At 73.6% G+C, this 115,343-nt stretch carries 74 protein-coding genes (1 of these 74 only partly in view); 45 read left to right on the top strand and 29 right to left on the bottom strand.

Annotation, left to right across the window (positions count from 1 at the left end; all coding sequences use genetic code 11):
* Positions 1-53: the 5' portion of an MFS transporter gene (locus tag ACZ7D7_RS03650; protein ID WP_470822025.1), read on the bottom strand. It extends 1,204 nt beyond the left edge of the window; the window shows 53 of its 1,257 coding nt (coding positions 1-53); the start codon lies at positions 51-53; its stop codon lies beyond the left edge, outside the window.
* Between the two features lie 98 nt (positions 54-151).
* Between ACZ7D7_RS03650 and ACZ7D7_RS03645 the strand changes: the two genes are divergently transcribed.
* A complete protein-coding gene (locus ACZ7D7_RS03645; RefSeq protein ID WP_470822023.1) occupies positions 152-607 on the top strand; it encodes an SAM-dependent methyltransferase in 456 nt (151 codons plus the stop codon).
* Between the two features lie 26 nt (positions 608-633).
* On the opposite strand, the gene ACZ7D7_RS03640 is transcribed toward ACZ7D7_RS03645, so the two are convergent.
* The 4 genes from ACZ7D7_RS03640 to ACZ7D7_RS03625 form a co-directional block, all read right to left on the bottom strand.
* Positions 634-2,118 (bottom strand): FAD-dependent monooxygenase, encoded by a 1,485-nt coding sequence (locus ACZ7D7_RS03640; protein WP_470822022.1) that lies wholly within the window; start codon positions 2,116-2,118, stop codon positions 634-636.
* Positions 2,115-2,639, bottom strand: a complete 525-nt coding sequence (locus tag ACZ7D7_RS03635) for a truncated hemoglobin (protein WP_470822021.1) — start codon at positions 2,637-2,639, stop codon at positions 2,115-2,117. Before ACZ7D7_RS03635 ends, ACZ7D7_RS03640 begins: the two co-directional genes overlap by 4 nt.
* A gap of 17 nt (positions 2,640-2,656) precedes the next feature.
* Positions 2,657-3,748, bottom strand: coding sequence for a peptidogalycan biosysnthesis protein (locus tag ACZ7D7_RS03630; protein WP_470822019.1), 1,092 nt, complete (start codon positions 3,746-3,748; stop codon positions 2,657-2,659).
* A 98-nt stretch (positions 3,749-3,846) separates the two neighbouring features.
* Positions 3,847-4,005, bottom strand: coding sequence for a hypothetical protein (locus ACZ7D7_RS03625; RefSeq protein ID WP_470822018.1), 159 nt, complete (start codon positions 4,003-4,005; stop codon positions 3,847-3,849).
* A gap of 408 nt (positions 4,006-4,413) precedes the next feature.
* On the opposite strand from ACZ7D7_RS03625, the gene ACZ7D7_RS03620 reads away from it, so the two are divergent.
* Positions 4,414-5,154, top strand: coding sequence for a helix-turn-helix domain-containing protein (locus tag ACZ7D7_RS03620; RefSeq protein ID WP_470822016.1), 741 nt, complete (start codon positions 4,414-4,416; stop codon positions 5,152-5,154).
* A gap of 176 nt (positions 5,155-5,330) precedes the next feature.
* A complete protein-coding gene (locus ACZ7D7_RS03615; protein ID WP_470822015.1) occupies positions 5,331-6,869 on the top strand; it encodes a SagB family peptide dehydrogenase in 1,539 nt (512 codons plus the stop codon).
* Here the strand turns inward: ACZ7D7_RS03615 and ACZ7D7_RS03610 are convergent.
* The 10 genes from ACZ7D7_RS03610 to ACZ7D7_RS03565 all read right to left on the bottom strand — a co-directional run bounded on the left by ACZ7D7_RS03610 (position 6,853) and on the right by ACZ7D7_RS03565 (position 33,904).
* Entirely contained in the window at positions 6,853-7,722 is an 870-nt protein-coding gene (locus ACZ7D7_RS03610; RefSeq protein ID WP_470822013.1) for a class I SAM-dependent methyltransferase, read from the bottom strand. The two genes, ACZ7D7_RS03615 and ACZ7D7_RS03610, sit on opposite strands and share 17 nt — an antisense overlap.
* A gap of 89 nt (positions 7,723-7,811) precedes the next feature.
* Entirely contained in the window at positions 7,812-9,200 is a 1,389-nt protein-coding gene (locus tag ACZ7D7_RS03605; RefSeq protein WP_470822012.1) for an FAD-binding oxidoreductase, read from the bottom strand.
* Positions 9,201-9,256: 56 nt separating this feature from the next.
* On the bottom strand, positions 9,257-13,204 hold the full coding sequence (locus ACZ7D7_RS03600; RefSeq protein ID WP_470822010.1) for a non-ribosomal peptide synthetase: 3,948 nt from the start codon (positions 13,202-13,204) through the stop codon (positions 9,257-9,259).
* Entirely contained in the window at positions 13,201-13,986 is a 786-nt protein-coding gene (locus ACZ7D7_RS03595; RefSeq protein WP_470822008.1) for a thioesterase II family protein, read from the bottom strand. The genes ACZ7D7_RS03600 and ACZ7D7_RS03595 overlap by 4 nt, the downstream gene beginning before the upstream one ends.
* Entirely contained in the window at positions 13,974-15,497 is a 1,524-nt protein-coding gene (locus ACZ7D7_RS03590; protein WP_470822007.1) for a GMC family oxidoreductase, read from the bottom strand. Before ACZ7D7_RS03590 ends, ACZ7D7_RS03595 begins: the two co-directional genes overlap by 13 nt.
* A 4-nt stretch (positions 15,498-15,501) precedes the next feature.
* Positions 15,502-18,861, bottom strand: a complete 3,360-nt coding sequence (locus tag ACZ7D7_RS03585) for a non-ribosomal peptide synthetase (protein WP_470822006.1) — start codon at positions 18,859-18,861, stop codon at positions 15,502-15,504.
* Entirely contained in the window at positions 18,858-23,033 is a 4,176-nt protein-coding gene (locus ACZ7D7_RS03580; protein WP_470822005.1) for a non-ribosomal peptide synthetase, read from the bottom strand. The genes ACZ7D7_RS03585 and ACZ7D7_RS03580 overlap by 4 nt, the downstream gene beginning before the upstream one ends.
* A 56-nt stretch (positions 23,034-23,089) precedes the next feature.
* Positions 23,090-28,522 (bottom strand): SDR family NAD(P)-dependent oxidoreductase, encoded by a 5,433-nt coding sequence (locus tag ACZ7D7_RS03575; RefSeq protein WP_470822003.1) that lies wholly within the window; start codon positions 28,520-28,522, stop codon positions 23,090-23,092.
* Positions 28,519-31,869 (bottom strand): type I polyketide synthase, encoded by a 3,351-nt coding sequence (locus ACZ7D7_RS03570; RefSeq protein WP_470822002.1) that lies wholly within the window; start codon positions 31,867-31,869, stop codon positions 28,519-28,521. Before ACZ7D7_RS03570 ends, ACZ7D7_RS03575 begins: the two co-directional genes overlap by 4 nt.
* 109 nt (positions 31,870-31,978) lie before the next feature.
* Complete coding sequence (locus ACZ7D7_RS03565) at positions 31,979-33,904, bottom strand: AfsR/SARP family transcriptional regulator (protein WP_470822000.1); 1,926 nt, start codon at positions 33,902-33,904, stop codon at positions 31,979-31,981.
* Between the two features lie 441 nt (positions 33,905-34,345).
* Between ACZ7D7_RS03565 and ACZ7D7_RS03560 the strand changes: the two genes are divergently transcribed.
* A complete protein-coding gene (locus ACZ7D7_RS03560) occupies positions 34,346-35,008 on the top strand; it encodes a helix-turn-helix transcriptional regulator (protein WP_470821998.1) in 663 nt (220 codons plus the stop codon).
* 112 nt (positions 35,009-35,120) lie between these two features.
* Positions 35,121-36,461, top strand: coding sequence for an NAD(P)/FAD-dependent oxidoreductase (locus ACZ7D7_RS03555; protein WP_470821997.1), 1,341 nt, complete (start codon positions 35,121-35,123; stop codon positions 36,459-36,461).
* 165 nt (positions 36,462-36,626) lie between these two features.
* Here ACZ7D7_RS03555 and ACZ7D7_RS03550 read toward each other — a convergent pair whose 3' ends face one another.
* On the bottom strand, positions 36,627-38,177 hold the full coding sequence (locus ACZ7D7_RS03550) for an MFS transporter (protein ID WP_470821996.1): 1,551 nt from the start codon (positions 38,175-38,177) through the stop codon (positions 36,627-36,629).
* Positions 38,178-38,382: 205 nt separating this feature from the next.
* On the opposite strand from ACZ7D7_RS03550, the gene ACZ7D7_RS03545 reads away from it, so the two are divergent.
* The 10 genes from ACZ7D7_RS03545 to ACZ7D7_RS03500 all read left to right on the top strand — a co-directional run bounded on the left by ACZ7D7_RS03545 (position 38,383) and on the right by ACZ7D7_RS03500 (position 63,503).
* On the top strand, positions 38,383-38,784 hold the full coding sequence (locus tag ACZ7D7_RS03545) for a nuclear transport factor 2 family protein (protein ID WP_470821994.1): 402 nt from the start codon (positions 38,383-38,385) through the stop codon (positions 38,782-38,784).
* A 96-nt stretch (positions 38,785-38,880) separates the two neighbouring features.
* Positions 38,881-40,143, top strand: a complete 1,263-nt coding sequence (locus tag ACZ7D7_RS03540; protein ID WP_470821992.1) for an NAD(P)/FAD-dependent oxidoreductase — start codon at positions 38,881-38,883, stop codon at positions 40,141-40,143.
* The gene (locus ACZ7D7_RS03535) at positions 40,140-41,396 is read left to right on the top strand and encodes a cation:proton antiporter (protein WP_470821991.1); all 1,257 of its coding nucleotides are present in this window, start codon (positions 40,140-40,142) and stop codon (positions 41,394-41,396) included. The genes ACZ7D7_RS03540 and ACZ7D7_RS03535 overlap by 4 nt, the downstream gene beginning before the upstream one ends.
* An 84-nt stretch (positions 41,397-41,480) precedes the next feature.
* Positions 41,481-43,145 carry an NAD(P)/FAD-dependent oxidoreductase gene (locus ACZ7D7_RS03530; RefSeq protein WP_470821989.1) on the top strand — a complete coding sequence of 555 codons (1,665 nt, stop codon included), beginning with the start codon at positions 41,481-41,483 and terminating at the stop codon, positions 43,143-43,145.
* 2 nt (positions 43,146-43,147) lie between these two features.
* Positions 43,148-49,276, top strand: a complete 6,129-nt coding sequence (locus ACZ7D7_RS03525) for a type I polyketide synthase (protein ID WP_470821988.1) — start codon at positions 43,148-43,150, stop codon at positions 49,274-49,276.
* 127 nt (positions 49,277-49,403) lie between these two features.
* Positions 49,404-58,355 carry an SDR family NAD(P)-dependent oxidoreductase gene (locus ACZ7D7_RS03520; RefSeq protein WP_470821986.1) on the top strand — a complete coding sequence of 2,984 codons (8,952 nt, stop codon included), beginning with the start codon at positions 49,404-49,406 and terminating at the stop codon, positions 58,353-58,355.
* A gap of 12 nt (positions 58,356-58,367) precedes the next feature.
* Positions 58,368-60,737 (top strand): beta-ketoacyl synthase N-terminal-like domain-containing protein, encoded by a 2,370-nt coding sequence (locus ACZ7D7_RS03515; protein WP_470821984.1) that lies wholly within the window; start codon positions 58,368-58,370, stop codon positions 60,735-60,737.
* Positions 60,734-61,558, top strand: coding sequence for a thioesterase II family protein (locus ACZ7D7_RS03510; RefSeq protein ID WP_470821982.1), 825 nt, complete (start codon positions 60,734-60,736; stop codon positions 61,556-61,558). The genes ACZ7D7_RS03515 and ACZ7D7_RS03510 overlap by 4 nt, the downstream gene beginning before the upstream one ends.
* A 20-nt stretch (positions 61,559-61,578) precedes the next feature.
* Entirely contained in the window at positions 61,579-62,106 is a 528-nt protein-coding gene (locus ACZ7D7_RS03505; protein ID WP_470821980.1) for a flavin reductase family protein, read from the top strand.
* Positions 62,107-62,267: 161 nt separating this feature from the next.
* Entirely contained in the window at positions 62,268-63,503 is a 1,236-nt protein-coding gene (locus ACZ7D7_RS03500; protein WP_470821978.1) for an AMP-binding protein, read from the top strand.
* A 196-nt stretch (positions 63,504-63,699) separates the two neighbouring features.
* On the opposite strand, the gene ACZ7D7_RS03495 is transcribed toward ACZ7D7_RS03500, so the two are convergent.
* Both ACZ7D7_RS03495 and ACZ7D7_RS03490 read right to left on the bottom strand, forming a co-directional pair.
* Positions 63,700-65,157: an MFS transporter gene (locus ACZ7D7_RS03495; RefSeq protein ID WP_470821977.1), complete on the bottom strand. Its 1,458-nt coding sequence runs from the start codon at positions 65,155-65,157 to the stop codon at positions 63,700-63,702.
* Between the two features lie 106 nt (positions 65,158-65,263).
* Positions 65,264-66,466, bottom strand: coding sequence for an MFS transporter (locus tag ACZ7D7_RS03490; RefSeq protein ID WP_470821976.1), 1,203 nt, complete (start codon positions 66,464-66,466; stop codon positions 65,264-65,266).
* Positions 66,467-66,543: 77 nt separating this feature from the next.
* On the opposite strand from ACZ7D7_RS03490, the gene ACZ7D7_RS03485 reads away from it, so the two are divergent.
* Together ACZ7D7_RS03485 and ACZ7D7_RS03480 are read left to right on the top strand one after the other, a co-directional pair.
* Entirely contained in the window at positions 66,544-67,173 is a 630-nt protein-coding gene (locus ACZ7D7_RS03485; RefSeq protein WP_470821975.1) for a TetR/AcrR family transcriptional regulator, read from the top strand.
* A 57-nt stretch (positions 67,174-67,230) separates the two neighbouring features.
* Positions 67,231-69,474: an MMPL family transporter gene (locus ACZ7D7_RS03480; RefSeq protein WP_470821974.1), complete on the top strand. Its 2,244-nt coding sequence runs from the start codon at positions 67,231-67,233 to the stop codon at positions 69,472-69,474.
* A gap of 59 nt (positions 69,475-69,533) precedes the next feature.
* Here the strand turns inward: ACZ7D7_RS03480 and ACZ7D7_RS03475 are convergent, their stop codons facing one another.
* Positions 69,534-70,304: a transglutaminase-like domain-containing protein gene (locus tag ACZ7D7_RS03475; protein WP_470821972.1), complete on the bottom strand. Its 771-nt coding sequence runs from the start codon at positions 70,302-70,304 to the stop codon at positions 69,534-69,536.
* A gap of 84 nt (positions 70,305-70,388) precedes the next feature.
* The gene (locus tag ACZ7D7_RS03470) at positions 70,389-71,117 is read right to left on the bottom strand and encodes an NUDIX domain-containing protein (RefSeq protein WP_470821971.1); all 729 of its coding nucleotides are present in this window, start codon (positions 71,115-71,117) and stop codon (positions 70,389-70,391) included.
* A 142-nt stretch (positions 71,118-71,259) separates the two neighbouring features.
* Here ACZ7D7_RS03470 and ACZ7D7_RS03465 point away from each other — a divergent pair, with 142 nt between their 5' ends.
* From ACZ7D7_RS03465 to ACZ7D7_RS03430, 8 genes are all read left to right on the top strand, one after another.
* The gene (locus ACZ7D7_RS03465) at positions 71,260-73,713 is read left to right on the top strand and encodes a hypothetical protein (protein WP_470821969.1); all 2,454 of its coding nucleotides are present in this window, start codon (positions 71,260-71,262) and stop codon (positions 73,711-73,713) included.
* The gene (gene pigE / locus ACZ7D7_RS03460; protein ID WP_470821968.1) at positions 73,710-76,292 is read left to right on the top strand and encodes a prodigiosin MAP biosynthesis aminotransferase PigE; all 2,583 of its coding nucleotides are present in this window, start codon (positions 73,710-73,712) and stop codon (positions 76,290-76,292) included. The genes ACZ7D7_RS03465 and pigE overlap by 4 nt, the downstream gene beginning before the upstream one ends.
* Positions 76,289-76,567 carry an acyl carrier protein gene (locus ACZ7D7_RS03455; RefSeq protein ID WP_470821966.1) on the top strand — a complete coding sequence of 93 codons (279 nt, stop codon included), beginning with the start codon at positions 76,289-76,291 and terminating at the stop codon, positions 76,565-76,567. Before pigE ends, ACZ7D7_RS03455 begins: the two co-directional genes overlap by 4 nt.
* A complete protein-coding gene (gene fabF, locus ACZ7D7_RS03450) occupies positions 76,561-77,817 on the top strand; it encodes a beta-ketoacyl-ACP synthase II (RefSeq protein WP_470821964.1) in 1,257 nt (418 codons plus the stop codon). Before ACZ7D7_RS03455 ends, fabF begins: the two co-directional genes overlap by 7 nt.
* 100 nt (positions 77,818-77,917) lie before the next feature.
* Positions 77,918-79,789 carry a 2-oxoacid:acceptor oxidoreductase subunit alpha gene (locus ACZ7D7_RS03445; protein ID WP_470821963.1) on the top strand — a complete coding sequence of 624 codons (1,872 nt, stop codon included), beginning with the start codon at positions 77,918-77,920 and terminating at the stop codon, positions 79,787-79,789.
* Positions 79,782-80,840: a 2-oxoacid:ferredoxin oxidoreductase subunit beta gene (locus tag ACZ7D7_RS03440; protein WP_470821961.1), complete on the top strand. Its 1,059-nt coding sequence runs from the start codon at positions 79,782-79,784 to the stop codon at positions 80,838-80,840. Before ACZ7D7_RS03445 ends, ACZ7D7_RS03440 begins: the two co-directional genes overlap by 8 nt.
* 70 nt (positions 80,841-80,910) lie before the next feature.
* Complete coding sequence (locus ACZ7D7_RS03435; RefSeq protein ID WP_470821959.1) at positions 80,911-82,707, top strand: NAD(P)/FAD-dependent oxidoreductase; 1,797 nt, start codon at positions 80,911-80,913, stop codon at positions 82,705-82,707.
* A gap of 218 nt (positions 82,708-82,925) precedes the next feature.
* Positions 82,926-83,105 carry a hypothetical protein gene (locus tag ACZ7D7_RS03430; RefSeq protein ID WP_470821957.1) on the top strand — a complete coding sequence of 60 codons (180 nt, stop codon included), beginning with the start codon at positions 82,926-82,928 and terminating at the stop codon, positions 83,103-83,105.
* A gap of 25 nt (positions 83,106-83,130) precedes the next feature.
* On the opposite strand, the gene ACZ7D7_RS03425 is transcribed toward ACZ7D7_RS03430, so the two are convergent.
* On the bottom strand, positions 83,131-83,682 hold the full coding sequence (locus ACZ7D7_RS03425) for a hypothetical protein (protein ID WP_470821956.1): 552 nt from the start codon (positions 83,680-83,682) through the stop codon (positions 83,131-83,133).
* 145 nt (positions 83,683-83,827) lie between these two features.
* Between ACZ7D7_RS03425 and tsaB the strand changes: the two genes are divergently transcribed.
* The 4 genes from tsaB to ACZ7D7_RS03405 are packed head-to-tail and all read left to right on the top strand — an operon-like array spanning position 83,828 to position 86,367.
* The gene (tsaB, locus tag ACZ7D7_RS03420) at positions 83,828-84,481 is read left to right on the top strand and encodes a tRNA (adenosine(37)-N6)-threonylcarbamoyltransferase complex dimerization subunit type 1 TsaB (RefSeq protein ID WP_470821954.1); all 654 of its coding nucleotides are present in this window, start codon (positions 83,828-83,830) and stop codon (positions 84,479-84,481) included.
* Between the two features lie 53 nt (positions 84,482-84,534).
* Positions 84,535-85,041 carry a ribosomal protein S18-alanine N-acetyltransferase gene (rimI, locus tag ACZ7D7_RS03415; RefSeq protein ID WP_470822451.1) on the top strand — a complete coding sequence of 169 codons (507 nt, stop codon included), beginning with the start codon at positions 84,535-84,537 and terminating at the stop codon, positions 85,039-85,041.
* The gene (gene tsaD, locus ACZ7D7_RS03410; RefSeq protein WP_470821953.1) at positions 85,034-86,113 is read left to right on the top strand and encodes a tRNA (adenosine(37)-N6)-threonylcarbamoyltransferase complex transferase subunit TsaD; all 1,080 of its coding nucleotides are present in this window, start codon (positions 85,034-85,036) and stop codon (positions 86,111-86,113) included. The genes rimI and tsaD overlap by 8 nt, the downstream gene beginning before the upstream one ends.
* On the top strand, positions 86,110-86,367 hold the full coding sequence (locus ACZ7D7_RS03405) for a hypothetical protein (RefSeq protein ID WP_470821952.1): 258 nt from the start codon (positions 86,110-86,112) through the stop codon (positions 86,365-86,367). Before tsaD ends, ACZ7D7_RS03405 begins: the two co-directional genes overlap by 4 nt.
* Here the strand turns inward: ACZ7D7_RS03405 and ACZ7D7_RS03400 are convergent.
* Positions 86,252-86,845, bottom strand: coding sequence for a hypothetical protein (locus ACZ7D7_RS03400; protein WP_470821950.1), 594 nt, complete (start codon positions 86,843-86,845; stop codon positions 86,252-86,254). The two genes, ACZ7D7_RS03405 and ACZ7D7_RS03400, sit on opposite strands and share 116 nt — an antisense overlap.
* A gap of 213 nt (positions 86,846-87,058) precedes the next feature.
* On the opposite strand from ACZ7D7_RS03400, the gene ACZ7D7_RS03395 reads away from it, so the two are divergent.
* From ACZ7D7_RS03395 to ACZ7D7_RS03385, 3 genes are all read left to right on the top strand, one after another.
* Positions 87,059-88,108: a LacI family DNA-binding transcriptional regulator gene (locus tag ACZ7D7_RS03395; RefSeq protein ID WP_470821949.1), complete on the top strand. Its 1,050-nt coding sequence runs from the start codon at positions 87,059-87,061 to the stop codon at positions 88,106-88,108.
* A gap of 212 nt (positions 88,109-88,320) precedes the next feature.
* Positions 88,321-88,677, top strand: coding sequence for a YciI family protein (locus tag ACZ7D7_RS03390; protein WP_470821947.1), 357 nt, complete (start codon positions 88,321-88,323; stop codon positions 88,675-88,677).
* 50 nt (positions 88,678-88,727) lie between these two features.
* Complete coding sequence (locus ACZ7D7_RS03385) at positions 88,728-89,999, top strand: RNA polymerase sigma factor (protein WP_470821945.1); 1,272 nt, start codon at positions 88,728-88,730, stop codon at positions 89,997-89,999.
* On the opposite strand, the gene ACZ7D7_RS03380 is transcribed toward ACZ7D7_RS03385, so the two are convergent.
* The gene (locus ACZ7D7_RS03380; RefSeq protein WP_470821943.1) at positions 89,955-91,121 is read right to left on the bottom strand and encodes a THUMP-like domain-containing protein; all 1,167 of its coding nucleotides are present in this window, start codon (positions 91,119-91,121) and stop codon (positions 89,955-89,957) included. The two genes, ACZ7D7_RS03385 and ACZ7D7_RS03380, sit on opposite strands and share 45 nt — an antisense overlap.
* 91 nt (positions 91,122-91,212) lie before the next feature.
* On the opposite strand from ACZ7D7_RS03380, the gene ACZ7D7_RS03375 reads away from it, so the two are divergent.
* The 4 genes from ACZ7D7_RS03375 (at position 91,213) to groL (ending at position 95,194) form a co-directional block, all read left to right on the top strand.
* Positions 91,213-92,178, top strand: a complete 966-nt coding sequence (locus ACZ7D7_RS03375) for a polysaccharide deacetylase family protein (RefSeq protein WP_470821941.1) — start codon at positions 91,213-91,215, stop codon at positions 92,176-92,178.
* Positions 92,175-92,921 carry a polysaccharide deacetylase family protein gene (locus ACZ7D7_RS03370; protein WP_470821940.1) on the top strand — a complete coding sequence of 249 codons (747 nt, stop codon included), beginning with the start codon at positions 92,175-92,177 and terminating at the stop codon, positions 92,919-92,921. The genes ACZ7D7_RS03375 and ACZ7D7_RS03370 overlap by 4 nt, the downstream gene beginning before the upstream one ends.
* Before the next feature lie 220 nt (positions 92,922-93,141).
* The gene (groES, locus tag ACZ7D7_RS03365; RefSeq protein WP_019329594.1) at positions 93,142-93,450 is read left to right on the top strand and encodes a co-chaperone GroES; all 309 of its coding nucleotides are present in this window, start codon (positions 93,142-93,144) and stop codon (positions 93,448-93,450) included.
* 118 nt (positions 93,451-93,568) lie between these two features.
* A complete protein-coding gene (gene groL, locus ACZ7D7_RS03360) occupies positions 93,569-95,194 on the top strand; it encodes a chaperonin GroEL (protein ID WP_470821938.1) in 1,626 nt (541 codons plus the stop codon).
* An 84-nt stretch (positions 95,195-95,278) separates the two neighbouring features.
* Here the strand turns inward: groL and ACZ7D7_RS03355 are convergent, their stop codons facing one another.
* The 3 genes from ACZ7D7_RS03355 to ACZ7D7_RS03345 form a co-directional block, all read right to left on the bottom strand.
* Positions 95,279-95,971 (bottom strand): ester cyclase, encoded by a 693-nt coding sequence (locus ACZ7D7_RS03355; protein ID WP_470821936.1) that lies wholly within the window; start codon positions 95,969-95,971, stop codon positions 95,279-95,281.
* 128 nt (positions 95,972-96,099) lie between these two features.
* Entirely contained in the window at positions 96,100-96,873 is a 774-nt protein-coding gene (locus tag ACZ7D7_RS03350; RefSeq protein ID WP_470821935.1) for an SDR family NAD(P)-dependent oxidoreductase, read from the bottom strand.
* 112 nt (positions 96,874-96,985) lie between these two features.
* Complete coding sequence (locus ACZ7D7_RS03345) at positions 96,986-97,654, bottom strand: MOSC domain-containing protein (RefSeq protein WP_470821934.1); 669 nt, start codon at positions 97,652-97,654, stop codon at positions 96,986-96,988.
* Between the two features lie 92 nt (positions 97,655-97,746).
* Between ACZ7D7_RS03345 and ACZ7D7_RS03340 the strand changes: the two genes are divergently transcribed.
* Entirely contained in the window at positions 97,747-98,643 is an 897-nt protein-coding gene (locus ACZ7D7_RS03340; RefSeq protein ID WP_470821932.1) for a LysR family transcriptional regulator, read from the top strand.
* A 132-nt stretch (positions 98,644-98,775) separates the two neighbouring features.
* On the opposite strand, the gene ACZ7D7_RS03335 is transcribed toward ACZ7D7_RS03340, so the two are convergent.
* Positions 98,776-99,108, bottom strand: a complete 333-nt coding sequence (locus tag ACZ7D7_RS03335) for a WhiB family transcriptional regulator (RefSeq protein ID WP_470821931.1) — start codon at positions 99,106-99,108, stop codon at positions 98,776-98,778.
* Positions 99,109-99,488: 380 nt separating this feature from the next.
* On the opposite strand from ACZ7D7_RS03335, the gene ACZ7D7_RS03330 reads away from it, so the two are divergent.
* The 4 genes from ACZ7D7_RS03330 (at position 99,489) to ACZ7D7_RS03315 (ending at position 103,893) form a co-directional block, all read left to right on the top strand.
* Complete coding sequence (locus ACZ7D7_RS03330) at positions 99,489-100,100, top strand: response regulator transcription factor (RefSeq protein ID WP_003948568.1); 612 nt, start codon at positions 99,489-99,491, stop codon at positions 100,098-100,100.
* A gap of 266 nt (positions 100,101-100,366) precedes the next feature.
* Positions 100,367-100,954 carry a sigma-70 family RNA polymerase sigma factor gene (locus ACZ7D7_RS03325; RefSeq protein ID WP_279548862.1) on the top strand — a complete coding sequence of 196 codons (588 nt, stop codon included), beginning with the start codon at positions 100,367-100,369 and terminating at the stop codon, positions 100,952-100,954.
* A gap of 182 nt (positions 100,955-101,136) precedes the next feature.
* Entirely contained in the window at positions 101,137-102,642 is a 1,506-nt protein-coding gene (gene guaB / locus ACZ7D7_RS03320) for an IMP dehydrogenase (protein WP_470821930.1), read from the top strand.
* Positions 102,643-102,768: 126 nt separating this feature from the next.
* On the top strand, positions 102,769-103,893 hold the full coding sequence (locus ACZ7D7_RS03315) for a GuaB3 family IMP dehydrogenase-related protein (protein ID WP_470821929.1): 1,125 nt from the start codon (positions 102,769-102,771) through the stop codon (positions 103,891-103,893).
* Positions 103,894-104,284: 391 nt separating this feature from the next.
* Here the strand turns inward: ACZ7D7_RS03315 and ACZ7D7_RS03310 are convergent, their stop codons facing one another.
* On the bottom strand, positions 104,285-105,493 hold the full coding sequence (locus ACZ7D7_RS03310) for a nucleotide sugar dehydrogenase (RefSeq protein ID WP_470821928.1): 1,209 nt from the start codon (positions 105,491-105,493) through the stop codon (positions 104,285-104,287).
* A 273-nt stretch (positions 105,494-105,766) separates the two neighbouring features.
* On the opposite strand from ACZ7D7_RS03310, the gene ACZ7D7_RS03305 reads away from it, so the two are divergent.
* On the top strand, positions 105,767-107,473 hold the full coding sequence (locus tag ACZ7D7_RS03305; RefSeq protein WP_470821927.1) for a glycerol-3-phosphate dehydrogenase/oxidase: 1,707 nt from the start codon (positions 105,767-105,769) through the stop codon (positions 107,471-107,473).
* A 102-nt stretch (positions 107,474-107,575) separates the two neighbouring features.
* Here ACZ7D7_RS03305 and ACZ7D7_RS03300 read toward each other — a convergent pair whose 3' ends face one another.
* Positions 107,576-108,619 carry a serine hydrolase domain-containing protein gene (locus ACZ7D7_RS03300; protein WP_470822449.1) on the bottom strand — a complete coding sequence of 348 codons (1,044 nt, stop codon included), beginning with the start codon at positions 108,617-108,619 and terminating at the stop codon, positions 107,576-107,578.
* Positions 108,620-108,793: 174 nt separating this feature from the next.
* Between ACZ7D7_RS03300 and ACZ7D7_RS03295 the strand changes: the two genes are divergently transcribed.
* The 3 genes from ACZ7D7_RS03295 to ACZ7D7_RS03285 all read left to right on the top strand — a co-directional run bounded on the left by ACZ7D7_RS03295 (position 108,794) and on the right by ACZ7D7_RS03285 (position 115,283).
* The gene (locus ACZ7D7_RS03295) at positions 108,794-110,809 is read left to right on the top strand and encodes a serine/threonine-protein kinase (protein WP_470822447.1); all 2,016 of its coding nucleotides are present in this window, start codon (positions 108,794-108,796) and stop codon (positions 110,807-110,809) included.
* A 152-nt stretch (positions 110,810-110,961) separates the two neighbouring features.
* Entirely contained in the window at positions 110,962-113,439 is a 2,478-nt protein-coding gene (locus ACZ7D7_RS03290) for a protein kinase (RefSeq protein ID WP_470821926.1), read from the top strand.
* 176 nt (positions 113,440-113,615) lie between these two features.
* Positions 113,616-115,283 (top strand): serine/threonine-protein kinase, encoded by a 1,668-nt coding sequence (locus ACZ7D7_RS03285; protein WP_470821925.1) that lies wholly within the window; start codon positions 113,616-113,618, stop codon positions 115,281-115,283.
* Positions 115,284-115,343 lie beyond the last annotated feature (60 nt).

Here is a 115,343-nt window from a genome sequence, read left to right as displayed (position 1 = left end):
AGCAGCCGGCCGGGGCCGGGCTCCGGCAGCAGTTTCGACATCAACCGCGCCACGACGGAACCTCCTCGGTGCGTTGTGAAGTTGACGTCGCGCTGGACCGGCCGACACCCTTGGCCGGGCTCCGCCGCCCGGGACGTGGAAGGACTGCCGGATGAAGCCGATCAGCCCCATCGGAGTGGTGCGCGGTGAGCGCCGCGAGGCGGCGTCGTACGACGAGTGGGGAGAGGTGCTCTCCCGGATCGAGCTGGACCCCGACGTGCTCGCCGAGACGGCGACCCTGGGCCTCGACGCCTACTCGCACATCGAGGTGGTCTTCTCGTTCCACCGGGCGGTGCGGACCTGTGAGGGAGCCCAGCACCCCCGCGGCAATCCCGACTGGCCCCTGACCGGCATCCTCGCGCAGCGCGCCCCCAACCGGCCCAACCACCTCGGCGTGACCGTGTGCGAGCTGACGGCGGTCGACGGGCTGACCCTGACGGTGCGTGCCCTGGACGCCATCGACGGCACGCCGGTGCTCGACGTCAAGCCGTATCTGCCGGAGTTCGCTCCGCGGGGCGAGGTGCGCGTGCCGGACTGGTCCCGCGAGTTGATGAGCCGCTACTTCTGAGGCCCCGCGGGCCGCCGCCCGGCCCGTCACCACCGGGCCACCAGGTCTGTGCGGCCCGCGGCGATCAGGGTGTTGGCCTCGTCGCGGGTCATCTCCTCGGGGACCAGGAGCGCGACCGGCACGGAGACGGAGGCGCGCAGCCGGTTCGCGGGCTCGCTCCTGGTCACCCGGCCGTGCCCCGGGCGTGCGGGCACGGCCACGAAGTCCACACCGGCCGACAGCCGGCCGGGGAAACGCTCGACCACCAGGCCCACCGCGCCGGTGCCGTCCGGGCCGCGCAGGACACAGCGGTCGCCGCGGCGCTCCAGGCGCACCAGGCGATGCGTCAGCCGTACGGGTCCCACGGTCAGCGGCACGTCGACCGGTTCGGCGTCGGTGGGCCGGCCGGCGAGCGCCGCCACGGTGTCGGCGACGAACTCCGGGTCGCGCTCCTTGAGCCGGTGGAACGAGTTGGCCCGGCGGCGGCTGCGCAGCGCGAACACCGTCTGGTGTCCCCGCAGCCGGCCGTCGCGGCAGAGCTGCTCGAACCACGCGGTGCTCTCCCGCGCCTCCGCCTGCGCCTGCTCCACGACGGGCCGGCGCGCCGCCTCGTAGGCCGCGAACGCGGCCGGGAGACCGGGGTGTTCCGCGATCGCGCGGGCCAGGCACACCGCGTCGTCGATGGCCAGGGCGGTGCCCGAGCCGGTCGAGAAGTGGACCGTGTGCGCGGCGTCCCCGACGAGGACCGTACGGTCGTGGAACCAGCGCCGGTTGGCGACGGTGCGGAACGGCTGCCAGCTCGTCGTCCGGGCCGTCAGCGGAGCACCGGCCAGCTCGGTGTGGAACAGCCCCGCCAGTTTCCGTTCGATGTCGGCGAGCGGCGGGGCGTACAGGTCGTGGGCGTTGAGGGTGTCCGGGTCGGCCTCCACGATGAAGGTGCTCTCGGCCGGGCCGTGCGGATAGGCGTGCACGACGACGGTTCCGGGGCCCAAGTCGCGTATCAGGAAGCAGGGTTCGACCACGGCGGGGGTGCTCAGCCACAGGAACCGGGTGCGGCCGGCCGCCGTCGTCGTGCCGAAACGATGCCGCAGCGCGCGGCGTTGGGTGCTGCCCGCGCCGTTCGCCAGCACCACGACGTCGGCGTTCTCCGGCCGGCCCGTCATGGCCTTCCGGATCAGGCGCACGTTGGCGTGGGCGGCGGCCAGGTCACGGACGTGCGTGCGGAAGGCCTGCCGGGAGATGCCGGACATGCCGAAGGCGCCCGAGACGATGCGCTCCTCGCCGACCACGGTGACCGTGTGGTCCCAGGAGGCGGAGGCGGACTCGGGCACGCGCAGCGCCGCCGGGTGGACGGCGTTCAGCCGCTCGGCGAAGTCGTGGGTCATGACGATCCCGGCGCCCGGTCCCTCGTCGTCCCGGTCGTACAGGTCGATCGCCACGCCGGGTAGCAGCCGGGCGAGTTCCAGCGCGCAGACACTGCCCGCCGGCCCGCCGCCGACCACGGCCACCGACCGGATCGGGGCCGTGCTCACGCGGGCGTTCCGTCCCAGTGGAAGCGCTCCCCGCGGGCCAGCGCGGCTCCCCGCGAGACCGCGGTCATCTCGCCGCTCGCGATCTTCATGATGGTCAGGAACTCGTCGAAGTGCGGCTGCGGCGCGTCCAGCGCGGTGCCGGCCTCACGCATCAGAGTCAGCCAGCGCATCCGCTGCTCCCGGGTGATCAGGAAGTGCGCGTGCGCCTGGTGCATGCGCGGGTCCCAGGCGGCGGCCAGGTCGTTGTCCCCGTACATGCGGCAGAAGTGCTGGGCGAGGCGGGCGGCGTGTCCCTCCCAGTCGGGCACCGGGAACAGCGGGGCGAGCACGTCGTCCACGGCGACGAGCTGGTAGAAGCGCCGGGTCAAGGCGTCGAAGAACGCGGCGCCGCCGATGCCGGCCCAGAAGTCGGCGACCTTTTGGTCGACCTGACCGGACGTCATGTGTTCGCCCGACTGGAGGCCCTGGTCGGCGACGAGCAGAACCTTCCCGTCGTGGCGGGGCTGTGGTGTCGAGGGCACGGGAGGGACCTCCGTGATCAGTCGAGCAGCAGTGCAGCTGCGGAGAGGGTGCTGACGGTGCAGCCGCGCAGCCGCTTGGCCTGCAGGGTGCCGAGTCCGTAGGCGAAGGAGCGGATGCCGTGCACGGGCGCCAGCTCGGCGGGGCGGTAGAACATGGTGGCGAAGTACGTGAACGAGGCGTCGTCGATTGTGTAGTCGCTGCCGCTCATCAGGACGGTCCACTGGTCGCCGTCGCGCACCAGCAGGGTGAAGGAGAGCAGCCTCCCGCGTTGCCGGGCCTCGACGACGAGGACGTTCCGCTCGCCGAAGTGCTCGCGCAGGTGGCGCAGCGAGCCGGCCTCGCGCTCCGCATCCGGCACCCCGCCGTACTTCGACACCAACTGGGCCCGTAGTTCGAGCAGTTCGGGCTCGCTGTCGCGCAGGGTGCGCTCCGTGAGGGTGATGTCCCGGGCGGCGATGTCCCGCAGCTCGCGGCGCACGGCGAAGCGCCGCTTGCGGGGCAGGCCGGCGATGTAGCCGTCGAGGTCCTGCCAGGTGACGTCCATGTCGCAGCGGTCGACCATGGGCACCACCGAGAAGCCCGCCCCGGTCAGGGCGTCGAGGAACTCGGGGTGGTCGGGGCGCAGGAACAGGGCCGAGACGCTGCGCAGGCCTTCCTCGCGGCACCAGGTCAGCAGCGCGTCCACGAACGCGCGCAGTGCTCGCGGGTCCCGGGCGGCGGGGCCGGCGGGCGCCGTCTCGTAGTTGGGGAACATCAGCAGGCAGCCGGGGAAGACCCGTTCGGCGGGCAGACCCGCCCAGGGATGCGGGCCGTCTGCGACGACGCCGTCGGCGGTCGAGCCGCCCGACAGCACGCGGTGCGGGTCGAAGCGGACGTGACCGGTCGCGGCCTCCATCACGCCACCGACCAGAGCGACTTCGTGTCCTCTGGGGCCGGGGAGCCCGAAGGTGCGGACGCCGCCGGGTACGCGTCCCGCCGCCAGGGTGATCCAGCGGCGGCGCAGTGTCGCCGGGGCGCTGCCGACCCAGTCGTCCCAGCCCTCGTCGACACCGGTCCGGACGTCCAGTGCGGCGGTGACGGACGGCGGTCGCAGGCGGTGTGCGGTCATCGAGGGGGTTCCTTCCGGTGCCGGAGGGCCGGTCCGGCCACGCCGCGCGCGACGGCATGGCCGGACCGGTGGAGACAGGTGGTGGTTCAAGCCACTGGCTAGGCCGCCACGAGGTCCCAGACTTCGGCCATGTCCCAGACCTCGGCGCGGTCCCAGACCTCCGCCAGGTCCCAGACCTCGGCCATGTCCCAGACCTCGGCCAGGTCCCAGACACCGAGGTCGTCGGCGGCCGGAACGGTTCGGCATGTGTCGTTCACGACGCTCCCCTTTCTGTGGAGAGTGGAGATGGGGTGGCCCGTTCGCCGCGGCCACCACGGCGCGTTTCGGGCGCCCGGGCCGAGGATCGCAGCTGGTACGACGGCTGGTCTTCTCCTTGATTGCTCGCCTTCACGTGTGTCCGTCAGTGGCATTTCTTGTGAACGGGCGAATTCACTGTAGTAACCCTCTAGGAATCGCAAGATTGAAGAAGACACCCGTTCCATGCCCTGTGACGATGGTCCGGTTGGCGCAACGCCGGCCGAGCCAGGGGTTCCCCCCACACCCGAGTCAGGCCGTTTTCTGCGAGTTCGGTCCCGTTTTTCAACCGTGCATTCTTCGCCGCCCACGACCTGTTCGGGTCCGAGGGGAGGGCGGGGCGCGCCATGCGACGTTCAGGGGGACAGATCATGGAGCACTTGATCGAGTACGCCGTCAACACGATCCGCGAGAGATACGACGAGCCATTGAGTCTCGACGAACTGGCTCAGTCGGTCATGGTCAGCAAGTTCCACTTCCTGCGCACGTTCCGCCGCGTCACGGGAGTCACGCCCGGCCGGTTCCTCAGCGCCGTCCGGCTGCACGAGGCGAAACGCCTCCTGCTCACCACGGCGCTCAACGTCTCCAACATCTCGGTGCAGGTCGGCTACAGCAGCACCGGCAGCTTCACCCGCCGCTTCACCGAGTCGGTGGGCTGTTCCCCCACGCAGTACCGGCAGGGCGGGCAGGGCCGGCCACTGGACGTGTACGGGACCGAACGGCTCCCGGCCGACGCGCACACCAGCACCGTCAGCGGGACGGTGGTGGTGCCCGACCCCGATGTGCCGGCGGTCTATCTGGGGGTGTTCGAGAGCCCCATCCTGGAGCGATGTCCCGCCGTCCGAGCGGTCATCACCGAACCCGGCCCCTTCCAGCTGACCGGAGTGCCCCCGGGCACCTGGTTCATCCACGCCGTGAGCCACGGGACGTACCCGGACGACGTCCCGTGCTCACGCCGGCAGGACCTCCTCGTCGGCACCGTCGGGCCGATCGACATCGGCGGGGACACCGTGCTGCGGCAGGAACTCGCCCTGCGGCCGCCGAGCTGGTTCCACCCGCCCGTGTTACTTGCCCTGCCGGATCTCCTGCGCGAGCCCGCGGCAGCGGCCTGAGCGGAGACCCGGCAGTACTCCCGACCAAGCAGCGGCCGGGGCACCGCGTGTGCCCCGGCCCATGAACCGGCAGGTGATGGATGAAGCGCACATCGGACACGAGCACCACCCGGGCGGGCACGACCGAGACGGTCACGGCCCTCACGGTGGTTCCCCGGAGGGGGGAGCCGGCACGTGTGGCGACCTGGCGCTGCCTGGAGGTCGAAGCGGGAGAGGATCCGGAAGCGCTCCTCACCGACCTGGTCCAGCCCTGGGCCGACGAGGCGTTCGGCACGGGCGCCCTCACCGGCTGGGCGCTGGACCGGACGGAACATAGCCTGATCCTGGCGGTGCGCGCCGAGGGCGACAAAGCGGTCACCGAACTGCGGGACCTGCTCGTGGAGGCCGTCGTCCCGTCCGGCGGACGTGTCACGGAGGCAGGACCGCACAGAGCCACCGACTGGCCCGAGGCCTGCCTGACCGTCGCGGCGACACTGGCCGTCGACACGATCCGGACCACCCGGTCCCGTTCCACACGGCTGTGGGCCGGCGCCGAGGTGACACTGGCGGCCGCCGACACGGCCGGCGCCGATCCGCTGGCCCGGCTGCACTGGCTGCGCGAGCACGCCCGGCGCCAGGGCACCCCCGCCGAGACCGACCGCGCCCGCCGCCGGGCCGAGGCGGACTTCCACCGCGACCAGGCCGAGTGGCTGCGCCGGTTCGCCGGTGTCGCCCAGGAGTTGCGCAGCCCCCACGGACGACTGGTCGCCTGGCGGGACATCCTGGCCGCCGCCGGCCAGGCGGGCGCCCAGTGCCTGCACGGAGCGGCCGACAGGGCCGTCCGTCAGCTCGGCCTGACCGGCGAGGAACGCGCCTACGCGGCCTGGCTCGCCTCGCTGGCCGCGCTGCCCGGACCGCGGGAGCCGTACTTCGCGGACGGCCTCGAAGCCGTCGACCGGCGCTACCACGAGGACAGCAAGTTCATCGAGAGCCGGCTCGTCGACCAGCGACCCGACCTCGTGCAGGCCGAGACCCGGGGACGGCACCCCTTCGTCCCGGTGCTGGAGACGGTCCCGCTGCCCGAGCCGCAGGCACCGCCCGGCACCGCGTCCTTCCCCGAGGTGCTGCTCGCCCGGCGCAGCGGCTACGGCACCTACCGGGGCCCGCTGAGCCTGACCGACCTGTCCACCCTGCTCCATCACTCGGCCGCCGTCACCGGCGTGAAGCGGATGAGCGGGGACCACGCCTACCGCGTCCGCCCCTACCCGAGCGCGGGCACCCGCTATCCCCTGCAACTGGTGCTGTACTGCCACGACATCACCGGCCTGCCGCGCGGCACCTACCGCTACGAGCCCGACGAGCACGCCCTGGAACCGCTCGGCACCGAGGACATCTCCGCGGAACTGCGGCGCTGCGTCCCCGCTGCCCAGCCCGAGGCGTGCCCGGCGTCGAAGGGCGGCCGGAACATCGACGCCGCCGACTGCCCGCTGTGGATCCTCACCGTCGGCGACCTGACCTACCAGCGGCTGCACTACGGGCTGCGCGCCTACCGGTTGGTGCTGCAGGAGACCGGACACCTCGCGCAGAACCTCGCGCTGACCGCCACCTGGCTGGGCAAGTCGTCCGTCGGGCTGAGCAGTTACTACGACGACGCGGTCAACCAGCTGGTGGGCGTGGACGGGATCAACTCGGCCGTGCTGTACCTGCACATGGTCGGCGTCACGGCGCAGGACTGACCGGGCGCACCGCCCGGATCAGCAGGGCCGCGCAGCGCAGCCTCACCCCGTCCGGCCCCTCGTGGCGGGCGAAGGCCGCGCGCAGCGCCCGCACGGCGCGCCCGGTGTCCTCCGGGCGCGCCGTCAGGCGGTGCCGCACCGGGCCCCAGCCGACCAGGAACTCCGCGGCGTCCTGCGCGTCGCGGCCCCAGTACTGCTCGGCGTCGACCGGCGTGACGCGCACGTTCGTGAAGCCGGCTTCGGTGAGCAGGCCGCGTACCGTGCCGGGGTCGGCGAGCGAGGTCGGCGCGCAGCCGTTCGCGCCCTCGGGCCCGGTGCCGCTCGTCCCGCCGTCGGCGAGCGCGTCGGTGAACGCCGCCAGTACGGGCCCGAGTTCGCCCTCGGACATCCTGCGCAGCGCCACCATGGCCAGCCGGCCGCCCGGGCGCAGGGCCCGGGCCAGATTGCCGAAGGCGACGACCGGGTCGGAGAAGAACATCGTCCCGAAGCGGCTCAGCACCAGATCGAACCCGCCCTCCGGAAGAGGGTGGACCTGGGCGTCCCCCAGGACGAACTCGGCGTTGCCGATCCCCTCCCGCTCGGCGGTGGCGGTCGCCCGCGCCAGCATCGGGGCCGACAGGTCGAGACCCAGTACCCGGCCCGGCCGGGCCCGCAGCGCGGCCAGCCGGGTCGTCTGGCCGTTGCCGCAGCCCACGTCCAGGACCGTCTCGCCCGGCCGGATCGCCGCCGCTGCCAGGAGCGGTTCGTTGAAACCGCGGTTCACCGCGTCGTAGCGCTCCTGGTGGCGGGCCCAGTGCTCGCCCTCGGCACCGTTCCACGCCTGTGCCTGCTCGGTGTTGGCGAGCGCTGTCACCGGCCGTCTCCTTCCGTGCCCGGGAGCGCCCGCGGCCCCCCGTTTCGAGAGGAACGAAACGGGGGGCCGCGAGGTCACGCGGGAGGAGGTCAGTTCGGCGGGATGTTGTGGTTGATCCGGAAGAAGTTGTCGGGATCCCACGTCCGCTTGGCCTCGGTCAGCCGGGCCCAGTTGGCGTCGGTGAACGCGGTGCGGGTCCTGGTGGGGTCGGTGAGGAAGTTGAGGAACGTTCCCCCGGTGGCGTGCGGCCGCAGCCGGCCCGCGAGGCCCTGCGCCCAGCCGGTCACCCGCTCGGCCGCCTCCGGTCCGGGGATCATCGCGGTCGTGATCACGGAGAACGGCACGTCGCGGTGGCCGGTCGGGCCGGCGTCCGGGCCGGGCGCCGCCATCGCACCGCCCCAGTGGCGGATCTCCACCGTCGACATGGGCGGCGCGGGCGAGTCGGCACCCGCGGCGGCGACCATGGCGTCCACGGCGTCCCCGGGCAGCTCGCGGAACAGGTCGATCTCCTGCGTCGCCACCATGGGCGGCGGGGGCGGCCCGGCGATGGCGGCCCCGGACTGCGCGAACGGCATCTCCGTGATGCCGTTCATCAGCGGGGTGCCCCACCCGTCGAGGAGCGGCTTCAGCAGCCGCTCGCCCTCGCTCGCCGGCCCGTCGAAGCAGACCCGGAGACACAGGAACTGCTTGCCGCGCATCGGCTCGGGGATCGGCGGGCCGGGCGGCATCCGCATGAGCAGCACCGCCGTGGACATCTGGTCGGGCACGGACGGCACCCACTCCAGGTACTGCGCGAGCCCTTCGTGACCGCGCTCGATGGGGTAGAACGCGGCACCCGCGTACACGGTGCGCACCGGGTAGAGCCGGATCGTGTACCGCGTCACCACGCCGAAGTTGCCGCTGCCGCCGCGCAGCGCCCACAGCAGGTCCGCGTGGTCGTCGGCGCCGGCCGTGCGCAGTTCGCCGTCGGCGCCCACGATCTCGGCCGAGAGCAGGGAGTCGGCGGCGTACCCGTACTCGCGGGACAGCCAGCCGATGCCGCCGCCGAGGGTGAAGCCCATCGCGCCGACCGAGGACGTGCCGGACAGCGGCGCCAGGCCGTGCGGCGCGGCGGCCGCGATCACGTCGGACCACAGCGCTCCCGGCTCGACGAGAGCCGTGCGGGCCGCGGGGTCCACCTCGACGCGGTTCAGGGAGGACGTGCGCAGCAGCAGTCCGCCGTCGGACGGGCGCACCGCACCGTGTCCGGTGCTCTGCACCGCGAACGGCAGCCCCAGGTCCCGGGCGGCCCGTACGGCGGTCTGGACGTCCGCCGCCCCGGTGGCGACGGCGACCGCCGCCGGCCGGGAGTCCACGACGCGCATCCAGGCCAGCCGTTCTGTGTCGTACGCCTCGGTGCCGGGCAGGTGCACGGCTCCGGAGAAGGAGTCGCCCAGCGCTCGGGCGACGCGCTCGCCGGCGGGCTGTGGGTCGGTCATCACGTTCTGTTCCTTTCGGAAACGGGTGCGTCGGTGGGGGCGGTGCTGTCGCCCGGTCAGGGGCGGTCCATGGGGTCGGCGTCTGTGAGCCAGGCGGACAACTGGTCGGCCAGGAGGCGGAGTTCGTCCGGTGCGACGATCGAGTAATGGTCTCGTGGGCGTCGCACCACGCGCAGGTTTTGGCACAGTTCGCGCCAATCTGTGGCCGGATCGCCCGATCGGGGCTCGCCGTCGGCGACAACGAGCAGAGTGGGCAGCGCGCAGGGCCGTGGGCGGTGGGCGGCGAGCAGCGCCAGGTTCCGCGCGTGCACGGCCGACAGCCGGAGGTGGGCGGCCAGGTCGACTTCCCGGGGCAGCAGCCCGTGGGTGACGGCGGCCTCCCGGGCGGCGGCCGGAGCCTCCTCGGCCGGCACGGTGCGTACGGCGCCGGCCACCGCGTCGGGCAGCCGGCCGCCCGCGAGGTCACGCAGGAACTCCAGCTGCCGCTCGGTCTCGTCGGCGGGCACCCGGTGCTCCCGCGCGACGCTGTCCACCATGACCACCCGGGCCTCGCGGCCCCGCTCGGCCAGCTGCCGGGCGACCTCCTGAGCCAGCACCCCGCCCAGCGACCAGCCGCCGAGCAGATACGGGCCTTCGGGGCGCAGCCGCTCCAGCTCCTCGCGGTAGCCGGTGGCCAGCGCGGCCAGATCCGGCACGTCCGCGGTGTCCGCGGCGCCGCCGAGAGCCGGATGCTGGAAGCCCAGGACCGGGCCGGACCAGGCCCGGGCCAGCGGCAGATAGCTGCTCACCGAGCCGCCGACGGGATGGAACAGCACCAGTTCGGACCCGGTTCCGTCGGACAGCGGCACCGCGCAGGAGCTGGACTGCGCGCCGCCGGTGAGCCGGGCGCCGAGGGCCCGTAGCGTCGGGGCCTCGAAGACCTCACCGAAACCCAGCTCCGCGCCGAACACCGTACGGAGCCTGTTGACCAGCCGCAGCGCCAGCAGCGAGTTGCCGCCGAGCGCGAAGAAGTCGCTGTCCGGGCCGACCGCCGGGACGTCGAGCAACTCCGTCCAGACGTCCGCGAGTTGCTTCAGTACCCGGTCGTCGAGTTCCACCGCGTCGTCGCGGGCGCCGACGTCGTCGGTCAGGGCCAGCGCGGCACGCGCGTCGACCTTTCCGTTGGCCGTCAGCGGCAGCCGCTCCACCAGGTGGAGCCGGCCCGGCACCAGGTAGGAGGGCAGCCGGTCGCGGAGATGGGCGGTCAGGCCGGCGGGCGCGGGCGGTTCGGCCCCGGCGGGCACGACCAGCGCGACCAGCGCCTGCTGGCCGCCGGGGGCCGGCACGGCGCACACCGCGCACTCGGCGACCCCCGGATGCTCGCGCAGGGCCGCCTCCACCTCGCCGGGTTCCACCCGGAAGCCCTGGATCTTCAGCTGCCGGTCCTCCCGGCCGAGGAACTCGATGGTGCCGTCCGGCCAGTAACGCCCCAGGTCGCCCGTCCAGTACAGCCGTTCGCCGGTGCGCGGGTGCGTGAGGAAGCGCTCGGCGGTGCGCTCGGGGTCCCCGGCGTAGCCGCGGGCGAGACCGGTGCCGCCGATGTGGATGCGGCCGGTGGCCCACGGCGGGCGGAGCTCCAGGCGGTGGTCGAGCACCCGCATCGTCTGACCCGTCAGCGGCACGCCGTACGGGATCGACGGCCACTGCGGGGAGACCTCGCCGACCTCGTGCAGGTTGGACCAGATCGCCGCCTCGGTCGCGCCGCCCATGGCGAGCACCCGGACACCGGGCAGGCAGCGGCGCATCCGGTCCGGCAGCGTGGTGGGTATCCAGTCCCCGGAGAGCAGGAAGGCCCGCACCGGCGGGGTGTGCCCGTCCGGCTCGGTCTCCATCAGCTCCACCAGCATCTCGGCCAGCGCGGGCACCGAGTTCCACACCGTCACGCCGTGCTCGGCGGCGCACCGGGCCCAGCCCACCGGGTCCGGACGGGCGCTCGCGGCGGGCAGCACCAGGGCCGCGCCGCTGCCCAGGGTCCCGAAGACGTCCCACACCGACAGGTCGAAGCTGAGCGAGGAGATCCCGAAGACCCGGTCGCCGGGGCCGAGGCCGATCCGGTCGCAGACGTCCACCACGGTGTTCAGCGCCGCCCGGTGCTCGACCACGACACCCTTGGGCGTGCCCGTGGAGCCCGAGGTGTAGATGACGTACGCGACGTCGTGCGTGCCGCCGCGCAGCGAACCGGCCGTCCGGACCGTCCCGGACACGGGCTCGTCGACGCGCAGCGCGGACACCGTGGCGGGCAGTTCGGGCTCGGTGTGGGACTGGGTCAGGACGACGGGCGAGCCGCACGCGTCGAGCAGGTGGGCGATCCGCTCCGCCGGGAGCGAGGCGTCCACGGGGCAGTACGCGGCCCCCGCGCGGAGCGCGCCGAGCGCGGCAACGACCTGCTCCCAGCCCTTGGCCATCACCACCGGCACCACGTGGCCCGGCCCGGCCCCGAGCGCGGTGAGCCGGTCGGCGAGGACACCGGAGGCATGCTCCAGCTCGCCGTAGGTGAGGGTGCGGCCCGCGGCGATCACGGCCGGGGCGTCCGGTCGTTGCCGCGCGTGCCGCAGGAACGCGTCCTCCAGCCGGCTCTCGACGGCGGGAGCCGGCCGGTTCAGCGCGTCCACGGTGGCCCGGTGTCCGGGCGGCAGCAGGTCGGGGTCGCGGTCGGCGCCCCCGGGCCCGGCAAGCTCCTCCAGCACCCTCCGGTAGGTGTCGAACAGGGGCTGCGGCAGGCCGTGCGGGAAGGCCTCGTCGACCATGTCCCAGACCAGTTCGACGCCACCGTCCGGCGCGTCCTTGGTCTGGTTGTCGATCAGCACCTGCGGGGTGCGCAGGCCCGTGTGGACGGTACGGCAGCGGGGCACGGCAGCGGCGGGGCGCTGCTCGGCGGGGCCGAGCATGCTGTTGAACACGTACGGCAGTGCCGCGCTCGAGGTCCAGCCGCGGCGAGCGGCCAGTTCCCGGGTGATCGCCACGGCGGAGACGTCCGCGTGCTCCAGGTCCCGCCACAGCTGCTTCTGCAGGACGGCGGCCCGGGCCCAGAAGGTGTCCGCGGCGCCGAGGTCCACCTCCAGGGGCAGCGTGGCGCTGAACTGGCCGACCACACCGGCCGCTTCCGGGTGCTTGTTCGTCCAGTTCTGGTGCAGCACGTTCAGGCAGAACCGCGGGGCGGACGCCCAGGTGCCGAGCACCTCCGCGTACACGTGCAGCAACCCGGTGGTCGGCAGGACGCGGTGGGCGCGGAACGCGGCGCGCAGCCGCTGCCACTGGGCGCGGTCCAGGAAGAAGGAACGCCGGGTCAGCCGCACCGGGTCGATCGCCGCGGGGCGCCGCGCCAACGGCAGCGCGGGCGCCTCGGGCAGTTCGTCCAGTCGCGACTCCCAGTAGTCCATGTGCGCCAGGTACTCGGGAGTGCCGACCCGGGCGGCGGCGGTGGCCACGCACTCCCGGAACGTGCCGGGCACCGGCGGCAGTTCCGCCGCGGGATCGAGGTAGAGCTGCCACCACTCGCGCTCCAGGTGCCGGGTGGAGCCGGAGTCGAGCAGCAGCAGGCTCATCGCGAGGTGCAGCCGCACGCGGTGCCGGCGCAGCCGTACCGCGGTGATCTCGAACAGCGGCCAGCCGGTCGGCTCCGGCCCCTCGTCGCGCATCCGCTCCCGGGTGGCGGCGAGCACGGCCCGCCGCTGTTCGGGCGCCGCGCCGACGAGGTCGATCGTCGTCAGACGGAACGGCGTCACCCGCTCCGCGTCGAGCACCCGCTGCCTGCCCTCGGGCAGGACCACCGTGCGCAGGTGCTCGTGCCGGTCGATGAGCAGCCGCACGGCGTGCTCGGCGCGTTCGGGGTCGAAGCCGACCACGTCGAGTTCGTAGTAGAGATTGGGCCGGAAGCCGCCCAGCTCCATCAACGGGCTGGCGCCGACCAGATACGCGGCCTGGAGGTCGGTCAGCGGGAACGTGCGGTCGTGCGGTGACGTCATCGCGGGCCTCCGGCGGGCGGCGGGCTGGTCGACAGCAGTTCCCGGGCCACGGCGGCGATCACCGGTTCCGGGTCCTGGTGGAGGAAGAAGTGGTCGCCCGGGAACAGCCGGACGGGGCAGTCGGCGAGGGTGTGCGCCTGCCAGGCCCGCAGTTCCGGCACGTGGGCCTCCGGGTCGGCCACACCGCCGAACACCGTGATCGGAACGCCCAGCGGTGGTCCGGGCCGGAAGGAGTACGTCTCGGAGACGGCGAAGTCGGCCCGCAGCCTCGGCAGGACGGCGGCCAGGACCTTGGGCCTGCCCATGAGTTCGTCCGGGGTGCCGTTCAACTCGGCGAGATGGGCGAGCAGTTCCTCGGCGGGCGCGGCGTGCACCGGCCTGGTCCGGGACGGCAGGTGCGGCGCCCGGCGCCCGGCGACCAGCAGCCGCACCGGCTGCGGCAGACCGCGCCGGGCCAGCTCCCGGCACACCTCGTAGGCCACCAGGGCGCCCATGCTGTGCCCGAACCAGGCGTGCGGCCGGTCCAGTCGGTCGGACACGGCGTCGACCAGCGCGGGCACGAGTTCGGTCAGCCGGTCGTAGGGACGCTCCCGGAGCCGGCTCTCCCGGCCGGGCAGCCGGACCGCCACCACCTCGATGTCCGGGCTCATCCGGAGTGCCCAGTTGCGGTAGACCGAGGCGCCGCCCCCGGTGTGCGGCACGCAGAACAGCCGGGGGGCGGTGACCGGTGCGGGGGCCCAGACCGCGGTCCAGGCCGGTCGTGGCGTCGTCAGCACAGCCATGCGGCGGCCCTCTCGGCGATCATCAGACAGGTCAGGTTCGTCGGGGCGCTGGGCATGGCCGGCATCACCGAGGCGTCCGCGACGTGCAGTCCCGCGACGCCGCGCACGGCCAGCCGCTGGTCCACCACGGCGCCGGCGTCGTCGTCGGGACCCATGCGGGCCGTGCCGACGGGGTGCCAGGCCGGTGCGACGACGGAGGTCACGGCGCGGCGCAGCAGCGCGTCGGTGCCGACCAGCCGATCGGTCCACATCAGGGGCCGTTCCAGGTGCCGCGCCAGCTCCGGGTGCCGGGACAGCTCCCACACCCGGCGCATGCCCTTCATCAGCACCGCCACGTCTTCCTCGTCGGTGGCCAGGCCCAGCGCGATGACCGGCTCCCCGTCGCGCAGCGTGACACCGCCGCGAGAGCGCGGGCGGAGCAGCGTGGCGTGCAGCGCCAGTGCGGGACGGCCGCGCAGGACGGCAGCGGCGCCCGGAACCTCCAGCCCCGCCAGGGTGTTCACCAGGGTGAGATTGAGGTCGGGCACCGCCGAGCCGGTGCTGCTGACCCGGGCCAGCACCTGGTGCATCGGATCGTCCGGCCGGGACACCCCTTCCGCCGCGACCGCCCACAGCGCGACGACGGGATGCTCGATCAGGTCACGGCCCACACCCGGCAGGTCGGCCACCGGCCGGATGCCCTGCGCGGTGAGCTCACCGGCCGGGCCGACACCCGAACGCAGCAGCACACAGGCCGTGTTGACGGCACCCGCGGTCAGCGTGACCTGCCCGGCGGACACCGTGACGGGCCGGCCCGCGCGCAGCGCCGTCACCCCGGTCGCCCGCCCGCCCGAGATCCGTACCTCCCGGACCGCGCAGTCGGTCCACACCGTCAGGTTGGGCCGGCCGAGGACGGGCCGCAGATAGGCCTCGGCGGCCGAGACCCGGCGCCGGCCCACCGCGTTGAGCGGAATCGGGCCGGCACCGAGCGCGCCCTCGGGGCTGTTCAGGTCGGGCGCCGACGGGATGCCGACAGCGGCGGCGGCGCTCAGGAACGCGGTCGCGGCCGGCACCATGTCCTCGACCGGGGTCCGCCGGACGGGCAACGGGCCGTCCTGGCCGTGCCCGGGTCCCTTGAAGTCCGCGTCCGACTCCAGCGCCGCGAACACCGGGCCGACCCGCTGCCAGGCCCACGCGTCGTTGCCCGCGGCGGCCCAGCCGTCGAAGTCCCCCGGCAGACCGCGCAGCGCCAGCGCGCCGTTGACCGCGGAGGACCCGCCGAGCACCCTGCCGACCGGGTACGGGTACGCCCGCCCCGGCGCCCCGGGGGGACCGGCGTGGGCCGTCAGGTCCCAGTTGGCGCCGGACAGCACGGGCCGGTCACCGGCCCCGGACTGCTCCTCGCCCGCCTCCAGCAGCAGGACCCGGCTCTCCGGTCGCTCGGAGAGCCGCGCCGCGAGGACACACCCCGCCGATCCGCCGCCGACCACGACGTGGTCCCACGCCGGGGACCGGCCGTTCACCGTACGCATGGCATCACTGCCCGATCCGTGCGGTCAGGGTGCGGGCCAGTTCGGCGATCGTCGGATGGTCGAAGAGCATCTCCAGGTCCTCCTCGGCCTGCTGCTCGATGCCCAGTTCGGTGTGGATCAGACCGAGGATGCGCACCGCGTGGAGGGAGTCACCGCCGAGCTCGAAGAAGTTGTCCTCCACCCCGAACTCCTGGTCCCCGAGGACCTCGGCCCACAGCTTCAGCAGCCGCCGCTCCATCTCGTCGCGGGGCGCCGCCCGCCCCCCGTCGTCCTCCGCCTGCCAGGGATCGGGCAGGGCGGCGCGGTCCACCTTGCCGTTGGCGCTCAGCGGCACCCGCTCCACGATCAGCAGGTGGTGCGGGACCATGTAGCCCGGCAGGACCTCCTCCAGGGCGGCCCGCAGGTCCGCGGCGCCGACGGCCGCGCCGGGCGCCGGGACCACGTGCCCGACCAGTTGCCGGCGTCCGGTGCGCGGACTGGTCCGCACCGAGGCGAACGCCTCCGCCACCTCGGGCCGGGACCGCAGCACCGCCTCGATCTCGCCCAGTTCGATCCGGTAGCCGTTCAGCTTGACCTGGAAGTCCATCCGGCCCAGGAAGTCGATGTCCCCGTTCGGCAGGTAACGGCCGAGGTCACCCGTGCGGTACAGCGGTTCTCCGGTCTCCGGGTGGGTGACGAATCGCTCGGCGGAGCGCTCCGGGTCGGCCCAGTAGCCCCGGGCCAGTCCGGCGCCACCGATGAAGATCTCGCCGGGCGTCCACGCCGGACACGGGGTGAAGTCCGCGTGCAGGACGTGGAGTCGCTGGTTGGCGAGCGGGCGGCCGTAGGGGATGCGGGTCCACTCGGGCGGTACCTCGCCGATCGGGTGGAACACCGACCAGATGGCGGCCTCGGTCGCGCCGCCGAGACTGACGACCCGCGCCCCGGGGTGCAGGGCGCGGATCGCGTCCGGCAGCGCGACGGGTATCCAGTCGCCGCTGAGCAGCACCAGCCGCAGTCCGTCGCCGCCCGACGAGGCGGCCGGGCTCTCCGTCCACGCCTGCATCAGCGCCGGAACCGAGTTCCACAGCGTCACCCGGTGCCGGCGCACCAACTCGGCCCAGTGCGCGGGGTCGTGCTCCCGGCCCGGCGTGGGCAGGACGACGGCGCCGCCCGCCGCGAGCACGCCGAAGACGTCGTACACCGACAGGTCGAAGCTGAGCGCCGACAGCCCCAGCACCCGGTCCCCGGCACCCACGCCGAAGCGGGAGTTGATGTCCTGGACGGTGTTGGCGGCCGCCCGGTGGTCGATCATCACGCCCTTGGGGCGGCCGGTGGACCCCGAGGTGAAGATCACGTACGCCAGGTCCCGGGGCGAGGGACCGTCCGCCGGCGGGGCGGGGTCGGCCGCGCGCACCTCTTCGTCGGCGGCGGTGACCACCCGGACCCCCTCGGGCAGACCGCCGGGAGCGGTCCGCGCGGCGGTCACCACGATGCGCACCCGGCCCTGCTCCAGCAGTGTCCGGCGCCGTTCGGCGGGCCAGCCCGGGTCGACCGGCAGATACGCCGCGCCCGAGGCGGCCACCGCGAGCACCGCCGCGACCTGGTCGAAGCCCTTGTCGAGCACGACGCCCACCAGCGTGTCCCGCTCGGCACCCAGGCGCCGCAGCACCCGGGCCAATCGGTGGGCCTCCGCGAGTAGTTCGCCGTAGGTGTGCTCGCCCTTCTCGGTGATCACGGCCGGGGCGCCGGGAGTCCGGCGGGCGGCGTCGGCGACCAGCTCGTACAGCGTCCGCTCGGGAATGTCCCGCACGGTGTCGTTGACCTGCCGGCGCAGGTCGGCCTGCCACGCGGGCAGCTGTGCCGACGCGACGGCGTCCCACGCCGCCGGGTCGTCGGCCAGCGCCTCGACGAGCCGCCCGAACGCGGCGAACATGTCGTCCAGCAGCCCCTCCGGGAACAGCCCGTCCACGGCGTCCCAGTTGTAGACCAGTTCGCCGTGCTCCTCCGTCACCTGGTGGTCGAGCCACACCTGTGGGGTCTGGCTGATCTGGTGCACGAGCTCGCCGAAGAAGTCCATGCCGGCCGCCGGGTCCTCGCCCTCGCCGGTCAGGATCATCGCCGTGAACACCACGGGCATGCCCGCGCCGGGGCCCGCGCCCTCGGCCCGGGAACGCTCGCGCAGCACCCGCACTCCGTTGAACGCCGAGTGCTCCAGGTCCCGCAGGAGCCGCTCCTGGAGCAGCCGGGCCCGGGTGGAGAACGGCTCACCGGGCCTGGCCGGGTCGGCCAGCAGGGTGGTGGAGGTGAAGTCGCCGATCACCTCGCCGACCTGGCGGTGCACCGGGGGACGGTTGAGCAGGGTGAGGTTGACCGTGAAGTCGGGCTGCTGCGACCACAGCCGCAGTACCTCGGCGTACGCGGTCATCAGCACCGCCGACGGCGTCAGACCGCGCTCCCGGGCCCCGGCCTTCACCGTCCGCCAGCGATCGGCCGCCAGCCGGCCGTGCCGGTGGCTGAAGACGGGCCGGCCCACCTGCCCGGGCTGCACCGCGAGCGGGAGCGCCGGCGCGGGCGGCAGTTCGGGCAGCGCCTCCCGCCAGTACGCCTCGGCCTTGCGGTACGCGGCCCCGTCCCGGGCCTCCTCCTCGGCCGTCACCACGTCCCGGAAGGTCAGTTCGAGCGGCTCCGGGGACCAGGCGGGGTCCTCGTAGAACCGCCGCCACTCCTGGAAGAGCACGTACATGCTGAAGCCGTCCACGACCATGATGTCGAGGCCGATGTGCAGCCTCGTCCGGTCCTCGTCCAGCAGGGACGCCCGGATGTCGAACAGCGGGCAGCGGTCGGTCGGCAGCACCTGGTGGTCCATGGCGGCCCGGGTCGCGGCCAGCCGGGCGGCGCGCTCCGGCTCCGGCACTCCGCGCAGGTCGTCCACGGCGATCCGGTACGGCGCCGGCCGCGGCAGCACCCGTTGCCGGCCGTCCGGCAGGACGACCGCCCGCAGCATGTCGTGCCGCTCGATCACCCGGTTCAGCGCACGCTCCAGGCGGTCCATGTCGAGGCCGGCGCGCTCGCGCTCGGTGTACAGGTAGGTGGCCACGCCGCCCAGTTCGACCGCGGGGCGGCGGCCCACCCAGTAGGCGTGCTGGACGTCGGTGAGCGGAAACGGCTCGTGGCGCAGGTCGGGTCGGGGCACCAGGGCCGGGCCGGCGGCCTCGGTGGGCACCCCGCGCAGGACGGTCAGCAACTCGTCCCGGCGGGCCTTGAGTTCCGTGCGCAGGTCGGGTGTGAGCGCGCCCGCCGGCGCGACCACGTCGAGCCGGTCGTCGACCAGGCGCAGTTTGATGCCGCGGCGGTGCAGCTCGGCCAGCAGATCCTGGGTCATCGGGGAACGTCCTCCTCGGTACACCGGGTGATGGCGTCCGAGACGGCGCCGACCAGCTCCCCGGTGAGCAGCGTGTGGTGGCTGCCGGGCACCGTGACGGCCCCGGTCCGGCCTGCGGTCAGGGCGGCCCAGCCCCAGGCCGGGTCGTCGCGGTACGGATGGTCCGCGAACTCGCCGACCGTGCCCTCGGCGGCGCGGACCACGGTCACGTCCGCGTCGATCCGCCCCGCCGTGTACTCGTTGCAGGCGAGTACGACGGCACGGAACACCTGGTAGGCGGCGGCGAGTTCGGCGGGCCCGAGGGTGCAGGCGGCCCCGGCGGCCCGGTGCAGCAGCGCGCCGGTCTCCGCGGGGTCGGGCACGGCGTCGGAGGCCGTCGCGGCGGCCAGCGCCTTGAGCGCCGCGGCGTCCGCCGTCAGCGGGTCGAAGCCGATGTCCAGGTCCTCCAGGAACCAGGCCGGCAGCTCCGCCGGGTCCGGGGTCCGCGAGGTGAGCGGGGCGGGCGAGTCGATCACGACGAGCCGCTCCACCCGCTCGCCGAGGGCCTCCAGCCGCTCGGCCAGCGCCGCGGCGATCACCGCGCCGGACGACCAGCCGCCCAGCCGGTACGGGCCGTGCGGCCGCGCGGCGCGCAGCGCCGCGAGGTAGGGCTCCAGCAGGCCGTCCATCGTCGCGGCGGGTGCCGCCGGGGCCTGGAAGGCGTGGAACGGGCCGCCCAGCCGGTCGGCGAGCTCCCGGTAGCAGAGCACGTTGCCGCCCGCGGGGTGCACGAAGAACCACGGGTCCTCCGCCCCTTCGCGCAGGGTGACCAGGGGGGTCCACGCCTCGTCCCCGGCCGCCGTCAGCCACTCGGCAAGCCGGGCCACCGTGCGGCGCTCCAGGAGCGTGCCCAGCGGCACCCGCTTGTCCAGCCGGCGGCCGATCTGGCCGATCAGCCGCAGCGCCGTGAACGACTGCCCGCCCAGGTCGAAGAAGTCGTCGTGCACGCCGACCTGGTCCCGGCCGAGGACGGACGCCCACATCTGCGCCAGCACCGTCTCCAGCTCGGTGCGCGGAGCCGTGTACGTCCGGGCCGCCTGTGCCTCGTCGGCGCCGCGCTCCTGGAGGGCGGCGCGGTCCAGCTTGCCGTTGCGGGTGAGCGGAAGACGGTCCAGGACGGTGATGCGGGCCGGCACCAGGTAGCTCGGCAGCCGCTCGACGAGCTGGGAGGACAACTCCTCGCCGGTGGGCGGCCGTACCCCCTCGGCGGCCGTGACGTAGGCCGCCAGCTGGTTGCCCGAGTCGGTGCGGTGCGCCACCACGGCGGCCCGGCCGACCGAGGGCAGCTCCGTGAGCGCGTGCTCCACCTCGCCCGGCTCGACCCGGAAGCCCTGGATCTTCACCTGCTGGTCGGCCCGGCCGAGGAACTCGATCGTGCCGTCGGGCAGACAGCGCCCCAGGTCCCCGGTGCGGTACAGCCGTTCACCGGTGTGCGGGTGATGGACGAACGCGGCCCGGGTGCGCTCCTCGTCGCCGAGGTAGCCGAGTGCGAGTCCGACCCCGCCGATGTACAGCTGCCCGGGGACCCAGGCCGGGGCCGGCCGCCCGTGGTCGTCCAGCACGTGCCAGCTCTGGTTGGCCAGCGGTTTGCCGTACGGGATGGAGACCCACGCGGGGTCGACCTCGCTGATCGGGTGGCAGATCGACCAGATCGACGCCTCGGTGGCGCCGCCCAGGCCGATCACCGCGGCGTTGGGCGCGACCGCCCGGATCCTGGCGGGCAGGTCCACCGGGATCCAGTCGCCGCTCAGCAGCACGGTCCGCAGGGACGGGCACTGCTCGCCGGTCGCCTCGGCCTCCTCCACCAGCAACTGCATGAGGGCGGGGACCGAGTTCCACACCGTCACGCCGTGCTCGCGCACCGCGCGCAGCCAGCCGGCCGGGTCCGGGTCGCCCGGTTCGGGCAGGACCAGCGTGGCACCCGCGTGCACGGCGCCGAAGACGTCGTACACCGACAGGTCGAAGCACAGGGAGGACACGCCGAAGAGCACGTCGCGGGAGGTGACGCCGAATCTGCGGTTGATCTCCGCGATGGTGTTGAGCGGCCCCCGGTGGTCGAGCATCGCGCCCTTGGGGCGGCCGGTGGAGCCGGAGGTGTAGATGACATAGGCGAGATCGGTCGGCGCGGGCCCGGGCTCCGCGGCCGGCGGCGCGTCCGGCGCGGGGGCCGTCACGTCCAGCACCGGCACGCCGGTCAGGGCGGCCAGCCGGTCCACGGACGCCGGCGCCGTCAGGACGGCGGTCGGCGCGGCGTCGGCGAGGACGGCGCGCAGCCGCTCCTCGGGCCAGTCCTGGTCGAGCGGCACGTAGGCGCGCCCGGCGGCGAGCACACCGAGGACGGCGGCCGCCTGGAAGCGGCCCTTCGGCAGGACGACGGCGACCGTGCCGCCGCCGGGGGCGGTGTTCGACCGCAGCAGCGCGGCGATCCGCTCGGCGTGTGCGGACAACTGCCCGTAGTCGAAGGCACCGTCCGCCGCCACGACCGCCGGATGGCGGGGCCGGTCGGCGGCCCGGCCGCGCAGCGGGTGGTGCAGCAGGCCCGGAGGGACGGGCGCCGAGGGCCGGTTCAGCTCGGCCCGCCGGCTGCGCTGACGCTCGGGCAGCAGGTCGAAGGCCACGGTCGACCAGGCCTCGTCGGAGGCGGCGAGCTGGTTCACCATGGTGCGGTAACCCTGTTCCATCGCATCGATCAGCCCTTCGGGGAACATCGTCTCGATGACGTCCCAGACCACCCAGAGGCGGCCGTCCGTCAGGTCCCAGAACTCGCAGTCGATGAGGGTCTGCGGGGTCTCCAGGCGGCTGGCCACGGGCAGGTCCTGGGCGCCGACGAACAGCGCGCTGCCGATGGCGAAGGGGCACACCGCCCGCCCGGGGGTGCGCCGGGCCTGGTTGAGCGCCTGCAGCACCTTGACGCCGCTCCAGTGGCCGTGTTCGGCGTCGGCCAGCACCCGGTCCTGGAGCCGCCGCACCCGGGCCTCGAACGGCTCGTCGGGCCGCCAGTCCACCTCCAGTGGGTACAGCGAGGCGAAGTTGCCCATGACGTCCGGCAGTTGGGGGTGCAGCGGCAGCCGGTGGGTGATCATGTTGTTGAGCAGGAAATGCCGCGAGCCGCTCCAGTACGACAGCACCTCGGCCTGTACGGCGGACAGCACGTTGGTGGTGGTCAGGTGGCGGTCGGCGGCCTTCTGCTTCAGCGACGCCCACACCTCGGGCGAGAACAGCAGCTCGCGGCGCCGCAGATCGGACCGGGTGCGCGGATCGGCTCCGGTCAGGGGGACCGGGGGTGCCTCGGGCCAGTCGGCGAGGCGGTCGGTCCAGTAGGCCCGGGACGCCTGCCCGAGCGGCGACTCCTCCAGCTCGGCGAGGGTGAGAACGCACTCGCGGAACCCGATCTCCAGTTCGGGCGGGCTCCAGTCGGGCTCGCGGTAGCGGCGCAGCACGGTGGACACGAACCGCAGCAGGGCGGGGGCGTCACAGAAGATGTTGTTGTTGTTCAGATGCAGCCGGCTGCGTCCGCCGGGCAGCCGGCTCAGCCGCAGGTCGACCCACGGCCAGCGGTCGATCACCGGCTCCGTGCCCGCCATGTCCGCCCGGACGCGTTCGACCGCCCGCTCGGCCTCCGGGCCGCTCAGCCGGCGCACGTCGAGCACGGGCAGGGTGGCGGGCCCGGGGTCGCGGACGGTCTCCAGCCGCATGTCCTCCCGGACCACCACGATGTTGTCGCGCTGGTAGTGGAGTTCGGCGTTCATCGCCCGCTCCAGCCGGTCCGGGTCCAGGTCCTCCTGCTCGTACTCGAAGTACTGGTGCGGGCGGACGTAGTACTCGAAGCCCTCCCGGCTGCCGATCAGGAAGGAGGCCTGGAGGTCGGACGGCGGGAAGGGCTCGTAGCGTCCCTCCGGGTCCGGGACGACCTGCGGCAGGGTTCCCATGGCGGGCCGGGCGGTGCTCAACGACGCCAGCCAGTCGAGGAGTTCGGGTTTGTGCCGGCCGATTCGCTCGCGCAGGTCGGCGGTCAGCCGGCCCTTCGGGGCCCGGACCTCCAGACGGCCGTCCGCGGCCGTCTGGAGCCGGATGCCGTTGCGGGCGAGTTCGTCCAGCAGCGCGGGCACGATCGCCGTACCGGTTCCACTCACAGCGGTGTCTCCTTGTCCCTGCCCGGCCGGACCGGGCCCGGCCGGGCAGGTGTGGGTCAGAGCGTCAGCACTTCGGTGTCCGCGGCGTCGGCGCTCGGGTCGTCGGCGTCGGCGAGCACGGACAGCGCCGCCAGCTGGCGGCAGACCAGATCGGTGATCTCGGCGGGCGTGCCGCCGAGCAGGGTGCCGGTGGCCACGTCGGCGCCGAAGTCCGCCAGGAGCTGGTTGCGGAGCTGGATGGTGGTCAGCGAGTCGAAGCCCATCTCGCTCAACCGCCGGTCCGCGAACACCGGGCGCAACGTGTCCCGCTCCTGCCCGGTCATCCCCAGCAGACGGCCGGCCCGGACGAGGAGCTCCTCCTGGACGGTGGACCGCACCGCCTGGGGGTCGGACACCGCGAGCCGGGCCAGCTCACGGACCCGGCCGGCATCGGCGACGTCCTCCCGCGGCCCGGCCCCGTCGGCGGCGACGGCCGGAAGCAGGTCGGTCAGCAGGGTGTACGGCGGTCGGCGCCGCCCGGCGGCGAAATTCGCCCAGTCGACCGTGACGACACAGCCGCGGGACGTGCCGCCGAGCGTCCCGAGCGCATCGAGCGCGGCGTCGGTGGCCAGCGGGGTGACCCCCTCGGCCGTGTACCGGGCCAGGATCTGCGGGGCGGCGGCCATGCCGAACTCCGCCCACGGGCCCCAGTTGACGCTCAGCGCGGGCCGGCCGTGGTGGTGCCGGTGCTCGGCGAGGGCGTCGAGGAACGCGTTCGCGGCGACGTAGCCCGCCTGGCCCGCGGCGCCGAAGAGCGAGGCGATGGAGGAGTACAGGACGAAGAAGTCGAGCTCCAGCCCGGCCGTGTGCAGGTGCAGCAGCCAGGAGCCGCGGACCTTCGGGTCGAGCGCCCGGCGCAGCCGCCGCGCGTCGTGGTTCTCCAGGGTCGCGTCCGGGTTCACCCCCGCCGCGTGCACGACGCCGCGCAGCGGCGGCAGGTCGGCCGCCGCCCCGGCGAGCAGGTCCCGCACCGCGTCGTCGTCCGCGAGGTCGGCGGCGCGCAGCGTCACCTGGACGCCCGCGGCGCGCAGTTCGGCCACGGCGGGCGGTTCGGCGGCGGGGCGCGACCGGCCCACCAGCAGCAGGGACCGAGCCCCCCGGCCGGCCAGCCACCGCGCGGTGGCCAGGCCGAGGGCCCCCCAGCCGCCGGTGATCAGATAGGTGGCATCCGCACGGACGGGCATCGGGTCCTCGGTGGAGGCGGGCTGTTCCCGCAGCCGTGCCTCGTACCACTGTCCGTCCCGTACGGCGAGATGCCCGGAGCCGGGCAGTGCCGCCGCGCGGCGCAGCAGCTCGGCCGTGTCCGGCTCGGGCGCCGCGGGATCGAGGTCCAGGTGGACGCAGCGCAGCCCGGGATACTCGGACGGCACGACACGCAGCAGCCCGGCCGCCGCGCTCTGCCGTACATCGGGGTCGTCCTCGCCGGGGCGCGGCGCGGTCGCGCCGGTGCTGCACAGCACCAGGTCGGGCCGGTCCACGGCGTGTTCCCGCACCGTTTCGCGCAGGACGGTCAGGGCGGACTCGGCGAGCCCGTACGTCGCGGTGACCGTCTGCCCGGCGTCGGCATCGGCGCCGGCGCCGGCCGCCAGGCGGACGAGGACACCGCGCACGGGCCCGGTGGACTCGCCGCCGGGCCGTACGGTGGTTCCGTCGGCGTCGACGACGATCCGCTGCGCGGTGCTTCCGTCGGGGGTGACGGTGTGCACGTGCCAGGTGCCGGCGGGCACTTCGGCGTCGGCGGCGAGCTGGTCCGACGGCTGCCAGACGGTGGCGTAGCGGCCCGGTGCGGTGGCACGCGCGGGGAACGCGGAGCGCGGCACCGCGCGCATCACCAGTCCGCGCACAGCGACGAGCCGCTCCCCGTGCTCGTCCAGCAGGGTCAGGTCCAGGGCACCTTCCGGCGCGTGCGCGGTGCGCTGCCAGCGGGCCTCGCACCAGACCCGGAGCGGAAGCCGCTCGTGGGCGACGAGGCGGTCGAGGCCGGTGGGAACCCACGGGTCGGGCTCCCCGGAGGTGAACACACCGACGGTCTGGACGCACGCGTCGAGAACCACCGGGTGCAGTCCCGCGTCGTCCGGCGCGCCGTCACCGGCGTCGTCCGGGACCTCGATCAGGGCCACCGCCCGGTCGCCCTCGGACCACAGGCGGCGGATCGACCGGAACGCGGGCCCGTAACCGAGCCCGATCCGGTCGAACCGCTCGTACAGGTCCGCGGGGTCCCGCTCGGTCATCCCGTGGCGCAGCGCGGCGGGGTCGACGGGGGCGGGCCGTGCCTCGGCGTCCGGTCCGGCGGCGGCCGCCTCGACATGCGTCCGCCACTCGCCCCGCGCGCCGTCGGCCCTGCTGAGGCAGCGGATCGTCCCGTCCTCGCGGACGACGGTCTGCACGGTGATCGTCGCGCCGTCGGGCACGGGCAGGAAGCTCGTGAAGGCGGCGCCCGTGATCGACCAGCCGCCGTCGGCGTCTCCCGACCGGGCACGGCCCGCGGCGAGCAGCCAGTCGAGCATCGCGCTGCCCGGGAGCACGGCCGTCCCGCCCAGCCGGTGGCCGCTCAGGTACCAGGGCCGTTCGGTGGTCAGCGTCTGCCCGAAGCGGCGTTCGGCGGTGTCCGCCAGCTCGATCTCGCTGCCCAGCAGCGGCCGCCCCTCGGCGGGCCGGGGGCCGGCCGCGGACGGCTGCGCCAGCCAGTGCCGCCGCCGCTGGAAGGGGTAGGTCGGCAGGTCCGCCCGGCGCGGTGCGGGACCGAACAGGTCCGCCGGCCAGCGCACGTCCGCACCGTCGGCCTGCAGCCGGGCCAGCGCGGTCAGCAGCGTGCGGGCCTCGGGCCGGCCGGACCGCAGGACGGCCGCCGTGTCCTCGCTGCGGGCCGCGACGCCGCTCTCCTGCGCGAGCCCGGACAGCGTGGCGCCCGGCCCCAGCTCCAGGAAGCCGTCCACTCCGTTGCGGGACAGCTGTCGCAGGCCGTCCAGGAAACGGACCGGGCGCCGCAGCTGATCGGCCCAGTAGTCCGGCGAGCACAGTTCCTCGTCGGTGGCGACGAGGCCGGTGACGTTGGAGACCAGCGGGATGCGCGGCGGGTGGAAGCGCAGGCCGCGCGCGACGGCGCGGAACTCGTCGAGGACCGGGTCCATCTGCGCCGAGTGGAAGGCGTGGCTCACCCGCAGCCGGCGGGTGGCCCTGCCCCGCGCGGCCCACACTCCGGCCACCCGGAGAACGGCCTTCTCCGCGCCCGAGATCACGGTCACCGTCGGCGAGTTGACCGCGGCGATCGACACGTCGGGCTCGTCCGCCAGGGTGTCGCGCAGTTCCTCCTCGGTCGCCGTGACCGAGACCATCGCGCCGTTCCCGGGAGCCGCCTGCATCAGCCGGGCGCGGGCGCCGACCAGCGCGCAGGCGTCCGGCAGCGACAGCACTCCCGCCGCGTGCGCCGCGCTCAGTTCGCCGATCGAGTGGCCGAGCAGATGACTCGGCTCCGGACCGAAGGAGCGCACCAGGCGGAACAGCGCGGTCTCCAGGGCGAACAGCGCGGGCTGGGCGTAGCCCGTGCGCTCCAGGACCGCGGCGCCCGCCGGCTCGTCGGCGAAGACGATCTCGTGCAGCGGCCGGTCGAGCAGCGGGTCGAGATACGCGCACACCTCGTCGAAGGCGTCCGCGAACACGGGGAAGGCCGCGTGCAGTTCACGTCCCATGCCGGGACGCTGGGCGCCCTGCCCGGGGAACAGGAAGGCGAGCGAGCGGAGCCGGGCGACGCCCGTCACCGCCCCGGGCGGGCAGGTGCCGTGGGCCAGCTCCTGAAGCGAGGCGAGCAGGTCGTCCCGTTCGCCCGCGAGGACGGTCGCGCGGTGCTCGAAGACCGTACGGGTGGTCGCGAGGGCGTGCCCGAGACCGGCCGCGTCGAGCGCGGGGTCGGCCGCCAGCACGGCGTGCAGCCGGGCCGCCTGGGCGCGCAGCGCCGCCTCGTCGCGCGCGGTGACGGTGACCGGGACCGGGACCGGGACCGGGTGCCCGGCCGTGGCGCCGGGCGTGGGCGCGGGCGCCGCGGGTTCGGAGGGCTCGGGTGCCTCGGGTGCCTCTTCCAGGATCACGTGGGCGTTGGTGCCGCTGATGCCGAACGAGGAGACCGCGCAGCGGCGGGGCCGGTCGAGCGCGGGCCACGGGGTCGGCTCGGGAATCAGACGGACGCCGCTGTCCGCCCAGTCGACGTGCGGGGTGGGCCGGTCGGTGTGCAGGGTGGCCGGCAGCAGCCCGTGCCGCATCGCCAGCACCATCTTGACCACGCCCGCGGCACCGGCCGCGGCCTGGGTGTGCCCCAGGTTGGACTTCAGCGAGCCGACGAGGAGATCGGCCGCGCCGGCGCGTTCCGGCCCGCCGTACGCGGCGATGAGCGCGCGGGCCTCGATCGGGTCGCCCTGCGTCGTGCCGGTGCCGTGCGCCTCCACGGCGTCGACCTCGGCGGCGGTGAGTCCGGCGTTCTCCAGCGCCTGCCGGATCACCCGGGTCTGGGCGGCGCCACTGGGTGCCGTCAGGCCGTTGCTCGCACCGTCCTGGTTGACGGCGGAACCGCGGATCACTCCGAGCACCCGGTGGCCCCGCTCCTGTGCGACGGAGAGCCGCTCCAGCAGCAGCATCACCGCGCCCTCGCTCCAGGCGGTGCCGTCGGCGGCCGCCGAGAAGGGCTTGCAGCGTCCGTCCGCGGCCAGCCCGCGCTGCCGGGCGAACTCCAGGAACATCCCCGGGTTCGGCATCACCGAGGCGCCGCCCGCCAGCGCGAGCTCGCACTCGTCCGACCGCAGCGCCCGGCAGGCCTGGTGCACGGCGACCAGCGAGGAGGAACAGGCGGTGTCGACCGTGACCGCGGGGCCGGTCAGGCCCAGCGTGTAGGCGATCCGGCCGGAGGCGACGCTGCCCGCGGTGCCGGTGAGCAGGTACCCGGAGGAATCGGCGGTGGCCTGGTCCAGGGTGCCGCCGTACCCGTTCTGGCTCAGCCCGGCGAAGACGCCGGTGGAACTGCCGCGCAGCGAGGCGGGGTCGATGCCGGCCCGCTCCACGGCCTCCCAGGCGGTCTCCAGAAGCAGCCGCTGCTGGGGGTCGGCGGCGGCGGCCTCGCGCGGGGACATCCCGAAGAACGCCGCGTCGAAGTCGGCCGCGTCGTGCAGGAAGCCACCGCTGCGGGTGTAGGTCCTGCCGGGGCGCCCGGGCTCGGGGTCGTACAGGCCGTCGGTGTCCCAGCCGCGGTCGGTGGGGAATCCGGAGATCGCGTCCGCCCCGTCGGCGAGCAGCTGCCACAGCCGCTCCGGGGAGTCGGCGCCACCGGGCAGGCGGCAGCCGATCCCGACGACGGCGACGGGTTCGCTCGCCCGCCCCTCGACTTCCCGCAGCCGGGCCTTCGCCTGGTACAAGTCGAGCGTGATCTTCTTCAGGTACTCGGTGAGCCGGTCTGCGTTCGTCACAATTCGCCTCTGCTGTCGATGAGATCGAGAATCTCTTCGGGGCCGGCTGCGAGGATCGCCGCGGTGAGGTCGGGCTGTGTCCGCTCGCCGTCGATCCGCCGCAGGAGGGCGCGCAGCCGGGTCAGCGCCGTGCGGCGGACGGTGGCGTCCACTTCACCGGAGGCGAGGGCCGCGCCCAGCGAGTCGACGTGGGCGAGCAGCGACTGTCCGGGCTGTTCGGCGGCGCCGTCGAGCAGGGTGCCGACGTGCCGGGCCAGCGCCTGCGGGGTCGGGTGGTCGTAGGCGACCGCCGTGGGCAGGCGCAGCTCCAGCGCGCTCCCGAGCCGACCGAGGAGTTCCACCAGTCCCAGCGAGTCGAAGCCGAGTTCGCGGAAGGTCCGGTCGACGGGCAGGGAACGGGCACTGCGGCCGAGTACCGCGGCGGCATGGTCGGTGACCAACTCGGTTACGCGGCGCCGGAGTTCGGCGGCGGACACGGGGGGCTTCGCCGGCCCGGCCGGGGGGCCCGCCGGGGGTTCGGCGGGCGGCTCGTCCGCGGGCAGCGGCCCGTCCAGCCAGTACCGCTCCCGCTGGAAGGCGTACGTCGGCAGGTCGACGGGGCCGCCCCCGCCGGGCGGCAGTACGGCGTCCCAGTCGACGGGGACGCCGTGGTTGTGGGCCTCGGCGAGGGCGGTGAGGAACTGTGCCCGGCCGCCCCGGCCGCGGCGCAGCGTGCCCGTGACGAAGGCCTGGCGGCCGGCGGTGTCCAGGGTGTCGCGCAGGCCGGTCAGCAGCACGGGGTGCGGACTGACCTCGATGAACGTCGTGTGACCCGACGTCAGCAGGGCGCCCACGGCGGTGTCGAACCGCACCGTGTGCCGCAGATTGCGGTACCAGTAGTCGGCCGTCAGCCCGGTCGTGTCCAGGCGGGTGCCGGTGACCGTGGAGTAGAACGGGATGGTGCCGGAGGTGGGGCGGATGCCGGCGAGAGCCGTCAGCAGCGGCTCGCGGACCTCCTCCACCTGGCGCGAGTGACAGGCGTAGTCGGAGGTGACGGGACGCGTCTCGATGCCGGATCCCGCGAGGGCGACCCGGAATGCGTCCAGGGCCGTGGGCGTACCGGAGACGACACAGGCGTTCGGGCCGTTGACCACCGCGATGTCGAGTTCGCTGCTCAGGGCGGTGAGCCGGGCGGCGACCGCTTCCGCGCCCTCGGCCACCGCGAGCAGACCGCCCCGGCCGGAGAGCGCCGACGCGGTCAGGCCACGGCGCGCGATCAGGAGCGCCGCGTCGTCCAGGGAGAGCGCGCCGGCGACGTGCGCGGCGGCGACCTCGCCCTGGGAGTGGCCGGCGACGGCGTCGGGGACGACCCCGGCGGAGCGCCAGAGGGAGGTCAGCGCCACCATCACGGAGAACAGCAGGGGCTGGCTGACGTCCGCCCGTTCCAGCAGGGCCGGGTCGGCCCGGTCCCCGGCGCGCAGCAGGTCCATCGGTGACCAGTCGAGGTGCGGGGCGAGCGCGTCGGCGCACTCGGCCAGCCGCGCCGCGAACACCGGTTCGGTGGCGAGGAGTTCGGCGGCCATGCCGGGCCACGGCGAGCCCTGCCCGGGATACAGCAGGGCCACGCGGCCGGGCGCCTTCACGCGCGTGGTCACCCCGGCGGCCGGGGCGCCCTCGGCCAGGGCGACCAGCCCGGAACGCAGCGCCTCGACGTCGGCGCCCACGACCGCCGCACGGTGCGAGAAGGCGGTCCGCCGGGTCGCCAACGCCCGCGCCACGGCGGCCGCGTCCACCTCGGGCCGCCTGTCGGTGAACTCCGCGAGCCGCAGGGCCTGGCCGCGCACGGCGGCTTCCGAGCGCCCGGACACCAGCCACACCACCGGCTCCGGCGTCGCGCCGGCCGCCGGGGCGTCCGGGGCCGGAGCGTCGGCCGCCGGATCCGGCACCGCACCCTCCTGTGCGGGCGCGACGACGGGAGCGTGGCCGGGGACCGGGTCCGCCGCGCCTCTCGGCGCCGGCACGAGGCCCGTCCCGACCGCACCGCGGGCCGGCGGTTGCGGCTCGACGGCCGCCGGGGCCGGGGAGGCCACGACCACGTGGCAGTTGGTGCCGCCCAGGCCGAAGGAGCTGACACCGGCGAGCAGCCGGCGGTCCGGCTCCGGCCAGGGGCGGGGCGTGTCGACGACCGCGAGGTTGAGGTCGGTGAGCGGGATGTCCGGGTGGGGCTCGGCGAAGTTCAGGCTGGCCGGCAGGGTGCGGTGCGCCATGCTCAGCGCGGTCTTCAGCAGCCCCACCACACCGGCGGCGCCTTCCAGGTGGCCGACGTTGGTCTTGGCGGACCCGACCAGCAGCGGTGCCGACTCGGGCTTGTCGCCGCCGACGGCGGCACCGAGGGCCCCGGCCTCGACGCGGTCGCCCACCCGGGTGCCGGTGCCGTGCAGCTCGACGTACTGCAGATCCGCGGGGGAGACGCCGGCGTCGGCGCAGGCGGCGCGCACCACGTCCTGCTGGGCGCGGCCGTTCGGTACGACGAGGCCCTCGTCGGCGCCGTCGTGACCCACCGCGCTGCCGAGGATCACGCACCGGACGCGGTCCCCGTCGGCCAGCGCCGCGTCCAGCGGCTTGAGGAGCAGCAGGCCCCCGCCCTCCCCGCGGACGTAGCCGTTGCTCCGGGCGTCGAAGGTGTGACACCGCCCGTCGGGGGAGAGCGCGCCGAACCGGGCGACCCTCAGCGTGGAGTCGGCCAGCAGGTTGAGGTTGACCCCGCCGACCAGTGCGGCGGTGGACTCCCCGCGGCGCAGGCTCTCGCAGGCCAGGTGGACGGCGACGAGCGAGGAGGACTGCCCGGTGTCCACGGTCATGCTGGGCCCGCGCAGGCCGAGGAGGTGCGACAGCCGGTTGGCGATCAGGCTGCGCTGAGTGCCCGTCAGGCTGTGCCGGCCGATCCCGGACGGACCCCGGCGGGCGGCCAGCGCGGCGTAGTCGTCCATGATGACGCCGACGAATACGCCGGTGCGGGTGCCGGCCAGCGCGGCGGGAAGAATTCCGGCGTGTTCCACGGCTTCCCAGCCGAGTTCCAGAAGGAGCCGCTGCTGCGGATCCATGGCGGCGGCCTCACGGGGAGACACTCCGAAGAAATCGGCGTCGAAAAGGTCGACTTCGGGCAGGAAGCCGCCGATGCGTATGTCGTCCGGAAGTGGATTGCCTCGCTCCCAGCGATTCGCGGGCGCCTCCGACACCGCGCTTCGTGAATGCGCGAGTAATTCCCAGAAGGATTCCGTGTCCGGTGCGCCTGGAAGACGGCAGGAATATCCGACTACCGCGATCTCCGATGCCCTTCCAGGGTGGATCGACGTGTTTCGTCGCATGACCCTTGCTCCCCCGATGAGTCCGTTGCCGTGGCAATTCTTCTTGCCTCGTCGGCTCGGTGTCTGAATTCTGCCCGACTGATGTCGGCCACGGCGCCTCCGATATTGCTCAGGAGCGGAAGTCGGTGGCCGAGTGCATCACCCCGACGAGATCGGGACCGACCGGGACCGGTTGCCGCAGCAGCCGGTCCCGCGCGCTGCCCCGGTCGGCCCGGGTGCCACGGCCGCATTCCGCGGCGTACAGCCCGATGAGGTTGATGAAGCGGAACCGTCCGCGGCCCACTTCCTCCAGGAGGTGGTGATCGGCCAGGACGGCCAGATGACGGGTGGCCACCTCGGGGCTCAGACCGGCCGCCGCCGCGGCGCCGAGCACGGTGATCGGCTCCGATTCCAGCTGCCCCAGCAGGCCGAACATCCGCGCGGTGGCCTCCGGCAGCAGCCGGACGGAGGCGTAGAAGGCCGTCCGCAGGCTCGCCGCGACGTCGTCCTCGACGGCCAGCCAGTCGAGGCTCGCGGAGCAGGGCGCGTGGTCGTCCATCAATTCCGCCAGCGGCAGCGCGGGCTTGGAGAACAGGCCGGCCGCCGCGATCCGCAGGGCGAGCGGCAGGTGGCCGCACATCCGGGACAGCTTCAGGGCGGCCTTCCCCTGGCCCTTGAGACGGTCCCGGCCCACGAGGCGGGCCAGCAGCTCGACGGACTCCTGCGGCGCGAGCGGGCCGATCTCGATCCGGTACGCGCCGTCCCGGGCCGCCAGCCCGAACTGCCGCCGCCGGCTGGTGACCAGGACACAGGCGGGTCCGCGCGGTATCAGGGGCCGTATCTGCTCGGCGTGGAGCGCGTCGTCGAGCACGATCAGCACCCTGCGTCCGTGCAGCAGACTGCGGAAGAGCGCGGTGCGTCCCGCCAGGTCCGCGGGCAGCCGCTCCGGGGTGACGCCGAGGCTGCCCAGTAACTGGGCGAGCACCTCGCAGGCGTCCAGCGGGGCGCGGTCGGGGTGGGAGCCGTGCAGGTCGACGAAGAACTTGCCGTCCGGGTAGCGGTCACCGAGCTCGTGGGCGAGCTGGAGCGCGACGGCGGTCTTGCCGACCCCGGGCGGACCCTCGACCACGGCCACCGCCGCCTGGCCCTCACCGTTCTCGCGCTCGACGACGTTGCGCAGCCGGGCCAGTTCCTCGACGCGGCCGGTGAAGCCCCGGGCACCCGGCGGGAGCTGGGCGGGGCGGACCGAGGGGGCCGTCGCCGGGGCGGCGCCCCGGACGGCGCCCCTGACGGTGCCGGCGGCCGGAACCGTGGCGCGCAGCGCGAGCCCCGCGTGGTCGCCGAGGATCTGCTGGTGCAGCCGGCGCAGGTCGGTGCCCGGGTCGATGCCCAGCTCCTCCTGCAGCAGCTGACGGGTCTCGCGGTAGACGGCGAGGGCGTGTGCCCGCCGGCCGGAGCGGTGCAGGCCGAGCATCAGCAGCCAGCGCAGTCGCTCACGCAGCGGGTCCCTGGCGATCATGTCCGTCAGCACGGTGATCGCCTCGGCGTGCCGGTCGGCGGCGAGCAGGGCCTCCGCCCACTCCTCGACGGCCGTCAGCCGCACTTCGTGCAGCCGGGCCCGCTCCAGCGCCGCGAAGGGCCCGGGTACGTTGGCGTACGCCTCGCCGCGCCACAGCGCGTGGGCCTCCTCGTACGCCGCGATCCCGCCATCCCGGTCGCCCTCCGCGAGGAGCCGGCGGGCCCGGCCGTGTGCAAGGGCGAAGCGTCCGGCGTCGATCGCGGCGGGGTCGACGGACAGGGCGTAGCCGCCGCCGGCCGAGACCAGCACCCCGCTCGACTCCCTCCGGCCGCGGTCGGGCTCCAGAATCCGGCGCAATCCGGCGACGTAGGTGTGTACGCAATTGACGGCGGATTGCGGGACATCGCTGCCCCAAACGGCATCAATGATCTGATCTATTCCGGCTACCCGGTCGACCTGGCTCGCCAACAGACCGAGAACCGCGCGCTGTTTGGGCGGTCCGAGTGGCACTTCACCCTTTTCGTTCCACGCTCGCATTGAACCCAGGAGTTCAAGACGCATTTATTCCTCATCCCCGTCGCCGAGTAGACGCCGACTTCACTGTGACCCTGGTGGCATCTGCTGTCACCGCCGATATTGCTCAGCGCTCGTTCGCGTGGATCTTCCGATCGACGGGGCCGGTGGTGGGGCGCTCAAGGGGCAGCGCCCGGGTGGCGTGCGGGAAGTCCGCCCGTCACTCCGGTCCGCGTGGTGAACACACGTCACATCTGACGCCGGTGTACCGAGCCGCGCCGCTGTATACGCGCGTCACACTCTCTTGACGGTGTGTTTGGCCGTCTGCTTCTCTGACGCGCAGCTATCCCGGGGCCGACTGGCTCCGCGGAGGACGGGGGTCCTGTGCGCACGGAGATCGAACGGGTCGTCAGCGGTATACGAGTCGGGTACGGGGAAGAACTCACACTCGCTCAGCTGGGCGCGATGGCAAGGCTGAGTCCGTTTCACATGGCACGGGTGTTTCGGGAGCAGACGGGCCTGCCGCCCGTCTCTTTCCTGACCGCGGTGCGGCTGGAGGAGGCACGGCACCGGCTGCTGCACAGCTCGGACAGCGTGGCCGACATCGCGGTTCAGTGCGGCTACACCAGCATCAGTTCGTTCACCACCCGTTTTACCAAGGTCGTCGGTGTCTCGCCCGGCCGCTACCGCCGGCTCCAGTCGCTGGGCGCGGAGGTGGTCGACTTCGTCGGAGCACACGACGCCCCCGTCGCGTACGGCTCCGTCCTGGGATGCGTGGAGCGGGCGGACGGACTCGACCACGAGCCCGTGTACGTGGCCGCGTTCGCGGTGGGCGGGAGCGCCGGTGCGTGTCCGCCGCCCAGGTCGGCCCGGTGCCGCAGGGTCGAGCGGGGAGCCGGGCCGTGGTGCATCCCGCATGTGCCCGAAGGGCGTTGGATCGTGCAGGCCGTCTCCCGTTCCGCGGGGACCGGGCCGCGCTCCGTCGTGATCGGCACCAGCCAGCCCCTGCGCCTGCGGCGTGGTGAGGTGGCCCGCGTGGCCCTGCGGCTGGAGCCGCCGGCGAGCGTCCATCACGACGACGCCCGGTTCCTTCTCGGCCAGGCGTTACCGGAGTTGTTCGCGTCCTGAAGCGGCCCGGTCCGCGGTTGAGCAACCACGAAGGCGACAGCCGCCGGCCCGCCCGCCGAGACTCCCCGTGATGCCGCGAACTCGCGCGGCCCAGGGGAATTGGGGAGTCGTGATGGGAGCGATCGGCGGCCACGCGGTGGTGATCGGCGGATCGATGGGCGGCATGGTGGCCGCCCGCGTGCTGTCCCGCAGATACGGGCAAGTGACCGTGCTGGACCGGGACAGCCTGCCGGACACGGCCGAGAACCGGCGAGGTGTGCCGCAGAGCGGGCACGCGCACGCCCTGCTGATCAGCGGACGCATGAAACTGGAGGAACTGTTCCCCGGTCTGACGCACGAGTTGATCGGCGGCGGAGCGGTTCCCTTCGACCCGGGCTCGGACCTGGCGTTCCATCAGATGGGCGCCCTGCGCACCCGGTTCACCAGCGGCAAGCTGGGCATCAGCCAGAGCCGCGCCTTCCTGGAGCACACGGTCCGGGGCCGGATCCGGGACCTGCCCAACGTGGAGATCGTCGACCGGACGGCGGTGAACGGGCTGATCTGCCGGGCGGGCCGCATCACCGGGGTGGAGACCGACGCGGGTGACATGGCGGCGGTCGACCTGGTGGTGGACGCCACCGGCCGCAGCGCGGGCCGGGCCGACCGCTGGCTGGAGGAGTTCGGTTTCGAGACGCCGGAGACGGTCACCGTCAAGATCGACGTCGGGTACACGACGCGGCTGATGCACCGGCCGCCGGGCGACCGGCTGCGGGACGACGCGCTGCTGTACCTGATGGCCGCCACGCCTCCGGACGACAAGCGGGCGGCTGCCGTCTTCGCGATCGAGGGCAACCGCTGGATGGTGACGCTGGGAGGCTGGCACCGGGCGCACAGCCCCGTCGACCCGGACGGTTTCCTGGCCTTCGCGAAGGCCTTGCCGAGTCCGCACGTCGCCGAACTGCTCGGCCGGGCCGAACCGCTGGACAAGGGGGACGCGCACAAGTTCACCTACCCGCAGGCCCGGCGGCGCTTCTTCGAACGGCTCCGGCAGCCGGCGGCCGGATACGTGGCCCTGGGCGACGCGATCTGCAGTTTCAACCCGCTCTACGGGCAGGGCATGACGGTGGGCTTCCTGGAGGCCGAGGCACTCGGCCGGACCCTGGACCGGTTCGGGGCGGCGTCGACGGCCATGGCTCGGTCCTACTACCAGGCCGCCGCGCAGGCGATCGCGATCCCCTGGCAGATGGCCACCGGCGGGGACTTCATGTACCCCGAGACCGACGGCCCGAGGCCGATGGGCGCCGCCCTGATCAACCGTTACGTCAAGCGGGTCATGCTCGCCAGTCACGTCTCCGTCGACGCGCACCGGGTGATGCTGGACATGCAGCACCTGCTGGTGCCGCCGACCGCCGTCCTGAAACCGCGCACGGTGGTCCGTTCCCTGTGGGCGGCGGGCCGCTCACCGGCCGCCTGACGGCCGTTCCCCGCACGACGCGACCGCCCGCCGCCCCGGACAGGGGCGGCGGGCGGTCGTCGTTTACGGCCTGGAGCCGGTGCCCGCGGGGGCACCGGCTCCAGGGCCGCGGACGGCCGCCCGCGCGGGGGATGTGACGGGCGGCCGCGTCTGTGGGGCGGGTGATCAGCCCATGGGCATGCCCGCCGTGCCGCTGAGCGCGGCCAGGTCGCGGCGCCGCACCTTGATGACGACCAGGGAGGTGACCAGTGCCACGGCGATGATGGCCACGCCGGCCCAGTACGCGGTGGTGACACCGTGCGTCAGGACGGCGTCGCCCCAGGGGGCGGGCAGCGTCTGCGTCTTCGCGAACGCGGCCTGCTGCTCGGGGGACCCGTTGGCGAGGAAGTCCGGGATCTGTTCCTTCGCCTCGTTGCGGCTCGCCGTCCCGAACACCGTGACCAGGATGGACAGGCCGAGCGCGCCGCCCACCTGCTGGGTGGCGTTCAGCAGGCCCGAGGCGGCGCCGGCTTCGTCGTGACTGACGCCCGACACGGCGGTCAGGGTGAGGGTGACGAACGTCAGGCCGAGTCCCAGGCCGAACAGGACCATCGGCCACAGCACGCCGCTGGTGTAGCTGCTGTCGGGGGAGATCTGGGTGAACCAGAGCATCGCCGCGGTGACGAGAGCCGTGCCGGCGACCAGGAGCGGCTTCGGGCCGACACGCGGCAGCAGCGGCTGGGCCGCGCCGGCCGAGACCAGGATGGCCACCGTGACGGGCAGGAAGTTCACGCCGGTGCGGATCGGGCTGTAGCCGAGCACGTTCTGCACGTAGAGCACCAGGAAGAAGATCAGGCCGAGCAGTGCGGCGCCGAGCGCGAGCATGATGACGTAACTGCCCGAGCGGTTCCTGTCGGCGAAGAACTTGAGCGGAGTGATCGGCTCCCGGACCCGGCGCTCCACCAGGACGAAGGCGACGAGCAGCACGGCGGCGGCGACGAAGGCGGAGATCGTCCAGGTGTCCGTCCAGCCGTCCTCGGAGGCGCGGATGAACCCGTACACCAGGGACGCCATGCCGAGCGTGGAGGTGAGCGCGCCGGGCACGTCGAAGCGGCCGGCGCGGCGCTCCGACTCGGGAACGGCGATCGGGGTGAGGACCGCGATCAGCAGGCCGATCGGCAGGTTGATGAAGAAGATCCAGCGCCAGTCGAGCCATTCGGTGAGCATGCCGCCGGCCAGCAGGCCGATCGCGCCGGCGCCGCCGGAGACCGCCGCGTAGACGCCGAGTGCCTTGGTGCGCTGCGGACCCTCCGGGAAGGTCGTGGTGATCAGGGCCAGCGAGGTGGGCGAGGCGATCGCGCCGCCGATGCCCTGCAGAGCGCGCGCGGCGAGCAGTTGCCAGGGCTCCTGGGCCACGCCCGCGAACAGCGAGGCCAGGGTGAACAGCAGGATGCCGGCCATGAAGACCCGCCGCCGTCCGAGGATGTCGCCGATCCGGCCGCCGAGCAGCAGCAGGCCGCCGAAGGTCAGCGTGTAGGCGTTGACCACCCACGACAGGTCAGAGGTGGAGAAGTCGAGGGCGCTCTGGATGTGCGGGTTTGCGATGTTCACGATCGTCGAGTCGAGGACCACCATCAGCTGGCAGCCGGCGATGACGGTCAGCGCGAGCCGGGGCCGTGAGGGCCCGGCTTTGGCCGCCACCGGGGCCCCCTCGACTTCGAACTGCTCGGTCGTCACTGTCTTCTCCTCCCGGGTGGGAGTCCGCAGGGATTTTCTTAGTCCGTAACTAGAGTCGCACTCTAGCAAAGCTGGCGGCCCTCGTCGCGCGCTCCGGGCAACTGCGCAATAGCGGAGGTGACGGCCTCTCTCGCGCGCGCACAGACTCGGCAGCGCGGTCGCCCCGAGGCGCCCGCGCTTTCGTTGGAACGAGGGGAGTCCGGACATGTCGGAACAGACCACGGCCGTCGTCGAGCGGCTGTACGAGGCACTGGAGAAGGCGGACATCGAGACGGTGCTGGCGATCTTCCACCCCGAGGTGAAGATCACCACCCCGCCGTCACTGCCCTGGTCCACCGGCTACTACGAGGGGCACGCCGGCGCCGGTGCGTACTTCACGGGCGCTCTGGAGTACCTGGAGGAGACCAGCTTCAAGGTCGAGGAGATCAGGGTGTCCGGGGACTGGGCCGCCGCCATCGGCGACTGGTACGGCCGCTTCCGCGAGAGCGGCGGCGAGTTCGACGTGCGCTTCGTGCACTTCTGGGAGCTGAGCGAGGGCCGCGTGGTGCGCACCGAGGGCATCTCGGACACCGACGGCATCGTCCGCGCCCACCGCGGCACCGCCTGACGACTGGGTGCAGACGTCGTCCAGAAGGTCTTCAGGTACCCCGGTCAACACTTGGCCGCACCGCACACCGAATCGGGCACACGGAGGGGACTTGCCATGACGTCCACAATGTTCGGGGTACCTGAGGAGTTCGACGTCGTCGTGATCGGCGGCGGTCCCGCCGGCTCCACCACGGCGGGGCTGCTGGCCAAGCAGGGGCACAGCGTCCTGGTGCTCGACCGGGAACGGTTCCCGCGCTACCACGTGGGTGAGTCGCTGATCCCCGCCTTCATGCGCCCCATGGAAGAGCTGGGCATCACCGAGCGCATGGACGCCCGCGGCTTCGAGCGCAAGTACGGCGGGACGCTCGTGTGGGGCAACAAGCAGGTGCCGTGGAACTTCTCCTTCGTCGAGGGAGGCGCCTACCCCTACGCGTACCACACCCGCCGGGCCGACATGGACTCGCTGATCCTCGACCGGGCCCGCGAGCTCGGCGCCCACATCATCGAGGACGCCACGGTCAAGGAGCCCATAGAGGAGGACGGCCGGGTCGTCGGCGTCCGCTTCTCGCTGCGCGGCGCCGACCAGACCTACGAGGCCCGCGGCAAGATGGTCATCGACGCCTCCGGGCAGTCCCGTCTCCTCAGCCGCCGGTACGCCGAGGTGACGTGGCACGAGGAGCTGCGCAACGTCGCCGTCTGGACGTACTTCGACAACTGCGAGCGGCTCGCGGGCGACGAGTACACCAACATCCTCATCGAAGGTCTCGACGAGGGCTGGTTCTGGGCGATCCCGCTGGACAAGGGGACCATCAGCGTCGGCTACGTCACCCGCTCCTCGCAGGTCGGCAAGACCGACAAGTCGCTCCAGGACCTCTTCATGGCCGAGGTCGGGCGCAGCACCAAGCTCAAGCAGATGCTGGCCAACGCCAACCAGTCGGCCGGCTGGCGCACCGCGCGCGACTGGTCGTACACCAGCCAGTCCTTCCACGGCAACGGCTGGGTCTGCGTGGGCGACTCCGCCGCCTTCGTCGACCCGCTGTTCTCCACCGGCGTCGCGCTGGCCACCCTGGCCGGCAGCGTCCTGTCCAAGATCGTCCACCAGGTGCTCCTGCACCCGGAGATCGAGGAGCAGGCCCTGAAGCGGTACGCCACCGCCTACCGCGGCTTCTTCGACGAGATCCGCGCCTTCGTGGAGCGGTTCTACGACCGCACCAAGTACAAGGAGTTCTACTACAGCCTCGCCCAGGAGATGGTCGACCCCGACAAGGAGCGCGAGCCGTCGGCCGACTTCGTGCAGCTGATCTCCGGCCTCAGCGGCAAGCACCCCATGCTCAACCTCTCGCTGGACGACCTGGTCGAGGGCGCGGATCTGTCGTGAGCAGCCACCAGGTCCAGCTGCTGTTCGTCGACATCGCCCTGATCCTGTTCCTGGCCCGCGGGCTCGGACACCTGGCGAAGCGGCTGCAGCAGCCTCCTGTGGTCGGCGAGATCCTCGCGGGGGTGCTGCTGGGGCCCACCCTGCTGAACGGAGCGGTCTCCGACGCGCTCTTCCCGAGCGACGTCAGACCGCTCCTGACCGGCATGGCCAATGTGGGCGTGGCGCTCTTCATGTTCGGCGTGGGCCTGGAACTGGACGGAACGGCACTGCGGGGGCGGGGACGGACCACCGTCGGGACGGCACTCGGCTCCATCCTCGTGCCCTTCGTGCTGGGGCTGGGGCTCGCGGTGTACCTGGCCCGGGAGCACGCCCCCGACGACCGCGCGGCCTTCGTGGTCTTCTTCGGGCTCGCGGTCTCGGTGACCGCGTTCCCGGTGCTGGCCCGCATCCTGACCGACCGTGGCCTGAGCACCACCACGGTCGGCGGGCTGGCCCTGGCCACGGCGGCGGCCGTCGACGTGGTGGCCTGGGCGGCTCTCGCCGGCATCCAGGCCTCGGCCGGCGACGGCTCCGGCCACTGGAAGGTCGCCCTCGCGCTGCCGTTCCTCGGGGCGATGGTCGTGATCGTGCGGCCGCTGCTGCGCCGAGTGCTGATGCCGGGTGGCCGCCCGGTCGCCTTCTCCGCCCACCACCTGGCGATCGTGCTGATCCTCGCCCTGCTCTCGGCCGCCGCCACCGAGGCGATGGGGATGCACTTCATCTTCGGTGCCTTCCTGTGCGGCACGGTGATGCCCCGTGCCGGGGCCGACACCCTGCGCGAGGAGATCCACCGCCGTACCGAACAGGTCACCGGACTGCTGCTGCCCGTCTACTTCGTGGTCGCCGGCCTCAACGTCGACCTCAGCGGCATCGACGGCGGCGCGCTCCTGGACCTCGGCCTGATCCTCGTGGTCTCGGTCGTCGGCAAGTTCGGCGGCACCTACCTGGGCGCCCGGACCCAGGGGCTCCAGTCGCGCCCCGCCGCGGCCCTGGGCGTACTGATGAACACCCGCGGTCTGACCGAGCTGGTGATCCTCGGCGTCGGCCTCCAACTCGGCCTGCTCAACGGATCGCTGTACTCGCTCATGGTCGTCATGGCCGTGGTGACCACCGCCATGACCGGGCCGCTGCTGTCCCGGGTGTACCGCAAGTCGGTGGACATCCCACCGGTCCCGGTCCGCGACCGCAAGCCGGCCGCGACCGTCCGGAGCTAGCGCCGCGGCCCCACCGGGCCCCGGCACCGGACCGATCGTGCACCAGGTCCCAACTGCCCGCAGACAGACGGAAGGACAACGAAGATGGCGCGCACCAAGCCGGTACAGCAGCGCAATGACTACGACGTGGCGATCCTCGGCAGTGGCATGGCCGGCGGCATGCTCGGCGCGGTGCTCGCCCGCAACGGCGTCCGTGTGCTGTTGCTCGACGCCGGGACCCACCCCCGGTTCGCCGTCGGCGAGTCCACGATTCCCTACACCTCCGGCATGACCAGGCTCATCGCCGACCGCTACCAGGTCCCGGAGCTGATGCCGCTGTCCAGCTTCAAGGGGATCCGCAAGCACGTCTCGCGCAACTGCGGGCAGAAGCAGAACTTCGGGTTCGTCTACCACCGCGAGGGCCGGTCCCAGGTGGCGACCGAGGTGAACCAGCTGGTGGTCCCCTCGGCGATCCGCACCGAGACCCACCTGTTCCGGCAGGACATCGACGCCTACCTGTTCCACGTCGCCGTGAAGTACGGCGCCCACCCCCGGCTCGCCACCCGGATCGCCGACGTGGAGATCGACCCGGACAGCGGCGCCGTGCTGCGCACCGACAGCGGCGAGGAGTTCCGCGCCAACTACGTCGTGGACGGCAGTGGCTTCCGCTCCCCGCTCGCCGACAAGTTCGGCCTGCGCGAGACCCCGACCCGGGCCCGCACCCACTCGCGCACCCTGTTCACGCACATGGTCGGCGTGAAGCCCTTCGACGACTCACCGACCGCCGCCCGCCGCCACAACCAGCCCAACCCGTGGCACCACGGCACCTTGCACCACGTCTTCGACGGCGGCTGGCTGTGGGTCATCCCCTTCGACAACCACCCCGAGTCGCTCAACCCGCTGTGCAGCGTGGGCCTGACCCTCGACCCCAGGGTCTTCCCCAAGGGCGAGCTGTCCGGACAGCAGGAGTTCGACGAGTTCCTGGCCCGGTTCCCGGAGATCGCCTGGCAGTTCGAGGGTGCCAAGGCCGTCCGCCCCTGGGTCTCCACCGGGCGGCTGCAGTACTCCGCCCACCAGGTCGTCGGCGAGCGCTTCTGCCTCACCTCGCACGCCGCCGGCTTCATCGACGCCCTCTACTCGCGCGGTCTGACCAACACCCTGGAACTGGTCAACGCCCTCGGCTGGCGGCTGATCGCCGCTTCCCGCGACGGAGACTGGTCCAAGGAGCGCTTCGACTACGTCGAGAACCTCCAGCAGGGCCTGTTCGACTTCCACGACGACATCGTCTACAGCTCCTTCGTCGGCTTCCGCGACTACGAATTGTGGAACGCCGTGAACCGCACCTGGATGCTCGGCACCATGCTCGGCAACGTGATGCTGGAGGACGCGTATTACCGCTTCCAGCGCACCGGCCGCGAGGACGTCTTCCTGGAACTCGAGCGCAGCAAGCACCCCGGCTCCCCGCTGCCCGTGAGCTCCGGCTTCAACGAGATGGGCAACCTCACCCGCGAACTGTGCCTGGCCGTCGAGGACGGAAAGGTCTCTCCCGGCGACGCCGCCGGACGGATCCTCGACCACATCCGGGGCGCCGACTTCATCTCCCCGGGCTTCCGGCTCGGCGAACGAGGCACCCGCTGCTTCGACATGTCGCCCGGCAAGATGGCCAAGAACGCCGTGTGGTGCCGGCGCGAGGCGCCGCCGGAGATCGGCCCCCGCATGATCAACGCCAGCAAGGGACTGGTCCGGATGCGACTGCGCGGTGGCGAGTGACCATGGCCGAACCCATCGCCGTGGTCGGCATGGCCGGCCGCTTCCCCCAAGCCCCCGACACCGACAGCCTGTGGTCGCTCCTGATGGAGCGCGGTGACGCCATAGGCCCGATACCCGCCGAGCGCTGGGACACCTCACAGCCGCTCGACCCCGAGAAGGACATCCAGGCCGTCGGAGGATTCCTGGACGGGGTGGACCGCTTCGACGCCGCCTTCTTCGGCGTCTCCCCGCGCGAGGCGGCCGCCATCGACCCGCAGCAGCGCCTGCTCCTCGAAGTCGTCTGGCGCACCCTGGAGGACGCCGGCCGGCCGGCCGCCGCCCTCTCGGGCAGCCGCACCGGCGTCTACGTCGGCGCCTCCTGGCACGACTACGAACTGCTCCGCGTCAACCGTGGCGCCCGCCCCACCCCGCACAGCCTGTACGGAAACGCGCTGGACATGGTCGCCACCCGGCTGTCGTACTTCCTCAAGGTGCGCGGCCCCAGCATGACCGTCGAGACCGGCTGCTCCTCCTCCCTGGTCGCCCTGCACCTCGCCGTGCAGGCCCTGCGCAGCGGCGAGGTGGAGGGGGCCGTCGTCGGCGGCGTCAACCTGATGCTCGACCCGCACGTCACCGTCGGGCTCACCCACTTCGGCGGCCTGTCCCCGGACGGCCGGTGCCAGGCCTTCGCCGCCTCCGCCAACGGATTCGTCCGCGGCGAGGGCGTCGCCGCCGTGTACCTCAAGACACTCAGCCGCGCCCGCGCCGACGGCGACCGCATCCACGGCGTTGTCGTCCGCACCGTCGTCAACAACGACGGCGGCGGTGACACCCTCGTCACCCCCAGCCCCGACGGGCAGGAGGACCTGCTGCGCCAGGCGTACGGCAGCGGCTCCGAGCCCCTGATCCAGCCGGCGTACGTCGAGGCGCACGGCACCGGCACCGGACGCGGCGACCCGATCGAGGCGACCGCGCTGGGCCGGGTCCTGGGCCGGCACCGCACGCCCGACGACCCCCTGTACATCGGCTCGGTCAAGACCAACATCGGTCATCTGGAGGCCAGCGCGGGCATGGCCGGCCTGTTCAAGCTGCTGCTGGCGCTGCGGCACCGGACCGTGCCGCCCAGCCTGCACTCCGCCGAACTGAACCCGGCCATCCCCTTCGACGAACTCAACGTCCGCGTGGTGCGCGAACCGCTGGCGCTGCCCACCGAAGGGCCCCTCCACGTGGGGGTCAACTCCTTCGGCTGGGGCGGCACCAACGCCCACGTGGTGCTCGCCGCGCACGACGACGAGCCCGCCGTCCCGGCCGCCGTCCCGGACACCGGACTGCCGGCCCTCGTCACCGTCTCCGCCCGGGAGACCGCGGTCCTCGCCGAGCAGGCGAGCCGCCTCGCCGCCGCCGTGCCCGACGACCCCGGCGCCCTGCCCGAGCTCGCGGGCACCCTGGCCTGGCGCAGGGACCACTTCCCGCACCGCGCGGGCCTCGTCGCGGACACCCCGCAGGAACTGCGCACCGCGCTCGCCGCGCTCGCCGGGAAACCCGACGGCGAGGCGACCGGCCGGGCCGTACCCTGCGGCCGCGTCGCGTTCGTCTTCCCCGGCCAGGGCTCCCAGTGGGACGGCATGGGCCAGGAACTCTTCCGGGACAGCCCGCTGTTCGCCGAGACCGTCACCCGCTGCGCCGAGGCCCTGCGCCCGCACGTCGACTGGGACCTGCTCGACATCTTCGCCGGCCGGGCCGACGACGAGTGGACCACCCGCATCGACATGCTCCAGCCCGTGCTGTGGGCGATGTCCCTCGGCCTGGCCGAACTCTGGCGCGCCTGCGGCGTCGAACCCGACGTGGTCCTCGGCCACAGCCAGGGCGAGATCACCGCCGCCACCCTGGCGGGCATCCTCAGCTACGAGGACGCCGCCCTGGTGATGGCCCGCCGCAGCGCCATCGCCCGCCGCACCTCGGGACAGGGCCGGATGCTCGCCGTCGACCTCGACCGGGACGCCGCGCTCGCCGCCCTGGAGGGCTTCGAGGACAGCATCTCCCTCGCCGTGCACAACGGCCCCAACTCCTGCGTCCTGTCCGGCGAGAAGGAGTCCGTGCTCGCCCTCAAGGAACTGCTGGAGGCCGAGGGCACGTACTGCCGTCTGGTCAACGTCGACTACGCCTCGCACAGTCCGCAGATGGACCCGTTGCGCGAGGACCTGCTCGACGCGCTGGCCCCGACACGCCCCCGCCCCGGCGCCGTCCAGCTCATGTCCACCGTCCGGGTGCGGCCGCTGGACGGGCCCGAGATGGACGCCGCGTACTGGGTGGAGAACCTGCGCAGCCCCGTCCTGTTCTCCGACACCATGGAGGCCCTGCTCGACGACGGCGTCACCCACGTGGTGGAGATCAGTCCCCACCCCGTGCTCGCGCCGGCCGTCGGACAGCTCACCGCCGACCGCTCCGCGTCCGCCGCCGTCCTCACCACGCTGCGCCGTCACCACGGCAGCGCCGCGGACTTCACCGGCGCGCTCGCCGCCGCCTACACCGCCGGCCTCGAGCCCTTCGGCGGCCTGCCGAGGACCGCTCTGCTGCCGTTGCCCGGCTATCCGCTGCGGCAGGACACCTACTGGACGACCGGCCGGCCGGGCGGCACCGGCGCCGCCCGGGGCCTCGAACCGCAGCTCGCCCCCGCGCCGGGTGACATCCGCCGCTGGCACGGACTGCTGGAGCCGTCCGTCACCGACCTGCCCTGGCTCGCCGACCACCAGGTGCACGGCACCCCGGTGCTGCCCGGCGCGGCCGTCCTCGCCGCGGCGCTCGCCGGCGTACGGTCCCGGACCGGGCGGCTGCCGGCCGGCCTGGAACACATCGCCTTCCACAAGGGGATCCCGCTCGGCGACGGCCCCGCGCGGCTCGCCGTCGAGTGGACCGAGGACGCCGCCGACAGCGGTGCGCTGCGGGTGCTGACGCTGTCCGACGGCAGCGAGCACTGGGAGGAGAACGCCACGGCCCGCGCCGTGCTGGGCGACGCCCCGCACCCGGCGGCCGCCCTCCCGGACTGGGCGGGCACCGCCGAACCGGCGGCGGCCGAGGAGCTCTACCGGGTCTGGGCCGAGCGCGGGCTGGAGTACGGGCCCGCCTTCCGGACCGTCAGCTCCCTCGCCGTCACGGCCGACGGCGAGCAGGCCGTGGGCGAGGTGGTGCTGTCCGAGCGGTTGCGCGCGGCGAACCGGCCGCACGGCCTGCACCCCGCCCTCTGGGACGGCGCCCTCCAGGTGTCGCTCGCCCTGGTCCCCGCCGACGGATCGCGGGAAGCCGTGGTGCCGACGGCCGTCGAACGGGTCGTCGTCACCGGTGCCTTCGCGGAACCCGTCACCGCCCTGTGGTCGCACGCGGTGCGGCGCGCGGACGGACTGTTCGACCTGCACCTGTTCGCCGCGGACGAGGACCGGGCCCCGCTGCTCGCGGTCGTCGGCCTGCGCTTGACACCGCTCGCCGACGGCGGCCCGGACGAACCCGCCGACGCCGAACTGCTGCACCGCATCGAGTGGACCCCACTGCCCGGACTCGCCGACGAGCCGGTCGTGGAGCCCGGCCGGTGGGTGGTCGTCGGCGACGGCACGGACGCGGACGTGATCGGCAAGTCACTCGCCGACCGGGGCGCGGACACCCTGCGCGTCGGCCCCGGAGAGGAACTCGGCGAAGCCACGGGCGTGGTCTTCGTGGCGCCCGGTGAAGACGCCGGACCGGAGGCCCGGACGCAGGGCCTGCTGCGGCTCGCCGCCCTGGCCGGTGCGTGCGCCGCGCGGCCCGTGCCCCCGCGGCTCGCCGTCGTCACCCTCGGCGCGCAGGGGGTCCTGCCGGACGACAGCCCGGACCCCGGGGCGGCCCTCTACTGGGGCTTCACCCGCGTGCTGCGCCGCGAACACGCCGAACTCACCCCCCGGCTGATCGACCTGGACCCCGCCGACCCGGACCGCGGCGCCTCCTGCACGGCCGAGCTGCTCGCCGCGGGCGCCGACGCCGAGGACCAACTGGTCCTGCGGACCGGCCGGCGGCTGGCTGCCCGGCTGACCCGCGGCCCGGCCGGCGATCCGGTGCCCCTGCCCCGCGCGCGCACCCCGCACCAGCCCTTCCGGATCGGCCCCGACGCCGTTCCCGTCGCGCTCGTGCGCCGCTCGCCCGGACCCGGCGAGATCGAACTGGAGACCACCGCCGCGACCACCGCCGACGGCCCGGCCGGGCACTGGGCGGGCTGCGCCGGCCGGGTGGTCGCCGTCGGCGAGGCGGTGAGCGGGTTCGCCGTGGGCGACCGGGTCGTCGCCTGCGCTCCCGTCGGCGCCGCCAGTCACGTCACCGTACGGGCGGACCTCGCGAGGCCGCTGCCCGTGGGAATCGACGACGTGGCAGGGGCCGCGCTGCCGATCCCCGCCGCCACGTCCTGGTACGCCCTGGCGGAGTCGGCGCGGGCCGGCTTCGGCGACCACGTCCTCGTCCACGTGACCGGGGCGACGGGCCTGATGGCCGTGGCCGTGGCCCGCCACTTGGGGGCCCGCGTACTGGCGACCCTTCCGGACCACGACGCCGCGCTGAAGGGCCACCCCCTGCTCGACGGGGCCGAGGTGTTCGACGCCGGGGACCCGGGGTGGCCCGAAGCCGTTCGTGCCACGCTCGGCGGGCGGGGCGTGGACGTCGTGATCGGCCGTCCGCGCGGTGCGAGCCCGGACCGGGCCCTCGCGGCCCTGGAGCCCGACGGGCGGGCCGTGGGCTTCGACGGCGCCCTGCCCGGTCCTGCCGCGCTCCCGGACGGCGCCGCCCTGTTCACCGTGGACCCGCGGGGTCTGCTGGAACGGCGCCCCGACCGCTTCGGAGCCGCCCTCGCCGCGGCCTGGGACTGGGCCGCCACGGCCCCGCTCCTGCCGACCGCCCCGCGCACCTTCGCCGAGGCGGCCGACCGCACCGGCGGGACCGGCGCGACCGGCGCTCCGGCGCCGGGCACCGCCGTCACCACCGTCCTGACCGACCCGTCCACCGTCGACGCGGTGGCGGCGGTGCCGATGCCCGGCGGAGCCTTCCGCGCCGACGGCAGCTACCTCGTCACCGGCGGCCTGGGCGCGCTCGGCCTGTCGCTGGCCGGGTACCTCGCCGAGCACGGCGCGGGCGCCCTGGTGCTGCTCGGCCGCTCCGCCCCCGGTCCCGACGCCGCGGCGGAGATCGACCGGATCACCGCGCTCGGCACACAGGTCCGCACCCTGCGCTGCGACGTCTCCGACGCCGCCGCCCTGGGCGCGGCCCTGGAGACCGTACGCGCCGAACTCCCGCCGCTCCGGGGCGTGGTGCACGCCGCCGGTGTGCTCGACGACGCCACCGTCGGCAATCTCACCGCCGAGCAGCTGGAACGGGTCCTCGCGCCGAAGACCGTCGGCGCGGCACACCTCGACCGGCTGACCGCGGGCGACCCGGTGGAACTCTTCGTGCTGTTCTCCTCCGCCGCGGGACTGGTCGGCAACGCCGGTCAGGCCGCGTACGCGGCGGCCAACGCGGGACTGGACGCGCTCGCCGAGGCGCGCCGCCGGCGCGGCCTGCCCGCGCTCAGCGTGCAGTGGGGTCCGTTCACCGGCATCGGGCTGGCGGCGAGCGAGGAGGCGCGCGGCGCGCGCCTCACCGAGCGCGGCATGGGCGGCATCCCCGCCGAACAGGCCTGGCCCGCCCTCGCCCGGATGCTGGCGGGCGACCTGCCGGTCGTGGGATACGTCCCGATCGAACTGCGGCAGTGGTTCGACGCCTACCCGGACACGGCGGCCCTCGCCAGCTGGGAGCGGCTGTACGCGGCCACCCGCGACGGCGCGGGCGGCACGGCGACCGGCGGGGAGTTCCTCGCCCACCTGCTGGCGGCCGAGCCCGCCGACCGGATCGCCGCGGCCCGGGAACGCGTCCGGGACCTGGCCGGCCGCGTCCTGCGGCTCGACCCGGACCGGATCGACGGCGGCACTCCGTTCAAGTCCCTCGGACTGGACTCGCTGATGAGCCTGGAGCTGCGCAACCGGCTGGAGGCCGCCTTCGCCACCCGCCTGTCCCCGACCCTGCTGTGGGCGTACGGCACGACCGAAGCGCTCGCGGAGTACCTCTGCGCGCAGCTCGATCCCGCCGAGCCGGGCACCGCCTGAGCCCGACGGCGCCCGGCCGGCCAGGACTCCGAGCACGGAGCGGCCGGCCGGGCGCCGCAGATCGCACCTCCGATCGCCCCATTCACCGGACCGACACCCACCGGACCAGACCGCGAGGAACCGATCCATGCCGGACACCAGCGCCTCCGACGCACCCCGCCAGACCCCCCTCACCCGGGCGCTCGCCACCATCCGCACCCTGCGCCGACAACTCGACGAACAACAGGGCGGCCAGGCGGTCGCCGTCATCGGCACCGGGCTGCGGCTGCCCGGCGGGATCGACGACCCGGACGGCTACTGGGCCGCCCTGATGGCCGGGCGCGATCTGGTCGGCCCGCTGCCGCCGGGCCGCAAGGGCCCGTTCGCCGCCCAGTGGGAAGGGCTTCCGCAGCGCGGCGGGTTCCTGGACGAGGTGCTGGACTTCGACGCCGGGTTCTTCGGCATCAGCCCGCGCGAGGCCCGCCACCTCGACCCCCAGCACCGGCTGCTGCTGGAGGTCAGCTGGGAGGCACTGGAGAACGCGGGCGTGCCCGCCGACCGCCTCGGCGGCACCCGCGCCGGCCTGTATCTCGGCATCATGTGGCAGGACTACCGGGAGTGGCTGCTCGGCGCTCCCGACGCCTACTGGACCACGGGCAACGGCCACAACTTCGCGGCCGGCCGAGTCGCCTACGCGCTCGGCCTGACCGGGCCCACCGTCTCCGTCGACACCGCCTGCTCCTCCTCGCTGGTGTCCGTCCACCTCGCCGTGCAGGCGCTGCGGCGCGGCGAGTGCGAGATCGCCCTCGCCGCCGGCACGAACCTGATCATGTCGCCGCGCTCGATGCGGCTGGTCCAGGAGACCCGTTCCCTCGCCCCGGACGGCCTGTGCAAGTCGTTCGACGCCCGCGCCAACGGCTTCACCCGGGGCGAGGGCTGCGGCGTCGTCGTCCTCAAGAGGCTCGACCACGCGCTCCGCGACGGCGACCCGGTCCAGGCCGTCATCCACGGCTCCGCCGTCAACCAGGACGGCCGCTCGGGCGGGTTCACGGCCCCCAACGTCCTCTCGCAGAGCGCCCTGCTCGAACAGGCCCTCGCCGACGCCCGGCTGGAGCCGGCGGACATCGGCTACGTCGAGGCGCACGGCACCGGCACCGCGCTCGGCGACCCGATCGAGATGGAAGCGCTGGCCACCGTGCTCGGCCGCCGCAACGGCGGTGCCCCGCTCACCGTCGGCGCGGCCAAGACCAACCTCGGCCACCTGGAGTCGGCGGCGGGCGTCGCGGGCCTGGTCAAGGCGATGCTCTCGCTGCGGCACCGCCGGTTCGCCCCCCTGCTGCACTTCCGCACCCTCAACCCGCGCATCGACCTCACCGGCACGCGGATCAGCCTGCCCGTGGAGGCCACCGACTGGCCCGCGGAGAGCGGCCGTTACGCGGGTGTCAGCTCGTTCGGCATGAGCGGCACGAACGCGCACGTCGTGCTCGGCGCACCCGAGGACGCCCCGCCGCCGACGCCGGCCGAGGTCACGGGCTTCGACCTGTCGGCACGCACGCCCGAGGCCCTGCGCGAACTGGCCGCCCGGTACGCCGACCGGCTGGACGGGGTGGCCGCCGCCGACTACGCCGCCTTCGCCTACACGGCCACCGAGGGCCGGGCCCGGCACGACGTACGCGCCCGCGTCGAGGCGCGTGATCCGGTGGCGGCAGCCGCGGCCCTGCGTGCGCTGGCCGGGGGCGAGGACTGCGCCGCCGTGCGCCTCGCACCCACGACCGACCTGCCCGTACTGCCCCGCCGGGTCCTCGCCCTGCCCACCTATCCGTGGCAGCGGCAGCGCCTCGAACCCGAGGGTCTCACCGCGACACCGGACGAACGGGAAACCGACGAACCGCCCACCCGGCACCGGTTGGTGTGGCAGGACCACACACCGGCCGGGACCGTCACGCCCCCCGGGACCGTTCCCGGGCCCCTGCTCCTCGCCGGGGACGACGACACGCTGCTCGAACTGCTCGCCGGGCGGGCGGACGCCCTCGGGCACCGGGGGACCGTGCTGTGCGACGGCGCGCCGGACCTGCCCGGGCAGTGGCAGCGGGCCGCGCTGCCCGCCGACCGCGCCGCCTGGTCGGCCCACTGGTCGGCCCACCCCGGCCCCGCCACCGTGGTCCTCGCCTTCCGCCCCGTGGACCTGCCGGCCGGGCCCGGCGCGGACGACGCACCGCGGGAGGCGTCCGACCCGGCCGTCCCCGCCGCGCTGCTGTGCGCCGCGGTCACCGACGCCGTCGTCTCGGCCGCCGCCTCCGGCTCGCGGGTGCACGCCGTGACCCGTGCCGTGCGGCGCACCACGGACGACGAGCCGACCCTGGCCACGCAGCACGCGTCCCTGCACGGCCTCGCCCCCGTCCTCGGCCTGGAGTTCGGCGCCGCCTGGGGCGGCCTCGTGGACCTGCCGGCCGACCCGGACGCGGCGGACGCGGCGGCCCTGCTGTCCCTCGTCACCGCCGCCGACCGCACGGAAGACCTGGCCGCCGTACGCGCCGGGACCGTGCGGGTGCCGCGGCTCGCACCCGCCGACGACGCGCCCCCGGCCCCCGCCGACCTGCGCGAGGACGCGACGTACCTGGTGACCGGGGCGCTCGGCGGCGTCGGGCGCCGGCTGACCGCCGAGCTCGTCGATCGCGGCGCCCGCCACCTGCTGCTGATCGGACGCCGCCCGGAGGCCGAACTGGGCGCCGCCGCACGGGACTTCCTCGGCGAACTGGCCGACCGCGGCGTGCGTGCCGTCTACCGGGACGGCGGCTGCGACACCGCCGAGGCACTCGCCGCGGCCTGCACCGCCCTGTCCGCGCTGCCCCCGGTGCGCGGCGTCGTGCACGCCGCCGGCACCCTCACCCGCACCCCCGCCACCGGCCTCACCGCCGACGGATACGCGGCGGAGCTGCGCGGCAAGGCGGCCGGTGCCTGGTGGCTGCACCGGGCCTCGCTCGCCTGGGAACCGGACTTCTTCGTCCTGGTCTCCTCGGTCTCGGCCGTGTGGGGCACCGAGGACTGCGCCGCCTACTCCGCCGCCAACGGCATGCTGGACGCCCTCGCGGCCCACCGCGCCGGCCTCGGCCTGCCCGCCGTGTCCCTCGGCTACGGCCCCTGGGACCTCGACGACGACGGCGCGTCCGGCATGGCCGACGCCGAACTGCTCCAGCGGTCCCGGCGGTTGGGGGTCGGCGCGTTCGACGCCGCCGCGGGGCGCGCCGCACTGACGACGAGCGACCCCGGCGCCGAGGCCCACCTCGTCGCCTGTCCGCTCGACCTCGCCCGGCTGCGCACCGTCATGGCCGGCCTGCGGCCCCGCGGACTGTTCGGCACGCCCGGCACCACGCCCGCGGCCACCCCGCGCGAACCGTCCGTCGCCGCCCGCCTGCTCGCCCTGCCCGAACGGTCCCGCCCCGCCGCCGTCCGTACCGAGGTGGCCCGGCTGCTCGCCGCCCAGCTCGGCCACGCCGGAGCCGACGACATCGACGAGACCGTGGGCTTCCTCGACCTCGGCCTGGACTCGATCACCGCCGTCGACCTGGCCGGGCGGCTCGGCGAGGCCTTCGGCTTCCCCGTGCCCGCCGGTGACGTCTTCGACCACCCCACCGTCACCCGCCTCGCCGACCACCTCGTCGGCCGGCTGAACGGGACCCCCGCTTCCGGCGCGGTGCCGACGAGACGGCCGGCACCGCCCGCCCCCGTCCCGGCCCCCGCGCTCGCGAGCCCCGGTCCGTCCGGCCCCGCGACCGCGCCCACCGCTCCCGAGCCGATCGCGATCGTCGGCATGGCCGGCCGGTTCCCGCAGGCGGACTCCGTCGAGCAGTTGTGGGAGCTGCTGCGCGAGGGCCGGGACGGCATCACCACGGTTCCCGACGACCGCGAGGCCCTGGCCGGCCTGTCCGGCGGACCGTCCACCACCGACCAGGGCGGCTTCGTACGCGACCTGGACCGCTTCGACGCCGCCTTCTTCGGCATATCGGCGCGCGAGGCGGAGAACCTCGACCCCCAGCAGCGCCTCCTCCTCGAATCCGCCTGGCACGCGATGGAGGACGGCGGCATCGACCCCGAGCGCCTGCGGTCCACCCGCACCGGCGTCTTCGTCGGCATCAGCTACGCCGACTACGCCAGGCTGCTCGCCGACGGCGGCCCGGACAAGGTCGACGCCTACTACAGCACCGGCACCGCGCTGAACGCCGCCGCGGGCCGCCTCGCCTACACCTTCGGGCTCACCGGCCCGGCCGTCGCCGTGGACACCGCCTGCTCCTCCTCCCTGGTCGCCGTGCACCTCGCCGTGCGCTCGCTGCGCAGCGGGGAGAGCGAGACGGCGCTCGCCGGCGGGGTCAACCTCCTGCTCGACCGGGCCTCCTGGACCGCCGTCAGCCGTGCGCACATGCTGTCGCCGGGCGGACGCTGCCGGACCTTCTCGGCGGACGCCGACGGCTTCGCCCGCTCCGAGGCGTGCGGCGTGCTGGTGCTGAAGCGACTGGCCGACGCCCGGCGCGACGGCGACCGGGTGTACGCCGTGATCCGGGGCAGCGCCATGAACCAGGACGGTGCCTCCTCCGGGCTCACCGCGCCCAACGGCGCCGCACAGGAGGAGATGCTGAAGGCCGCCCTCGCCGACGCGGACGTCGCCCCGGCCGACGTGTCCTACCTCGAGGCGCACGGCACCGGCACCTCGCTCGGTGACCCGATCGAGATCGGCGCCGCCTGGCGGGTCCTCGGCGAGGGACGCCGACCGGGGCAGAACCTGCTCGCCGGCTCGGTCAAGAGCAACGTCGGCCACTGCGAGTCGGCGGCCGGAGTGGTGTCGCTGATCAAGACGGTGCTCGCCCTCCGGCACGACCTCATCCCGGGCAACCTGCACTTCAAGGAGCCCAATCCGCACGTGGCCTGGTCCGAGATGGACGTCCGCGTCGTCGACGCCCCCACCCCGTGGCACCGTACGGACGCGCCCAGGATCGCGGGGGTCTCGGGCTTCGGCTTCACCGGCACCAACGCCCACATCGTGCTGTCCGACCCGCCCGTACCCGCCCCGGCCCCCGAACCCCCCGCGGGCGACGACGCGCCCACCTGTCTGCTGCCGCTGTCCGCCCCCGACGAGGCGGGCCTGGCCCGGCTCACCGAGGCCTGGGAGCGGGAGCTGGCCGGCGCCGAGGACGCCGATCTGCCGCGGCTGGCCGCCGTCGCCGGAGCCGGCCGCAGCCACTTCCCGTACCGGCGCGCGCTGCTGGGCCGCACCCGCGACCAGCTGCTCCAGGCACTGCGGGAGCAGGCGCCCGTGCGCGCGGGGGCCCGCGCGCCGCGGGTGGCCTTCCTCTTCTCCGGCCAGGGCAGTCAGTACTTCGGCATGGGCCGCGAACTGTACGAGACGGAACCGGTCTTCCGTGAGGTCTTCGACCGGTGCGACGCGGCCCTGGCCCCCAGGCTCGGGACGTCCCTCACCGAGCTGATGTTCTACGGCGAGGACCGCGACGCGATCAACGAGACCCGCTGCACCCAGCCCGCCCTCGTCACCCTGCAGACCGCGCTGGCCGCGCTGTGGGAGTCCTGGGGCGTGACCCCTGCCGTGGTCATGGGCCACAGCGTCGGCGAGATCTCCGCCGCCGTGCACGCCGGCGTCATGGACCTCGACACCGGACTCGCCCTGATCGCCGATCGGGCCCGCCTGATGCAGCGCAGCGAACGCGGGGCGATGCTCGCCGTCGTCGCCGACGAGGAGACCGCGACCGCCTGGGCCGCGGAACACGGCCTGGACGTGGCCGCCGTCAACGGACCCGAGTCACTCGTGCTCGCCGGCGCCCCCGACGCGGTGGACGCCCTCGCGGGCATCCTGCGCGAACAGGGCGTGCGCGCCCGGCGGCTGAGCGTCTCGCACGCCTTCCACAGCCGTCTCCTCGACCCGGCGATCGACCAACTGGGCCGGGCCCTCGAAGCGTTCACCTTCCACGACCCCGACATCCCGATCGTCTCCAACGTCACCGGTCGCCTCGCCGAGCCGGGGGAGTACGACGCGGACTACTGGTGCCGGCACGCCCGCCGCCCGGTCCGCTTCCACGACGGCGCACGGACCCTCACCGGCCTGGGAATCGACCTCTGCCTGGAGATCGGCCCCGACCGCACGCTCGTGAACCTCGTCGGCAGCGCCGGTCTCGCCCCCGCCGGCGGTCTCGCGCCCTCGCTGCGCCGCGGCACGGGCGAACGCGCCGCCCTGCTCGGCGCCGCCCGCACCCTCTACCTCGGCGGCCTGCGCCTGGACTGGCGGCGCGTGCAGCCGGGCTCCGCCCGCACCGGGGGGCCGCGCTACCCCTTCGCCGACACCCGGCACTGGGCACCCCAGTGGCCCGACGCCGCGCGCCCGGCCGCCGCCCAGGGACCGGCCTGGGGCACCGAACTCAGCTCACCGGCCCTGCACGGCAGGGTCTGGGCGACCGAGCGGACCCCGGACTACCCGGCCCACCTCACCGACCACCGCCTGTTCGGCACCGTGTCGGTGCCCGGCGCGTCGCAGACCGCGACCGCCCTGTCCGCGCTCGGCTCGGACGGTGGCCGCGTGGTCCTGGAGGACCTGCACTTCCCGCGCGCCCTCGTGCTGCGCGAGAGCGAGCGCTACCCGCTGCAGGTGATCGAGGCCGAACAGGAGCACGGCACGCGGACGGTCAGCGTGCAGAGCCTGCTCGACGTCCGCCAGGGACGCTGGCAGGAACACCTGGCGGCCCGGATCGTCCCGGCGGATCCCGCGCAGGACCGGGCCGCCCCGGACCCCGGCACGTTCACGGCCACCGCCGAACGGCACCTGACCGGCACCGATTTCTACCGCCACCTGCGCACCCTCGGCTACCACCTCGGCCCGTCCTTCCGCTGGATCGGCGAGGTCTGGCTGCGCGGCGACGAGGCGCTCGTCCGCTACGACGTCCCCGACGACCCGCGCGAGGACCCGGCCGACTGGCAGATCCACCCCGGCCTGCTGGACTCCCTCCTGCAGAGCGCCGTCACCTTCGCCGTCGCCGAGGCCGACCCCGCTACGGTGACGGAGGAGGCGGCACTGGCCATCCCGTTCGCGGTGGAGCGGCTGGACTTCCCCGGCCGGCCCGCGTCCGGCGGGCAGTTGTGGGGTCACATCCGCGCCACCGCCCGTGACCCCGAGGCCGACGGCCTGATGCGGGTCCTCGCCGCCGACCTGCACCTGTTCACCGACGGCGGGACCGGCGGGACCGGCCGGAACACCGTGCTGACCGTCGACGGCTTCCGCTTCCGCCGCGCGCCCCGCGCCCTCCTGGAGAGCTCCCTGCGCGACACCCCGCGCCTGGCCTACGAACTCGTCTGGAAGGAACACCGGTTCGCACCCGCCGGGGCCGGCCCGCTGCGGGTCGCCGTACTCGGTGGCGGCGAGACCGGCCGGCGGATCGGGCAGGCGTGCGCGGCGCTCGGTCACCAGGTGGCCCACGCCCCCGCAGCGCCCGGTGACGAGCCCTGCGACCTGGTGGTCGACGCCCGTTTCGCCGCCGCGGAGGGCGGGGCCGACGAGGCGCTGGACGCCGCCGTGGCCCTCACCGACGGACTGCGGGCCGCCGCCCCCGGCATCCCGTACGCCGTCCTCGGGAGCGCGGCGGCGACCGCGGCCCCGGTCCGGGAGGCGCTGTGGGGCCTGCTCGCGGCAGTGGAGGCGGAACAGCCCGAGCGCCGCCTCGTACGCCTGACCCTCGGCCCCGACGCGGACGCCGCGACCGTGGTCGAGACGCTCGCGGCCCTCACGCACGACGGGCAAGCGGCCGAGCGCGTCGAGATCTCCGGCACCGCCGTGCGCGTCGCCCGCCTCGAACCCTGCCCCGCCACCGCCACCGCCACCGCCACCGCCACGGCCACCGCCCCCGGCCGGCCGGGGGCCGTCCTGATCACCGGCGGCCTCGGCGCGCTGGGCCTGAGCAGCGCCGGCTTCCTCGCCGAGCTGGGCGCCCCGGCCGTCACGCTGATGGGCCGCTCCGCACCGGACGCCGCCGCCCGTGCGGTCATCGCCGGACTGACCGAGCGCGGCGTCACCGTTCAGGTCGTCCAGGGCGACGTCACCGACCCGGCGGACTGCCGCCGGGCGGTCGCCGAGGCCGGCGCGACCGCCGCGCTGGGCACCGTCCTGCACCTCGCCGGCACCGCGGACGACCAGGCCTTCGCGTACCTCTCCGCCGACTCCTACCGCCGGGTCTTCGCGGCGAAGGCGCACGGCGCGGTCCACCTGGCCGAGGCGCTCGCGGACCACCCCGACGTACACCTGCTGCTGTTCTCCTCCGCCTCCGCCGTGCTCGGCTCCGCCGGACAGGCCAACTACGCGGCCGCCAACGGCTTCCTGGCCGGGCTGGCCGAGCGCCTGCGCGGCGCGGGCCGGCGGGCCACCGCCGTGGACTGGGGCCCGTGGACCCCGGACGCCAAGCAGGGCCTGGCCGGCACCGCCGCCACGGGGCAGGCGATCGCCCGCCTGGGCATCCGGGCCCTGAGCGACGCCGAGGCCGAGGAGTCCTTCCGGCTGGCGCTCGGCGGTGACCGGACCCGACTGGTCGCCGTCGGCGTGGACGCGGCCCGCTTCACCGAGCGGCGTGCGGGAACCTCCGCGGCCACGCTCTTCGCCGACCTGACGCCCCGTGCGCCCCAGCGCGACACCCAGGCGGCGCGCGGTGCCGAACCGCGCGGCTGGCTCCGCGACCACCTGGCCGGCCTGCCCGCGGAAGGCCGTGACGAGCGGCTGCGGCAGGCGATCCGGGAACTGGGCGACTCCGTGCTGGGCGGGCCGCTGAACCCGGACGACGACCTGGGGTTCACCGAGTGCGGACTGGACTCGATCATGGTCATCGACCTGCGCACCCGCCTCGCGCACGCGCTCGCCGAGGACCTCCCGGCGACCGTCGCGCTCGACCATCCCACCGTCGCCCAGCTCGCGGCGCACACGGCGCGGCTGCTCTTTCCCGCGCAACCGGCCGCCGAGACGGCGCAGGAACCCGTCGAGGACTTCCCCGGCCTGGAAGGTCTGTCGTTCGACGAACTCGTCCGAGCTGTCCAGGCGGACGTCTCAGAAGAGAGGTAGAGGGCACCGATCATGGACAAGGACACGATTCGTCGCCTGATGGAGGATCAGCTCAAACTGTCCCGGCGCCTCCAGGGCCGGGTCAGGGAGCTGGAGGACGAGCGGCACGCGCCGCTGGCCGTCGTCGGCACGGCGCTGCGCCTGCCCGGCGGGCTCGACACGCCCGACGGCTACTGGGACTTCCTGCGCGGCAGCGGCACCGCCTACGCGCCGGTCCCCGAGGACCGCCCCGGCCTGCGGGCCGTGCACGACCCGGTGCCGGGCCGCCCCGGCCGTTCGTACGTGGACCGGGCCGGGTTCCTCTCCGACATCGCCCACTTCGACGCCGAGTTCTTCGGCATCTCGCAGCGCGAGGCCCGGCTGCTCGACCCCCAGCAGCGGATGCTCCTGGAGACCACCTGGGAAGCCCTGGAACGGGCCGGCATCGCGGTACGCCGGGCCGACCGCCTCGACGTGGGCGTGTACCTCGGCATGATGGCCTCGGAGTACAGCGAACGACTGGAGGACCGCGCCGACCTCAGCCGCATCGACCCGTACTACACCACCGGCGGCGGTCTGTGCTTCGGCGCGGGCCGGGTCAGCCACGTCATGGGGTTCCGCGGGCCGGTGCTCAGCGTCGACACCGCCTGCTCCTCCTCGCTGTCCGCGCTGCACCTGGCCGTCCGCGGACTGCGGGGCCGCGAGTGCCGGTACGCCCTGGTCTGCGGCTCCAACCTGCTGCTGTCGGCCAACCTGATGGTCTCCCTCTGCCAGACCCGGGCCCTGTCCCCGGAGGGCCGCTCGAAGTCCTTCCTGGCCTCGGCCGACGGCTACGGGCGCGGTGAGGGCGTGGGGGCCCTGGTGCTGATGCGGCTCGCGGACGCCGAACGCGAGGGACGGCCCGTCCTGGCCGTGGTGCGGGGCAGCGCCGTGAACCACGACGGCGCCGCCTCCGGCCTGACCGCGCCCAACGGACCCGCGCAGCAGGAGGTGATCCGCGCGGCGCTGGCGGACGCCCGGGTCGAACCCGGTGACGTCGGCTACGTCGAGGCGCACGGCACCGGCACGGTGCTCGGCGACCCCATCGAAGTCGGTGCGCTGGACGGCGTGCTGGGCGAGGCGGTCCGGGCCCGCGGCGTGCCGCTGCCCATCGGCAGCGTCAAGTCGCGGCTCGGTCACCTGGAAGCCGCCTCCGGCATGGCCGCCGTCATCAAGACCGTCCTGATGCTGCACCACGGCGAGATCCCGGCCGCCCGTGCGGCCGAGGACGGCGAACTGAATCCGCACATCCCCTGGGAGCGGATGCGGATCACCGTGCCGGACCGCAACCAGTCCTGGCCGACGGACCTCGACCGGCGGATCGCCGGCGTCAACTCCTTCGGTATGAGCGGCACCAACGCACACGTCGTCCTGGAGGCGTACGAGCCCTCCGCCGTGGAACCGGCGGCGCCCGTCGCGGCGCACCCCGAGCTGCTCACCGTCTCCGCCAAGGACCCCGTCGCGCTGGGCGAACTCGTCGCCTCGGTCGTCGGCCACCTCAAGCGGGCCGAACCCGGCACGACGGCCTCGCTCTGCCACACCCTGCGCACCGGCCGGGCCGTGTTCGCGCACCGGATCGCCGTCCTCGGCACCGATGCCGCGGACCTGGCCGGAGCCCTGGCGGCCGCCGTCGAGCGCCCGGTGCCCGCGGCCGGCGCACAGCCGCCGCGCCGGCTGGTCCTGCTGCTCCCGGACGACAGCGGCGCGGTCGCGTCCTGCCTCGCGGCGCTGCGCGGTGCCTATCCGCTCCTCGCCGCCGGGCCGGCCGGCGATCCGGCGGCCGAACTGGGCGCGGCGCTCGGCTCGTTCGGCCTGCCGGTGCGTGTGGAGCGCGCCGACGGTCCCGTCCGGCTCTCCTGGGAGGCGGCCGGAGACCACCGGACGGTGGAGCTCGCCGATCCGGTCACCGATCTGCCGGGCGCGCTCGCGACGCTGTTCACCGACGGCGCGGACCTCCGCCTCGACCCGCTGCGCGCCCCGGCGGCACGGCTGCTCGGCGACCTGCCCACCTACCCCTTCCAGCGCCGCCGGTACTGGGTCGACGAACCCGCCCTCGGCCGGGGGGCCGACGGCCCGGGCCGGTCCGAGGCCCGCCCGAGCGCGCCCCGGCCGCACGACCCGGAGGCGGTCAAGGCCTACCTGCTGGCGGAGCTGAGCGCCGTACTGGAAGCACCCGAGGAACTCGACCCGGCACGGTCCTTCCTGGACTCCGGTGGTGACTCCTTCATGTCGACCCTGTTCATCACCCGGGTCGAGGAGAACTACGCGGTCGGCCTCACCGCCGAGGAACTGCCGCTGGACCTGCCGCTGACCGAGTTGCTCGGGCGGCTGGCGGACGACATCGTGGGCGGGGTGCGGGCATGAGCGGCTCCACCGCGGCGCCGCCGCCGACGGCGGACGCCTTCGTCCGGCCGCGGCCGGTGCACGACCCCGAACTCCGGCTGGTGGTCTTCCACCACGCCGGCGGTTCGGCCGCCCAGTACTTCCCGCTCACCCGCGCCGTGCCCGAGGGCTGGGACGTGCTGCTGCTGGACCTGCCCGGCCGCGGCAAGCGGCACGGGCGCCGGCTGCTCGGTTCGATCGCGGAACTGGTCGAGGTGACCGTGCGGGACGTCATGCCCTGGGCCGGGGCGGCGCCGCTGGCCCTGTTCGGCCACAGCCTCGGTGCCGTGCTCGCGCACGAGACCGCCCGGGTGCTGGAGGCGGCCGGCCGGGGTCCCGCCTGGGTCGGGGTGTCCGGGCGGGTCCCGCCGGGCTGGGCCGCCCCCGTCGCGCTGCCCGACCACGCCCTGTCCGACGACCAGTTGATGACCCAGCTGACCCGGATGGGCGGCATGCACCCGCGGATCGACGAACTGCCCGAGTTCCGCGAGCGGTTCCTGCGGCTGGTCCGCACCGACCTGGGCGCGGTGGCGGGTTACCGCCCCGACCCGGCCCGGGTTCCGCTGTCGGCGCCCCTGACGGCCTTCGGCGGCAGCGACGACATCTGGGCGCCGCCCGACGCGCTCGGCGGCTGGACGGCCGAGACCCGGGGTGAATTCCGGGTCCGGAATTTCGAGGGCGGACACTTCCATTTCCTGGGGCCGGACTTTCCGGCTTTCGCCGCCGAACTGGTCGAGGAGATCCGCCGGTCCGGTGCCCCGGCGCCGGACGGCCGGGGGGAACTCCTCCGGTCGACGACCTGAGATTGGGGAGGGCATTCGCCATGACCGCCGATCACCTACCCGACATCCGCCCCCTGATGGCGGGATTCCCCACGGGGGTCACCGTGATCACCGCGCTGACTCCCGACGGCGAGCCCCGGGGCATGACCGCCACCTCGCTGTGCAGCGTCGCCCTGGACCCGCCCACCGTGCTGATCTGCCTCAGATGTGGCAGCCCCACCCTGGACGCCGTCCTCGCCGGCGGCGGATACGCCGTCAACCTGCTGCACAGCGAGGCGCGTTCCACGGCGGAGCTGTTCGCCTCCGGCGCCGCCGACCGCTTCGAGCGGGTCACCTGGCGCGCCGAGGGCAACGCCCGCGGACCGCATCTTGTGGAGTCGGCGCACATTATCGCGGACTGCGAGGTGGCCGACACGCACACCGTGGGCGACCACTGCGTGGTCTTCGCCCGGGTGCGGTCCATACAACAACTACGGACCCGGAAACCCCTGCTGTACGGAATGCGCCGCTACGGCGACTGGACGGAATCCGGCGAGGACAGCAATCTGCTCTACGACTACATCTCCTGACGACGCCCGCACCTTCCGTGCGCCGGATGGCCGGAATTCGGCGATGCGGCAATCTGGGAGGTGACCCGGGGTACCGGCGGAATGCAGCATCGGGAAGGAAGCGGGTGGAATTACCTGCCTCATTCCGGCGGACATGCCGACCGCAGCCTCAGGGGGACCAGGTGACTAGCCAGCCCGTACTGCTCGCCCCACGCCCGCTCGAAACCGTACCGGCCCAGAAGACCGCGGCCGCAAGGCCGTTCACCCTCGACTCCGTCTTCAGCAGGGCGGCCCGTCGGAACCCCACGGCAGTGGCCGTGCGGGACCCGGCGGGCCATCTGTCGTATGGCGGGGCGGAGAACCGCGCCGTGCAGTTGGCCACCGGCCTGGTGCGGCACGGCCTGCAACTCGGCGACCCCGTCGTCGTGCACTGCGCCGACCACCGGCAGTCCGTCGTCGCGCAGTTGGCGGTGCTCAAGGCCGGCGGGGTGTGTGTGCCGGTGCCCGCCGACTTCGGCCGCAAGGCGGCCGCGCGGGCGTTCGAGGTGAGCGGGGCCCAGGTGGTGTTGTGCAGCACGGCCACCCGGGCCGGGCTGCCGGCCGACGTCCAGGTCGTGGTCCTCGACGACGCCCGGACCTGGGCCCGGCTCGACGCGCTGCACCCCGACCCGGCGCTTCCCCGGTCCGGCCCGATGGACGCCACGTATCTGATGGTCGACGAGCGGGGCGGACAGCTGGTCGACCACCGCGCCTGGCAGTGCATGCTGGCCTCCCGGGTGCAGCAGATCGGTCCGGCGCCGGGCGCGGTGGCCGTACGGCAGGCGCCGGGCGGCGCGCGCACGCTCTCCGCGATGTGGTGGGCCTTCGCCTCGGGCGGGACGCTCCTGGGCCTGACGCGCGAGAGCGATCTGGTGCGGGGCTTCGGCAGCGGGGTGGCGGCCCTGTTCAGCGAGGAGGAGTACGACCGGGTGCTGACGGCGGACGAGCAGAGCGGTGACGCCCCCGCCATGGTGGTCCTGCTCGGCGGGCCGTGCCCCGGGAGCGTGGTCGAACGGCATCTCGCACGCTACGGGGCGAGCCCTCTGTGGGCCGAGTTCGCGCCCGTCGGCGGCCTGCTGCCGTGGGCCGTGCGGCAACTCGGCACCGACGCCCGGGTGGTACCGGGGGACGCCTCCGTGGGCCGGCCCATGGCCAACGTGTACGTGCGGGTGCTGGACCGGGCCGGCCGGGTGCTCCCGCCCGGCCGCGTGGGCGAACTCTGCGCGACCGGACCCGCCCTGCCCTTCGACCGCGTCGGCGGCTGGGAGGCCCGTCTCACCGATCCGGACCCCGAGCGCACCCTGCTGCACCGCTCGTCCTGGTTCGGCCGCTGGCGCGCGGACGGCAGCGTGGAGCTGACGGCCCCTCGCCGCCCCTGACTCCGTCCCCGACCCGACCCGGGCCGGTCACAGGGCACCCCACCCTGTGACCGGCCCGCTTTCCTGCCCTGCCCGCCCTGGCCTTCCGGCGAAGGCGACTTTCTTGCCCGGCCCGCCCTGGCCGTTCCGGCGAAGGCGGAGAAGGCGGGCAGGGGCAGCCCGGACGGCCGCCCCTGCCCTGTCGGTGAGCCGCGGGTCAGTCCGCGGCGGCTGCGGCCTCCTCGGCCGGCGGGGCCGTCGCCGGTTCCTCGGGGCGCGGGGGCTCGGGACGGAGCACGGCCACCGCCACCACCAGGCCCAGCACGGCGACTCCCGCCGCGCCCAGGAAGGCGTAGTGGAAGCCCGAGTTGAGGGCCTCGGCCCGAGGCCCGCCGACCGCGTCGGTACGCGACTCGGCGACGGAGGCCAGCACCGCCACACCGAGTCCGGCACCCAGCCGCTGGGTCGTGTTGATCACGCCGGAGACGATGCCCGTCTGCGTCGGTGCCGCGGCCTTGACCCCGGGCACGGTGGACCCGACGAAGCAGGCCGGCAGCGCCACGGCGAAGATCACCGCCGCGGGCAGGAACCGGGTCACGTACGCGGCGTCGGTGGGCAGCGTGCCCAGCATCAGCAGCGCGATCGTCATCAGTGCCAGACCGACGATCAGTACCCACCGCGGCCCGAACCGCTTGAGCGCCATCGGGATCAGCACGCGGGACACCGGGATGCTGAGCAGCGCGATCGGAAGGAGCGCGAGCCCGGCCCGGACCGAGCTGTAGCCCTGCACCTCCTGGAAGTACAGGGACACGAAGACGAAGACGGGCACATGGGTCGCGCCGACCACGAAGTTCGCGACGGCGGCACCGGTGATGTCCCGCTCCCGGAACACACCGAACGGCAACAGGGGGTCGTCGACCCGGCGTTCGATCAGGAAGAACGCGGCACCGAGCAGGATCGCGACCGCCCCGAGCGCCCACTGCACCGGGCCGAGTTCACCCTCGGCCGCCACCGTCACCACGTACACCGTCAGCAGCAGACAGCTGGTGCCGGTGAGGAGGCCGGGCAGGTCGAGCCGGCCGCGCGCGGCCTTCGGGTCCGCCTTGTCGGCGGGGATCAGACGGCCGCTCAGCAGCAGCCCGGCGATGCCGATAGGGACGTTGATCAGGAAGATCCACTCCCAGCCGAGCCCTTGCACGATCACGCCGCCGAGCGTCACGCCGCCGGCCGCGCCGACCGCGCCCATCGCGCTCCACACCCCGAAGGCCCGCCGGTTGGCCTCCGGCTCGGTGAACATGATGGCCAGCAGGGCGAGTTCGGCGGGGATCAGCAGGGCCGCGCCGACGCCCTGCAACGCACGGGCCGCGATCAGGAACCAGCCGGCCTCGGCGAGCCCCGCGAGCAGCGAGGCGAGGGTGAAGATCCCCAGGCCGGCCCGGAACATCCGCCGCGGGCCGAGGAGATCGCTGGCTCGGCCGGCGCCGAGCTGGAAGCCGCCGAAGGTGACCTGGTACGCGGTGCTCACCCAGACGAGCGCGACCACGCCGATGCCGAGCGCGGCACCGATCGTCGGCATGGCCAGATTGATGATCGAGACGTCCAGAAAGACGATCAGCTCGACGCCGGTGAGCAGCAGGAGTGCCCCCCGGCGTCCTGCGAGTACTCCGTCGGCCATCGCAGACCTCCCCTCCGTGAGGTGTGGCCGGGGCACCCCCGAGCCATTGATTAGATGCTAACTCTAGTGTCTTACTCCAGGAAGTGTTCGGCTGCGATTGGCTTGATCAAGCTGCCGCCCGCAGGGTCCGGCGTCCGGTCCAGGCGCAGGTCAGCGCCAGGGCGAACGCCGCTGCGGCGAAGGTCCACGCGCCGGTGAACCCGGTGGAGGCGTCCGCGAGCAGCCCGAAGGCGATCGGTCCGACCACGAAGCCGCCGAAGAACCCCATCGACACCAGTGCGGAGGCGTGGCCCGTCTGCCCGTAGCCGCTGCCGCGGGTGACCGCGACCATCGACACGGCGGTGGCCGCCGCGCCGGAGCCGCCGACGCCGAGGGCGCCCAGCCAGACGAGCCACGTGCCCTGGGTGGCCGCCGGGATCAGAGCCGTGCACGCGATCGATATGACCGCCAGGGCGAGCAGGGAGACGGGGATGTCCGTCAGCCGGTCGCTGAAGCGGGTCCACAGGACCCGGGTGGCGATGCCCGCGATGCCGATGACCGAGATCAGTGCGCCGGCCGTGCTCTCGCCCATCGCCAGGTGCTGGTGGGCGTAGAGCGGCAGGTAGGTGCTGAGCGGTGCCAGTCCGCAGCCGAAGAACAGCGAGTAGGCCATCAGCCAGCGGGTGGCCGCGTTCGGTGGATGCGGCAGGCCGAAGCGCACGGGCCCCGTGGGGGCCGGATCGCGGGGGAGTGCGAGGAGGGCGAGGGGCACCGTGGCCAGCATGACCGGAATGACGAGCGCGACCGCGGTCCGCCAGGACGTGGCGTCGGCCAGGGGCGGCAGCATCAGCCCGGTGAGCAGCGTCGCGATCGGTATGCCGGACTGTTTGACGCCGACGGCCTCGGCGCGCCGCGCCGGCGGGACGTGGGCGGCGATCAGCCGGTTGGTGGACGGGTTGGCCAGGGCCTGCGGCAGTCCGGCGAGGGCCAGCGCGGCGAGCAGCAGCGCATAGGTGTGGCCCGCGGCCAGCAGGGCGAAGACGGCCGCCATCAGGGTCAGGAGCGCGAGGAACGCGCGGCGCCCGCCGAGCAGATCGGTCAGGTGGCCGGCGTACAGCGAGGCCACGGTGGCGGTGCCGAACGCCGCGGCCGGCAGGAGGCCGACGGCCGAGCGCGAGATGCCGAGGTCCGCGACGATAAACGGTCCCAGGGCGCCGGTCGTGTAGAGGGCGAGCATGGACAGGCCCATGCCGCCGGTGAGGATGGGGATGAGGGCGCGCGGGGCCCGGGCGTCACTGCCCGGTCCGGCCTTGGTGGAACTGAGCGTCATGGTTGCGTCCCTTCGATGAGACGTGTAATTCTGGTGTCACACTCTAGAGTTTCGATACAGAAAACAGGCGGGACCTCATGGCGAACCGGATAGACGGTCGGCGACTCCGCTCCCAGCAGACCCGGCGGAAGATGCTCGACGCCGCGATGAAGCTCTTCGTGCAGCACGGCTACGGCCTCACCACGATCGAATCGATCGCACAGGAGTCCGGCGTCGCGGTGCAGACGATCTACTTCTCCTTCGGGAACAAGGAGCAGATCCTCAAGGAGCTGATCGACCTGCACGTGGCGGGGGACGACGATCCCGTGCCGACGCTGGAGCGGCCTCAAGTGGTCGAGGCCCTTTCCCTCGACGACCCGCGCGAGCTGCTCGGCGCGCTGGCCACCATGACCCGGGTCATCAACCAGCGGGTCGTCCCCCTGCTCGAAGTGCTCCGCAACGCCGTCATCAGCAGCGGCAACGGAGCCGAGCTGTGGGACACGAACAAGAAGCAGCGAAGGATGGTCCAGCGGCGCTTCGTGGAGGTGCTGGCCGAGAAGGGGGCTCTCACCGAGGGCCTCGACCTCGACCGTGCCGTGGACATCTGTTACGTCCTGCTCGGCCCCGAGGTCTACCACCTGTTCGTCACCGAACGCGGCTGGCCGCCAGAGCTGTGGGAGAGCTGGGTCCATCAGGGCCTGTGCAGCCACCTCCTGGCAGGGCGCTGAGCCGTGGCCTCGTACGCCGCGGTGTCGCCGCGGCGCCCACCATGACGTGAGGAAGTCATGTCCACAACCACGCAGACCCGCGCCGAAACCGGTGGCGGGCCGGCCCCGGTGACCGGCGGCCTGGCCACGCTCGCGCGCGCCCTGGTCGATCGCAGACGCATCGCCATGCTGCTCGTCGCGCTGGTCGCGGCCGCCGCCGCGGTGCTCGGCGCCGACGCCGAGGGCCACCTGTCCACCGGCGGCTACACGCCCACCAGTGCCGAGGCCGTCCAGGCCGACCGCATGCTCGCCGACCGGTTCAAGGCCGGCGCACCCAACGTCGTCCTCGTCGCCCGCACCGACGACGGCGTCGACGCGGCCGGGGCCGCGGCGGCCGGCCGCGACCTCACGGAGCGCATCGCCCGCACCGAGGGCGTGGTCTACGCGCAGTCGTACTGGACGTCCGGCGACCAGAAACTCCGCTCCGACGACGGCAGGACCGGCCTGGTCCTGATCAGGCTCGGCGGCGACGACAACCACGTGCACCACCTCGTGACCGACCTGGTGCCCGAGGTGACCGGCCGTCAGGGTCCGCTCGACGTGAAGGCCACCGGACTGGCCCAGATCAACGCCGAGGCCGACGAGCAGAGCGCCACCGACCTGACCCGCGCCGAACTGCTGGCCGCGCCGCTCACCCTGCTGATCCTGCTCGCCACGTTCGGCTCGGTCGTCGCCGCTCTGGTGCCCGCGCTGGTCGGCGTGGTGTCCGTGGTCGGCACGTACGCCGTGCTGCGACTCCTGGCCGAGACCACCTCGGTGTCCATCTTCGCGTTGAACATCACCACCGCCCTCGGCTTCGGACTCGCGGTCGACTACAGCCTGTTCGTCGTCACCCGGTACCGCGAGGAACTCGCGGCCGGCCGCGAGGTCACCGAGGCGATCGCGGCCAGTCTGCGCAGCGCCGGACGGACCGTGCTGTTCTCCGCCGTCACCGTGGCGCTCTCGCTGGCCGCCCTGCTGGTCTTCCCGATCTACTTCCTGCGCTCGCTCGCCTACGCCGGAATCGTGGTCGTCGTCCTCGCCGCCTCGGCCACGGTCCTGCTCATGCCCCCTCTGCTGGCGCTCATCGGGCGCCGCATCGACAAGTGGGACGTCTTCGCCCCGCTGCGCCGCAAACTGCCCGGCGCCGGCAGCCCCGAGCGAGGGCTGTGGCACCGTCTCGCCGTCGCCGTCATGCGCCGCCCCCTGGTGATCGGCGCCACCGTCGCGATCGCCCTCGCGGCCCTCGCCCTGCCGTTCACCCAGGCACGTTTCGCCCTGATGGACGACCGGGTGCTGCCCCGGGGCGCGGCGTCCCAGGTCGCCTCCGACACGATCCGGGAGGAGTTCCAGGGCGCGCAGACCTCGCCCGTCGTGGTCGTCGTCCCGGACGTCGACCCCGGCAGCGACGAAGTCGCCGCCTACGCACAGCGGTTGTCGGCGCTGCCCGGCACGGTCCGGGTGGACAGCGCCGCCGGCACCTACGCCGGCGGAAGCCAGGCGGCTCCGCCCGGCGAATCGGCCGCGGCGTTCCGTGGCGGTGGCGGCACCTGGCTGTCCGTGGTGTCCGACCGCGACGCCGGTTCCGCGGCCGGCGAGGACTACGTCCGCGCGGTCCGGGACGTGGACGCTCCGGGAACCGTCCTGGTCGGCGGGGACGCCGCCACCCAGGTCGACACCAAGGAGAGCCTCAGCAGCCGGCTGCCGTGGGCCGCCGCGATCATCGCGGTCAGCATGTTCGTGCTGCTGTTCCTGTTCTCCGGCAGCGTGGTCATCCCGATCAAGCAGCTCGGGCTGAACATGCTGAGCCTCACCGCCTCCTTCGGCGCCATGGTGTACGTCTTCCAGGACGGCCATCTCAAGTGGCTGGTCGGCGACTTCGTGCACACCGGCCAACTGGAGGTCACCGTGCCGATCCTGATGTTCTGCGTCGCCTTCGGCCTCTCCATGGACTACAGCGTGTTCCTGCTGTCGCGCATTCGCGAGGAGTACCTCGCCACCGGCGACAACACCGGCGCCGTCGCCTTCGGCATGGAGCGCACCGGACGGCTGATCACCGCGGCCGCGCTGATCGTCGCCATCGTGCTGGGCGCCCTGGCCACGTCCGAGCTGTCGATCCTCAAGCTGCTCGGCGCGGGACTCGCCCTCGCCGTCCTGGTCGACGCGACCCTGGTGCGCGGCCTGCTGGTGCCGGCGGCGATGCGGCTGCTCGGCCACCTCAACTGGTGGGCGCCGCGCCCCCTGAAGAAGCTGCACGCCAAGTTCGGCCTGACCGACGACTGAGTACGCGCCGGACGGCCGGGCGGCTCCGCCCGCCCGGCCGTCCGGCCGTGGGGGAGAGTTCACCTCAGAGCGGGCTCGGCCGGCGACGTGCCCTCGGGGAGCGACCGGTACAGCAGGTGCAGCGCCGGGTGATGGGTGCGGAGCCAGGCCGTGAAGTGCTCGTCCGTCTCCGCGGCGCTGCCCATGCGCGCACCGTGCTCCCGCAGGAAGTCCATGTACAGGTTGCCGAGGCGCACCGCGGGACGGATCGTGCGCCGCATCCGCTTGGCCATCAGCGAGGCGATGTCCGCGACCGGGACCACGTCCTCCAGGATGTGGTCGGCGTTCAGGTGCAGCATCGCGTCCCGCGCGCCGTCCCACTCGACCGGCCGGCTCTGCGGGTTGAGGTGCGCCGAGCCCAGCGAGAGCGCCAGGTCGTCGGAGGGATCGCAGCGCACCCAGCGCCCGTTCAGCAGCACGCAGGCGTACACGTGCCGGCTGATCTCGCCCACCATCCGCGCCAGCCGGGGCAGGGCGATCGGGCCGAAGTACTCCCGGCCCCGCACCCGCATCACGCCGTACCCGGCCGGGATGCCCACCGAACGCAGCAGCGCCACCAGCAGGTTGGCGCTGTTGGTACAGGTGCCGTCGCCGAGTTCGAGCGTGCGCGACGCCGTCTGCTGCCAGTCGCCCACGCGATAGCGGATCCCGTCCCGTACGTGGTGGAACGCGGCCACCGCCGTCGCCCTGTCGTCCCGGTCCGCGCGCAGTTCGGCGGCCAGTTGACGCACCCGCGGGTCGGAGGTGTCGCAGTACCAGGTCTCCTGAAGGAACGGACGAAGCGCATCCACCGCTGACCACCCATCATTAAGAGTCGATTGGAGGTCTAGTTGAGGCCTTCGTCCCTGAGCGGAGCGACTCCTGTATTGCTCGGATCAGACGGCGAGGGCGGCGCGCAGCCGGCGCAGACTCGCGGCGTGCGCGGCACTGAGTGACGCCGGTTCGACGTCACGGACCCGGAACCAGCCCGCGTGACGGGCGTCGTCGCGGCCCTCGGCGGCGGGCGGCTCCCCGGAGCCGCCGGGCAGCCGGACGTGGATCGCGGTGTTCTCGATCCACGCGTTGTCCGTGTTGCGCACCGACCAGTACGCGACCCCCTGGTGCAGCAGCCCCACCGGTCCGCCGCGCACCCGCACCCCGGTCTCCTCCTCCGCCTCGCGCAGCGCCGCCCGCAGCGGGTCCTCCACGGCGCCGGTGACCGGGTCCGTCTCGCGGAAGCCGCCCGGGAAGGCGAGCTGGCCCGTGTCGCGCCGCCGCACCAGCAGGACCAGGGCGTCCGCATCCGCACCGTGGGTCACGACGGCGTCGGCGGTCGGGTTCGGGCCGAGCCGGTGCAGCCGCCCCCGGCCGGTTATCCCCGTGGGGCCGGCGGGACTCAGGGGCCGGCCACTCGCCGCGTCCCGCAGCAGCAGCGGGTGGCAGGTCAGCCGGACCGCCCGCCGCCACACCGCCGCGAGATCCGTCTCCGGCCCGGGCACCGACGGCGCCTCGTACTCCACCGGCGCGTACCCCGGCTCCAGGGTGAACCAGTCACGGGTCGCGGGAACCGGAACATCGGGGTACCCGACCCGCCGCCGCAACTCCCGTACCCGCTGCTGTTCCACATGCCCCTCCTCACGGTGCCCCGAGCGTCCCACACCCGAAGCGCCTCCTCCCCACACCTCCAGAAGACGTGCAGACCGACTCCAGAGCCCGGCACGCACACTCCCGGAGAGCACCGGCTACACCAATGGGGGGAATCGGACCGTGGACAGCGGGAGCGACAGCGTCGGGCCACCGCACTTCCTGATCGTGGCCGTGGGGAAGAGCCAGGCCTTCCAGCGTGCCGTCGCCTCCGCCTTCGGTGACCTCGTCGACGGCTCGGAGCGGATCCTCACCACGTCCGCCCTGCCGTACGAGCGCAGCGACTGGCCGGAGCCCTACCGGCGCACCCGCGACCGTTCGCGGCGCTACCTCGACAGGGCGCTGCCCCGCGCGGTGCTCACCGTGTGCTCCGCCGAGACCCTCGCCGAAGCGGGCGCGTACCTGGGCGAGGTCGCCGGGCCCGACGCCGGGCGGCCCGCCACGCTCGCCCTGGTCCTGGTCGACGCCGTGGCGGCCGGGGTGTCCGCCGACCTGCTGGACCACACCCTCACCGACGAACTCGACGCCCTGCGGGCCGGGTTGCCCGCACACGTCGGCTTCGAGGCATCGCCGTACACCGTGCACGTCTACGACGACGCACCCGCGTCACGCGCGCGGATCGCCGAGCCCTACAGCCGCCGCCGGCTGCCCGGCAGCGGCTGGGTCCTGGCCGCCGACCTGATCTGCGCCTTCACCGACGTGATCCAGCTGCGTCACTCCGGCGGGCCGCTGCGGGCCTCCGCCCGCACCGCGCCCCCCGTCCTCGCCGGCGCGCTCGCCGACTTCCTCGACTCCCGGGCCGAAGCCGCCTGGGGACTGCACTACTACACGGGCTCGGTGGTCTCCGGGCTCATCGCCGCACTGGAACGCCGCGCCGCCTGGGCCGGCAATCCGGTGCTGCGCGGCCCGAGCGAGCACAGCCTCGCGTGCGCCGCGCTGGCCCGGTGGCAACTGGACACCGCGCCCGCCCTCGTCGTCGTCACCAGCGGCATGGTGGACGAGTTCCGCGGCACGCTCGCCAACCTCCGCGAGGCCCGCGCCCGCTGTCTCATCGTGTGCGCCGATTCCCGCGCCGACACCTGGTACCCCTTCCAGGGCACCGTGCACGCCGCCGAGGACTCCCGGGACGTGCTGCGCGCCCGCCGCATCCCGTACGTCCACCTCGACGACCCGAACCGGATCGAGGCCGATCTGGCCACGGCGTTCGCGGCCTACGACGAGGGCCGGGGCCCGGTCGTGCTGCTCGCGACGCCCGAGGTGCTGGAAACCGCCGGCGCCCCCCTGAGGGTCCTTGCGCCCCCGCCCCCTGCACCCCGGGCCACGGTCACCGAGGACGCCCTCGCGCCCGTCGTCGGCCTGCTCAACGACGGCCCCGAACGGGTGCTGTGGCAGCTCGGGTCGCTCTCCGCCACGGAGCGTTCCCTGGTCCACGAGATCGCCGCGGCCGGAGGCATCGGCCTCGCCGACAGCCTCACCCGCCCCGGCTCCGTCGCCCGCCACCGGGACGGCAGCACCGTCGCCGAGTACCTCGGCACACTCGGCCTGTACGGGTACTCGGCCCGCGTCCACGCCTTCCTGCACCACGAGGGACGCCTCAGGCCCCGCGACGAACAGTGCCTCTTCTTCGTCAAGAGCCGCATCGCCGAGGCTGCCACCCCGTTCTCGCTGCGCGCCCTGCGCCGGTCCCTGCGCATCGTCCAGGTCACCCACGAGGCCGCGCACCTCGCGCCGTTCGCCGACCACCGGGTCCAGGCCGAGGCCGCCGGCTTCCTGCGCGCCGTCCGGGAACGCCTCGACGTGGCCCCCGGCCTGCTCGCGGCCCGGCGCCGCGCGCTCGCCGAGACCGCCGACTCCGCCTCGGACGTCCTGCACGCCCTGCCCGTACAGCCGATGAGCCTCAACTACTTCCACCACCGGCTCGCCACGGTCCTGGACGAGCTGATCAGCCGGTACGACTACACCTACACCGGGGTGTACGACGTCGGACGCGGCGGGTTGTCCGCCATCCGCAACCTGCCCCGCACCGGCCCCGGCTTCTCCGGCTGGTACGGCCGCGCGCTGATGGGCGACGCCCTCCAGGCCGTGCCCGCCGTCGCCCTCACCCGGCCCGGCAACACCCTCGCCTTCGTCGGCGACGGCGCCGCCGCTCTCGTCCCGGACATCCTGCCCACCCTGATCCAGCAGGTGTGCTTCGACGGGCACCGGCTCCGGGGCAACCTGACCGTCTTCCAGCTGATCGACGGCGGCCACTCCATGATCCGCACGTACCGGGAGGGCCGTCACGCGGCCGGTGCCGGACAGCAGACCCAGGTCCTCCACCTGCTTCCCGAGGACGGCGAGGAGACCTTCGGCCCGCTCACGGTGGTCCGCCGCAGACTCGACGACGTCGACCCCGCGGCGCTGCGCTCCGCCCTCCTGCGCCAGTCGACGGTGAACCTCTTCGCCGTGCCGGTCACGCACAACAACGAGGGCGACGGACTCAGCCTGCTGTCCCAGCTCGGCTGGCAGCGCGACGTCCTTCCCGAACTCGCCCTCGCCCCGGCTCGTACGCACCGCGCTCCTGGAGGCACCCGATGAGGTTCGGCTTCCTCGCCCACGCCGTCGGCGAAGGCCACCGCAACCAGGTCCGCGGAACCGACCTGCTCGGCCGGCTGCTCGACGAACACCGCGGCACGGCCCGCACCCCCGGTCCGCGCCACCACGTGACGCTGCCGCCCTTCACGCTCACCTCCGCGCTCGGCGCCCGCTGCTCCGGCTCGGTGCGCCAACTCCCGTACACCGCCGAGCAGTTGCTGCGCCGCCCGACGGCCGCCCGGGAACTGGTCGCGGCCGAAGCCGCCGCGCTGCGCGACGAGGGCGCCCGGCTGATCGGCCTCGGCGGGGCCACCTCCATCGTCGGGGACCGCGGCCAGTGGACCGCCAAGACCGTCGACACCGCCCTGACCAGTGGCAACTCCCTGACCACCTACGCCGCCCTCGCCGCCGTCCGGCACTGCGCCGAACGGCTCGGGCAGACCCCGGGCCGCGCCCGCGTCGCGGTCGTCGGATACCCCGGGTCCATCGGCCTGGCGATGGCCCGGCTGCTGCTCGCCGACGGCTGGGAACTCGACCTGGTGCGCCGCCCCAGCGCCCGCACCGACGCGTCCCTGCTGCGCTACCTGGAACCGGACGAGCGCACCCGGGTCACCCTGCACGACGACCCGGCCCCGCTGTACGACGCCCCCCGGCTCTATGTCAGCGCCTCCTCCACCGGCGGCGCTCTGGACGCCGCCCGGATGCGTCCCGGCTCGGTCGTGGTCGACGTCGCGCTGCCCCGCGACGTCGCCGCGGCCCCGCCCGACGGGCACGACGTGCTGGTCGTCGACGGAGGACTGGTCAGCGCCACGGACGCGGTCCGGCTCGGCGACGGCACCTTCCCCGCGCCCGCCCAGCAGCTCAACGGCTGCCTCGCGGAGACCATCGTGCTCGCCCTGGAGGAGCGCGCCGAACCCTTCTCCCTCGGCCGTGAGCTCGACCTCGACCGGGTCCGCGCGATAGGCGGCCTCGCCGCCCGGCACGGCTTCCTGCCGACGCCGCTCGCGAGCTTCGGGCGGCTCGTCGACGAGGAACGCCTCGACCGGCTCGCCCGCCACCACGCCCTGCCGCGCACGTCGCCGCCCACCCGCACCGGGCAGACGGCACGCCGCTTCCGCCACCACGTCAACCCGCCGATGGCCCGGCTGTTCGCCGCCCACGGCATGGACCGGGTCTTCACCCGCGCCCAGGGCTGCACGCTCACCACCGAGGACGGCACCGAATACCTGGACTTCGTCGCCGGCTACGGCTGCCTCAACCTCGGCCACAACCACCCGGCCGTCACCGCGGCACTGCGCGGCTTCCTCGACGCCGGCGCGCCCACCTTCGTGCAGTACGTCTCCATGCCCGCGCAGACCGCGGAACTGGCGGAACGCCTCAGCGACCTGGCACCCCCCGGACTGGACCGTGTCTTCTTCTCCAACTCCGGCGCGGAAGCCGTCGAGGCCGCGCTCAAGGTGGCCCGGGCGGGCACCGGCCGCACCCGGCTCGTGTACGCCGAGAACAGCTACCACGGCAAGACCCTCGGCGCCCTGTCGGTGACCGGCCGCACCGGCCACTCCGCCGCCTTCCACCCCCTGCTGCCCGACTGCGTCGCCGTGCCGTACGGCGACACCGAGGCGCTCGCGGCGGCCCTCGACGGTGCCGCCGCGCTGATCCTCGAACCGGTCCAGGGCGAGGGCGGCGTCGTCCTGCCGCCGCCCGGATACCTCGCCGAGGCGCAGCGGCTGTGCCGCCGGGCCGGCGCCGTGTTCGTCCTGGACGAGATCCAGACCGGTCTCGGCCGTACCGGCGCGGTGTTCGCCGCCGACCACGACGGCCTCGAACCCGACGTCCTCTGCGTCGCGAAGTCGCTCTCCGGCGGCCTGGTGCCCCTCGCCGCGACCCTCGTCCGCACGGAGCTGTGGGACAGCGCCTACGGAAGCACTGACCGGGCCATGCTGCACTCCTCCACGTTCGGCGGCGGCAACCTCGCCGCGGCCGTCGGACTGGCCACCCTCGACACACTGGCCGCCGAGCGGCTGCCCGAGCGGGCCCGCACGGTCGGCGCCCGGCTGCGCGACCACCTGCGGGAGGTCTGCGCCCCGTACACGTTCGTCCGAGAGGTGCGCGGCATCGGCCTGATGAACGCCATCGAGTTCGACGGGGACTTCTCCGGCGCCGCCCGCGCGCTGGCCGACGAGGCGCTCACCCGGCTGCCGGGCGACCTGCGCACCCTCGTGGACTGGCTGCCCGACCAGGTGCGCGACGCCGTACGACAGGCCGGGCAGGCCGTCGAGTCCTCGCTCGGCGACCTGATGTGCCTGCGGTTCGTCGCCCAACTCGCCCGGGACCACCGGATCCTGTCCTTCGTCACGGCCCACAGCAACCGCGTCCTGCGCATCCAGCCGCCCCTGTTGCTGAGCACCGCCGAGGCCGACCGCTTCGTCGGCGCGATCGGGGCCGTCTGCCAGGACTTCGCCCTGCACACGGATCTGGGGCCCGCCGCACGGACGAAGCCGCTCCCGGCACGGTCCCCCGGCGCGGGGCAACGGTCCGACGCGCCACCGCCCCCATCCCACGACACAAGGCGGTCACAGTGAACACAACTCCCCGGTCCGAGACCGGCGAACAGGTCCTCGAGCACATGACCGGCCTCCTGTGCGAGCGCCTCGGTCTGCTCCCGGAGGAGATCACCAAGGAGGCCCGGCTGCGCGAGGACCTCGGTATGGACTCGCTCGACCTGGTCGAGCTGGTGAACATCCTGGAGGAGCACCTCGGCACCCCCGTCGACGACGAGGACGCCCAGCGCCTGTCGACCGTCGGCGAGGTGGTGGCCCATGTGGTCGACCTCCGCGGCCGGGGTGCGGCGTGGTGACCGCCGGCGACCGGCGCGTGATGGTGACCGGACTCGGGCCGGTGACGTCCATCGGCGTCGGAACCGACGACTTCCACGCCGGGCAGCTCAAAGGCCTCAGCGGAGTCCGGCGAATCTCCCGGTTCGACGCCGCCGACCTGCCGGTGCGGATCGCCGGCGAGGTGGACCTGCCCACCGAGCTGGCCCTCACCGGCCGGGAGGCCGCCACCGCCGACCGGACCACCCAACTCGGTCTGGCCGCCACCATGCTGGCCCTGGAGGACAGCGGACTCGACCTGGCCGCCGAGGACCGCACCAGGATCGGCGTCGTCCTCGGCACCGGCGCGGGGGGCACCACCAGCTGGGAGACCAACGCCGCCACGGCGCTCACCCACGGCGTCCGCCGGCTCGCCGCCCGCTTCATCCCCATGAGCATGGCCAACGGTTCCGCGAGCCGCGTCTCCGTCGACCTCGGACTGCTCGGCCCCAGCAGCGCCGTGGTCACCGCCTGCGCCTCCGGCGCCGAGGCGCTGATCGCCGCCGCCCAGATGATCACCTGCGGTGAGGCCGACGTCGTCCTCGCCGGCGGCGCCGACGCGCCCGTCACCCCGATGATGATCGGCGGCTTCGCCAAGATCCGCGCCCTGTCCACGCGCAACGACCTGCCCGAGCAGGCAAGCCGCCCGTTCGCCGCCGACCGGGACGGTTTCGTGCTCGCCGAGGGAGCGGCCGTCCTGGTCCTGGAGTCCGCCGCGCACGCCGCCGCCCGCGGCGCCCGCGTCCTCGCCGAACTGCGCGGATACGGCAGGTCCTCCGACGCCCACCACGTCACCGCGCCCCACCCGGAGGGCGCGGGCGCCGCACGGGCGATCGAGGCGGCGCTGCGGTCGGCGGGACTGCGGCCCGAGGACATCTCGTACGTCAACGCGCACGGCACCGGCACCTCCTACAACGACGCCGCGGAGGCCAGGGCCCTGCACACCGCGCTCGGCGCGCACGCGCGCCGGACACCGGTGACGGCGCCCAAGTCCATGACCGGCCACGCGCTGGGCGCGGCGGGCGCCATCGAGGCGGTGGTCGCCGTCCAGTCGCTGGAACGGGGTGTCGTCCCGCCCACCGTCAACCTCACCGAACCCGACCCGGACCTGGGCCTCGACGTGGTCGGTGCCGTGCCGCGCGACCTGTCCGTCGACGCGGTCCTGTCCAACTCGTTCGCCTTCGGCGGACACAACGTCGTCCTGGCCCTCACCCGGCCGTCCGAGGCCGCCTGAGGCCCAGAGAGCCGCGGGCCGGCCCCTGTACGCCCCCGAGGGGGCCGGCCCGCATCCATCCGTCCGCCCGCCCGAGTCCACTGCGAGGGGAACTCCACCGATGGTCAGTATGGTCAGCAGGTCCAAGCCGGTCCGACGGCTGGGCCGGGTGGTCATCCGGTTCGCCGGCGACTCCGGCGACGGCATGCAGCTCACCGGCGACCGTTTCACCTCCGAGACCGCCTCGTTCGGCAACGACGTCTCGACGCTGCCGAACTTCCCCGCCGAGATCCGCGCCCCCGCCGGCACGCTGCCCGGTGTCTCCAGCTTCCAACTGCACTTCGCCGACCACGACATCCTCACCCCCGGGGACGCCCCGAACGTCCTCGTGGCCATGAACCCGGCCGCGCTGAAGGCGAACATCGGCGACCTGTCGCGCGGCGCGGAGGTCATCGTCGACACGGACGAGTTCACCAAGCGGGCGATGCAGAAGGTCGGCTACGACGCCAGCCCGCTGGAGGACGGCTCGCTGGACGGCTACCACCTGCACCCGGTGCCGCTGACGACGCTGACGGTCGAGGCGCTGAAGGGGTTCGACCTCACCCGCAAGGAGGCCGAGCGCAGCAAGAACATGTTCGCGCTCGGCCTGCTGAGCTGGATGTACCACCGGCCCACCGAGGGCACCGAGAGGTTCCTGAAGTCGAAGTTCGCCAAGAAGCCCGGCATAGCGGCGGCCAACATCGCCGCGTTCCGGGCGGGCTGGAACTTCGGCGAGACCACCGAGGACTTCGCCGTCTCCTACGAGGTGGCCCCCGCTCCGCTCCCCGCCGGCACCTACCGGAACATCTCCGGGAACCTCGCCCTGTCCTACGGACTGGTCGCCGCCGCCCAGCGAGCGGGACTGCCGCTGTTCCTCGGCTCGTACCCCATCACGCCCGCCTCCGACATCCTGCACGAGCTGAGCCGGCACAAGAACTTCGGCGTACGCACCTTCCAGGCGGAGGACGAGATCGCCGGTATCGGCGCGGCCCTGGGCGCGGCCTACGGCGGAGCGCTCGGCGTGACCACCACCTCGGGCCCGGGCGTGGCGCTGAAGTCGGAGACGATCGGCCTGGCCGTGTCGATGGAACTGCCGCTGCTGATCGTGGACATCCAGCGCGGCGGCCCCTCCACGGGCCTGCCGACCAAGACCGAGCAGGCCGACCTGCTCCAGGCGATGTACGGCCGCAACGGCGAGGCCCCGGTCCCCGTCGTCGCGCCGGCCACCCCCGCCGAGTGCTTCGACGCGGCCCTGGAAGCGGCCCGGATCGCGCTGACGTACCGCACCCCGGTGTTCCTGCTCTCCGACGGCTACCTGGCCAACGGCGCCGAACCGTGGCGGATCCCGCGCCCGGACGAACTCCCCGACCTGCGCGTGGCGTTCGCGAGCGGACCGAACCACACCCTGGACGACGGCACCGAGGTCTTCCGGCCGTACAAGCGCGATCCGCACACCCTCGCCAGGCCGTGGGCGATCCCCGGAACACCCGGCCTGGAACATCGCATCGGCGGCATCGAGAAGCAGGACGGCACGGGCAACATCTCCTACGACCCGGCCAACCACGACTTCATGGTCCGCACCCGCCAGGCCAAGATCGACGGCATCGACGTCCCCGACGTCGAGGTCGACGACCCGACCGGCGAGGCCCGCGTGCTGGTGCTCGGCTGGGGCTCCACCTACGGCCCGATCGCCGCCGCCGTCCAGCGGGTGCGCGCGGACGGCGGCAGCGTCGCCCAGGCACACCTGCGTCACCTCAACCCCTTCCCGGCCAACCTCGGCACGGTGCTGCGGGCCTACGACAAGGTCCTCGTGCCCGAGATGAACCTCGGCCAGCTCTCCCTGCTGCTGCGTGCCGCGTACCTGGTGGACGCCCAGTCGTGCAACCAGGTCAACGGAATGCCCTTCCGGTCGGCCGACCTCGCCCTTGTGCTCAAGGAGGCCCTCGATGACTGAGACCGCGCCCCTGTCCCTGCCTCTCCTGCCCACCGCCCCGGCCCCCCTGACGGCCAAGGACTTCCGGACCGACCAGGAGGTGCGCTGGTGCCCCGGCTGCGGCGACTACGCCGTCCTCGCCGCCGTGCAGGGCTTCATGCCGGAGCTGGGCCTGGCCCGCGAGAACATCGTCTTCGTCTCCGGCATCGGCTGCTCCTCCCGCTTCCCGTACTACATGAACACCTACGGGATGCACTCCATCCACGGCCGCGCCCCCGCCATCGCCACCGGCCTGTCCGCGTCCCGTCCCGACCTGAGCGTGTGGGTGGTCACCGGCGACGGCGACGCCCTGTCCATCGGCGGCAACCACCTCGTCCACGCCCTGCGCCGCAACGTCAACCTCAAGATCCTGCTGTTCAACAACCGCATCTACGGCCTGACCAAGGGCCAGTACAGCCCCACCAGCGAGACCGGCAAGATCACCAAGTCGACGCCCCTGGGTTCCCTCGAAGCACCCCTGAACCCGCTCTCGCTGGCGATCGGCGCGGAGGCGTCGTTCGTGGCCCGCACGGTCGACTCCGACCGCAAGCACCTCACCGACGTGCTGCGCCGGGCCGCCGCCCACCCGGGCACGGCGCTGGTGGAGATCTACCAGAACTGCAACATCTTCAACGACGGCGCCTTCGAGGTCCTCAAGGACCGGCAGCAGGCCGAGAACGCGGTCATCCGCCTGGAGCACGGCCGGCCGATCCGCTTCGGCACCGACGGCGCCAAGGGCGTCGTACGGGACCGGGCCACCGGCGACCTGAGGGTCGTCACGGTGACGGCGGACAACGAGGCCGACGTCCTCGTCCACGACGCCCACTCCGCGTCCCCGACCACCGCGTTCGCGCTGTCCCGGCTCGCGGACCCGGACACCCTGCACCACACCCCGATCGGCGTGTTCCGCTGCGTCGACCGGCCCGTCTACGACACCTCGATGGCCGACCAGCTGGACACGGCCGTCGTGCAGCACGGCAAGGGCGATCTCGCTGCCCTGCTGGCCGGCAACGACACCTGGTCCGTGGCCTGACCCGGCGACACCCGCCGCCCGATCCCACGCCGGGGGCCCTCCCGGCGCCGCATCCAGCCAAGGAGTGCCCATGTCCGCGAACGACCGCGACGCCGCCCCCTGGGAACACCACCATGCCGACGTGTGCGTGGTCGGTTCGGGCATCGTCGGCCTGATCAACGCGCTCGCCTACGCCAAGCGCGGACTGTCCGTGGTCTGCGTCGACCAGCCCACGGAGAAGCAGCTCGCCAGCTACAAGGTCGGCGAGTCGCTCCTGATCTACTCCAACGCCTTCCTGCGGGTCCTCGGCGAACTGGACGAGGCCTTCCAGAAGTCGTTCCACAAGGCGGGCTTCTGGATGGCCCACGGCATGGAGGGCCGCACCAGCTTCGACGACTCGGTGTCGGAGTGGGGCTTCGAGAGCGAACTCCCGCAGCACTGGATCGACAAGGCCGTCAACCCGGCGTTCCCGCGCGTGATGTTCGAGGACTCGCAGATCGTCCGCCCCGAGATCGAGGCCGAACTGCGCGAGCGGGTCCGCAAGACGGAGGGCATCACCCTGCTCGACCGCGGCCTGGTGCGCGAGGTCGAACTCGGCCGGGACACCGCCGACCACACCCTCACCTGGGCTTCCCGCGACCGCAAGGAGAAGGGCCGGATCGACGCCCGGTGGATCGTCGACTGCTCCGGTCGGGCCCGGCTGCTGGCCCGCCGCTTCGGCCACGACCTGCCGCTCGACGCCGGATTCGCCACCACCGCGGCCTGGGGGCAGTTCTCCCACTGCACCGACGACCTGTTCGACGAGCGGTGGACCTACCACTTCCCCGACGGCGACACCGCCCGGCGCGACCGCAACACCCTGCACCTGTGGGGACCCGGGTACTGGATCTGGGTCATCCGGCTCGCGGGCGACCGGGTGAGCGTCGGCGTCACCTACGACCGCAACCGGCAGCCCGAGGAGGGCAACGCGCGCGAGGTCTTCTGGAAGGTGCTGCGCCGCTATCCCGTCCTCGACTGGCTGACCGAGGACCACCTGCTGGAGTTCAGCGCCTTCAAGGACGTCCAGCACTGCACCGACACGTTCGTCTCGCCGAAGCGGTACGCCATGGTGGGCGATGCCTCGTCGATCATCGACGCCTACTACAGCCAGGGCCTGTCGCTGTCGATGACGACCTCCTGGCACATCGCCAACATCGCCGAACGCGACATCCGTGACGGCAACCTGGACACCGCCTACCTCGAGCACGTCAACCGCGCGGTCACGGCGGACTGGCGGATCATGCGCTCGATGGTCCGGTCCAAGTACAGCGAGGCGATCGGCGACAGCCGCTTCTTCATCCTCGACCACCTGCTCGACCTCACCGTCTTCGGCGCCGCGATGCTCGGCCGGTTCCGCGCCACCCGATGGCTCATCGAGACCGAGGGCGTCACCGCGGACGAGACCGCGGAGCACGTGAAACTGCGCACCGGCCTGTCCCGGCGCATGTACCTGTCCCAGTCGGCGCCGTGGCACCACCTCGACCCGCACCGCGTCGCCGGCATCGTGGAGCGCTGGCACCGCGGCCTGGAGAACCGGGCCAAGTGGCGGCTGGAGAACGGCGTCGAACTGCCCGCGACCAAGGCCGCGATGCGTGCCTACGCCGCGCTCCCGGGCATCTGGAAGCTCCCCTTCGTCCAGCGCATGCCGAAGGCCGACCTGACCCTCAAGGCGGTCAAGGAACCCGGCTTCACCTCGGTCACGGGCACGGAGTACCGGCCGCCGGTGATGGCGGTCTCGGGCAGCCTGGTGCTGGCCCTGCTCAGCGCGGGCACGCTGTACGACATCGCCGACACCAACGTCAGGAAGCTGCGCAAACTCGGCAGGGGCCTGCGCCGCGGCCGGCGCTGAGAGCGAGCGGGAGGCGGAGCCGGCCGGCGGGCTCCGCCTCCCCGTGCCCGTGTCGGCGCTGCCCGGCGGCGCCCCCCCGGCGGGTGAAGTCGCCGGAACCGTACCGACACTCTGTCGGGAAAATCTTGCGCCGGGCGTCCCGAGCGTGGTCACATGGTATCCGGCTCTTGGTTAGGTCTGCCTAACTACGTCCGCCCTCGGCCCCTCAGGAGGCGCCCATGTCCACGTCACAGACCACACCGCAGCCGTCGACGACCGCGGGAGTGTCCATGCGTGACCTGCTGGCGTCGTGCGCCGCGGCGCGGGCGGTCTCCACCCCGCCGCGCCCGTTCGAGCCCGCCGAGGCCCGCCCGGCGCACCGGCCCCCGACGGCAACCGGCCACCGCGAGGCCGCCTAGCAACCCACCGGGCCGCACCGGGCTTCTAGCGGATGACGACGACCTTCCGGCCGATCGTCGCGAACTTCCACATCGCGTTCCCGTCCGCCCGCGTCTCCCGGATGCCGCCCGTCTTCTTCTTCGGCCCGGCCGGCGCCGAGCCGTCCACCGCCGCGCTGAACCCGATGGACACCCCGTCGACACTGGCGAAGCGGACGACGTGCTCGACGGGGACGCCGTCGGAGCCGCGCACCGAGTTCGAGCGGGACGTGACGACGTAGGAGCCGGGCAGCGGGTCGACCGCGCCGGGACGGACCTCGAACGAGCGCCGGACCTCGTCGCCGGGACCGACCAGCCACACGCGGTCGTCGTCGAGCGAGTACACGACCCGGGTGCCCTTGCCGGAGCCGTCCGGCAGCGCGGCCGGGTTCCGTCGGTCGCGGGGCATCTTGGCGGCGGACACGTCGGGCGACGCCGTCGCCCGCGGCCGGGCGAACTCGGGCGGGGCCGTCGCCGACGCCCGGTAGCCGAGGAAGCCCACCGTCGCGAGGGCCGCCGCGGTGAGGCCGGCCACGATTCCGGAGCTGCTGCTTGCCACCGTCGTCCACCTCCGCCGTACGTCGCCTGCACCGTCGTCTCGCGCACGGTGACCGGACCGTCGCGTTCCGTGGCGACCGTAGCAGGAGGCGGTCACCCGCACCGGGGCGACCGTGCGGGCGCCGCCGGAGCCGTAGGCTGTTTGCGTGCTCTTGCTCGCTCTCGATACCGCAACTCCCGCCGTGACCGTCGCGCTGCACGACGGCACGGACGTCATCGCCTCGTCCAGCCAGGTGGACGCCCGCCGCCACGGCGAGCTGCTGCTGCCCGCCGTCGACCGCGTGCTCGCCGACGCGGGCCTCGCCCTCGGCGCCGTCACCGGCGTCGTCGTCGGCATCGGCCCCGGCCCGTACACCGGGCTGCGCGTCGGCCTGATGACCGCGGACACCTTCGGACTCGCGCTCGGCGTGCCCGTGCACGGCGTGTGCACGCTGGACGGCCTCGCCTACGCGGCCGACCTGCCGGGCCCCTTCGTCGTGGCGACCGACGCCCGCCGCAAGGAGGTCTACTGGGCGCGCTACGCCGACTCCCGCACCCGCGTCACCGACCCGGCCGTCGACCGGCCCGCCGACATCGCCGAGCAGGTCGCGGGCCTGCCCGCGGTCGGCGCCGGCGCGCTGCTGTACCCGGACACCTTCCCGAAGGCCCACGAGCCCGAGCACGTGTCCGCCGCCGCCCTCGCCCGGCTCGCCGCCGAGAAGCTGGCCCGCGGCGAGGAACTGCCCGCGCCCCGGCCGCTGTACCTGCGCCGGCCCGACGCCCAGGTCCCCAAGAACTACAAGGTGGTCACCCCCAAGTGACGGGACAGACGACCGGACTCCAGGGCGCGTCCGCGACTCCTGCGCTGCGCGAGATGCGCTGGTGGGACATCGACCCCGTGCTGGAACTGGAACGCGACCTCTTCCCCGAGGACGCCTGGTCCCGCGGCATGTTCTGGTCCGAGCTGGCGCACGCGCGCGGCCCCGGCGCGACCCGGCGCTACCTCGTCGCCGAGGCCGGCGGGCGGATCGTCGGCTACGCCGGCCTCGCCTCCTCCGGCGACCTCGCGGACGTCCAGACCATCGCCGTGGCCCGCGAGCAGTGGGGCACCGGCCTCGGCTCCCGGCTGCTGGCGGAACTGCTGAAGGCCGCGACCGCCTTCGAGTGCGCCGAGGTGATGCTGGAGTGCCGCGTGGACAACGTCCGCGCGCAGAAGCTCTACGAGCGCTTCGGCTTCGAGGCCATCGGTTTCCGCCGCGGCTACTACCAGCCGGGCAACGTCGACGCCCTGGTGATGCGCCTCGCGACCACGGCGACCGACGGCGGCAGCGCCGCGGACGCCTCCTCACCCTCCGTACAAGGAACCGAGATCCATGACTGACGAACCCCTGGTGCTGGGGATCGAGACCTCCTGCGACGAGACCGGCGTCGGCGTCGTGCGCGGCACCACGCTCCTCGCGGACGCGGTCGCCTCCAGTGTCGACGAGCACGCCCGCTTCGGCGGTGTCGTGCCCGAGGTCGCCTCGCGGGCCCACCTGGAGGCGATGGTCCCGACCATCGAGCGCGCGCTGAGGGAAGCCGGCGTGAGCGCGCGGGACCTGGACGGCATCGCCGTGACGGCGGGCCCCGGCCTGGCGGGCGCGCTGCTGGTCGGCGTGTCGGCGGCGAAGGCGTACGCCTACGCGCTCGGCAAGCCGCTCTACGGCGTGAACCACCTCGCCTCGCACATCTGCGTGGACCAGCTGGAGCACGGCGCGCTGCCCGAGCCGACGATGGCGCTGCTCGTGTCCGGCGGCCACTCCTCGCTGCTGCTGTCCTCGGACATCACCTCGGACGTCCGCCCGATGGGCGCGACGATCGACGACGCGGCCGGCGAGGCCTTCGACAAGATCGCCCGGGTGCTGAACCTGGGCTTTCCCGGCGGCCCCGTCATTGACCGGTACGCGCGCGAGGGCGACCCGGGCGCGATCGCGTTCCCGCGCGGTCTGACCGGGCCGCGCGACCCGGCGTACGACTTCTCCTTCTCCGGTCTGAAGACCGCCGTGGCCCGCTGGATCGAGGCGAAGCGGGCGGCGGGGGAGGAGGTGCCGGTGCGGGACGTGGCGGCCTCCTTCCAGGAGGCGGTCGTGGACGTGCTGACCCGCAAGGCGGTCCGGGCCTGCAAGGACGAGGGCGTCGACCACCTGATGATAGGCGGCGGCGTGGCGGCCAACTCCCGGCTGCGGGCGCTGGCCCAGGAGCGCTGCGAGGCGGCCGGCATCCGGCTGCGCGTGCCGCGTCCCAAACTGTGCACGGACAACGGCGCGATGGTGGCGGCGCTCGGCGCGGAGATGGTGGCGCGGAACCGGCCCGCCTCCGACTGGGACCTGTCCGCCGACTCCTCCCTGCCGGTGACGGACCCGCACGTGCCGGGCCACACGCACGAGGTGAGCGGGGAGAACCTCTACTCATGACGGTCGCCCTGATGTGGGAGGCGCGGGCGACCGACGGCCGGGGCGCGGATCTCCTCGCCTGGGCGCAGGCTCAGCCGCTCCCGGCCCGCCCCTTGCGCCGGGAGACCTTCCGCGCACCCCGGGACCGGGTGCTGGTCGTCACGTGGTGGGAGGCGGAGTACCCGGCGGAACTCCCGGAACTGCCGGACCCACCGGGGGAGTTGGTGACGCGTCCGGTCCACCGGTGGCGCTTCGAGTCGCTGGGCGCGGACTGACCGAGAGCCTCCAGGGGTCACCGGAGACGTGGCCGCGCCACAGGACGAGGCCGTTGCGGCGCTCCCAGTACGCGGCGACGGCGGCGTCGCTCAGCCAGGTCACCGCCGAGATCACGGGCAGGAGCAGCACCCAGCGGTCCCAGAAGAGGCAGCCCGGCAGCGTGACCGCCAGGTAGAGGAACAAGAGCGTCCCGTTGACCGGGTGGTCCCGGCCGAGCGGGACGTCCGGGTCCGGCGTCCGGCCGGCGTCCTCGACGGGGTCGGTCCTCTCGAATTCCCGGACCAGACCGAAGCCCTTGACACGGGTCGTCTTGACGAAGGTCCACAGGGCGAGACCGCCGGTCGCGATGCCCAGGCTCCGCCAGTCCATCTCGGGTGCCGGGAACCCCTGGACGACCGCCGTCACCGCAATGGTGATCACGGCAGCGAGAAGCGCCGAGTTGGCCGCCCTCAGCTCGTGATGAACGAGCCGGTCCATCGCGTCTCCCCCCGTACGCCCGCGCTGGATGCCGCCCAAACGTAGTTCCGGGCCGAGGGAACGAGCCACCCCGTGGCCTGAACGGTGGGTGAAATCCAGGGGTGGTGACCCGTCGCCCGAGTCGAATGTTTCGCGCGGTGGGGCGAATGTTCCGATGGTCCATGACCGGACAAGGTCTTCGTCCCGAGGTCCTGCGGGGTTACGATCGCCGCCATGACATCACCGCAGCCCGCAGAAACCCGGACGCGAGGGCGGTCCGCGCAGACCGCGACCCTCGCCGAGATCGCCCGCGAGGCCGGTGTGTCGGCGCCGACTGTTTCGAAGGTCCTCAACGGCCGAGCCGACGTCGCCCCGGGCACCCGGGCCCGCGTGGAGCAGTTGCTGCGTGCCCACGGCTACCGGCGCCGTCGTGCCGAGGCGAGCCGCTCGCCGCTGATCGACCTGGTCTTCCACGAGCTGGAGAGCGCCTGGGCGATGGAGGTCATCCGCGGCGTGGAGAACGTGGCCCGCGACGCCGGCCTGAGCGTCGTCCTCTCCGAGAGCGCGGGCCGCCTCACACCGGGCCGCAGCTGGGCCGACCAGGTCGCCGCCCGCCGCCCGCACGGCGTGATCCTCGTGCTGTCCGACCTCGACGGGTCGCAGCGCGCGCTGCTCACCAGCCGTTCCATCCCGTTCGTCGTGATGGACCCGGCCGGCGACCCGGGCGCGGACGTGCCGTCGATCGGCGCCACCAACTGGCAGGGCGGCCTCGCCGCCACCCGGCATCTGGTCGACCTCGGGCACACCCGGATAGGCGCGATCAGCGGCCCGTCCCGCATGATGTGCAGCCGCGCCCGCATCGACGGCTACCGGGCCGCCCTGGAGACCGCCGGGCTGCCGGTGGACCCCGACCTCATCCGGGCCGGCGACTTCCACCACGACGCGGGCTACCGCCAGGGCCTCGCGCTGCTGCGCCGCCCCGACCGCCCCACCGCCGTCTTCGCCGGCAACGACCTCCAGGCGCTCGGCCTGTACGAGGCGGCACGCGAGCTGGGGCTGCGGATCCCCGAGGACCTCAGCGTGGTCGGCTTCGACGACCTGCCGGTGGCCCGCTGGGTGGGCCCGCCGCTGACGACCGTGCGGCAGCCGCTGACGGAGATGGCGGAGGCGGCGGCCAAGCTGCTGCTGGATCTCGGCCGCGTGGAGGGCACTCCGGCCGCGACCCGCGTGGAACTCGCGACCAGCCTCGTGGTGCGCAGCAGCACGGCGGCGCCCCCGGCGTAGGCCCGGTCGGCGCGGGCGGCTTCTCGACGCCGCGGCCGAAACATTTCGCTCGTGTCGCCGGCTCCGTCCGGACACCCCCGACGGCGCCCGGTGACGCCCGCCGGAAAATTCTTCGGAGCAATTCCGGCGGTCGTGTCGAGAACGCCGGATCCCGATCGACGCAGGGGTGAGAGGCCGGGAAGGACCCGGCCCGACCGACCCGAGGAGTCACCGTGCCCCGCTACATGTCGCTGATCCGCATCCAGGAGAACTCCCTCCCCGCCGAGCAGCCCGGCCCCGAGGTGATGGAGCGCATGGGGAAGCTGCTGGACGAGATGACCAAGGCCGGGGTCATGCTCGACACCGCCGGTCTGCGGCCGACCGCCGAGGGCCGGCGCGTGCACTGGGACGGCCGGACGGTGTCCGTCACCGACGGGCCGTTCACCGAGACCAAGGAAGTCGTCGGCGGCTACGCGCTCCTGCAGTGCAAGGACCTGGCCGAGGCGCAGGAGTGGGTGTCCCGCTTCCTGAAGATCCACGGTGAGGGATGGGAGATCACCTGCGAGGTGCGGGAGATCGACGCGGGCTGAGTCCGCGGCTTCCTTGGCCGCCGACGGCGCCGGGTGTCGAATGGGGGGTTGTGAGCGCACAGCCCCCCGCCGACCCCCGGATCACCGTCGAGACCGTCTTCCGCATCGAGTCGCCCCGCGTCATCGCCGGCGTCGCCCGCATCGTGCGGGACGTCGGCATCGCCGAGGAACTGGCGCAGGACGCGCTCGTCGCCGCCCTGGAGCAGTGGCCGCGCGACGGAGTGCCGGACAACCCCGGCGCCTGGCTCATGGCCACCGCCCGGCACCGCGCCGTCGACCTGGTGCGCCGCAGGGAGAACTACGCCCGCAAACTCGCCGAGATCGGCCGCGACCTGGAGACCACGGCGCCGCCCGAGGAGCCCGCCGACCCCGAGGACATCGACGACGACCTGCTCAGGCTCGTCTTCACCACCTGCCACCCGGTGCTGTCCGCCGAGGCGCGCATCGCGCTCACGCTCCGGCTGCTCGGCGGCCTCACCACCGCCGAGATCGCCCGCGCCCACCTCGTCCCGGAGGCCACGATCGCGCAGCGCGTCGTGCGCGCGAAGCGGACGCTGGCCACGAAGAACGTCGCCTTCGAGGTGCCGTACGGCCCCGACCGCGAGGCCCGGCTCGGGTCCGTGCTCGACGTCATCTACCTGATCTTCAACGAGGGGTACGCCGCCACGGCCGGCGACGACTTGCTGCGCCCCGCGCTGTGCGAGGACGCGCTGCGGCTGGCCCGCGTGCTGGCGGCCCTGATGCCGAAGGAGTCCGAGGCGCACGGGCTGGCCGCGCTGCTGGAGTTCCAGGCGTCGCGCGCCACCGCCCGCACCGACACGACCGGCGGGCCGGTCCTCCTCAAGGACCAGAACCGGCGCCGCTGGAACCGCCTGCTCATCGCCCGCGGCGTCGACGCGCTCGGCCGCGCGGAGGCCACCGCCGGCGGCGTGCTCGGCCCGTACGCCCTCCAGGCCGCGATCGCCGCCTGCCACGCGCACGCGTACACGTACGAGGAGACCGACTGGCGGCGCATCGCCACGCTGTACGACCTCCTCGCGGCCCGCGCCCCGTCCCCGGTGGTCGAACTGAACCGCGCGGTGGCCGTCTCCATGGCCGAGGGCCCCGGGCCGGCCCTGGAGCTCGTGGACGCGCTGGCCGGCGTACCGGCGTTGCGGGACTACCACCTGCTGCCCAGCGTGCGGGGCGACCTGCTGGCCCGGCTGGGCCGGGCGCCGGAGGCCGCCGCGGAGTTCGAGCGTGCCGCCTCCCTCGCCCGCAACGCCCGTGAGCGGGAGCTACTGCTGCGCCGGGCGGCCGATCAGCATGGTGGGGGCGCCTGACACCCGGGTCAGGAACACCGTCGCCGAGTTCGGGCCCTGCGGTTTGACCTTGCAGCGCAGCTCCTCCGGTTCGACGGCCGAGCCGCGCTTCTTCACGGTCAGGATCCCCACCCCCCGCTCCCGCAGCAGGGCCTTCAACTTCTTGAGGTTGAAGGGGAGTTGGTCGGTGATCTCGTAGGCGGTGGCGTACGGGGTCGGGCGCAGCGCGTCGGACGTGACGTACGCGATGGTCGCGTCGAGCAGTCCGCCGTCGAGCTGTTCGGCGACCTCGGCGACCAAGTGGGCGCGGACGACGGCGCCGTCGGGCTCGTAGAGGTACCGGCCGACGGGGCGCACGGCGGGGTCGGGCAGGCCGCGGGAGGGCAGGGTGCGCGGGCCGGGGAGCAGGGTCGCCCGCACGGCGCCCGGCGCGGTCCCGAACCACAGCACCGCCTCCTTCACGTCCCCGGCGTCGGAGATCCACTCGGCCTCGGCCTCCGGCGGCACCGCCTCGTGCGGGATGCCGGGGGCGACCTTCAGGGCCGCGTGCGGCGCGGCGCGGGCCGCGCGCACCGCCCAGGACAGGGGCGGGGAGTACGCCTCGGGGTCGAAGACGCGGCCCCGGCCGCCGCGCCGGGCCGGGTCGACGAAGACGGCGTCGAAACCGGCGGTGTCCACCTCGGTGACATCCGCCTCGCGCACCTCGATCAGGTCGGCGAGGCCCAGCGCGCCGGCGTTCGCCCGCGCCACCGCCGCCGTCAGCGGGTCGCGGTCCACGGCGAGGACGCGGATGCCGGCCCGGGCCAGCGCGATCGCGTCGCCACCGATCCCGCAGCACAGGTCGGCGACCGACGTGACGCCCAACTCCTGGAACCTGCGCGCCCGGTACGCCGCGACGCTCGCCCGCGTCGACTGCTCGACCCCGTTCGGCGTGAAGAACATCCGCCCGGCGTCCTCGGCCCCGAACTTCACCGCCGCGCGCTGCCGCAGCCGGGCCTGGCCGAGCGCCGCCGACACCAGCTCGGCGGGGTGCTCGCGGCGCAGCCGGGTGGCGACGGCGAGTTCGTCGGCCGGGGCGGTGTCGCGCACCTCGTCGAGGAGGGCGCGGCCTTCGGGGGTCAGGAGCGGGGCGAGGTCGTTCACCGGGTCATTGTGGGCCAGTCGGTGGACGGTGTGCTTCCGGCGGCGGTGTCGGACCGGGTTCGGGGCGGGTGGCCTGGGAGGATCCGGGCCCATGCGAGCAGTCGTACAAAATGACAAAAGCCGGGCCTTTCGCCGTGTGTCCCGGAGCGCGCGGATCCGCGGCGGCATCGCCGTGCTCGCCGTCGCCGCCATCGCCTCGGGCTGCGCCCAGGGCGCCGCCGGCCCACGGGACCGCAGGGACGCCACCGGCGTCCGTCCCGCCGCCGGCCAGCCGCGCCTGGAGGCCGCCCCGGCCCGCGCCCTGGACTCCTACGCGGCCAGGCTCCGCGCCGCCCACGCGGCCCGCGTCGCCGCCGCGAAACGCTGGGGCCTGCGGAAGGTGCCGCTCGCCGCCCCGCCCGCCCCGAAGGCCACACCGCGGATCACCACCCGCAAGGGCTTCGAGGTCGACGGCCACAAGGCCCTCGGGCTCCCGCCGGTCTTCACCACCGTCCCGACCAAGGACAAGGTCGTCTTCCTCACCATCGACGACGGCGCCGAGAAGGACCCGGCGTTCCTGCGCATGACGAAGGACCTGCGACTGCCCTACACCGCCTTCCTCAGCGACTACCTGATCAGGAAGGACTACGGCTACTTCGAGCGGATGCGGGACAGCGGCGTGGCCCTCAACAACCACACCCTCCACCACCCCTACCTGCCCGCCCTGTCGTACTCCCGCCAGAAGCGCGAGATCTGCGGCATGCAGCGCGTCATCGAGAAGCGCTACGGGAAGCGGCCCGTGCTGTTCCGGCCGCCGTTCGGCAACTACGACAAGGACAGCCTGCGCGCCGCCAAGTCCTGCGGCATCACCCACGTCCCGCTGTGGAACGAGGAGGTCTTCGCCGACCGCTGGGCCTACCGCGAACCGGACCGCAGGCTGCGCCCCGGCGACATCGTCCTCAGCCACTTCCGGGGCCGGGAGCACTGGAAGGGCACGATGCCCGACATGATCCGCCGGTTCCTCGACAAGGTCACGGCGGAGGGCTACGCGGTGGCACGCCTGGAGGACTACCTGTGACAGGGCGCCGCCTGCCGCTCGCCGCCGCCGCCCTGACGGCCCTGCTGCTCGCGGGCTGCGCCCCCGCCCCGGACACCTCCGGCGACAACTCCCCGGACCACGCCCCGCAGGCCCTTCACGCCCCCGCGCCCCGCGCCCTCCCCCCGGTGGTCGACCGCGTCGCCACCCGCGACCGGGTGGTCTTCCTGACGTACGACGACGGCGCCGAGCGCGACCCCGCCTTCATCGACCTCGTCCGCCGGCGCCGCCTGCCGGTCACGATGTTCCTCACGGACAGCGTCGTCGGCCCCGGCTACGCCCACTTCGCGCGGCTGCGCGCGGTCGGCGCGAGCATCCAGAACCACACCCTCGACCACCCGGCCCTGCCCGGCCTGCCGTACGCGGGCCAGCGCGCCGAGATCTGCGGCCAGCAGAACAAGCTCAGGTCCCGCTTCGGCGTCCGCCCGCACCTCTTCCGCCCGCCCTACGGCCGCTACGACACGACCACCCGGCGCGCGGCGGCCACGTGCGGCATCCGCGCCCTGGTCCTGTGGCGGGCCACCCTGGACGCCGACGCCGAACTGACCTTCACGAACGGTACCCCCCGCCTGGCCCCCGGCGACATCGTCTCCCTCCCCTCCACGGACCCCCCGACCCTGCCCCTGCACACCCGCACGACCCGCCTGCTGAAGCTGATCGAGAAGGCGGGCCTGAGGGTCGGCCGCTTGGAGAACCACCTGACAGCCGGCCCGTCCGGGGCGTGAGGACGAGGCCGTACAGGCCGGCCCGCCCCCAACGCGCCGCACGGTAATTGGCACTCCGCTTGACCGAGTGCTAATCGCGGTCATAGTCTCGGCTCTGGCACTCCCCCTAGGAGAGTGCCAACAACGCGACGGGCAGGTCCGGCACCCGCGACGACGGATCGACCTGGTCGCCACCTCAGACAGTTAACCCCGTGAGATCTCCGAAGGGGGAGGTCGGATCGTGACGACCGCCAGCTCCAAGGTTGCCATCAAGCCGCTCGAGGACCGCATTGTGGTCCAGCCGCTCGACGCCGAGCAGACCACGGCCTCTGGCCTGGTCATTCCGGACACGGCCAAGGAGAAGCCCCAGGAGGGCGTCGTCCTGGCCGTGGGCCCGGGCCGCTTCGAGGACGGCAACCGTCTTCCGCTCGACGTATCCGTCGGCGACGTCGTGCTCTACAGCAAGTACGGCGGCACCGAGGTGAAGTACAACGGCGAGGAGTACCTCGTCCTCTCGGCCCGCGACGTGCTCGCGATCGTCGAGAAGTAAGTCACCTCGTAGCAAGCACCGTTTGCTCAGAACTGCGCCCCTGGCCCCCGCGACCTAAGAAGCCGGGCGCCCGGGGCGCAGTACTTTCACACAGATTTCCGAGAGGGCTCACGCTCCCATGGCGAAGATCCTGAAGTTCGACGAGGACGCCCGTCGCGCCCTCGAGCGCGGCGTCAACAAGCTCGCCGACACGGTGAAGGTGACGATCGGCCCCAAGGGCCGCAACGTCGTCATCGACAAGAAGTTCGGCGCCCCCACCATCACCAACGACGGCGTCACCATCGCCCGCGAGGTCGAGATCGAGGACCCGTACGAGAACCTCGGCGCCCAGCTGGTGAAGGAGGTGGCGACCAAGACCAACGACATCGCGGGTGACGGTACGACCACCGCGACCGTGCTGGCCCAGGCACTCGTCCGCGAGGGCCTGAAGAACGTCGCCGCCGGCGCCTCCCCGGCCGCCCTGAAGAAGGGCATCGACGCGGCCGTCGCCGCCGTCTCCGAGGACCTGCTCGCGACCGCCCGCCCGATCGACGAGAAGTCCGACATCGCCGCCGTCGCCGCGCTGTCCGCCCAGGACCAGCAGGTCGGCGAGCTCATCGCCGAGGCGATGGACAAGGTCGGCAAGGACGGTGTCATCACCGTCGAGGAGTCCAACACCTTCGGTCTGGAGCTGGACTTCACCGAGGGCATGGCCTTCGACAAGGGCTACCTGTCGCCGTACTTCGTGACGGACCAGGAGCGCATGGAGGCCGTCCTCGACGACCCGTACATCCTGATCCACCAGGGCAAGATCTCCGCCATCGCGGACCTCCTGCCCCTGCTGGAGAAGGTCATCCAGTCCAACTCCTCCAAGCCGCTGCTGATCATCGCCGAGGACGTCGAGGGCGAGGCCCTGTCGACCCTGGTCGTGAACAAGATCCGCGGCACCTTCAACGCCGTCGCCGTGAAGGCCCCCGGCTTCGGCGACCGCCGCAAGGCGATGCTGCAGGACATGGCCGTCCTCACCGGCGCCACGGTCATCTCGGAGGAGGTCGGCCTCAAGCTCGACCAGGTCGGTCTCGACGTGCTCGGCTCCGCCCGCCGCGTCACCGTCACCAAGGACGACACCACGGTCGTCGAGGGTGCCGGCAAGGCCGAGGACCTCCAGGGCCGCGTCGCCCAGATCAAGGCCGAGATCGAGAACACCGACTCCGACTGGGACCGCGAGAAGCTCCAGGAGCGCCTCGCGAAGCTGGCCGGCGGCGTGTGCGTGATCAAGGTCGGCGCCGCCACCGAGGTGGAGCTGAAGGAGCGCAAGCACCGTCTGGAGGACGCCATCTCCGCGACCCGCGCCGCGGTCGAGGAGGGCATCGTCTCCGGTGGTGGCTCCGCGCTCGTCCACGCCGTGAAGGTCCTGGAGGGCAACCTCGGCAAGACCGGCGACGAGGCCACCGGTGTGGCCGTCGTCCGCAAGGCCGCCGTCGAGCCGCTGCGCTGGATCGCCGAGAACGCCGGCCTGGAGGGCTACGTCATCACCTCCAAGGTCGCCGAGCTCGACAAGGGCCAGGGCTTCAACGCCGCGACCGGCGAGTACGGCGACCTGGTCAAGGCCGGTGTCATCGACCCGGTCAAGGTCACCCGCTCCGCCCTGGAGAACGCCGCCTCCATCGCCTCCCTCCTCCTCACGACCGAGACCCTGGTCGTCGAGAAGAAGGAAGAAGAGGAGCCGGCCACCGGCGGCCACAGCCACGGCCACTCCCACTGAGCGACTCCGCCGCGTACGGCGAAGGCCCCGTTCCGACCACGGAACGGGGCCTTCCCCATGTCACCCGCCCGGTCCGGGGGACGGTCACTCGCCGACCACGCCCAACTGCTCCATCAACCCGGCCCGGTCGTACTGCCACCACCCCTCGCAGATCCGCCCGTCCCGGAAGCGGTGCCAGGTCATGCCCGTCATCGTGAGGTCCTCGCCGGTCGGCGGGACGCCGAGGAAGTCGCCCGTGTGGCGGCCCGTCCACGTCCAGCGCGTGCACACCCGGTCCGCCTCGGCGAGCTGGTCGTCCACGCGGAACGCGTACGTGAACGCCGCCCGCCAGCCCGCGTACTCCTCGCGGATCCGGTCCGCCCCGCGCACCTCGCCCGGGTTCGACGGGTCGTGGTCCCGGTAGTCGTCGGTCAGGTGCGCCGCCAGGCCCTCCGGACCGACGCGGCCCATGTCCTCGAAGAACGCCCGCGCCGCGGCCCGGTTGAGCTGCTCGTCCCGCACCACGTCGAGATCGGTGAACGTCGGCATCCCGTCGCACAGCGCCACCATCTCCCGGAAGATCCCCTCGGTCTCCGGGAGGTTCGAGTTCCGCATCGCCTCCTCGTACGAGGGGAACTCCACGATCTCCACGAAGTGCGCCTCGTCCGACAGGTCCCTGCCGATCACGCTGTGCGTCGCCGTGCGCTTGCCCCGGGTCTGCTCGACCCACTTGTCCATCAGCCGGTTCATCTCGTCGAACCGGCTCGTCCTGCAGTCGATGAGCTGTACGAACGTCATGGGGTCCGCCTCCCGGCCCCCCTGGGGTTCCCGGCCCGACTGCCCACCCCGGGCCCGGCCGATCACCCTCAATTCTCCACCGGGCGCGCCGTGCCCGCCGCCGGGGCGCGTGCCGCCCCCGGCAGCCGCTACTGCGGCCCGAACTTCCGCCCCGTCCGCGAGGTCAACCCGCCCAGCAGATCCCGGGGCACCACCTTCACGATGCCCATGAGCGCCTTGTAGCGCGGGTCGGGAATCGACACCGTCCGGCCGCGCGCGAGATCGTTCAGCGCCGCCGCGACCAGCTTGTCCGCGTCCAGCCACATCCAGCCGGGGATGTTGTCCGTGCCCATCCCGGCGCGCTCGTGGAACTCGGTGCGCACGAACCCGGGGCACAGCGCCATCAGCCGTACGCCGCTGCCCGCCAGGTCCTTCGCCGCGCCCTGCGTGAACTGCACGACCCACGCCTTCGACGCGCCGTACGTCCCGCGCGGCACGAACGCCGCGACCGAGGCGACGTTGACGACACCGCCCCGGCCCCGCTCCCGCATCGCCTCCGTCGCCGCCGACGTCAGCCGCAACACCGCCTCGCAGTGCACCTTCAGCATCGTCAGCTCGTCGGCGAGGGGCACGTCCAGATAGCGGCCCTTGTTGCCGAAGCCGGCGTTGTTGATCAACAGGTCGACGGGGTTCCTGCGGTCCCCGAGCCGGGCGGCGACCGCCTCGATGCCGTCGTCCGCCGCCAGGTCGGCGGTCAGGACCTCGGCCTCGATGCCGTGCCGGTCGTGCAGTTCGGTCGCCTGCTCCCGGAGGCGCTTGGTGTCCCGCGCCACCAGGACCAGGTTGTGCCCGTCGGCCGCCAGCCGCCGCGCGAACGCCGCACCGATGCCCGCCGTCGATCCCGTAATCAATGCCGTTGTCATGGCGCAAGATTAGTGACCGGGAGCGCGCCGCCCCGCTTCCCGCACGCTTCCTCCCGCTCGGTGGAGCCCCGGTGAACAGCACGTCCGCGCACGGCTGTCCGAACCGCCGGACTCAGCCGCCCTGCCGCGCCACATACGTGCGCGCCGCCTCCAGCGACTCCGGGTGCAGCGCCGGACCCGCCGCCAACAGGCGTGGCAGCAGGGCCCGTTCGGTGGTCACCGCGCGGAACTGCACGGCCACCGTCACGTCGTGGTCCGGCCGGTGCACGACCCGCACGGCGTCTCCCGCGCGGATCTCGCCCGGCTCGATCACCCGCAGATACGCCCCCGGCGCGCCCCTCTCGGTGAACCGCCGCACCCAGCGCTGCTCACCCAGATGGCCCTGAAAGGTACGACAGGGAATCCGTCCGCTGGTCACCTCCAGCACGACGTCCGGCCCCACGCGCCACCGCTCGCCTATCAGCGCCCCCGACACGTCCAGGCCCTCCGTGGTGAGGTTCTCGCCGAACGCGCCGTTCGCCAGGGCGCGCCCCAGCTCGCGCTCCCACTCGTCGAGGTCCTCGCGCGCCACCGCGTACACCGCCTGGTGGTCGCCGCCGTGATGGCGGGTGTCGCACACCGCGTCCCCGGCCAGGCCGCTCGCGCCGGTCCCCTTCGGCCCGGGCGCCGCCACCCGCACCGGCCCGTCGGCCGGACGCTTGTCGATGCCGGTCAGCCCTTCCGGCTGATCCGTGTAGGGCACGGCCACCGGGCGGCCCAGATTCACAGACAGAAGCTTCATGGCGGCACGGTAGGCGAGCCACGGTCAAAGCGTCGACGCATTATCCGGCAGCGGGTCAAAGGATCACTTATCTCCTGGCTTATCCTCGAAGAGTGATCGAAGCCCGTCATCTCCGTGTCCTGCGCGCCGTGGCCGCCACCGGTTCCTTCTCGGCGGCGGGGCGCGAACTCGGCTGCACCCAGCCCGCCGTCAGCCAGCAGATCAAGGCCCTGGAGACCTCGGTCGGCACGCCCCTGCTGATCCGCAGCGGGCGCGCCATGCGGCTCACCCAGGCCGGCGAGGCCCTCGTGCGGCACGCCGCCGGCATCCTCGCCGGGCTCACCGCCGCCGAGGAGGAGGTCGCCGCGATCGCCGGACTGCGCGCCGGCCGCGTCCGGCTCGTGTCCTTCCCCAGCGGCAGCTCCACGCTCGTACCGACCGCCCTCGCCGCCCTGCGCGCCGCGCACCCCGGCACCCGTGTCTCCCTGGAGGAGGCCGAGCCGCCGAAGTCCGTCGAACTGCTCCGCGAGGGCGACTGCGACCTCGCCCTCGCCTTCCGCTACGAGGGCGCGGCGGGCGCCGAGGAGTGGGACGACCTCGTCGTACGGCCGCTGCTGACCGACCGGCTCGTCGCGCTCGTACCCGAGCGGCACCGCCTCGCGCGCGCGGAGTCCGTCGCCATCGGCGAGCTCGCCGGGGAGCCGTGGATCGCGGGCTGCCCGCGCTGCCGCGGCCAGTTGGTCGAGGTGTGCGAGGGCGCCGGCTTCACGCCCCGCATCGACTTCGCGACCGACGACTACCCGGCCGTCGTCGGCCTGGTGGGCGCCGGTCTCGGCGTGGCGGTCCTGCCCCAGCTCGCCGTCGAGTCCGTACGGCCCCGGGGCGCGCGGACGGTGACGCTGGAGCCGGCGGTGCGCCGCGAGATCGTCGCCCTCACGCTGCCCGACCTGGCGCAGGTGCCGGCGGTCGCGGCGACGCTGGACGAACTGGCGCGGGCCGCCGCCCGGTAGGAGCAGCCCCCCGCGGGACCCTCTGCGGGAAGCCCGCCCGGAGAGAACCGCCGCCCGGAAAAACTAAGGGGCACGCCTTGCGCGTGCCCGTCCGTGCAGAAACGTTCCTTCGTGTGCTTCCCCGACTGCCCTTCAGTTGTGGGCGGCGTGGTGGCCCCCGCCCGGTGTCGATGCCGAGACCAGCCGGTTGCGCGCCCGGCCCATGAGTTCCTCGCGCTCGTCCTCCGTCAGTCCGCCCCAGACCCCGTACGGCTCGCGTACCGCCAGCGCGTGCGCCGCGCACTGCGCGCGGACCGGGCACCTCATGCAGACCTCTTTGGCCGAGTTCTCGCGAGCACTTCGCGCCGCACCGCGCTCGCCCTCGGGATGGAAGAAGAGCGAGCTGTCCACCCCGCGGCAGGCAGCCAGGAGCTGCCAGTCCCACAGGTCCGCGTTCGGTCCGGGAAGGCGGGAGAAATCTGCCATTGCGTGACCCCTTGTAGCCGTTATGGGTGGATCCGGTGTCCACGACCGTACAACTACGATCTAAGAAGATGAAAATATGACTCATTGCGAATCTAGCCTCAGACACCAGCAAGTGGGAAGAAAAGGGTCTGAATGGGGCATAGGTTGTGATGAAAGATTGAGGGTCTGCTGTGCATGTCTGCACCGTGTCCGGGCCCTCACGTAGAGTGCCGAAGATGGCACACGGCCCCGTAACTCTTTCGAGTGACCGTCGTTGAGAGTGCGGAGGCGGTTGAAGCAACAAGCGCTCGGACGGACGTCCGAGGCGGTCGACCGCACAGGTGACGATTCGTACCAGCCTGGAGGCTCAAGGTGACGTGCATCAGCTGCGGAGGGCGGCCATGACATCCGTCCTCGTCTGCGACGACTCCCCGCTTGCCCGAGAGGCGCTCCGCCGCGCGGTCGCGACCGTGCCCGGCGTCGAGCGGGTGACGACTGCGGCCAACGGCGAGGAAGTCCTCCGCCGCTGGGGCGCCGACCGCTCGGACCTCATCCTGATGGACGTACGCATGCCCGGACTGGGCGGCGTCGAGACCGTCCGGCGGCTGCTGTCCGCCGACCCCGGCGCGCGCATCATCATGCTCACCGTCGCCGAGGACCTCGACGGCGTGGCGCTGGCCGTCGCCGCCGGCGCCCGGGGGTACCTGCACAAGGACGCCTCCCGCGCGGAGCTGCGGGCCACGGTGACGCAGGCCCTCGCCGACCCGACCTGGCGGCTCGCGCCGCGCCGGCTGCGGTCCGCCGAGATGGGCGCCGCGCCCACGCTCACCGCGCGTGAGATCCAGGTCCTCGAAGGCATGAGCCACGGCCGCTCGAACGCCGAGATCGGCCGCGAGCTCTTCCTCTCCGAGGACACGGTCAAGACGCACGCCCGACGGCTGTTCAAGAAGCTCGGCGCCTCGGACCGGGCGCACGCCGTTGCGCTCGGCTTCCGGTGGGGCCTGGTCCGCTAGGGCCTGCCCCGTGTCTCGTAGCGGGGACAGGAAAATCCCCGCCTGCCTCGGGGTGGGCGGGGGTGGCGGGGCCGCCCGCCGGGTGCCCGCTGCTCGTTTCGCCGCGGATGCCGCATCCTTGAGGTGTGGAGTCTCTCGGGGACGAGTCGGTCGAGCGGAAGGGGAGGGCGCAGGGGATGAGTTCCGGCGCACCTGCTCATAACGCTTCGGTGCACAACAACGGGCGCGGTGCCGCGGATCGGACGAGCGCAGGGCACCATGGACCGATGCGTGAGGACGATGCGGCCACTGCTCAGGGGGCGATCGGCGCGCTCGTTCACCGCGCCGTCGACGGGGACGAGCAGGCCACGCACGACCTGCTCGCCCATGTCCACCCCCTCGCCCTGCGCTACTGCCGTACGCGGCTGTCGCGGCTGCCGGGCGACGCCCGGCACTTCGTCGAGGACCTCGCGCAGGAGGTCTGCGTGGCGGTCCTGCTCGCCCTGCCGCGCTACAAGGACACCGGCCGCCCCTTCGAGGCGTTCGTCTTCGCCATCGCCGCCCACAAGGTCGCCGACCTGCAGCGCGCCGCGATGCGCCACCCCGGCTCCACCGCCGTGCCCTCCGACGAGATGCCCGAGCGGCCCGACGACTCGCTCGGCCCGGAGGAGCGCGCCCTGCTGAGCAGCGACGCCGAATGGGCGAAGAAACTCCTGGCCAACCTCCCCGAGAACCAGCGCGAGCTGCTGCTCCTGCGCATCGCCGTCGGGCTCACCGCGGAGGAGACCGGCCAGATGTTGGGAATGTCACCCGGTGCCGTGCGCGTCGCACAGCACCGGGCGCTGAGCCGGCTGCGGGCGCTGGCCGAGCAGTAACCCCGGCGCGCGGACGGGCGATTGCGGCGTTCGCGGCCTCCGGTGACGGGGGTGAACCGGCGGGGCGCCGGAGCCGTACGAAGATACGAAGCCCCCATGCCCTCGTGATCGTGGAATGAGACACGTCCGCTTCCCGTTAGCATGGACATCCGCACCGATCAAGGCCATTTGGGGAAGGTGTCATGACTGCCAACGTCGACGGAGTGCCCGGAAAATTCGCGACACTCGGGCTGACCTACGACGACGTGCTGCTGCTGCCGGGCGCATCCGAGGTGCTCCCCAACGCGGTCGACACCTCGTCCCGCATCTCGCGCAACGTCCGGGTCAACATTCCCCTCCTGTCCGCCGCCATGGACAAGGTCACCGAGGCGCGCATGGCGATCGCGATGGCCCGGCTGGGCGGCGTCGGCGTCCTGCACCGCAACCTGTCCGTCGAGGACCAGGTCAACCAGGTCGACCTGGTGAAGCGGTCCGAGTCCGGGATGGTCACCGACCCGATCACGGTGCACCCCGACGCCACGCTCGGCGAGGCCGACGCGCTGTGCGCCAAGTTCCGCATCAGCGGCGTGCCGGTCACCGACCAGGCCGGCAAGCTGCTCGGCATCGTCACCAACCGCGACATGGCCTTCGAGACCGACCGCAGCCGCCAGGTGCGTGAGGTCATGACCCCGATGCCGCTGGTCACCGGCAAGGTCGGCATCTCCGGTCCGGACGCGATGCAGCTGCTGCGCCGCCACAAGATCGAGAAGCTGCCCCTGGTCGACGACAACGGCGTCCTCAAGGGCCTGATCACGGTCAAGGACTTCGTCAAGGCCGAGAAGTACCCCAACGCCGCGAAGGACGCCGAGGGCCGCCTCCTCGTCGGCGCGGCCGTCGGCGCCAGCCCCGAGGCGCTGGAGCGCGCCCAGGCCCTCGCCGCGGCCGGTGTGGACTTCCTGGTCGTCGACACCTCGCACGGCCACAACAGCAACGCCCTCAGCTGGATGGCGAAGATCAAGTCGAGCGTCGACGTCGACGTGATCGGCGGCAACGTCGCCACCCGCGACGGCGCCCAGGCCCTCATCGACGCCGGCGTCGACGGCATCAAGGTCGGCGTGGGCCCCGGCTCGATCTGCACCACGCGCGTCGTCGCCGGCATCGGCGTCCCGCAGGTCACCGCCATCTACGAGGCCTCCCTCGCGGCCCGCCCCGCGGGCATCCCGCTGATCGGCGACGGCGGCCTGCAGTACTCCGGCGACATCGGCAAGGCGCTCGCCGCCGGCGCCGACACGGTCATGCTGGGCAGCCTCCTCGCCGGCTGCGAGGAGTCGCCGGGCGAGCTGCTCTTCATCAACGGCAAGCAGTTCAAGTCGTACCGCGGCATGGGCTCCCTGGGCGCCATGCAGTCCCGCGGCCAGGGCCGGTCGTACTCCAAGGACCGCTACTTCCAGGCCGAGGTCTCCTCCGACGACAAGCTCGTCCCCGAGGGCGTCGAGGGCCAGGTGCCCTACCGCGGCCCGCTGTCCAACGTGCTGCACCAACTGGTCGGCGGCCTGCGCCAGACCATGGGGTACGTCGGCGCCGCCACCATCGAGGAGATGGAGTCCAAGGGCCGCTTCGTGCGGATCACGTCGGCGGGCCTCAAGGAGAGCCACCCGCACGACATCCAGATGACGGTCGAGGCGCCGAACTACAGCGCCAAGCGATGACACGGATTCCGTAGCGGAGGGCGGTCCGGGACACCCGGGCCGCCCTCCGCGTACGTCCGGGCGGCGCCGGTGGACCCGTCAGGGATACTGGAAGGCGCTGAAACGCAACAGGGAAAGGCCACAGACGTGACTGAGATCGAGATCGGGCGCGGCAAGCGCGGCCGCCGGGCGTACGCCTTCGACGACATCGCGGTCGTCCCCAGCCGCCGTACGCGGGACCCGAAGGAGGTCTCGATCGCCTGGCAGATCGACGCCTACCGCTTCGAGCTGCCCTTCCTGGCCGCCCCCATGGACTCGGTCGTCTCCCCGGCCACCGCGATCCGCATCGGCGAGCTCGGCGGCCTCGGCGTGCTGAACCTCGAAGGCCTGTGGACGCGCTACGAGGACCCGCAGCCGCTGCTCGACGAGATCGCCGGGCTGCCGGTCGAAGCCGCCACCCGCCGCCTCCAGGAGATCTACGCCGCTCCGATCAAGGAGGAGCTGATCGGGCAGCGCATCAAGGAGGTGCGCGACTCGGGCGTGGTCACCGCGGCGGCGCTCTCCCCGCAGCGCACGGCGCAGTTCTCCAAGGCCGTGGTGGACGCGGGCGTGGACATCTTCGTCATCCGCGGGACGACGGTCTCGGCCGAGCACGTCTCGTCCTCGCACGAGCCGCTGAACCTGAAGCAGTTCATCTACGAGCTCGACGTCCCCGTGATCGTCGGCGGCTGCGCCACGTACACGGCGGCCCTGCACCTGATGCGCACCGGCGCGGCGGGTGTCCTGGTCGGCTTCGGCGGCGGCGCCGCGCACACCACGCGCAACGTCCTGGGCATCCAGGTCCCGATGGCCACGGCCGTCGCGGACGTGGCCGCCGCCCGCCGTGACTACATGGACGAGTCCGGCGGCCGGTACGTGCACGTCATCGCCGACGGCGGTGTCGGCTGGTCCGGCGACCTGCCGAAGGCCATCGCCTGCGGCGCCGACGCGGTGATGATGGGCTCCCCGCTCGCGCGCGCGACGGACGGTCCGGGCAAGGGCAACCACTGGGGCATGGAGGCGGTGAACGAGGAGCTGCCGCGCGGCAAGAAGGTCGACCTCGGCACGGTCGGCACGCTGGAGGAGATCCTCACGGGCCCGTCCCACACGCCGGACGGCTCCATGAACCTCTTCGGCGCCCTGCGCCGCGCGATGGCCACGACCGGCTACAGCGAGCTGAAGGAGTTCCAGCGCGTCGAGGTGACGGTGGCGGACTCGCAGCACAAGCGGTGACGTGACGCCGCGCTCGGCTTGAGCGGACAGGGCCTGGACCACGGGGTGGTCCGGGCCCTTTCACGTGGCCGGGCGAGGGGTGCACGAGCGGGCGAGTGGGCTGGTGGGGGCGCGAGTTGGCGGACGGGGGCGCACCCATGGGTCGTCACCGCAAGCCAACTCGCTGGGACCGGATCCGTCTTCGGATGGTGAAGTGCCGGAGGAGGTGGATTGTGCGGATCTTCGGATGGTGAGCGGCCACCCCTGTGAGAGGTAGGGGCGGACACCCGTGATCCATCCAGGAGCCTGCCGCAGTAGCCCCTGCGGTGGGCTCCGTCCGGTTTCACGGTACCGGGACCGGAGCGGCCGTGCCAGCAGCTCTCGGAGCGCTCCGGGAGGCAGGCGCCCCCCGTCACAACCGGTGCGCCGCCCCCGTTGGTGTCGCGCCCCGCGTGTCCAGCAGGAGCTGGGCCTTCACCGACAGGCCCTGGAGGTCGTACGTGCGGTGCTGCTGGAGGAGGATCGTGAGGTCGGCGTCGGCCGCCGCCTCGTAGAGCGAGTCGGCGCGGGGGACCGGGCGGTCCAGGACGTGCCAGGACGGGACGTGCGGGTCGTGGTAGCTGACCTGCGCGCCCAGCTCCATCAGGCGGATCGCGATCTCCTGGGCCGGGGTGGCCTGCTGGTCGGCGAGGTCCGCCTTGTAGGTGACGCCGAGGAGCAGCACGCGCGCGCCGCGGGCCGACTTGCCGTGCTCGTTGAGCAGGGCGGCGGCGCGCTGCACGACGTAGCGGGGCATCTGGTGGTTGACCTGCTGGGCCAGCTCCACCATGCGCAGGGTGCGCACGGCCTGGCCGGCGAGGTCCTGGGGCACGGCGTGGCCGCCGACGCCGGGGCCGGGGCGGAACGCCTGGAAGCCGAAGGGCTTGGTCTCGGCGCAGCGGACGACGTCCCACAGGTCGACGCCGAGGTCGTGGCAGAGCACGGCCATCTCGTTGACCAGGGCGATGTTGACGTGCCGGAAGTTGGTCTCCAGGAGCTGGACCGTCTCCGCCTCGCGCGGTCCACGCGCGCGTACCACCTTGTCGGTGAGCCGGCCGTAGAAGGCGGCGGCCGATTCCGTGCACGCGGGCGTGAGGCCGCCGATGACCTTGGGCGTGTTGGCGGGGGTGAAGTCGCGGTTGCCGGGGTCGACGCGGCTGGGGGAGTAGGCGAGGTGGAAGTCGCGCCCGGCGCGCAGCCCGGACCCCTCTTCGAGGAGCCCGCGCAGGAAGCCCTCGGTGGTGCCGGGGGGCACGGGGGACTCCAGGATCACCGTGGTGTGCGGCCGCATCCGGCCGGCGAGGGTGCGGGCGGCGGACTCCACCTGGCCGAGATCGAGCCCGCCGTCCGGGCCGCGTGGCGTGGGGGCGCAGATGACGGCGGTGCGGACGCGGCCCAGCTCGGCCGGTCCTGCGGCGGTGCGGAAGCCGCCCGCGAGCATCCTGCGCAGTTCGGCGGGGCTGAGCGAGCCGGACTCGGGTCCGGTCCGGTAGCCGAGGGTGGGGATGCCGGCGGCGACGGCGGCCTGGGCCAGGGGCAGGCCGTACGGGCCGAGTCCGATGACGGCGAGATCTGCGGGCATGGCGTGGGCCGTCCTTCCCAGTAGCCGAAGCGGGACAGGTGCGCAAGCCCTGTGGACTGGACGAGCGAGCGCAATGTCAGACTAGGAGTAAATATGACCGATATGTGGGATTGGCCGGTCGAGTCTCGCCGGATGTTTCCGTGAGGGTTGTCCACAGGCTGGGGCGAGTGGTGGCTGAAGTTGGGCATGGCGGTCAGAATTTGGGCATGGGGGGATCGAACCGGGCTTCGCCCGACGGGTGCGGCCTACGCGACTGACGAGCGGGAGGCAGCGGTGAGGACAGCGACACTGGGACCGGCGCAGCGCGCCGAGTCACTCGCGGCCATGGCCGAGCGCGAGCTGGACGTGCTGGTCGTGGGCGCAGGAGTGGTGGGCGCGGGCACCGCCCTCGACGCCGTGACCCGCGGCCTGTCCACGGGACTGGTCGAGGCGCGCGACTGGGCGTCGGGCACCTCCAGCCGGTCCAGCAAGCTCATCCACGGAGGCCTGCGCTATCTGGAGATGCTCGACTTCGCCCTCGTGCGGGAGGCGCTGAAGGAGCGCGGCCTGCTGCTGGAGCGCATCGCCCCGCACCTGGTGAAACCCGTGCCGTTCCTCTACCCGCTGGAGCACCGCGGCTGGGAGCGGCTGTACGCCGGGTCGGGCGTCGCGCTCTACGACGCCATGTCGATGGCCCGCGGACACGGACGCGGCCTGCCGGTCCACCGGCACCTGAGCCGCCGTCACGCCCTGCGGGTCGCCCCCTGCTTGAAGAAGGACGCGCTGGTCGGGGCGTTGCAGTACTACGACGCCCAGATGGACGACGCCCGCTACGTCGCGACGCTGGTGCGCACGGCGGCGGCGTACGGCGCGAAGACCGCCAACCGCGCGCGCGTGACCGGATTCCTGCGCGAGGGCGGCCGGGTCGTCGGCGCGCGCGTGCAGGACGTCGAGGCGGGCGGCGAGTACGAGATCCGCGCCAAGCAGATCGTCAACGCCACGGGCGTGTGGACCGACGACACCCAGGCGATGGTCGGGGAGCGCGGCCAGTTCCACGTCCGCGCCTCCAAGGGCATCCATCTGGTCGTACCCCGGGACCGCATCAGCTCCTCGACAGGCCTGATCCTGCGCACCGAGAAGTCCGTGCTGTTCGTCATCCCCTGGGGCCGGCACTGGATCATCGGCACCACCGACACCGACTGGGACCTGGACAAGGCCCACCCGGCCGCGTCCAGCGCGGACATCGACTACCTGCTGGAACACGTGAACTCGGTGCTGTCGGTGCCCCTCACGCGCGACGACGTCCAGGGCGTGTACGCGGGGCTGCGGCCCCTGCTCGCCGGCGAGTCCGACGCCACCAGCAAGCTGTCCCGCGAGCACACCGTGGCCCATCCGGCGCCGGGCCTGGTCGTCGTCGCGGGCGGCAAGTACACGACGTACCGGGTGATGGCGAAGGACGCGGTGGACGAGGCGGTGCACGGTCTGGACATGCGTGTCGCCGAATGCGTCACCGAGGACATCCCGCTGCTCGGCGCCGAGGGATACCTCGCGCTGTGGAACGCGCGAGCGCGGATCGCGGCGCGCACCGGCTTGCACGTGGTGCGCGTGGAACACCTGCTGAACCGGTACGGATCGCTGACCGAGGAGCTCCTCGACCTCATCGCCGAGGACCCCGCCCTGGGCGAGCCGCTGCCGGCGGCCGACGACTACCTGCGCGCCGAGATCGTCTACGCCGCCTCGCACGAGGGCGCCCGGCACCTGGACGACGTGCTGACCCGGCGCACGCGGATCTCCATCGAGACCTTCGACCGGGGCACGCGCACCGCCCGGGAGGCCGCGGAGCTGATGGCGCCGGTGCTGGGCTGGGACAAGGACCAGATCGAGCGCGAGGTCCGGCACTACGAGAAGCGGGTGGAGGCCGAGCGGGAGTCGCAGCGCCAGCCGGACGACCTGACGGCGGACGCGGCACGGCTGGGGGCGCCGGACATCGTGCCGCTGTGAGGCGGCCGTCCGGCGGGACGGGGCCCCCGCGCCGGGCAGCGCCGCGCGACGTCACCCGATCGAGTGGCGCGAACCGGGATCTTCGTTCGGAACCCGCTCGTTCTACGGGTGGCGGGTGCAGAACTCGGCAGCGAGCAGGCGGAGTTCGAGGCCGGGATCTGCGATCGCCGTCGTGTTCACCCGGAAGGTGAGGACATGACGCCCGTCGACGGTGGCCGCGGTGCGCACGTAGCTGCCGGAGATGCGCCCGTTGTGTCCCCACACCGTGACGCCGCACGGAAGCCTCACGGGGAACAGCCCCATGCCGTACGAGCCGCGTGCGGCACGGGTGTCGAGCATCTCGCGCAGCCGGCGCGGGGGCAGCAGGTCGCCGCGCAGGAGCGCCGAGTAGAAGCGGTCCAGGTCGGCGAGCGTCGTCACCATCTCACCCGCGGCACCCGCCGTCCGCGGGTCGAGATCGGTGACGTCGGAACCGTCCGCGGCGTAGGCGCGGCCGTGCGGGGCGGGCAGTGAGGTGCGGGAGCCGGGAAAGGAGGTGCCGGTCAGACCGAGCGGAGTGATGAGGCGGTGTTCGGCCTCGGAGGCGTACGAGCGGCCGGTGACCTGCTCGACGACGAGACCGAGCAGGACGTAGTTGGTGTTCGAGTAGGCGTATCGGCCGGGGGAGGCCGGGGGGTGGGTGAGCGCGATGCGTATGGCCTGACGGGGTGTGACGGGGGCGGCGCCGCTGGTGTCCGCGGTGAAGTCGTACAGGCCGCTGGTGTGGGTGAGCAGGGCGCGCAGGGTCAGCGCGCGGCCGTCGTTGCCCGCTCCGCGCACCAGGCCCGGCAGGTGCCGCTCCACCGTGTCGGACAGCGACAGGCGTTGTTCGGCCGCCAGTTGGAGGACCACGGTCGCGATGAACGTCTTCGTGATGCTGCCGGCGCGGAAGTGGTCCGTGCGGGAGATGCCCGGCCCGGACTCGGCGTAGCGGGTGCGGCTCTCCGACACGGACAGCAGTGCGGCGGCGGGCGCTTCGCCCCGCGCCACCAGCAGCGGGAGGACCGCGTCCGGGGACGGCGCGGTGAGTGCCGAGGTGCCGGACGGGGCCAGGGTGAGCAGGAGCGCGGCCAAGGGGAGGGCCAGGAGCGCCCGAAGCGGTTGCATCACGGTCCTCCCTCCCTGTGTGGCGGACCATCATGCAGGCGGTGGAACGGCGCGTTCCACCCGGCCCCCGTCAGCAGGGCGCCGCGGTTGTCGCCAGGGGCACCCTGGGCGCCCGGCACTTGCCGGGTGAGAGACAATGAAGTCTCTGTCAGGGCGGGTTGCATGAGGGGACGCATGTCGGAGGCGGAGCGGGCGGGGACATCCCGTCAGGACAAGAGCGCACGTCTCCTCGCCGGGCGGTACCGGCTGGGAGACGTGCTCGGCCGCGGCGGCATGGGGACGGTGTGGCGTGCCGAGGACGAGACCCTGGGACGGACGGTCGCCGTCAAGGAGCTGCGGTTCCCGTCGAACATCGACGAGGAGGAGAAGCGGCGCCTGATCACGCGGACGCTGCGCGAGGCCAAGGCGATCGCGCGGATCCGCAACAACAGCGCCGTCACGGTCTTCGACGTCGTCCAGGAGGACGACCGGCCGTGGATCGTGATGGAGCTGGTCGAGGGCAAGTCGCTGGCCGAGGTCATCCGGGAGGACGGCCTGCTGGAGCCCGAGCGCGCCGCCGAGGTGGGCCTCGCCGTCCTGGACGTGCTGCGGTCCGCGCACCGTGAGGGCATCCTGCACCGCGACGTGAAGCCGTCCAACGTGCTCATCGCGGAAGACGGCCGGGTCGTGCTCACGGACTTCGGCATCGCGCAGGTCGAGGGCGACCCGTCCATCACCTCGACCGGCATGCTCGTCGGCGCGCCCTCGTACATCTCCCCGGAGCGCGCCCGCGGGCACAAGCCCGGGCCGGCGGCCGACCTGTGGTCGCTCGGCGGGCTGCTGTACGCGGCGGTGGAGGGCACACCGCCGTACGACAAGGGGTCCGCGATCGCGACGCTCACGGCGGTGATGACCGAGCCGCTGGAGGAGCCGAAGAACGCGGGGCCGCTGAAGGACGTCATCTACGGCCTGCTCACCAAGGACCCCGCCAAGCGGCTCGACGACGCGGGCGCGCGGGAGATGCTCAACGCGGTCCTGCACGGGCCGGCGGTGAAGGAGCCCGAGCCGGACGCGACCAAGGTCGTGCCGCTGCCGGGGCAGCCCGACAGACGGTCCGGCGGCGCGGACGCGGCGGGGTCCGGGAGCCGGCGCGGTGAGGAGGTCGCCGAGCGGCTGCGCGGTGCGCTGCGTTCGGTGCGCCGGGCCGCGGGCGCGAGTGCGGTCGCCGGGGCCGCCGCGGGCGCCAAGTCCGGGAGCGGTGAGGGCGGTTCGGGCTCCGAGGCCGCGTCTGGTGCCGCCGGTGGGGCGGAGGCGACGCGGGTGTCCGGTGGGGCCGCGGGTGGTGCGTCGGCGGGTGCCGGTGCGAGCGCCGGTGGCGTCAACGCCGCCTCGGCCGGGCGGAGTTCGGGGTGGCCCGTGATGCCGCCGCCGGATCTGCCGGCCAGGCCCGCGCCGAAGGCGTCGCTCACCGATGTGGTGCCGCGGCGGACGCTGATCGTCGTGGCGGTGGTCGTGGTGCTGGCCGTGCTGGCCGCCGTGCTCGCGTTCACCCTCGGCGGCGACGACCCCTCCGACGGGGCGAAGGGCGGCGGCAAGCCGGTCGCCAGTGCCGCCAAGAGCGGCGACACCAAGCAGGACCCGGAGGGCGGCGCCACGGCGGACGGGGACGCGAAGGAGTCCGCGGGGACCGGTGCGACGGGCGGCGCGAAGGGCTCGGGATCACCGAGTGCCGAGCCGAGCCGGTCGTCGGGGGCGGGCGGTTCGAAGGGCGGTGCCGCCCCGGCGGTGTCGACGCACAAGGGGCGCCAGGGGTACGCGATCGGGCTGCCGAAGGGCTGGAAGTACCAGTCGACCGGCGCGGCCGGGGACCGGTTCAGCGGGCCGGACGGGCAGCGGCTGCTCGTGGCCTGGACGTCCACGCCGAAGGGCGACCCGGTCGCGGACTGGCGGAACCAGGAGCAGTACATGGTCCGCGACCAGTACCGGAAGATCCGCATAGAGAAGGTGGACTACCGGGGCTGGAACGCGGCCGACTGGGAGTTCACCTACGTGGAGAGCGGTACGAAGTACCGGACGGTCGACCGGGGCTTCGTCGTGAACGACCGGCTCGGGTACGCGCTGATGTACACGGCGAAGGCCTCGGACTGGGGCAGCGACCTGCGCGAGGACACCTGGCGCACGCTGGCGAGGACGTTTGAACCCAAGTCGTGAGGTGAACGGTCCCGGTTTGCAGGCGTGAGATCCGGCATCCCCTCATTGCGGGTTGCCTCCGGCACGTATCGTGAAGGACTGCGGACCGGACGCATGGGGAACGGGACGCGGGGCGAACGGATTTGACCGACCGGGCTGCCGGGGGAGGCAACGTGGACGACTACGCGGGTCGGGTGCTCGCCGACCGCTACCGCCTTCCGCTGCCGCCGTCCGACGAGTACGAACTGACCGAGTCCCGGGCCTTCGACACCTACAGCGGGCAGGAAGTCCTGGTCAGGCAGGTGCCGTTGCCGGAGGTCGTCGAGGCCGAGGTGCTCGACGCGGACGGACTGCCGGACGGCTTCACGGCACGCGACGGCGGGGCGCGGCGGCCCGGCGGACGCCCCGGACCGCGGCGGCCGGCCGACCCGGTCGTGCGGCGTGCCGTGGAGGCGGCGCAGGCCGCGGCCCGCATACCCGACCATCCGCGGCTCGACCAGGTCTTCGACGTGTTCGCCGAGGGCGGTTCGCTGTGGATCGTGAGCGAGCTGGTGGCCGCGCGGCCCCTGGCGGCGCTGCTCGCCGAGAAGCCGCTGACGCCGTACCGGGCGGCCGAGATCGCCTCCGACATCCTGATGGCGCTGCGGGTGCTGCACGGCCACGGCTGGGTGCACCGCAACCTCACCGCGCGCACGGTGCTGGTCTGCGACGACGGCCGCGTGATGCTCACCGGCCTGGCGGCCGGGGCCGCGGAGGAAGCGCTGTGCGGCTACGACCCGGTGCCGCGCGACCCGGACGACGAGGTCGCTCCCACCACGGCGGCGAGCGCGGCCGAGCCCCCGACGGCGGCGGACGCGGTCGGCGGGGCCGTCGATCCCGAGGCCGCGCGGCGGGCCGCCATCGAGGCGCGTTCGGCCCGGGGCCTGCCGGCCGCTGGTGCGGAGGCGCCGGGCGCGGGACCGGCCGGGCTGTCCCGCCGTCCCGTCGACCCCACCGCCGACATCCGGGCGGCGCGGGCCGGGGCCATCGCGGCGTACCGCGCGGGCGCACGCGCGGCCGCCCGCGTACAAGAGGCACAGAACGGCCGCACGGCCCTGCCCGGCACCCGTCCCGCCCCCGACGCCACGCCTCCGCACGGAGCGCGTCCGCCCCTCGAAGGGCCCCTGCCTCCCGGCGCCGCCGCGCCGTCCCACGGTGTGCCGGCGTCGCCCCACGGCGCCCCCTCACCCCACGGCGCCCCCTCACCCCACGGAGCTCCCTCGCCGTACTCGCCGTACTCGGCGTCGGAGCAGGGCGCCGGAGTCTCCCTGCCCGCGCGGGCCGGGGAGCCGGCGGCCGGGGCCGGTGCGTCCGCCCGGTGGGACGACCTGGTCGCCGGGGCGCCCGCGCCCCGCCGGGGACCCGCCACCGCGCTGGCCGCCGAGCGGGCACGGCAGGCGCGGATGGCCGTCGTCGGGCCGGTCACCGAGCGGTGGGCGCCCGAACAGGCCGGTCCCGTGCACGAGAACTGGCAGCTGGCCGCGCCCATCGGCCCCGCGACCGACCTGTGGGCGCTCGGCGCGCTGCTGTTCCGCGCCGTGCAGGGCCACGCGCCCTACCCGGAGGAGTCGACGGCGGAACTGGTGCAGATGGTGTGCGCCGAGCCGCCCGCGTACGCGGAGGAGTGCGGTCCGCTCCGTCCCGTCGTGGAGTCGCTGCTGCGGCAGGACCCGACCGAGCGGATCGACTTCGAGGAACTGGGCGGCTGGCTGCGGTCGTTGGTGCGTTCGGCGCCCGAGCCGGAGGCCGGGGTGCACGTCGTCGCGGCGCCGCCCGCCGACACCGGACGGCTGCCGGTCGTGCGCCGGCGCGGCGAGCTGGTGCGCAGGCGGCGCGCCGGGCTGCCCGTGCACCAGGGCCGGCACAAGCGGGGCCGGCAGGAGGAGCGGTCGCCGCGCAGCCTGGGCCGCACGCTGCTGGTGGTGATCCTGCTCGTGGTCGCCGCGGCGATCGCGTACGCGATGCTGTTCATGCCGAAGTCCGACACCGCGGGCGGGGACGGCACCGACCGTACCGGCGCCGCCGGGCAGGCCGAGCGGCCGCCCGCGCAGTCCCCGGACCCCAGCAGCGAGCCCGGTCCCGGCCGGACGGGGACGGGGCCGGACGGCGGACCGTCCGACGGGGCGGCCGAGACCCAGACCACCGATGGCCCCGACGCCGCCGACGGCTTCACCCTGCGCAAGGACCCGGAGGGCTTCCGCGTGGCCGTCGCCGAGGGCTGGCGGCGCAGCCCGGTCAACGGCCGGGGTCAAGTCGTCTACGCGCAGGGCGCCTTCGAGCTGATCGTCGTGCCGGGCCGGGACAGCGCGGAGCAGTACGGCAGCGACCCGATGGCCTACCAGCGGGAGAGCGAACGGGAGTTGCAGCCGTTCCGGGACTCCAGCTGGGCCACGTCGACCGGGCTGAAGACCATCGAGGTCGGCGGGCGGTCCATGGCCGAGGGGCAGTTCACGTGGACCGGGGACGACGGGCGCGAGCTGTTCGTGCGGAACCTCGCCGTGCTGGTCGACGGGCGCTACCACGTGGTGCAGGTGCGCGGCCCGGAGGCCGAACGGGACGAGGTGACGCGGCTGTTCGAGCAGGCCTCGGCGACGTACCAGGTCACGGGCTGAGCCCCGGCAGGGCCATGGGCTGAGCGCCGGACGGACCCGGGCCGACCACCCGGCCGTTCGTCACGCGGAGCGACAACCGTCACAGTGCGGTCACCTTGGCGTCCGGCCCGTTCCCTGCGCGCGGGCCGGTCCCTACGCTGACCGTGTCAAGAGCATTGCGGGGGAACGTGAATCAGATGCAGGGCATGCTCCTCGCGGGCCGTTACCGACTCGGCGGTTCCATCGGCAGCGGGGGCATGGGGCGGGTGTGGCGCGCCCACGACGAGGTGCTGAACCGGTCGGTCGCGGTCAAGGAACTGACCGCCGCCCTCTACGTGTCCGAGAGCGAGCAGGGCATCCTGCTGGCCCGCACCAGGGCCGAGGCGCGGGCCGCCGCGCGCATCAACCACTCGGCCGTCGTCACCGTCCACGACGTACTCGAACACGACGGCCGGCCGTGGATCGTGATGGAGCTGGTCGAGGGCCGTTCGCTGGCCGACGCCGTCACGGAGGAGGGCCGGCTGGAGCCGCGTGAGGCGGCCCGCGTCGGGCTGTGGGTCCTGCGCGCCCTGCGCGCCGCGCACACCGCCGGTGTCCTGCATCGCGACATCAAACCCGGCAACGTCCTCCTCGGGCACGACGGACGCGTCCTGCTCACCGACTTCGGCATCGCCCAGATCGAGGGCGACACCACGATCACGCGCACCGGCGAGGTCGTCGGCTCGGTCGACTACCTGGCCCCCGAGCGGGTGCGCGGCCACGATCCCGGCCCCGCCTCCGACCTGTGGGCGCTCGGCGCCACGCTCTACACGGCGGTGGAGGGCAGGTCGCCGTTCCGCCGCACCTCACCGCTGAGCACCATGCAGGCGGTCGTGGACGAGGAACCGGCCGAGGCACGCCACGCCGGGCCGCTCGCGCCCGTCATCACGGCCCTGCTCCGCAAGGATCCGGCCACCCGCCCCGACGCGACGGCCACCGAACAGATGCTCGCCGAGGCGGCGGAGGGACGGCGCCCGAACGGGGCGGAGGCCTACGTGCCGACGCAGTACGGCGGTCCGGGCGCGGCGCCCGGGGGCGCGGGGGCGTACGGCACGGGGACGGTCGCGACCGGCGGGCCCGGCGCGACGTACGGGACGACGGCCGGTGTGCCGTACGGGGCGCCGACCGGTCCCACGCGCGTCGGACCGGCCGCTCCGGGGCACGGGCGGACCGCGCCGGGGCACCGCCGGCTGCGCACCGTGGGCCTCGTGATCGTCGTCGCCGCGCTGTTCGGCGGCGGCACCGCCGTGGTGCTCCAGCAGTGGGACAGGGGCGGCGGGACGCGCGAGGAGGCGGTGGAATCGCCGAGTCCGACCATCGCCGCCACGAGCTCGCCGCGCCCCGACGGCGGCGTGCCGCAGTCGTGGGTCCGGCGCGACGACCCGGCCGGATTCAGCCTCTACCTGCCCAAGGGCTGGAAACGCCAGGTCTTCGACACGGCCGGCGGCATCCGCCAGATCGACTACACGCCGGACGGCGGCGAGCACTTCCTGCGCATCGCCGTGGACGACTCGCCGGACTTCGCCGACCCGCACGCCCACCAGCTCGACCTGGAACAGCAGTTGCAGCGGCTGGTCGACTACCGGCGCGTCACCCTCGACAAGAACGTCTACCGCGACCGCCCCGGCTCCCTGTGGGAGTACACCTGGACCGCGCAGGCCAAGGACACGCCGTTCCCGGGGCCGCGCCGCGCGATCGAGGAGACGTACGTCGCGCGGGACGGCACCGAGTACGCGATCTACATGTCGTCGCCCGCCGAGGACTGGCCGCAGGCCCGCCGGCAGTTCACGTCGGTGCTCCAGGGATGGCAGCCGGGACGGTCCTGACCCAGCCCGCGACCGACTCCGCGACCGGTGCCGCAACGGCCGCCGCGGCGGCGTCGGTTG

The organism is Streptomyces sp. NPDC037054 (assembly GCF_055606745.1).
This window is presented reverse-complemented; position numbering and strand designations above follow the sequence as displayed.

Coding starts and splice junctions, on each gene's coding strand:
- ACZ7D7_RS03335 (WP_470821931.1), bottom strand. CDS start 99,108: ATGGCAGATTTCTCCCGCCTTCCCGGACCGAACGCGGACCTGTGGGAC.
- ACZ7D7_RS03300 (WP_470822449.1), bottom strand. CDS start 108,619: ATGCAACCGCTTCGGGCGCTCCTGGCCCTCCCCTTGGCCGCGCTCCTG.
- ACZ7D7_RS03545 (WP_470821994.1), top strand. CDS start 38,383: ATGTCGGAACAGACCACGGCCGTCGTCGAGCGGCTGTACGAGGCACTG.
- ACZ7D7_RS03540 (WP_470821992.1), top strand. CDS start 38,881: ATGACGTCCACAATGTTCGGGGTACCTGAGGAGTTCGACGTCGTCGTG.
- ACZ7D7_RS03595 (WP_470822008.1), bottom strand. CDS start 13,986: ATGGCTGTGCTGACGACGCCACGACCGGCCTGGACCGCGGTCTGGGCC.
- ACZ7D7_RS03530 (WP_470821989.1), top strand. CDS start 41,481: ATGGCGCGCACCAAGCCGGTACAGCAGCGCAATGACTACGACGTGGCG.
- ACZ7D7_RS03310 (WP_470821928.1), bottom strand. CDS start 105,493: ATGCCCGCAGATCTCGCCGTCATCGGACTCGGCCCGTACGGCCTGCCC.
- ACZ7D7_RS03495 (WP_470821977.1), bottom strand. CDS start 65,157: ATGGCCGACGGAGTACTCGCAGGACGCCGGGGGGCACTCCTGCTGCTC.
- ACZ7D7_RS03430 (WP_470821957.1), top strand. CDS start 82,926: ATGTCCACGTCACAGACCACACCGCAGCCGTCGACGACCGCGGGAGTG.
- ACZ7D7_RS03285 (WP_470821925.1), top strand. CDS start 113,616: ATGCAGGGCATGCTCCTCGCGGGCCGTTACCGACTCGGCGGTTCCATC.
- ACZ7D7_RS03570 (WP_470822002.1), bottom strand. CDS start 31,869: ATGCGACGAAACACGTCGATCCACCCTGGAAGGGCATCGGAGATCGCG.
- ACZ7D7_RS03350 (WP_470821935.1), bottom strand. CDS start 96,873: ATGACAACGGCATTGATTACGGGATCGACGGCGGGCATCGGTGCGGCG.
- ACZ7D7_RS03485 (WP_470821975.1), top strand. CDS start 66,544: ATGGCGAACCGGATAGACGGTCGGCGACTCCGCTCCCAGCAGACCCGG.
- ACZ7D7_RS03515 (WP_470821984.1), top strand. CDS start 58,368: ATGGACAAGGACACGATTCGTCGCCTGATGGAGGATCAGCTCAAACTG.
- ACZ7D7_RS03325 (WP_279548862.1), top strand. CDS start 100,367: ATGCGTGAGGACGATGCGGCCACTGCTCAGGGGGCGATCGGCGCGCTC.
- ACZ7D7_RS03440 (WP_470821961.1), top strand. CDS start 79,782: ATGACTGAGACCGCGCCCCTGTCCCTGCCTCTCCTGCCCACCGCCCCG.
- ACZ7D7_RS03330 (WP_003948568.1), top strand. CDS start 99,489: ATGACATCCGTCCTCGTCTGCGACGACTCCCCGCTTGCCCGAGAGGCG.
- ACZ7D7_RS03355 (WP_470821936.1), bottom strand. CDS start 95,971: ATGACGTTCGTACAGCTCATCGACTGCAGGACGAGCCGGTTCGACGAG.
- ACZ7D7_RS03620 (WP_470822016.1), top strand. CDS start 4,414: ATGGAGCACTTGATCGAGTACGCCGTCAACACGATCCGCGAGAGATAC.
- ACZ7D7_RS03480 (WP_470821974.1), top strand. CDS start 67,231: ATGTCCACAACCACGCAGACCCGCGCCGAAACCGGTGGCGGGCCGGCC.
- ACZ7D7_RS03400 (WP_470821950.1), bottom strand. CDS start 86,845: ATGGACCGGCTCGTTCATCACGAGCTGAGGGCGGCCAACTCGGCGCTT.
- groL (WP_470821938.1), top strand. CDS start 93,569: ATGGCGAAGATCCTGAAGTTCGACGAGGACGCCCGTCGCGCCCTCGAG.
- ACZ7D7_RS03555 (WP_470821997.1), top strand. CDS start 35,121: ATGGGAGCGATCGGCGGCCACGCGGTGGTGATCGGCGGATCGATGGGC.
- ACZ7D7_RS03435 (WP_470821959.1), top strand. CDS start 80,911: ATGTCCGCGAACGACCGCGACGCCGCCCCCTGGGAACACCACCATGCC.
- ACZ7D7_RS03405 (WP_470821952.1), top strand. CDS start 86,110: ATGACGGTCGCCCTGATGTGGGAGGCGCGGGCGACCGACGGCCGGGGC.
- guaB (WP_470821930.1), top strand. CDS start 101,137: ATGACTGCCAACGTCGACGGAGTGCCCGGAAAATTCGCGACACTCGGG.
- ACZ7D7_RS03590 (WP_470822007.1), bottom strand. CDS start 15,497: ATGCGTACGGTGAACGGCCGGTCCCCGGCGTGGGACCACGTCGTGGTC.
- ACZ7D7_RS03560 (WP_470821998.1), top strand. CDS start 34,346: ATGGCAAGGCTGAGTCCGTTTCACATGGCACGGGTGTTTCGGGAGCAG.
- ACZ7D7_RS03585 (WP_470822006.1), bottom strand. CDS start 18,861: ATGACCCAGGATCTGCTGGCCGAGCTGCACCGCCGCGGCATCAAACTG.
- ACZ7D7_RS03605 (WP_470822012.1), bottom strand. CDS start 9,200: ATGACCGACCCACAGCCCGCCGGCGAGCGCGTCGCCCGAGCGCTGGGC.
- ACZ7D7_RS03295 (WP_470822447.1), top strand. CDS start 108,794: ATGTCGGAGGCGGAGCGGGCGGGGACATCCCGTCAGGACAAGAGCGCA.
- ACZ7D7_RS03520 (WP_470821986.1), top strand. CDS start 49,404: ATGCCGGACACCAGCGCCTCCGACGCACCCCGCCAGACCCCCCTCACC.
- ACZ7D7_RS03565 (WP_470822000.1), bottom strand. CDS start 33,904: ATGCGAGCGTGGAACGAAAAGGGTGAAGTGCCACTCGGACCGCCCAAA.
- tsaD (WP_470821953.1), top strand. CDS start 85,034: ATGACTGACGAACCCCTGGTGCTGGGGATCGAGACCTCCTGCGACGAG.
- ACZ7D7_RS03375 (WP_470821941.1), top strand. CDS start 91,213: ATGCGAGCAGTCGTACAAAATGACAAAAGCCGGGCCTTTCGCCGTGTG.
- ACZ7D7_RS03525 (WP_470821988.1), top strand. CDS start 43,148: ATGGCCGAACCCATCGCCGTGGTCGGCATGGCCGGCCGCTTCCCCCAA.
- ACZ7D7_RS03630 (WP_470822019.1), bottom strand. CDS start 3,748: ATGACCGCACACCGCCTGCGACCGCCGTCCGTCACCGCCGCACTGGAC.
- ACZ7D7_RS03510 (WP_470821982.1), top strand. CDS start 60,734: ATGAGCGGCTCCACCGCGGCGCCGCCGCCGACGGCGGACGCCTTCGTC.
- ACZ7D7_RS03395 (WP_470821949.1), top strand. CDS start 87,059: ATGACATCACCGCAGCCCGCAGAAACCCGGACGCGAGGGCGGTCCGCG.
- ACZ7D7_RS03445 (WP_470821963.1), top strand. CDS start 77,918: ATGGTCAGTATGGTCAGCAGGTCCAAGCCGGTCCGACGGCTGGGCCGG.
- ACZ7D7_RS03490 (WP_470821976.1), bottom strand. CDS start 66,466: ATGACGCTCAGTTCCACCAAGGCCGGACCGGGCAGTGACGCCCGGGCC.
- ACZ7D7_RS03345 (WP_470821934.1), bottom strand. CDS start 97,654: ATGAAGCTTCTGTCTGTGAATCTGGGCCGCCCGGTGGCCGTGCCCTAC.
- rimI (WP_470822451.1), top strand. CDS start 84,535: ATGCGCTGGTGGGACATCGACCCCGTGCTGGAACTGGAACGCGACCTC.
- ACZ7D7_RS03600 (WP_470822010.1), bottom strand. CDS start 13,204: ATGACGTCACCGCACGACCGCACGTTCCCGCTGACCGACCTCCAGGCC.
- ACZ7D7_RS03645 (WP_470822023.1), top strand. CDS start 152: ATGAAGCCGATCAGCCCCATCGGAGTGGTGCGCGGTGAGCGCCGCGAG.
- pigE (WP_470821968.1), top strand. CDS start 73,710: ATGAGGTTCGGCTTCCTCGCCCACGCCGTCGGCGAAGGCCACCGCAAC.
- ACZ7D7_RS03505 (WP_470821980.1), top strand. CDS start 61,579: ATGACCGCCGATCACCTACCCGACATCCGCCCCCTGATGGCGGGATTC.